Source organism: Alkalihalobacterium sp. TH-98, from assembly GCF_057473385.1.
In genome coordinates this window covers 57,672-173,014 of the sequence record NZ_JBYCKM010000045.1, presented here as the reverse complement: position 1 = coordinate 173,014, position 115,343 = coordinate 57,672, and the positions used below count along the sequence as shown (strand labels likewise).

The window sequence follows — 115,343 nt, the reverse complement described above, 5'->3', positions numbered from 1 at the left end:
CTGCCGGTAAACAAAACGCCATTACTGTTGCCCATGTATTTGGATCGGTATATACACTATACATAGCTGTCGGCGCGAAGATAATCAGTGCACAGGCTGGTGTAATTAAAATACCATTAGCAAAGATATAACCCATTCTGCGTAAATCTGAAAGCTGTGCCTTGCTCGGGATCGGTGCAATCATGTGCCACCACATCAGCGTTGCAGCAACAAACATGAGCATTTCATAACCACTATGAAGCACGATGTTCTTCATTAAGAAATCAAAGATGTTTGGTAAATGATATACGGAGAAAAGAAAGTTGAAAAATAGCACGCCAATAAGCGGGTTAAAAAATAACTTCCCTACTCGCTGAAAGATAGTTCCTTTTGCTTTTTGAATAATGGCATGGAAAACCCATTTAGGCATCCCTAAAATAAATAAAGGTACTGCTATAAAGTAAGCAAAAACCATTTGAGCCATATGGAAGCTGATCATTAAGTGGCCAGCAACATATAAAGGGCTCCCCCAACCGAGGTAAAGAGCAAACAAACCAAGAATGAAGTACGTTTTTTGGCTGGCTGATACAGGCTCTGCTCCTACAAAGCGGTTTCTCCATTTGCCGACAAGTTTAAAATAGAGAAAGCCGACTAAAATTAATATAACGATGAGCTCTGGTGTCCATAATGCTCGAAAACCAAAGTTTGCAAATAATTGTTGTAACAATTTGCCTTCCTCCTATCGAGTGCATTTCTAATTAAATTATAGGGAATAAAATAACCATTAATAGTGTAAATAGAAGATATATGATACTCTCGTTAATAACTATAGCACACTTTACTGTTTTTCCTAAGCTGTAAAGTGATGGCTAATTTCTAACAATATTTTGAACGTAAAGGAGCTATATTATGAGCAATACTCATTTAATTGCCCTTGACCTAGATGGGACATTACTAAAGGACGATAAAACAATTTCAGCACGAACGAAACAAACGATTGAGTTAGCGAAAGCTGAAGGACATATTGTTTGTATCTCAACTGGAAGACCATACAGGGCGAGTGTACAATATTATAATGAATTAGGACTTACAACGCCAATCGTAAATTTTAATGGTGCATTTGTTCATCACCCTTTAGATCATTCGTTTGGTTATTTTCATACTCCCTTAGATGTGAAAACAGCCAAGACGATTATTGAAACATGTGAAGCATTCAGGGTCAATAATATTATGGTAGAAGTCATTGATGATTATTACCTTCGTTATTACGATGAAGTTTTTATTGAAAATTTTACATTAGGACAAAATCCTGTTGATTATGGTAATTTACTTAAAATTCTACAAGATGATCCAACATCTGTACTTGTTCATCCGAAAGATGAGCATGTTAATGACCTTCGAAATTTATTAGATGAGGCACATGCAGAAGTAGTTGATCAGAGGTCTTGGGGTGCTCCCTGGAACATTATTGAAATTATCCGTGCAGGAATGAATAAGGCGATTGGTCTGAAACGAATTGCGGATTTTTACCACATACCGAAGGAAAGAATTATCGCATTCGGCGATGAGGATAATGACCTTGAGATGATTGAATTTGCTGGCACCGGCGTTGCGATGAAAAACGGCATATCCCAATTAAAATCGATTGCAAACGAAATTACGTTAAGTAATGAAGAAGATGGTATCGCTATTTATCTGGAAGAAAAGCTTAACCTTAAAACTACATAAGACGCTTGCTCCTCGGAAAAAATATGATTGCGTGAGAAGTATTTCTCTCTTCAATCTTTTTAAAAGGAGCAAACACACATGAGCAAACGATCAAGATCAAAACGCGAAATTCAACAAGGCAAAGATGCTGTTCAACCGAATAATGAACGCTACAATAACGTAACAACAATGGCTGAAGCTGAAAAGCCAAACCCTAATACAGACAGGGAATGCCATGAGTAACCAACTGTTACAAGAGGCCAGAACTGCTGTGGAACTAGCCGAACAAATGACACAGCACGCTGTTACACCAGAAGAGATGCAAGCTGCTCAAATTCAGGTTGAAAAAGCGAGAAATAATTTACTTTCAGCTTTTGCCAATTCAACGACAGCCCAAAAAGAGCAATTAGAAGAAATTCAAGAGTCACTTAACCACATTGATAATGAATATCAGTAAAATCTAGTCCGAACCTCACTTTAATCTTGGGTTAACCTAAATATAAGTGAGGTTTTTCATGTCATAATGAACTACCACCTTTCACTTCCATATCCCAAGACTGTTTAAAACATTTTCTGGGTAAAGCTACACCGAGTATCGCATATTCATTGTTGAAGCAGTTAAATGTAAATTAAATCCATTTTAACTAACAAGATTCGACTTATTCCCCTACCCCCTCTATAAGTTTTATGTTAATCTATTAAATGGAGAATCGTTTCTAAAAGATGTGAACTAGTAGTAATTTGTAGACTAGTATTGAATATACTAGTCTTGAATAGGGGGACTAGGGTTTATGAAAATATTTGAAGTTCCAAAAGATGCAGATCAATCTTTACGCATTCGTATAGCCGATCTTCTAATGGGACAAATGGAGACTTTGGGTAAAGAAGATGCTTATGATTTACTTTTAGAGGCTATTAATCTTGCTCTCCAAGAAGGATCTTCTGCACATATTTTTGTAGCAGAATTGGAGGGAACAATAATCGGAGCTGCATTTTTTAATATTGGAATTAGTATTACAAAAGGCGGCCATTATATATGGTTAAACGACTTATATGTTCATAAGGAATACAGAAATCGTGGAATTGCCAAAAAGCTCCTACTTAAAATCATTTATTGGTCAGAAAATGAAGATATTAAAGGAATTGAATTAGAAACAGGAATTAATAATGAAGCAACCAAGGCTCTATATAACTCATTAGGCTTTTATGACATTATTTCAAAACGATACGGGTTTAGGTTTTAGAACTGTTGAATTGATATTCAACAGTTTTATTTTTTACTTCTTTTTTATTTTCGTTGTTCATAGTATAGTAGCAACCTTTAGAAATCTCAGTCATGACAGCGATAAAGGAGTGTGGCCCGTGTCTTATTATTACTACGAAGCAGAATTTAGCAACCTTCATGTGGAACTGTCCAAGCATGCACTCCATCAGTTTATTAAAAAAATGATGAATGAAAATTTCTCACTCTTCTGGCGGTATGAAGACGATACGATCTTACTCATTATTGACAACCATGAAACACTTTACGAAATACCATTCGTCCGTAACAATGATTTTCTTACATTGGATGTCGACTACCTGACTGTAAATGACGAAATCATTGTGGAAGCACTCGAAGTCATCATCTCTCGGTTCAACGGGAATGGAGTAGTAAAAAAGTTCACTGGTACTGGGGGCCCCCATTACATCACAAGTTACAAAACGGGGAGTATTCAGTCTATTATCGAAATTGATGGGAGTGAAAAAATTATTATGAATAGGAATGGTTCAATTGTAGAATATAGGGAGTATGGTCATAATTTAGAGCCTCAAACGGTTTACAACATTACAAAAATGGAGATTGATTACGAACTGATGGAATTACATGAGGCAATTCAAGAAAACGATGAACAAAAAATAAAAAACCATAAAAAACGGCTAAGGAAATTACTTAACCGCAAAGAAGAAGTATCTCAACTTTTATAAGATAGTATACAAAACCTTAGATAAGCAACGTTTGTTAGCACTTCACTTCCAAGAGTTTTTCATTTAAACTTACCTTTACATTCACTACATTCCATGGAGAAAAAAGAGGCTGACTCTTAATATGTGTCAGATTCCTCTTAAACAACGATAGGTGCTACATAAAATGTAGGGACTATCTTTAACAGGAGGAACACATATTTCAGTCAGCCTTGATTTCCATAAAAGCTTTTCAGATGCTCTTTTTTAACTCACCTTCGCAAGTTTCTTCATTTTACGCTTAGCTATAGCTGTGTATAGTGCCGGTACTAAAAGTAAGGTAAAGAATGTCGAGAAGAATATCCCTGAAATGATCGAAATTGCTAACGGTGTAAACAGTACATCTCCGCTAAGTGCTATCGGAACTAGTGCCCCAATTGCCGTTAAAGCTGTTAGTAAAATTGGACGTAATCTTGCTCTCCCCGCCTCAACAACTGCTTCTTTTAATGACGAACCAGCTCTTATTCTCTGTTCGATAAATTCAATAAGAACAATAGAGTTACGAACAACGATACCAGCTAACGAAACAACCCCCATCATCGCCATGAAACCTAATCCTGTTTGAGTGATGAACAGACCAATGACAGCACCTGAAATGGCCAGATACACCGTGCTCATCACCAGAATTGGCGTAGATAAAGAATAGAATTGAAAAGCCATTACAATATAAATAAGAAAGACAACTACAATGAAAAGTTTTCCTACTTCAATAAAGAAATCACTTCTAGCTTCGGTTTCCCCGCCAACAGTTATCGAGTAATCTTCACTTAATGAATAGCCGTCTATAACGTTATCAATTTTTGCTTCTAGTGATGTTTTCATATCTTCTCTTGGATAAATTCTTAAAGTTACTGTTCTTACCCCGTTCTCATGTGGGATGCGTTGTATTTCTTCTGAATTTTTCTCAGTTAACAACTCATCGAAACGAATGAAAACAGGCGGCCCTTGGGCCGTTTCAACTGGAACGGAAAGCTCAGATAAATCAAGTTCGCCATCCATGGTAGCCCCTTCGATGATTAGCCTCATATCATAATAATTGAAACTATCGTCAAATTGACCTACAGGAATACCTTCAGTTACTAATCGAATTTGTCGGCTGATTTCTTTTAATGAAATTCCGTATTCATCTAATTTACTACGATTGGGATCCAAAACAGTTGTTGGCCAAGGCTCACCGACATTATCAACAACGGTCCGTGTTTCTTCCATTTGAGCAATTGAACTTCTTAAATCACCGGTGATTTCAAGAAGTGTTTCAATTTCCTTACCTGATACTTTAATAGCAATTGGCGCACCGACTGGTGGTCCTGCCTCAATCGTTGTTAACTTTGTTTCAACTGATGGAAACGCCTCTTGTAATATGTCACTCCACTTACTAATCGTTTCTTCTGCTGACTGCTCTTCTTTATCAACACGAACGAGTAACTGCCCTGTATTCTCACCAGGTCCGGTTAACACTGAACCGAATAATGGCGGAAGCCCCGTACCTGTAAAGCGAGATACTTCGATAACTGATTGATCTTCCCTCATTCGCTCCTCGATTGAAGCTAACAGTTCATCTGTCTGTTCGATTGTCATTTGTACGGGCGCGATCACGTCAACTGTCACTTCTTGACGATCTGCACTTGGGAAAAAGACAACCGGAATAAACGGAACTAAACCGTATACAGTTGTACATAAGATAAGACCCAATATTCCAATTCGTAAAGGTTTTCGTACAATGTTTCCGAGGATCTTATCTGCATACCAGTCGGCAAGCCGGTCAATAGGTTTGCCAAGTAAACCATTATCAAACTTTTCAACCCTTTTTCGCTTTTTCTGACGCCATACACGATAAATAGGTACTAGTGTTAGCGATATGATGGTGGAAGCAATAATGGTAGTAATGAGTACACTTGGTAGTGCACGAATAAAATCACCGCCGCTTCCAGTAATAAAGACAAGTGGTAAAAATGTAAAAACAATAGCTAACGTTGATGTGATAATGGAGACTCTAACTTCTCTCGTACCATTTAAAGCCCCGTCTAGCGGCGAGTCACCGAGTTTATATCGACGTTCAATATTATCATTTACAACGATCGCATCATCAACTAATATCCCTAACGCTATAATAAACCCAATAATTGATATTTGATTTAAATCTACCCCTAAATAAGGTAATGGAATTAACCCTAATAAAATAGAAGTTGGGATGGCTAGCGCAACAATAACTGCCGAAGCAAAGTTTAACCCTAACAGCGTTACAATGATGACCACACCAACAGCGATCGCAAATGAAATCGCTAAATCAGTGAAAATCTCTGTGACAATATTATTTTGAGTATAAAAAAGATCGACCGACACAGAAGTTGGAAGACTTTCACTTAACTCAGATACTCTTTCATCAATCGTTCGATGAAGAGAAGGAACATCAATTCCTTTCTCAGGAATAACTGTAAATGAGATCGCTCGTTTTCCTTCATACGTAATAATATCTGTTGGTTTTTCATACCGAAGTTCAACTTGACCAAGTTCATCCAACGCAATTGGATCTCCCTCATTTGAAAACCCTACAACCAATTGACTAAGTTGATCAACATCTTTTACTACTGGCAGCTTTAATTGGGTTATACTACCGTTGCGTTCCTGTTTCCCCAGTGGAACTTGATCAAATTCTCCTTCTAATGCTGCCAAAATACTTGGAAGGAATATACCGTTTTCATTCATTTTTTCTTGTTCAAGTGTTATAAGTAACTCTTGAACCGGTATTCCTTTTACTACCGTTCCTTTTATTCCTGGAACCGACTCGATTGTTCTTTGCCAATCTCCAATTTGCGGCTGCAAAGCATACAATTCTTCGTAATTCCCATCTGTAACGAGGTGGTACGAAGATAACGCACCTAACGCTCGGTCATCACTAATAGAAGAAGATAAGGCGCCTTCAGGAAATGAACCTGAAATATTAGCTATTGCTTGACTGACTTTTGATAACACTTTATCTTGATCAATCCCATCATCTAACTCTAAGACGATGGTAGAAACACTAGCTGCTGAAATCGATGTGTGCTTATTAATCCCTTCTATTTTATCTAATTCTTCCTCAATCGGTACTGTTATCGATCGCTCTACTGTTACTGGATCAGCCCCTGGATAAATCGTTGAAATTGAAGCTACAGGAAGTGAAATCTCAGGTATTTCACGTTGTGGCAATTGAAAAAAAGTAATTAAGCCAATCAGTGTTAAGAAGAATAAAAGCATTAACGTAATTTTTGATTTTTGGATTAACCAATCGAACATAGCTTCCGCCCCCTAAAATAACAAACGTTATACATTTGTTATACAACACGATCAACTTTATTACAACAAATAATTCTCAATTAATACGAAAATAAGGCTCACGACACGAAACTTGTTACAGTGAATAATAAATAATCATCGTAGCTATAGCATCTTCTTCACCTTTGTTCACGTAATTATGCTTATAGTGGGCAGAAAAGCGAATTCCCTCACCCTCGCCTACTGTAAACGTTTCTTCGGCTATTGTAAGTTCCATCGTTCCATTCTCAATGAATATATACTCCTCTACTCCATAAGCATGAGGGTCGGATTGATGATTACAACCCGGTTGCAGAATAAGAGAAAATATCTCGAAAGGTTTTTGATACTCCTTTGGAAACAGCGGGTAAACTTGTACAACTCCTTTTTCCTCGATTAACGGCTCAATTTCTCTTCGATTTACTTTTTGTATAAACGGTTTTTCTTCCTCTATGAACGTTGTAAATGGTACTTTTAAACCATTCGCAATCTTCCATAGTGTACTTACGGTAGGGTTTGACTCGCCGCGTTCAATTTGTCCAAGCATTGGCTTACTAACTTCTGTTAATTGTGCAAGCTTATCTAGACTCAACCCTCTTTCCGACCTTATTTGTTTAAGCCTCTTACCTATAATTTGATTTAAATTGACTTTACTCATATGGAAAATTCTCCTTGATATTATGTATATTATAGTTTACAATTCAGTGTATTATAACATACAAGTTACTGTTTTTATTAACATTATTTATCATAGTAAATCAAACCTACAATTATATTATTCTAGAAGTGAGGGAATAGAATGGCAACATTAGTAAGCGCTAATCAGCCAAACAACTCTTTTATGAAGGGGATTATCGCCGGTATCGGGATAGCCATCGGTTATACACCTGCAGCCATTACATTCGGTCTTTTAGCAAAGGGTACTGGCTTAGGTTTTACAGAGACCGTTGCGATGAGTATGTTTGTATTTGCTGGAGCCGCACAATATATGGCGCTTAATTTAATTGCAATTGGTACAGGTGCTCTGGAAATCATATTTACAACGTTTATCGTTAATATTCGTCACCTGCTCATGAGTGCTGCTGTAAGTGAAAAAGTAGAACACGAACACCCGATAAAAAAAGCATTGTACTCATTTGGAATTACAGATGAGGTATTTGCAGTTACGACAACCCAAGAAGGGACTGTTAAAACTGGCTTTATCGTCGGCGTAGCTTCTATTGCATATGGTAGTTGGGTTATTAACTCCGCAATAGGCTACCTTGTCGGTTCAATCCTTCCCGAAACATTGCAACAAAGTATGGCGATCGCTTTATATGCCATGTTTATCGCTTTATTAATGCCTTCCTTGAAAAAACATCGGAAGGTCGTATCTTTAGCTGTCTTTGCTGCAATTCTTAATCTTATATTATCTCAATTCATCCCGAGTGGTTGGGCGATTATTTTAGCAACAGTAACCTCTTGTATTGTAATTGAACTCATTGTTGGAAAAGCGGAAGGAGTGTCAAACAGTAATGGAGACTAGTATTCTTCTTATTATTGCTGGGATGGCTGTAGTGACCTACATTCCTAGAATGTTACCGCTTGTGTTTCTTGATGCCAATAAAATACCACCAAAGCTACAGGCCGTCTTGCGAAATGTCCCTTATGCAGCTTTAGGTGCTTTAATATTTCCAGGTATATTAACCGTACATGAAAATATTATGTTTGGTATAATCGGCGGTATTACAGCAGCTATCATCGCTTATTTAGGTGCAAATTTAATAGTTGTTGTTCTTAGTAGTATTGGAATATTAACCATCATTTCTATGTTCTTTTAAATAGTATCTATAAAACTATTAAGACTGACGGATAACCATCAGTCTTTTTCTATGTTCTTTAATTTTTGTACAGTTTGACTGGCTTGTCCCATTACTCGTTGAATAATTTGTTCAGCTCTTTCAGTTTGCGCAAGTCGAAGTCCTTGTCCCGCCCACATCGACAGCCACTCACCCTTTCCTTGTTTTGCTGCCTCTTTTCGCAACGGTTGCGTTAGTGCATTTTGTATTGGATAATCAGGAACATGTGCGTCTGGTACATTACTCAATCGCTCAATGTAATCATTTTTTAGTCCTCTTGCAGCCTTTCCTGAAAATTTTATTGTAACTGTTGTCTCCTCTTCCGTTGCTTCCAATAGTGACTTTTTATATAAAGGGTTGGCTCCACTTTCTGTAGCTGGCAAAAATACAGTCCCCATTTGAACACCACTTGCCCCAAGTGATAGACATGCTATTAGCCCTCTTCCATCCATAATTCCACCGGCTGCTATTACAGGAACGTTTACCGCATCAACCATTTGCGGAACAAGTGCCATCGTTCCAATCATTGCATCTCCAGCCTGGCATGCAAACGTTCCTCGATGACCACCTGCTTCACTACCTTGGGCAACAATAGCATCTACATTTATTTCTTCTAATAACTTAGCTTCTTTTACAGTAGTTGCTGTTCCAATCACAATAGTGCCATTTGCTTTCAATTTTTTGACCCAATGATGATCTAAAGTTCCAAAAGTAAAGGAAAACACAGGAACCTTCTCTTCTATTATTACTTCCATTTGATGTTCGAACTGAGCTCCCCACTCATTTGGCAGCTTCGGTTGTTCGATTTTTAACTCATCGTAAAATGGTTGTAAAGTATGACGCATCTCTAATACTTTTTGTTCATCCAGCTTGTTAGCTTCCGGAATAAATAAATTAACCGCAAATGGTTGATTCGTTATTCGTCTGATATTATGTATCGCTTTTCTCATATCTTCAGGTGTCATATAACCAGCACCTAGTGTTCCGAGTCCCCCTTCATTTGAAACGGTTGCGACCAATTCCGGTGTAGTCGGCCCACCAGCCATACCCGCTTGAATGATTGGCAGTCTTATATTTAATATTTTTGTTAAACTCGTTTCATACCACATACTTATTCCCCCATATTTTTGCGCTTTAGCTAGTTGCAATTACAACAACTTAATAAAGAGATAGAAGAAAAGAAATATAAATGATTCTTCTACCTCTCTACTTCTGTGTAAAAAGAGCAGTAGTTCAGGTTAAGATTAACTGTTTATTTTCTTGAAGCTCTTTAATTGCTCGATTAACAGCAGCTCGATGTTTCCATAAAAGTTTTTTGACTACATCTTCATCTAGGATCGTTTCTGTGAGATCACAATATTTCTCACCTTTTCCGTGAATAGACCAGCGACCTTCAGCTTTCATTAATGTAATTTTTCCACCACGTTCTTTATCGTCAAATACAAAATAATTTTTAAATTGAATAGAGTCATATTCAGTCCAATCACAAAAAGACTCCAGCAATCGTTCAATGTGCATCTTATTACGTATACTCATTCCACACTCTCCTCTCTTTCATCTTAAAATCATCATATGTTTTCATTCTTTATTCTTCAGATAATTCCTTCTTTATTTTTAGGCAGTTTACAAGCTTTTTTGTTACTATTATTATAAGTCGTGTTCAAATAGGAGGACAAAAAGAGCCGAGAAAATCGAGGAAGCGCAGTCTCCGGGCATAAAGCTGGTTGCTCCGTAAAGCAAAATCCTCGCACGCCGGAAAAGTGTTCTTCTTTTCCAAGGACCGGAACGTATGATGTTTATACGTGAGGAGCGAAGGAACAAGCTGACGAGCTACCACGGGATGTGGTGACTTCGACGTTCCCACAGGACGTGGGGCTCTTAGTCGAAGATCTTCTATCGACAGCTATTTTTCCCGGACTTTTTGAACATCCTTTATAATAGAGTGATTTCGACCATCCTAATAATTAGTAAATAAAAGGGTTGATATAAATGCTTAATTTAAAACCATATGATAATTATGAAATAGACGACCTTGAAAGTGATATCCTTCATTTATATAAAAAAATAGCTGCATCTAATTACTTAAAGGATGTACAAATTTCTGAACTAGTGAATCAAACGGTTGATAAACTCCAAATGCAAAGTGATCAACCCCTAACTATTGTCGATCAATCGCTGATGATCATGAACGGACTATTATCATTAGGAATAAAATTTACGACGTATGATTCATTTGAGCGAAGGTTCGAGCAATTTTTATCGAAACTTGGTGATCGTGTTAATGCAATACTACAAGAACAGCATTGTGAACTATCACTAGAAGAAAAACAAGCGATTACTGAAGCGCTTGTCCTTTTGTACACGAGATATATAGACGTTGGAAGTTCCAGTTGGGCCGGAATGCTTGCAAAATGGTTCATACAAAATGAGAAAGAACAGTGGGTTCATTCTTATTATTCATATTTCAAACCATTGCATGAAAAATACAATGCACCTTTTCACTTATCCATGATTACAAGTTTGTTAGCATTAATTTGCCAGGATGGTGTCGGATCTCTTACTTACTTAAAAACTCATAAACAGAGACTAGCCGCCAATGATTTATACTTTCATTTTACTTTACTAAACCATCGTCAAGAATGGGATACAATGCAAAGGTGGTTTGACCTCTTTTCAACGAGCTGGAACGGGTCACTCGGTAACCTCCAGCCTTTTTATCATACTTTAGAGAGGAAAAATAGTAAGTCTTCCAATTTTTCGAGTCAATTAAACAAATGGATGAACCGTCCTGCACTTGCACCCTACAAAGATTTATCTGCTTCACTTGAAGAGTCTGAACGAAATCTATTACTTAAGAAAGTCAAAGATAGGCTAGATGAGCAACTAGCCTATCCACCAATACAAAACTTATGGATGCAAATTATCCAATATGAAAAACGTTGGGATGTTGCTATTGACTATTTTTTAAACAATGAACCTCTTCCTTTTCAACTAAGCGAAGAAAAACAACGGTTACTAGCAGAACTTGAAAAACAAAACCCAAGTGGGACTATCCCAATCTATCACCAATTTATCGTCCGACTAGTCGAGAAAAAAACACGCTCGCACTATACTGAAGCTGTTATATATATGAAAAGATTGAAGAAATTATATGAAATAATGGACCAACGTGAACGCTTTACCCAATATATCTCACTCTTTAATCAAACATATAAGACATATCGTGCGCTAATCCAGGAGATGAAAACGATTGATGAGTAATTATAATCCAAATAACGTCCTTATTCATGGCGGGTGGTTAGGTGACTTGTTTTTTATATGGGGCGAACAAAAACAACATAAAAAATACAAAGACTACTTAAACTTCCAATATCCCTTTTTATATTCACCATTTGAGTTGAAGTTAACTCTCTTTCAAAATGACCCTGATACGTTTTATGGGACATTTGTACAGACGAAAAAAGCATCATTGAAAGCACCCGTTGAAGAACGTGTGTTTTATAGCGAAATCGGTGAAACACTTGTTTATCAGGCGAACACAACAGCGACTGAATTTGTATTCCCGCTTGAGGGAGTGGTCATTCATAGAAAAGACTTACCCCGCTATGTTGAACTTATGAAAAACTGGAGCAGCTTGCCAAAAATAACTTTGGCCCATGACTTTACCTATTGGTTAACTGTCTTTTCAACGATACAATCTAAAATTATTAACGGGAAGTTTATACTAACAAGAACTGGATCTTGGGAATTAACGAATTGGAATTGGGATGACTGGGAAGGATCGATCCCCCCTGTTTCTCTTTCTTTGATGGAGTCTGGCTTGCATGTTCACCAATCATTGCAAAAGAACTACTCGTTTAAAAAACTAGCAAATGAAATTTGTAGTGACTTTATTCAACATTTAATTACCAGTGATTCAGCTGTTCAAAAAGCATATGAACAACTTCATGTTTCTAAACACTACTTATTAAATGAAGCGGGACCATCTACCGACGACAAGACATTTCTTGAAGAACTCGGTGCAATACCAGCTGTACCTTTTCAGACGATTTTAGTAATTGAGGAACCGCAAAACGAAAAAGAAGAAAACTGGACGGTCTTGCTTTTCCTACAAGACCGAAAAGATCGTTCTATTATTGTTTCACTCGAAGATTTGCATGGCGGGCATCACCCGTGGAGGATGAACCCTATTACACGACTTAAAGAGGATATTTCAGAAATCATTCATCTCATTCCTGAACTATCTTCCTTATCCATTACGAATCCAACGTCAAGTATCTCTAAGGATACGATATACAACTTGTTAACTAATCAATATGATCAATTGCGACGTCTAGGTATCAGTGTAGTTGTACCGAACTGGCTCAAAAAAAGGCCAAATCATTTTCAAACAAATGTTCACGTCAGCGATAGGCCTACTGAATTTTCAAACTCTAGTGAGTCATTATTCAATTGGCAAAACATTAGTGATTTTAACTTTGAAATTGTCCTTAATGGTGAAAAATTAACACATGAACAGTTTACTGAACTAGTTGATTTGAAAACACCTTTTATAAAGTGGAACGGAAAATGGCTGTATTGGGATCCTAAGGAAGCAAAGCATTTAAAGACCTACTTAGATCGAAAAAAAGAGAATGAGACTTCTCTTCTTGAAACGTGGAAATCGTATTTGTTAGAAGATAATGAAGAAAATGAAGAAGGACTTTCTATTTCCATCCAATGGAGCGAAAAACTGTCCAGTGCTATTCATGCAACCTTGAATAAACAAATTCCATCCATACCTCCTCCTTCTAATTTAAAAGGGGAACTAAGACCTTATCAATTAGAAGGAATGTCATGGTTAGTTCATATGCGAGGTGTCGGATTTGGAGCATGCCTAGCTGATGATATGGGGCTAGGGAAGTCTATTCAAACGATTGCTTATATGTTAGCCGTATTCGAACATCGTACAAAAGATGGATCTTCATCACCCTTTCTTATCATTTGTCCAACATCACTCATCGGAAACTGGGAAGAGGAATTGAAACGGTTTGCTCCCCACTTATCTGTATTCATTCACCATGGTAATGAACGACTTACAGAAGAGGATGTGTTGGATTGGGAGTATGATATTATCATTACTTCCTATGCACTTGCTTTTCGTGATGAAGAGATCTTTTTAAATACACTGTGGAACGGCTTAATTCTCGATGAAGCACAACAAATCAAAAATGTGGAGACAAAACAACGAAAGGCCATTAAACGCATCAAAGCAAAGCACCGAATGGCACTAACGGGTACACCGATTGAAAACAAACTTAAAGAGCTTTGGTCAATCATGGATATGCTAAATGATAAATATTTAGGCAACTTCCAACAATTTCAGAGAGCCTTTATTAGAGAAATTGAGAGTAATTCTCCTAATGAGAAAAAAATTGAACAGTTACGATTGCTCATTTCACCATTTTTATTAAGAAGGAAAAAATCGGACGAAGCTTTAGAGCTCCAATTACCCGATAAAACCGAACAAACGTATATCGTCGGGTTAACTGCCGAACAAGCTTCCCTTTATCAAGCTGTCGTCAATCAATTACTAACTTCAATTGATGAAAAAAATTCAATTGAACGTCGAGCAACGATTTTGAGCAGCATTACGAAGCTTAAACAAATTTGTAACCATCCTTCTCAATTTTTAAAAGATCGCGGCCAGCTTCATCATCGTTCGGAGAAATGGGATTTACTGTTCACTCTTGTTGAGCAAATTATTGACAACGAAGAAAAAATGTTAATCTTTACACAATATCGTGAAATGGGTGAGTTATTACAAGACGGATTGTCGGAGCAATTTAATTTAATAGTTCCATTCCTACATGGCGGATTATCACGAGCTGAACGTGAGAAACTTATTACAGAATTTAAGACAAATAAAGAAATACCCATCTTTATCTTATCTTTACGGGCTGGTGGAGTTGGGCTAAATCTTACGGCAGCAAACCACGTGGTTCATTACGATAGGTGGTGGAACCCAGCTGTTGAGAACCAAGCAACTGACCGAGCCTATCGTATAGGACAAACTGAAAAAGTAACAGTGCACAAGCTAGTATCAAAAGGAACGATTGAGGAAAAGATTGACAGACTGCTGGCGAAAAAGCAGTCACTTTCTGACGATGTCTTGTCAGTTAATGAAAAGAGTATTTCTGAACTATCAACGAATGAGTTAAAATCTTTACTTGAGTGGAGTGAATCATCCTGAAAACGACATTACCGCCAACATTTACTGAATATTGGAGAGGAAAAGCCGAAGCTATTGACACTCTTTTAACTAAAACAGAACAAAAAGAAGTTCAGCCAGAAGATCTAGGAAGAGATTGGCGCCAATTAATTGAGGCTATTCAAACGGCAGCTAAAAGAGAATGGGAATAAATAAAGGTTAGCTATAGTGGGTGCGGTCAACATTCTATTCAATGTGACCGCGCTTTTTTTTGACTTTAATAACTTAACCTTAAGGTGTCCTCAGCCAACTAAGTCCATCCCATATCCCCTTGTTATACCTTTCAAGAATTTTCAGAATATACAATATTGAATATAAAGAGGATACTGATCGAAATCAGTATCCTCCTATATAGGTTAATTAAGAAGCTTTATGTTCTTCAGATTGGGTTTGAGCAGGTGTTTGATTATTTTTACCGATTAATAGGAAGTACAGGACAAGTCCTGCTCCAATACCCCATGCTGGACCAACAAAAGCAGTAAGCATTCCAATCGCTAGTGCATAGCCGCGAGTCGTATTGTCATTAACCATCGACATAGCTACATATGCACACGCAAAACCTGTTAATAATAGAGTTAAAGATAAGGCAACTGGTAGTAGCGGCACGATAATCCCGATGATCGGCATTAAAAATCCTAATGGAAGTGCGAACAGATACCAGCTCATTGTACCTGAGAAAATGGAATCCATTGCTTTTCTACCCGTTTTGTACCGTTCCATAATGAAGACTTGAATTCCTGTCCACATTGGACCGTGAAGTGGAATTAGCACCCCGCCGGTGAACATTTGACCTAGGTTACGAATAGCTAAAGCCCAGTGAGTACGAGTGTGATTAACGTCTACTTTTTCGTCTGGTCTTACTTTTGAAGCCTCTTTTAAAAGTGTATCTGCGACTAGTAGGTCACCAAATACTAGAACGTAAACCATAATGGAAATTGGGATTGCTGCCAGAATGATGGACCAAGATGGCATTCCAACACCCCACGGTGAAACCGTTGCTAGTAATTCACCAAATTGCGGGATAAAGAATCCCCATTCAATGTTAAACGTAAGCTCTCCTGTCAACGTTCCGACAATACCTGCCGCAATGAAGCTGACAAGCATAGCGTTAGACATAACTAAAAGTTTTGCTTTTGTGTTTGGTAATTTACCAAATGGAATAGAAAACATGAGTACTAATACGACAACCCATGACGTAATTAACGTAAATGGTAAAGTTTGAACTCGGTCGATCTCCGACATAAAGGCTGCGATCGCTGCCCCTAGAATAATCCCCGCTTTTAATGCGTTAGGTACAAGCAGATTGAACTTTTCCCCCAGACCGGTTATAGCAAAGAAAATGAACAAGGCCGAAACAACCAACGTTATTGCAATCATTGCCTGTACGGCTTCAGGTCCCGGTGTAAATCCACCTAAGAATACTAAAACGAGAGGTAACGCCGGGGTTATCCACCCTGCTGCATACGCATCTCCAAATAGGATTGTCTGTGACCATACCCAGAATAATTGAATCGTTAAAATAGACCAAGCGACTTCAAACGGAATGTCAAAGAAATGCATCATTAAAGGTGCTAAAGCTCCACCTGTTGCTAAAGATAAAAACGCTCCCTGAATAGCTTCAGGCCAAGAGATTGGTGCATGAACTCCTGGTAATCTTAACGTAAAAGGTCCCCACTTAATACCTGGCTGAATACCGCCATACGTACGCTTTTTCCCCATGTTATTCCTCCTAGATTAATAAATTATGATTAGTCCTATTATTGGGAAACTTTTTTATTTATTATCCTACTAAGTAAATTTCTTTTTACAAATACTTTAATGGTAGAACCTTGAAGAAGTTTACGATAGTTACAATCAGTTTCGAAATATTCTGAATACTAACTGTAAAATAAAGTATTTTAGGATAGAAAATAAAAAATCTCAATTCCATTACTCCAGTATTCATAGCCCTCCCCTCATACGTAAACGCTTTCATGTAATGGAAATACTTACTAACCAGTTAGTATGTTCTTTTCTAACTAAACTTTAAATAAAATAGCGCATGGTGTCAATACTTTGTGTGAAATTTCTGATAATTCGACAAAAGTATACAAAATCCTACTTAACCTATTGGTTTATTTTTCTCATTATTGAAGTTATTACCATAAATAGTCTTGCATCCCTTTTACCACAAATAAAAAAAAAGAAAGAGCCGAAACCCCCTCTTTACTTGTTTATTACGATTGAAACTTGGAGAAAAATATTTAACATTGTTTTTTTAGGAAAGTTTAAGCTGATAGTTACTTCTTATTCTACTCATTCTATAATAACATCTTCTTCGACTAGGAATTGCTCTCTAAAAGCCTCACTACCATTGACGGTCATAATCGGCAGTTCACCCAGTACTCGATAACGACCAGGTGGAACTCTCTCGCCATTCACCATTAAATCCCACTCATCCGTAAATGTCATCGTTTCATTTGCACCTAATTCTTTTTGAACAATAGCCTGAGTGAACATCATTCCTTCTGAATATTTATAAACCACTTCACTTTTTTCATTGACGACGATAAAATCAAATAGCTGCCCTGTTGGGAACTCTAATGTTACTGAGTCATCCCCTTTATTTGTAAGTGACAATGTAAAGGCTAATTTATCTTCTTTTTTATCGACTCTTAATGAGGTTGCTAGTGTACTCACTTCTTCTCCCCCTTGTTCCCCTTGATTTCTTTCATCAATTGTTTCGGTTACTTCATCAGACGTACCGCACCCGACTAAAGCTAACATCATGATTAACAATATGCAAAGGATTTTTTTCATATTCAACAACCTTTCTAACTTTCTTTTCTAAAGAAGCCAAAAATACCGGCAGTTTCAACGATATTTGTAAAAGCACTTGGGTCTACTTCTTGGATGACTTTCTTTAATTCGTAGAGTTCATATCTCGTTATGACAATCATCAACATCTCTTTATCTTCTTGTGAGTATCCACCTTTAGCAGGTAACCGAGTAATTCCTCTAGTAATTTGGGTATGTATGGCGTCTTTTAGCTTATCAGCATTTTTCGTAATAATAAATGCGGTCAGCTTCACATGACGTGTATATATCGCATCTATGACCCGTGAACTTACATATAAGGTGACAAGTGTATAGAGTGCTCTTTCCCAGTCAAATAATAATCCTGACGTTATAACGATTAGAGCATTTAATACAAAAAAGTAAATACCAACGGGACGATCACTCTTACGGGATAAAATAAGAGCAATAATATCCAATCCACCCGAAGAAGCTCCAACTTTTAAAGTAACCCCTGCACCAAGAGCAAGGATCACACCTCCAAAAACAGCGTTTAAGAGAAGATCTGATGAAATTTCAATAATAGGAATGATTTCTAGAAAAAACGTTGTAAGTACCACATTTATAAAGCTATAGAGCGTAAAAGCTTTTCCAATTTTGATCCATCCTAACACCGCTACTGGTATATTTAAGAGTAATAAAAGGATCCCCGTTGATAATGGGACGACAGTTGCGATAAGCTGAGCTACCCCTGTAAAGCCACTGGCGAATACATTCGCTGGTATTAGGAAGACATTTAATCCTACTGCGATTAAAACTGCACCTATAATATTTACTATTAATTGTTTTGCAATTTCCATTCATTCACCTACTTCTAATTGCTATTTGTAGTTTAAACGTTTACTGTATATATTAAACACAAAACAAAGATAAAGCTCACCGATTTCAGCGAGCTTTGTTCGTTGTATGTAACATTTGTATGTCTAGCCATTCAACTAGTGATAACAGCCCTTCTCTAGAAACTTTATGATCAGCTAATGAATCGCTCATAAATGTTACGTCTCTTTCAATTTCTGGTAATGTTTGTTGTACTCTCTCAATAAATTGCTTCGTCATTGAATAAGGGACAACATCATCCTTTTCCCCATGCCAAATGAACAATGGTTTATGCCGGATTTTATCTAATTGCTTACTCAGATCAAACTGGGCTAATACCTTAATTTTGTCTTCAATTTGTCTTAATAATTGATCGCTTACTTTATCTTGTTTTTCCAGCAAGCTCATATGCGTCTTTGCAAGTTCTTCATAGCTTGGACATCCCATCAAAGATACCCCTGCCTCGATCCAATCATATTGTGTTAACGCACCGAACGTTACAATTCCACCCATTGATGTCCCGGCTAGTGCAACTTTACCGCTTTGGATGAGTCCTCTATTATCAAGTACTTCCTTTAGCAACCCAATCTCTTCTATACTTCGTAATACTATATCCCAAAATTGCAATTCTCTTTTCTCATATGGAATATTATTTTCGCGTTCCCCGTGATGTATCGCATCTGGCAAGACTACCCGAAAGCCCTTTTCAGCTAATAGATACGCATAGTGAAGGTTATGTTCTTTTGCACTTGTATAGCCGTGTTGAAATAAAACGAGCGGTAAGTTGTGATGAAAGTTTTCTGCTTTTGCTACATGCAATGTTGGAATTGAAGCTATTGTTTCACGGACAATTGAGTACATACTTGGTAACCTCCAATGTAGAAAATTTATTCTAATATACTTTCATTCATTTTACCGTATCTCAATCAAAAGGAGAAACAAAAAGAGCTGAAATCATTCAGCCCTAATTATTGTAAGAAAGTTTTTTCTTTTTATAATCATCAACTTCTTCATTGTACCGTTGCACCGCATATAAGGCTCCTTCACTTACCATCGTGTTATCATTTACATCATAAGGGTCTGGGTGCCCGGCATTTTTATCAATTTCAATTGAGTTTGCAGAACGTTTTTTCTGCAGCTTGTTTTTAACCTTGTTGCGTTTACTTTTATCGTTTAATGCGTAGATGAAAGTTCCTATTGCACCGGCTGCAACTGCTGTAGTCATTACCTTTCCAATCATTAATGATCCCTCCTAGTGAGTTATTACTTATCTAATACCCACATGATAAATCATTAAACATTCGGATGAATTCAATTGGCATGGATACAATAAAAAAGAATCAACAATGAGGGAGTGAATTAAATGTCTGTGACAAAAGACGATGATAAAAAGAAAAAAGATAACAATGCCAAACGCCAGCAAAAGAACATCCTACGTGAGAAAAATGCGGAACACGGTAAAAGACAATACTCTAAAAAGACGGATCACCTGTAAACCAATATAAAAAAAGAAAGGACGACCCAATGTGTCATCCTTTCTTCTTTTTCTCATTTTAATTTCTAAGTAAGGAGTAACAAGGTTTTAGTAAAAATCCTTATTTATAAAGCTCCTTCACATCTGCGACAACTCGTTCCATCCCTGTTGCAAGCTCACCTTGCCAAGCAAGCATACCACCTGCATAATTAGATACATTTTCAAACCCACGATCCTTAAAAAACAGCGCTACATTTTGACTTCTATTACCACTGCGGCAAACGAAAAGATATTCTTTATCCTTGTCAAATTCTTCTATTAAAGCTGGTAGGTTATGCATTGGAATAAGAGGAATATTTGCGATATGCCCTTCAACATATTCTTCGGGTTCACGAACATCTATAACGATTGGTTCTGACTTACCCTCATTTATAATTTCCTGCAATTCATTAAATTCAACCTGTTTGATACCATCAACTTCGTATGACATGAAATCACCTCACGTTAGAATTAGATTATTTTACCACGTAGCATCCCTTTACTCAATCGGATACCTTTTCAGCTTCCATAATCGGTAAGTATGACTGACGATCACTTTTCCGACTGCGTAGGTTGGCACAGCTAATATTAAGCCTAATAAACCAGCAAAACGACTTGCTACTAATAGAAGTAATATAATCGTTAATGGATGAACTGACAATTTTCTTCCCATAACTTGTGGTGAGATTAAATTACTTTCCACTTGTTGAACTATAACAATGACGATAATGACGAGCAATACCATTAAAGGAGAATGAAAAATGGCTACGATAACACTTGGTATTGTTCCAATCCAAGGACCCACAAAAGGAATAACATTGGTAAACATGGCAATTAATGCCAATACAAGCGGATAATCAATCCCGATAATGAGAAAACCAATATAACATAAGACCCCAACACAAATACTAACTATAATCTGCCCTTGTATATAAGAACTCAAGGCCGTGTCCATATCACTTAAAATATGTCGCCCTTCCTGTTGCTGCTTCCCAGGTAATAAACGTAATACTTGCTGTGGTGCCTTCTCTCCTTCTTTTAACATATAGAACAATACAAACGGTATGATGATCATTATAATTAGAATGTTCGTGATAAATCCGATAAAAGCAGCGACATTTGTTCCAATAGCTGAAACAATGTCATTTAAGTATTCTGCCAATCTTGATGTTAATTCTTCTACCGTATAATTTTCATTTTGCTGAAACCTTGCAACCCACTCATTTTCTTGTAAAAGAATAAGGAGATCTCGGATTTCGTTAACAAATAAAGGCATATTTCGTACTAAACTGTTAAACTGACGCTGTAATTCAGGTCCAATTAATAATACGAGTATTGTGACAATAGAAATTGCACTTAAATATAAAATTAAAATTGAAATTCCCCTTGGTATCCATCTCGACATTAGATTGACAAACGGACGAGACAAATAATACAACACTCCTGCAATAATAATTGGTGCAAATAATGTCTGTACAAGGACCACAATCGGTCTGAAAATAAATTGTACTTCGGACCCCAAAAAGATAATTAAAAATACTAGGATAACTCCATAACAAAAGTAGAAAAATTTGCCACGAGGCATCTTCTCACCCCAAATGTAAAATTGTGCTAACACCCTCCATTATATCACTTATTCGGATGATTTTAACAACTCACAACTATATTTCTCTTTATAAAATAATTTAAACCATTTTACAATATGTATTAAGATTTGTTTTATACTGACTTTTATGGGATAACAAGCATAGTAAACCTTAAAAGAGCGTGGAGGGATAATGATGAATAAAAATGTTGATGTACAAAAGAGAAACATTGAGAAAAAAGAAAATGCTAGTATGGTTGTCGCCACTTTTTAAATACTTTGCTTATATTGTTATCTTTTTTGGGTTTCTTTGGTTTCTTGTTCAATACGTATTTCCTCTTTTTCAAAACTAGTAAATTCTAAACACTTGTGCCCTGCGCTACTTATCAATTGCATAAAGCATAAAATATACTGTGCCCCAAAACTTTTGGATTTGTTCGAATAAAAGGATTGAATTTTAGCCCCTTTACTGTAAAATAGAGAAAAATTGACTTTATTTATCTACTAATAAAGTCAATGTATCAGAAGTAGTATACAATTTTTTAACTCTATCTACTTCTATTAGGGGGATTTATATGAAAAAGTCATTACAATTATTGCTTGTATCGATCCTTACTGCACTCGTTTTAACAGCTTGTGGACAAGGAGAAGGTCCGGTTCAGCCTGAAGAAAGTGGCAGTGGAATTGATTCAGATCACAATGAAGAACTAATTGAACAAGAAGAAATAGCTACTGAAGAAGCAATTGAAGCTGTTACAGAAGGTCAGGAAACAAAAGATGAGGAAACTACAGAAGTAGTAACCGAAGAAACAGTTCATCCAGTTGAATTATATTTTGCTGATACTCAAGTTATGGATATGTATAGAGTAGAAACGACAGTTGAAAGTAAACAAGACGAAGTTTTTGTTAAAACGATAGAAGCTTGGATTGTTGGTCCAACGAACGAGGACCTGATATCATTAATACCATCTAACGTAAAAGTGGATTATGTGAAAGAAGTTGACGGGGTGGCTCACGTTTCATTTTCAAAAGAGTTTCTTGAGACGAATATAGGTTCAGGTGTTGAAGAAATGTTACTTCAGCAAGTAGCACTTCTAATGAAGCAATTTGGCTATAATGAAACTCAAATATTAATCGAAGGCGAAATTAGAGATATGTTATTTGGTCATATTGATACAAATGTCCCTATTCAAGCTATGGATCCGAACCAAATTGAGAAATTAACCGAATAGTGACTTTTAAAATACGGTAGAATAATTTCTACCGTATCTTTTTATATTTTAGATCCGGATCACACGGAGTGTATATATAATACCTGGATTGTACTGAAACAAGGCATTTTTTAACAATAAACTATAATTTTCTAAAAATTGCTTAAATTTAGTAATTCTAAAGAAATTTGACAGAACACCAATCATATATATATATTATTAATGATTTGCTAAATAATATAAAAGGGGGCTTATCTATGATGCAAATGAGAAAAATGCTATTTCTATTTGTAACTCTGTTAGCTATGCTAGTTTTTGCAGCATGTGGAGCAGCAGATGAAGGTGGAGAAGGTGCTGGCGAAGGTGCAGCTGAAGATGCACCAGAAGTTACTGAAGACTTCAGAACAGATTTACAACTAGGAACAGGTAGTACAGGTGGTACATACTATCCACTTGGTACTGAAATCGCAACAGTACTAAATGCTAATGTTGATGTTGAAGGATTTAATGTAAGTGCGATTGAGACAGGGGCTAGTGTTGATAACTTAGCTCGTATCGCTCGAGGAGAAATCCAACTTGGGATGACGGTTCACCTTCCAGCACTTGATGCTTTAAATGGCCAAGGTGAATTTGAAGGTATGACTGTTGAAAACTTCGGTTTCATGGGACACATCTATCCTGAAGTAATGCAAATTATTACAGTTGAAGGAACTGGTATTAATTCAATTGCAGACTTAGAAGGAAAACGTGTTGCCATTGGACCTCCTGGTAGTGGTACACAAGCTGCAGCTAAAGCAATTCTTGCAGCTTACGGTATTGAAGATGGAGACTATGACTCATTTGAAGAAGGTTTTGGGGATGCGAGAGATCGTCTGCAAAACGGACAAATTGATGCATCATTCGGTCTTTTAGGATTACCTGCTTCTGCTGTTGAGGAATTAGCTATTCAACGAGAAGTTAAAATTCTTTCAATCGATGATGAGCAACTTGCTCAAATTGAAGCTGATAGTGGTTACTTAGGATATGAAATCCCTGCTGATGCTTATCCGTTCTTAAATGAGCCTGTACAAACTGTTACAGCATATGCTGTATTAGTTGGTTCAACTTCGCAAATTAGCGAGGAATTAGGTTATGAAATTACAAAAGCATTATTTGAAAATGCTGGAGACATTACACACGCGCAAGGACAACACTTAACAAAAGAAAATGCATTAAATGGAGCTGAAGGTTTACCGCTTCACCCAGGTACTCAGCGTTACTTTGAAGAAGCTGGGTTAAACTAATAACAAAGATCCAAGAAGAGGATGACACAAATCAAACGGTGTCATCCTCCTTCTTGGCTTTAAATCTTATTAATACTTATTGAAAATGAGGAAACTACTAAGAAAAGTTTCACTTTATTTTTCTTACTCGACAATATCATGAAATTCTCGACGAAAAGGCAGGAAACGTTCCTACCCTTCCGTCGAGAAATTTATTTATAAGGTGGTGACTTCCTTGGCAGAAAATAACAATAAAGAGCTAGAAAAAGAACAAGAACTTTTGGCTAAATATGATAAAGAATCAGCTTATAGGCAAGCTCTTGGCAAATGGGGATGGATTGTAGCAGTTATTGCCATTTCGATGACGTTCTTCCATTTATATACTGCCTTCGTCGGTCCTTATCGTTCGATGATACAAGGAGCTATTCATGTTGGTGCCGGTCTTGCTCTTATCTTTCTTCTTTACCCTGTAAAACGAACATTAATTCAACGACCTGGAGTTGCTTGGTACGATATTGTCCTTGCAGGACTTTCCTTGTACGTAAACTTTTATCTCGTTTGGAACTACGAGCGCTTAACAACTCGTGCAATTGTCTTTGGGTTTGAAACGATTGACATTATCGTTGCTACGCTAGGGATTGTATTAGTCCTTGAAGCAACCAGGCGTGCAGTTGGGTTACCAATTGTCATTATTGCTTCAGCTGCACTTGCTTATGGTGTATGGGGGCAGGGAATTCCTCATTTTGGGCACGCAGGATTTGATTGGTCTGTTTTATCGGTAAGAATGTATTTTAGCTCAAGCGCTATTTTCGGTACACCGATTCAAATTTCATCTACGTTTATCTTTTTATTCTTATTTTTCGGAGTCATGCTTGTTCATACAGGAATTGGCAAATTCTTTAATGATTTAGCTTTTAGAGCAACAGGTAAGTATACAGGTGGAACAGGAAAAGCTGCAGTATCGGCCAGTGCACTTCAAGGGATGGTTACTGGAAGTAGTGTTGCGAATACCGTTGCCTCTGGTTCATTTACAATTCCGATGATGAAACGTGCTGGTTTTAGACCGGAATTTGCTGCAGCATCAGAAGCCAGTGCTTCTACAGGCGGGCAAATTATGCCGCCAATTATGGGTGCGGCTGCATTTATTATGGCTGAATATACAGGTACGCCATATAGTCAAATTATTGTTATTGCAATTATTCCGGCACTTTTATATTTCTCTGGTGTTATGATGGGTGTTCACTTTGAAGCCAAAAAACACAATATTTTAGGATTACCAAAAGAACAACTTCCACCTGTTAAAGGATTATTAAAAAAGCTGGATCTGATATTACCGCTAGTCGCCATTATAGGTATCTTATTAGCAGGCTATACGCCGACATTTGCCGGACTTGCTGGTATTGCAACCGCATTTGTTGTCAGCTTTTTCCGCAAAGATACTCGACTTGGCTTCTGGAAAATACTTTACGTATTAGAACAAGGTGCCCGCGTCGCTCTTCCTGTAATTGCAGCGTGTGCTAGTGCGGGGATTGTTGTTGGTATCGTAACAATGACTGGACTCGGGGGTAAAATAGCTGGAGGAATTTTAGACCTTGCTGGTGGTTCATTTTTCTTACTACTATTCTTTACGATGTTAGCATGTATTTTACTTGGTATGGGCCTTCCAACGACTGCAAACTACGTAGTAACGGCATCGATGGCTGCGCCTGCTCTAATCATGTTTGGAGTACCTGACATTGCTGCCCATATGTTTGTCTTTTACTTCGGAATCGTTGCTGATATTACACCTCCTGTTTGTCTAGCTGCCTATGCTGGAGCAGGTATTGCCAGGGCGAATCCAATGAAGTCAGGGGTGACCGCCTTAAAGCTAGCCATAGCGGCGTTTATCATACCTTATGCTTTTGTTTATAATCCTGTCCTTGTCTTACAGGATGCTACAATTACAACTTTACTACCGCCATTAGTGACCGCTTTTGTTGGGATGATGGCTATCAGTGCCGGCATGATGAATTACTATATTACAAATCCAAAGCTAATTGAAAGAATTGCACTATTTGTTGCTGGAATTATGCTTATCTACCCTGGGAACTTAATGGTTTCATTCGGTGGTATCGGACTTCTCGCTGCAATTACTGTTATACAAACACTTCGTAAGAAAGCAACAGTTACGAACACTCAATCATAAATAAGAAAAGCGCAAGGTGCCTGTTTAGCGACGTTCGGACTGGAGGCCACCGTATGAGATAAAGGAAACACGGTGATCGCTAGTGAGCCGATGTTGACTTATCGTAAGGAGGAGGGCGAAGTCTCGCTGGGCGCTGAAGCTAGAGATAGAAAAGCGCAAGGTGCCTGCTTATCGTCGACAAGCGCTGGAGGGCCAGAAATTAGTGTCTTGCCCTTTAGACACGTTTGGTGGACCGAAGCGACCTCGAGCCGATGGTACCTGAAGCTAGACATCATCGAATTTTATACTTTCTTATCTCTTCATGAAAAAGAGGCTGTTTAAAAAGTACTGTGTATGCGAGCATACAGGAACTTTCTAGCAGCCTCTTCATTATTCCTCATAAAATACATCGAAGTTATCCCATAACTCTTCAAGTTGATTTAAACGTTTCTCAACTTTTTCATGATCTGAACGTGTGACGGCAGTAATCAATGCACTTATAACACTGAATGGAGCGGAAAATGAGTCAATAAATGAATTGATCTCTGTTGCTGTAATAAGTGTTATATCCCCATATGGTACAAGTGGCGACATCAGATGGTCAGTAATTACAATCGTTTTGGCCTCACGTTGCTTAACATATTTTAGTGCCTCAACCGTTCGCTTTGTATAGCGAGAAAAGCCAAAACCAATAACTAAATCATCTTTTTTTATGTCTAGTAAATGTTCACTCATTCCATCAGATTGATTAATCATTTCTGTATTTTGTAAAATAAGATCCAAATAAAATTGTAGAAACATTCCTAAACTCGTTGCACTTCGATAGGCAATAATATAAATTCGATTAGCCTTCTTAATTTCTTGTACTGCTTGCTCAAAATTTTCAGGACTGATTTGATGTAATGTATTCTTAAGATTTTGTATATCATCTGATAGCACTTCTTTTAGAGAGTTTTCAGGTGCATCTTTTTCATCGGTCGTTTTCATAAACACTTCAGCTGATGTCCATTTTCTTTTTAGTGCGTCTTGTAAATGTCGCTGAAAATCTGGATATCCTTTATAGTTAATAAAAACGGCAAAGCGAATGACTGTTGCTTCGCCCACTCCAGCATTTTTAGCTAATTTAGAAGCCGTTAAAAAAGGTGCTGTTTCGTTATTATTAATAATGTAATTTGCGATCTTTTTTTGAGATTTACTCATTTTGTCGAGATTATCTACAATCCTCTGGTATACATCACTCTGAAGCATAAACCTCATCCCTTTGAGTACCGAGGTCCCCCGTACAACTTTTTCAATACTTTTTCATAAGCAGAAATCGTCATCTCTACTTCCTTCATCGTATGAGCAGTTGACAAACTATAGCGATTTAATGGTTTCGTATAAATCCCTTCCGCTAATAAATAAAAATCGATCTCTTTTCTTGTCGTTAGATCGGTTTTTTGAAGGTCTCGATAATTTAGAATTTTATCTTCCTTAGTCAATAGTACACTAAATATTGAACCCGTGCCAACCGCTTTCATTGGAATATTATAGGATTTGAATAACTTCTCTAACCGCATTTTTAATTCATCGGTTAACAAAATTACACGATCCAATTCTTTTTCTAAAATTTCAATGGTTCTTAGTCCTGCTGCTAAAATAGTTGGATGTCCATTATAGGTTCCACTATGGAACAGAACATCTTTAGCAGAAGAGTTCTTACTTTGGCTCGTATCGAAAACATCGGCTGCAAAGGTTGGAGCGCTCTCCATCATAATTTCTTTCTTTCCGCCAACAATACCAATTGGGTATCCCCCACCGACCACTTTTCCTAATGTAGTTAAGTCAGGTTTTACATTAAACAACTGTTGTGCACCACCAAGTGCTAGTCGGTAACCTGTTTTAACCTCATCAAATATGAATACAATCCCTAATTGTTTTGTTAAATCTCTAAGTTGATGTACAAAGTCCTTTTCGGCTAACAAAAATCCGCCTTGAGCAGGTTCTAAAACGAGTGCTCCTATTTCATCCTTATTTGCCCTTAAAATCTTTTCGCATGCTTTAAAATCATTAAATGGAAGAATGATCGTATTTGTTTGATGAAAGGGATCCATCCCTTTTGACTCCATAACTGCCTTTGGTTTCATAGCGTCTCCCGCATCTTTTAGAGAAGGATTTACACTTAACAAAACTTGATCATAACCACCATGGTAGTGCCCTTCAAATTTAGCTATTTTACTCTTTCCTGTATAAGCTGCCGCAAGTCGTAAGGCGAGTTGTGTAGCTTCAGTACCTGAATTGGTATAACGCAATAAATCAATACTTGGGTAATGTTCTTTTATTTTCATTCCCATCTTTATTTCAAGACTATGTGGAGTTCCAAACAGATTGGTTCCATCTGTATCTAATTGTTCAATTACAGCTTCTTTAATTCTTGTGTCCCCATGTCCGAGCATCAGTGCCCCGTAAGATAGTAAATAGTCGATATATACATTCCCGTCTAAATCAGTAACATATGCACCATTTGCCTTTTCCATCACGATTGGATAAGGAGCGAAGTACTTGATGTTAGCAGTCACCCCCCCTGGCATTACGTCTTTGGACTGCTCAAAAAACTCATAAGACTTTTTGGTCATCTTTGACAGTTCAACAATCGGATGTTGATCCACTCTTCTAATAGCCAAGATAATTTCCCCCAAATTATTTTTTCGCTTCACGTTTTTTAAAAAATGAAGGATGCATTTCATAATTTTGTACTTCTTCAAAAGAATATGAATTATTTTATTCATTTCTATATATTATGAAGTGAATAATTCAAAAATGAACAATCCGATTACAATTGGGCCTGAAATTCAGCCTATTTTACTTTGTACCCCACACAATCTGCCACTACCTCATTCCACCCTTCAACTGAAAATTCACTTTCATTTATTAATTTCAATGAATGTCAACTATCGTTAAAAACATTATCTTTATACTATTTGAATTAAATCCTTCATTTCATTTACATTTCTAATTATTTCTTTCTTTTTTGACGTATTTCTACTACCCTTGCTATAATATTGCTAGAATATGAATATTGGAGGTTGATAGTTGTGGCTCAGCCGAAGTACATTATGAACATTGACAAACTTGAGCAAATCCCAAAAGAGGAAAGAGAAAAACTAAAACAGATTACTGATAAGTTTGTTTTCAGAGTTAATGAGTACTATTTAAATTTAATTGATTGGAATAATCCGAACGATCCTATACGGAAGTTGGTCATACCGAACGAAAATGAATTAGATGAGTATGGGCGCTGGGATGCTTCCGATGAAGACACCAACTATGCAGTTCCTGGGTGTCAGCATAAGTATAAAACAACAGCACTCCTTATCTGTTCCGAGGTTTGCGGAGCGTATTGCCGATATTGTTTCCGTAAACGTTTATTCCGTAACGATGTTAAAGAAGCGATGTCTGATGTAGATCCAGGGTTAGAATACATTGCGAATACACCCGAGATTAATAATGTTCTACTTACTGGTGGAGACCCATTAATTCTTGCAACGAAAAAACTTCGTTATATTCTTGAAAAACTACGTGCAATCGATCACGTAAAAATTATCCGCATCGGTTCTAAATTACCAGTATTTAACCCAATGCGTATTTATGAAGACGAAGAATTACTAAATTTAATTCGCGAATTCTCAACACCAGAAAAACGAATTTACATTATGGCACATATTAACCACCCAGTAGAAATTACGGATGAAGCGAGAAAAGGCTTCCAAGCTCTTCATGATGCTGGTGCCATTGTGGTTAACCAAACTCCAGTATTAAGAGGAATTAACGATGACCCAGTCGTTTTAGGTGAATTACTAGATAAACTATCTTGGGCTGGTGTAACACCATACTACTTCTTTGTAAACCGCCCGGTTGCTGGAAACAAAGATTTCGTATTATCACTGGAGGAAGTATATAATATCGTTGAAGGTGCAAAAGCTCGTACATCTGGTTTAGGTAAACGAGTGCGCTTATCAATGAGTCATACTTCAGGTAAAATTGAAATACTAGCAATTGAAAATGGAAAAGCCTACTTAAAATATCATCAATCACGTGATAATGAGTACGGTAAATTTATGGTCCTTGACTGTCCTAAGGATGCTGCTTGGTTTGATGATCTTCCAGGAAACGAGCAGTACTGGACCAAACCAACAAAGAGAACTGATAAAGTTGTCTCTGTTAATGAACTACCTGATGTACCACAAGCAAAAAAAGGTAAAGAACTCGTTAAGTAAGTAAAAAAGGCTGACAAAAACTGTCAGCCTTTTTTACTTTTTCTATTATTTATTTACTATTCGACAAAAGAAGAAAATGATAGAATAGAACTATCTTTATTTTGAGAGGTGTAACATGAAACTTCGGTTCTACTCTTTTCTATTTATTTTGATATTCATCCTAAGCGGTTGTAACTTAGGTAATCAAACGAATGCATCTAAATCAACGGCCTCTCCTTCATATTTCGAAAATCAACATCTCTCAGTCACATATGCCGGCCATTCGAGTTCCCTTTTAAATGATGAACATGGGTTCTATCTATCTTTTGAAGTAATACCGATTGGTTCGTATCCAATTGATGAAAGTCATTTCTCATTTGCCTTACAAAGAGTCCTTATGGATGACTTAGGAAATGAATATGAAAGTATTAAAACAGAAGTTATCTCGACCGACGATAATGGGGAACCTCTTCCTGAAAATAAAGTTTATTTTAACCAATACTTTCAACCCGAATTAGACAAAGATAGTAAGGAATTGTCAGTAATATTTTATGCCAAACCTCTTTATTACCGACAGTCTGTCCTGTTTGAAAATTTAAATCCTAACAGTGAACAAAACATGCTAAATGATTTAAACATAGCTAAAGTTCAAACGGAAGGCAAGAAATTAACTCTCTATATTGAAGATGTGCATCAAATTCAAGGTATGGAAACGACTATGATTCATTCAGGTGAAGAAGTCTACCCTGTTTTCACTTCTACAGAAGTAGGTAAATTCAATTATTCTCTAATTGCCAATTATGAATTTGCCATGGAAATTCCCGACCCATTTACATTAAAAATAAAAAGACATCGTCTCCAAGATCAACTTTGGGACTTCCCTATAACGATATCATTCAAATAGGCTAAATCCTTAGTGAGCTCCCTTCCCTCTTTTGAAAAATCAATTACAAAAGCGTTGGAGTTTGACTAGCTGGACTTAGCCTTTTTTACAGTCATTGAATTGTATTTGTTAAGACACCTAATTCATCCACACGAATTTCTATTTGATCACCAGACTTCAAATATTTGGGTGGATTAAATCCACTTCCTACCCCTGATGGTGTTCCAGTTGCAATAATATCACCAGGCTCTAACGTCATTCCTTGGGAAATAACCGAAAGAATTGTCGGAATAGAGAATATCATCTGGTCAATACTTCCTTTTTGTCTCAATTCTCCATTTACTTTCGTTTCTATTTTTAACACACTGTCCTTTACTAGACTCGTGTGAGTGATCCATGGACCCATAGGACAAGTCGTATCTAAACTTTTTCCAAGAAAGAATTGTTTATGTTTCTTTTGAAGGTCTCTTGCAGTAATATCGTTAAGAAGTGTATAACCAAATATGTAATCATACGCTTCATCTTCCTTAATTGCCGTACCTTTTTTTCCGATGATAACGGCAATTTCACCTTCATAATCTAATTGACTCGTTAAATGTGAATGATTGGAGACGGTTCCTTCTGTTCCAATCACAGTAGTTGGCGCTTTCGTAAACATTAATAAATGTTCAGGGATATCAGCAGCGCTTCCCATTTCGATCGCATGTGCTGCATAATTTTTACCTACGCAAAATATATTTTTTCTCGGTCTAGGAATGGGTGCTAATAACCTTAGTTCAGGATCTTTTAGAAAAAACGAGTAATTTTCGATATTTCTTTCTTCAAGCCACTCAATACTAGATGTAACTTCATCGATAAAAGATTCTCCTAGGTCAATTGTTTCTAGTAGAGAACTTGGAATGTTTTCAGTACTTCCTTTTTCATTTAAAACTTTTACAAGATCAATAACTTTCGTTTGATCCTCATTTAACATGCCTATCATTTGTTGTCCTTTATATTCGAATGTAGCAAATCTCACAATATACACCTACCTTATCTATATGTTATACCTGAAACCCCCAGGCTAAGCCTGTAGTTTAATAATTATAGATGAAAAGGGAGCCGACTCCAAAGTGTCTGCGCCCCCCAAGCATGAAAAACAATATTAATATTTATAAATTAATCAATCACCTATCCGAGGACAGCTCTATCGCTAGCCATTTGCTCTCCACGGATACGTTGGAACTCATTTAACAGCTTTTCAATCGTTAGATTTTGTTTATCTTTTCCTTGCACATCAAAGATAATTTGCCCTTTATCCATCATAATGAGTCGATTCCCTAAGTCTAACGCTTGTTGCATATTATGGGTTACCATTAAAGTAGTTAGATTAAAATTACGAACAATCTCCCCTGTCAGACGGGTAATAAGTTCAGCTCTTGAAGGATCAAGCGCAGCGGTGTGTTCATCTAACAAGAGGATTTTCGGTTCTGTAAAAGTAGCCATTAAAAGAGACAATGCTTGGCGCTCTCCACCTGATAACAATCCTACTTTTGCTGTAAGGCGATCTTCTAAACCTAAATTTAAAGTTGCTAAATACTCCCGAAACATGTCTTTTCTTTTTTTCGTTACACCAAATCGAAGCGTTCTTTTTTTATTACGTGAATAGGCCATTGCTAAATTTTCTTGTATGGTCATCGTCGGCGCCGTTCCTGCCATAGGGTCTTGGAAGACACGGCCAATTAATGTAGATCGTTTGTATTCAGGTAAATGTGTAACAGCTTTACCGTCAATAACAACGTCACCAACATCTGGGGATAGTGTTCCAGAAATCGTATTCATTAAAGTTGACTTTCCAGCTCCATTACTGCCGATAACCGTAATAAAGTCTCCTGAATTTAACTCTAGATTAATATTTTGTAAAGCTTTTTTTTCATCCAGCGTACCTTCGTTAAAGGTAATGCTAATGTTATTAAGATGCAACATTTCCATTCCCCCCTATCTGTGAAAGTTCGGCTCGCTTCTTTATGCGTCGCCGTTTTTCTTTTCGAGCAGCAAGTATTTTCGGGGTAACAAGTGCCGCAACTACAATAACGGCCGTAATTAATTTCATATCTCCTGTCTCTAAGAACTCGACTCTTAATGCTAGTGTTAATACGATTCGATAGATGATGGCTCCACCTATGACCGCTAACGTTGTCCGAGCAATCGTCTTCGTTCCGAATAAAGCCTCACCTATAATTACGGATGCAAGTCCTATAATAATCATCCCGATACCCATTCCAACATCGGCAAAGCCGCCATATTGGGCGATTAAAGCCCCAGATAAAGCAACTAGACCATTTGAAATACCTAAACCTAAAATGATTAAATAGTCGGTATTGGCTGAGAAACTACGAATCATTCGTTTGTTATCACCTGTTGCTCTAAGTGCTAAACCAACTTCCGTCTTTAAGAATAGGTCCAATAAAACTTTTACTGTTAATGTAACGATAAGGGCAAAGAATACAACTGCCCATGTACGTGGAAGCTGTGGTACGCCTAAAAACGTTATAATGCCATTAAAAAACTGGTCAAATCCGAGATTTTGCCAAAATGCAGTTAGCTGTTTGACAAGTGTCGTTTCATTTAACAATGGTAAATTCGGTCGCCCCATAATTCTTAAATTAATGGAATAAAGAGCGATCATCATTAAAATACCCGACAGCAACGGATTAATTTTACCTTTGGTATGAAGAATCCCTGTGACACAACCAGCAATAAAACCAGCAATAACAGCGACTACTGTTGCGATGATCGGAGAATATCCATTGATAATCATCATCGCAGCAACTGCTGCTCCTGTCACAAAGCTCCCGTCTACAGTCAGGTCAGGGAAATCAAGGATGCGAAAGGTGAGGTAGACCCCTAGTGCCATAAGTGCATAAATGATTCCAGATTCAATTGAGCCAAAAATTGAGATAAACATGGTGACCTCTTCCTCTCTAACTATAATATCTTCTCTAGTAACGTGACTGACTCAAGCTAATCCTATAGCAGATTACGTCTTGAGCCAGTCCCGCCCTTATAAGAGGTTGTTCAAAAAGTCCGGGAAAAATTTCTGTCGAATTACTTCGTCAGCTTACTCTTCCGCTCTTCACGTATTAACACCATACGCTCCAGTGCTCGGAGACTACGCTTCCTCGAACTTCTCGGATCTTTTTGTCCTCCTTTTTGAACACACACTATTTCTATTTTTTTATTAATTATTAATTACTTCAGCAATTTCATCCCATTGATCGTTCCACTCAAGACCTTGTTCTTCTGCAGCTTGTTTGTTGATAAGTAGTGTAAGTTCTGGTGGAATTTCTACGTTAATTTCAGAAGGTACTTTTTCCCCTTTTAGAATTTGTACAGCCATTTCACCTGCACGGTAACCAATTGAGAAGAAATCAACTCCATAAGTTGCAAATCCACCGCCTTCTAATGACTCTGGATCACCTACAATTAACGGGATATCATAGTCATTCGCTACGCCAACTAAAGCACCAAGACCTTGAACGACTGTGTTATCTGTCGTCATTAGGAAAACATCTACGCGATCAGCTAATGAACGAGCTGCCTCAGCTACTACTGCTGAAGAGTCAACACTTCGCTCTACTAGAGTAAGGCTAGTACCTTCCATAGCTGCTTTTACCGCTTCTAATTGAGAAATAGAGTTTTGCTCACCTGAGTCAATAATGATACCTACTGTTGCCCCTTCAAAGTGTTCTTCAATGAATTGTACAGTTTTTTCTGTAAATTCAGGATGTAAATCGATAACACCTGTAATGTTTTCACCAGGCTCGTCTAATGCAGTTACAAGTCCCGCTGCAACTGGGTCTGAAACCGAAGCAAAGACAATTGGAATTTCGTTAGTGGCATTTAATGCACCTAATGTACTTACTGTAGAGTTCGTAAAAATTAAATCTACATTATTCGCAACAAAGTTATTTGCAATTGTATGCACATTATTTTGATCTCCTTGTGCACTTTGGAAATCATAGGATACGGAAAGTCCAGCATCTTCTAGCGCTTTTTGGAAGCCTTCGTAGGCCGCATCTAGTGATGGATGCTCAACGATTTGAGTTGCCCCAATTTTAAACGTAATTTCTTCTTCTGCTGGTGCTTCTTCTCCAGCATTATTTTCCTCTGGTTCAGCTGGTGCACTACTTTGCTGACCACCACATGCAGTTAGCGCCATTAGACCGACAGCCGCAGTCCCGACTAATTTCATCCACTTTTTCATCTTGTTTCCCCCTATAATTTTTATAATTTTCTAATAGTTATGTATTATCATAGTATATTTATCAATGAATTGTAAACAACTTTTTTTATCGGTTTAAAGCGTTTGTGCAAATACGTATTAAAAGATCGAACAAACAGGATTTTTTCTCTATTTTATCTATGAATATTTTATATATCTATTGTTTATACTGTTTTTCAGAATAGCTTTGTTTAACTCTATTCATTATGAACCTGTAATCTTTTAACGGCTTTCCAAAACCCTTAATCCAGATAAGTTCAAATTGTTCTTGCAAATCACTTTTCATTTCAATACAGTAGGAAAAGATAACACGGTTAAAAGGGACGATTAAGAATGGATGTATTGCAATTTATACTTTTTATTGCTTTATCAATTATCGGTGGAACAATCGGACAAAAATTAAGGCTTCCTGTCGGTACGATAATAGGTGCGATGTTTACTGTAGGATTAGCTAAAACGTTTCAGTTATTAACCTTAGAAACAACCATTCCCATGGCTTTTGTTCTTCAAGTAATGCTTGGATTAATGGTGGGACTAACATTTATGAAACTATCTGTAGATCAGTTACGTCAATTAGCGACTAGTCTAGTAGCTGTTACATTTAGTGTCTTTCTTATAACTATCGGTAGTGGGGTACTTATTGCGACAATTTCACCTTTTGAACATAGTGTTTCTATATTATCGGCTGCACCAGGTGGAATGATAGAGATGGCAACGATCGCTAAAACACTCTCGTTACATGCTCCAGTTGTAATTATGCTTCATCTCATTAGAGTTCTGAGTGTTATGACGATTTTTCCAATATTACTCGATTACCTGTATCGCAAAGAAATGCAAAAAGGAGGATCGCCTTATGAAACGTTGGGTCATCACTAGTATGCTAGCTTTAATAGGTGGCTGGCTTGGTTACATGACGTCGTTTCCTTTAGGTCCCTTATTAGGTTCCTTATTAATGATTGCGATCGTACAAATCAAAACAACTAAGCTGCCACCATTACCGAAGCAGGCAAAACGAATTATTCAAATGCTATTAGGTGGAAGTATCGGACTTACCTTTAGTCAAGAAACGTTTTCAATTCTATCTACCATTTGGTTGCCCGCTCTTCTGCTACCTTTATTGCAGATAAGTGGGGCTTTATTATTAGCACTATTCCTAAAAAAGTTTCTTAAATTTGATACATTAACTGCGGTATGTAGTTCCGCTCCTGCTGGAATGACTGAAATGATTGTCCTTGCTGAGAAATATCCCGTTTCAGTCCCAACTGTTGTCACCCTGCACCTTTTTCGGCTAATGCTTATTGTCAGTATTATGCCTTTTCTCATTTACTACTTGTTCATTCGCTAATATTTATATATCTTAAGTACGCTAAAACTAATCCATAATTAAATTCGTGTGTTGCCGAGCTAGGGTGACATCTGTCTCACAAGTCAAAACTCTACCTTATTCGTGCACCAATCGGGCCTTTGGTTGGTGCTTTCTCCTAGTTTTTTCTCTAACGCTCACTATTCGGGTTTTTGGTTGACACTTTCTCCTATTTTTTCCCTCTTCCGCTCACTATTCCACGCTTTTCGTTCACGTTTTCTCCTAATTTTTCCCTCTACTGCTCACGATTCCGCGCCTTTCGTTCACGCTTCCTCCTAATTTTTCCCTCTTCCGCTCACTAATCATTGCTTTTCGTTCACGCTTCCTCCTAATTTTTCCCTCCACCGCTCACTATTCACTGCTTTTCGTTCACGCTCCCTCCTAGTTTTTTCCTCCACCGCTCACTAATCATTGCTTTTCGTTCACGTTTTCTCCTAATTCTTCCCTCTTCCGCTCACTATTCCACGCTTTTCGTTCACGCTTCCTCCTAATGTTTCCCTCTACTGCTCACGATCCACGGCTTTTCGTTCACGTTTTCTCCTAGTTTTTTCCTCCACCGCTCACTAATCATTGCTTTTCGTTCACGCTTCCTCCTAATTTTTTCTTTAACGCACGCCTATCCCCGCAGATTAATATTCTCCTTATAATAAAAAAACGAAGCTGACTAATGTCACCCTCGTTCTTTCGTGCATGCTACTTCATATTCAAAATAATGTTCTTCTATTTTTTCTAATTCTTGTTCTAACCTAGGTAATAGTTGTTCACACGAATTTTTTTGGTCTTGTTGATGGATGATGTCGCTGATGATACCGCCATGTTCACGCTCAAAATAAAGATCGAACGGGAAATAGTGCTGCGCAAAACTTTGAGAACCTTCATCCTCGTATTTCTTCATATATTGCAAAAGTGGCTTGTAATCATTTATTTCTACAGTGACACGTACATTTCCGTCTTCCTGATTACTTATTTGAAATTCTTCCCCGTAGTTCATTTGAGTGAAAAGATAGTCAATGATGACAAAATCACTCAACGTCAGAAATTCTGCACTGGAGTAATTTACTTCTACTTCTTTTTCTTCCGTTACAATAATACTGCCTTCATACGCTGTTACAAACATATTTTCTTTAACAAACCAAGCACTTGCGATAACAATAATAACAATTACAAAGGCAGCGATATTCTCAAATCTTTTATCTTTTACCTCTTTCTTTTTCAACCATTTCGATACAAAAAAAGAAAAAAGACCACAAATGATGGCTACTAGAAAAACCCCGAGAACTATGAAAACCCAAGATGGAAATAAAAACACCATAATATCAAATCCTATCTATATAATTATCCATAGAAAATATGGTATCATACTTAACGTATAAAATACTCCTCATAAGTAAAACAATGAGCATGAGAGTTATATTTTTTCCATTACTAGTGGATTTTGTTATTATCACATGCTAAAACTTGAGTGCACGATGCTCTTCCATATTATTTGATATATAGAATAGAGGTAAAAGAAATGAAAGTCGTTCTTACAACATTAAACGCGAAGTATATCCACACATGTCTAGCACTTCGCTGTCTGAAAGCTTATGCTGAACCTGAATATCCGGTTGAAATGGTTGAATTTACAATAAAAGATCCTGTCATGAATATCGTTACAGATCTTTATCAAAGAAAACCTGATGTGATCGGTTTTAGCTGCTATATTTGGAATATCGAAGAAACCATTAAAGTCGTTGAGATGCTTAAAAAAATTATGCCAGACGTTAAGGTCGTCCTGGGTGGTCCTGAAGTTTCCTATGATACAGCTTATTGGCTTGAGCGAATTCCGCATGCTGACTTTATCGTAGTTGGCGAAGGGGAAGAAACGTTTAAACTTCTTTTAGATGAACTAAATGGTGAAGAGAAATTTCATATGGTGTTTGGCCTTGCGTATCGTAAAGACGGTAAAGAGATTGTTAACCCGCCAAGTGCAAAGCTGGACTTAAATGCAATTCCTTCCCCGTACCGTTTTCAAGAAGATTTACCTGCTCTTGCAAAACGAGTAACCTATTTTGAGACGAGTCGCGGCTGTCCTTTCAGTTGTCAATTTTGTTTATCTTCTATTGAAGTAGGCGTTCGTTATTTTGATATTGAAAGAGTCAAATCTGATTTACTGTTCTTAATTAAAAGTGGTGCGAAATTAATTAAGTTTGTGGATCGAACCTTTAATATTAAGCGAGATTATGCCCTTGAGATTTTTCAGTTTCTTATCGATAACCATGAAGGATGTGTGTTTCAGTTTGAAATAACTGCTGATATTATGCGTCCAGAAGTTCTCGAGTTTTTAAACGAGAACGCTCCGGCTGGTATTTTCCGATTTGAAATTGGTGTTCAATCAACAAATGACGCAACGAATGAACTCGTTAAACGAAAGCAAAATTTTGAAAAACTCTCCAGAACGGTAACCCTCGTCAAAGAAGGTGGAAAAATTGATCAACACCTTGATTTAATTGCTGGATTACCTGATGAAAATTATGACTCTTTTAAAAAGACATTTAATGATGTGTTTGCCCTGCGTCCTGAAGAACTTCAACTAGGTTTCTTAAAAATGTTACGAGGAACAGGATTACGTCTGAGAGCAGAAGATCATAACTATGTATATATGGATCATGCACCATATGAAATACTAGGAAACAAAATACTTCCTTTCAGTGACATCGTTCGTATTAAGCGAGTGGAAGATGTATTAGAAAAATATTGGAATGACCATCGCATGGATGAAACGATCGAATATCTTGTTACTGAAGAATTTGAAAATGCTTTTGACTTCTTCCAACAATTTGGTGATTATTGGGACAAGCAAGGCTGGTCTAAGATTGGTCATCAGCTTGAAGATTTATTCCGCCGTTTATATGAATTTTTACAGGCAAGAGAGACAAAAAATCTTGAGGTCATTCACGGTTTAATGGTTTATGATTATTTTGTACGTCATAAACATAAACCGAGAACAACGTGGTGGAATTTCTCGCTAACTAAAGAACAACAATCTCATTATTTAAAGTCGATTGCAACCGTACCAGATACCGTTTCTGAACAATTTAGTACGTTAAGTTTGGCAGAAAAGGATCTTCATAAGCATACAATGATTGAAGTGATTGCTTTTGATCTCGACCACTATTTACAAACAAAAGAAGTGATCGAAAACAAACAGTTAATTATCGCCTACTTTAACCCAAAAGAACTGAAAACTACTCATTACACTTGTGAACTAAACAAACTAGAACAAGGCGCCTTATCTTAAGGCGTTTTTTTCTAAATAAAGGAGAGGGAAAATTTTGATACGCTGGGCCTACTTAGCAATTGCTGCAGGGGCAGCTCTATGGGGTACGATTGGATTATTCGTTCAAGAACTTTATAGCCTCGGATTAACACCACTCCAAGTTGTAACACTACGTGTCAGTTGTGCGGTTAGTTTTCTACTAATCTATTCTCTTTTCGTCAATCGTCAATGGCTTCGAGTCGAATTGAAAGACAGTCCTCTTTTTATTGGTACAGGAATTATTAGTATCGTTTTTTTTAATTGGTGCTTCTTTGTCGCCATTCAAGAAACATCCATTTCCGTTGCCGCCATTTTACTTTACACCGCACCTGCTTTTGTCCTGATTTTGTCTCGTTTTTTATTCAAAGAACTGCTTACTGCAAGAAAAATCCTTTCTTTAATCTTGACTCTTTTTGGATGTATTCTTGTTGTTGAGCTCCTTCCAAATGGTTCAATGGCAATGACAACTGTAGGTATCATTGCAGGTCTTGGTTCCGGTTTATTTTACGGCTTGTACAGCATCTTTGGAAAGTTCGCCCTGAGAAAGTATCATCCTATGACGGTGACCATTTACACCTTCTTATTCGCAACCTTATTCACATTACCTATAAGTCAAGTGTGGACTTGGATTGGTCAATTGAACGATGTAAAGCTTTGGATTTACGCGGGTAGCTTAGGTTTATTTCCAACCGTGTTAGCTTTCATATTTTACACGAAAGGGCTTAAGCAAGTTGAAGCAGGAAAAGCCTCAATTATCGCCACACTAGAGCCTGTTGTCGCTGCATTTATCGGGATGTTATTTTACAATGAAATCTTATCATTATGGCAGTATATTGGAGTTATCTTCGTCATTTTTTCAGTAATCATTGTCCAGAACATATCTTTAACTAAATGGCTCGAAAAACGGAGAGTAAAACAATCCGCCTAATTCCTCTAAGTTGCGATCATTGATTTTCCACCTTAAAAGTCATATGCTTATTGCAAAATAGAATGGAGGGAAACAAAAAGTGAATCAAGTTATTGAAACCCTAAAAAATCATAGATCGATCCGTAGTTATACGAATGAATCTGTAAGTGAAGATCACTTAGTAACGATTGTTGAAGCTGCTCAAGCCGCTCCCTCATGGATTAACGGCCAGCAAGTCTCGATCGTCTCTGTTAAAGAGGACCAAACAAAAAAGAAATTGACCGAACTCGTTGGTAATCAAAAATATGTAGATGAGGCTCCTGTCTTTTTTATTTTTTGTGCTGATTTTTATCGTGCTTCTCTAGCGGCTGAAAAAGAAGGAACATCATTTGCAATTGAAGAAGAAGTAGACTCATTATTAGTTGGAGCAACAGATGTTGGTCTAGCGATGGGGAATGCTATCGCTGCTGCTGAATCACTCGGATTAGGCTGTGTTCCAATCGGTGGGGTTCGTCGTCATTCCATAGAAGTTATTAAATTATTAAATCTTCCGAAGTACGTCATACCGATTTCAGGTTTATGCATCGGCTATGCTGCAGAAGATCCTGATCAAAAGCCACGTTTTCCAAAAGAAGCAGTATATCATGAGGAAACGTATAATCCAAATCTTAAAGGCATTTTAGATACATATGATCAACAATTGGAACAATATACGAGAGAACGAACCAATGGTCAGATGACTTCTAATTGGTCTACACGAGTAGCTTCTTTTTATAGTAAGCCCTACTATGACAACATTGCAGAAATGCTGAAACAACAAGGATTTACGTGTAAGAATATAAAGTAAGGGATTATACAGAAAAGAGGTTGAACGTTATGGTTCGACCTCTTTTCCGTTTCAGTAGCTTTTCAGCAAAATGCTTTTTTAGTCCTTTTTTATAAGTTGTTGTTCAATATAATAACGTTCAGCACCTGGGTGAACATCAATTGGCATCCCCTTTAAAGCTTCATCTAATGTTATGTGTAACTTTAGTAGATCATTGTTAAACTGTTCAAGGTTTTCAAACATCGCTTTCGTCATTTCATATACTAAGTCCTCATCGACACTTGAATTTACAATTAGCATGCCTTTAGCAGCTAATGTCGTTACATCAGAAGTTGTTTCATACAACTCTTTTGGGATGGTGTACGAAACATAGTATGGATACTCTGCTTGTAATTCTTGAATTTTTTCATCATTGATAGAAATGAAGTCTACATCATCACTCAGTTCTTTTAACACCCTATCCTCATCCATTCCTAATCCTGCCGAAATAAACGCAGCATCGATTTTTCCACTTTGAATTTTTTCTGCTAATTCAGTACGATCAATGTACTTTTCTTCTTCAAAATCCTCGTATGTAATTCCATGTATGTTTAGAATTTGCTTAGCATTTACTTCAACAACAGAATCTCTACCTCCTACTGATACACGCTTACCAATCAGATCATCCACTGTTTGAATTCCGCTTTCAGGTCGAACAATGATGTGTATAACTTCAGGAGATAACATCGCTACACCATGGAACCCGGTTATTGGGACATCCCCTTCAAATAAATAAAGTCCATGACTCGCATAGTAGGCAAGATCATTTCTAACTACGGCTATATCTGAATGACCATTGACAGTATCATAAATCGAAGCAATCGAATTCGCAGAAGAAAGTGTAGTCACTTGTTCATTCTTTACGTTTAGATTAATGATATCATCCGCAAGTACCTCCCCAACTCCCAAATAATTGATATAACTTTCATCCAGTGAAATTGAAATTCCATTCGTATTTGTCTCTTCTGTACTATCGATTTGCTCAATCGCTGTTTCCGTTTTCTCCTTATTGACTTCCTTACTATTCGTACATCCAGATAAGAAAAAAAGGTGAGTGAATATAAGTAATGCGCTGATAGTCCAAGTTTTCATAGCTTTCTCTCCTATTCTATTTCTAGTTAAACAAAGGACACCCTAGTAAAGGGATTAAGCAAATTCTTTAACAAAGCTTGAACAACTTCCCTTAGTAACAATATGAAAATGGAAGTTACTATTAGTACGACTTTTGAAAACTTATTTATAGGTATGGAGTACTTAACAGGAATGAGTCCTTAGTCTTAATTTTCAGATATGGTGACATATTTCTTTACTGAATTATAAATTTGTTATACATTCATTGTGTAGAAGTTATACAAGTAAAAATTAGGAGGATGTACAATGCACAAATCAAAGGTTTTTGTCATGTCACTGGTTTTTATGTTACTTATGTCAATGTCTTTTGGAATGGGGGTACTAGCTGACAATCATGAAGGTGATGATATTGTTGATACTGCAGTAGCTGCTGATGATTTCAACACTCTAGTAGCCGCGGTTCAAGCTGCTGATTTAGTAAATGCTCTTAAAGCGGAAGGTCCGTTCACGGTATTCGCTCCTACTGACGAGGCGTTTGCAAATTTATTAGATGAGTTAGGTGTAACGGCTGACGAATTACTTGCTAGCGAAGACCTTGCAGATATTCTGTTATATCATGTCGTTGAAGGCAAAGTGATGTCTACTGATCTAGTAGATGGTCTGGAGGCAACTACATTAAACGGCGAGAAAATTACAATTACATTAAACCCTGTACAAGTAAATGAAGCAAATGTAGTTACTGCTGATGTTGAGGCTTCAAACGGTGTGATCCATGTTATTGATGCTGTATTAATTCCGGCCAGTGATGAAGAAGCTTCAGTAGAAGAAGGAACTGAAGAAGAGAATAGTTTAGTTGACATCGTAGAAACGGCAGCTGCTGCTGGTAACTTTGAAATTTTATTAGCTGCTGCACAAGCGGCTGGATTAGTGGATGCTCTTAAAGGCGAAGGTCCTTTAACAGTATTCGCTCCTAGTGACGAGGCGTTTGCTGCTTTATTAGATGAGTTAGGTGTAACGGCTGAGGAATTACTAGCTAACGAAGATCTTGCAGATATTCTTTTATATCATGTCGTTGAAGGAAAAGTAATGTCTAGTGATCTAGCAGATGGTATGGAAGCAACTACATTAAACGGTGAAAAAGTAAAAATTACATTAAACCCTGTACAAGTAAATGAAGCAAATGTAGTGACTGCTGATATTGAAGCTTCAAACGGTGTGATCCATGTTATTGATGCTGTGTTACTGCCAGGTGGAGATACTGATAATGGTACTAATGAAGGTACTGCAGAAGCTGGAGATGAAACTCCTGCTATTCCGCAAACGAGCAATAATTCTGTACTTATCTATATTGTATTAGCAGTCCTTGCTGGTGCAGTTGCATTATTCTTTATTAGAAAAGAAAAGAGTGCTAGAGTCTAATCAGAAAGGCGCAAGGTGCCCGCTTATCGGCTACAAGCGCTGGAGGGCCAGCAATAAGTGTCTTGCTCTTTAGACACTTTTGATGGATCGAAGCGGCCTCGAGGCGATGGCACCTGGATCTTCGAATTTTATACTTTCTTAATCTCTACAAATGGGGGCTAATAGCTCCCTTTTATCTAAAGTTAGGATGCTTATTATGAATGTTAGACGTATAATCATCGGGATATGTGTTTCAATTTTTTTATTATCAATGTTTCAAGTGCTAGATTACTTTTATAGTAGTTACGAAAATCACCGGATGTATGCAGCAGTCCAAGAAACGTTCACAGACTCCTTGCCCAAAGCTGAAAATGCCAATAGAAACTTAGAAACTCAAGAGCAACCCCTAATAAAAGAAAGATTTCTGCCATTGCTAGAGATAAATGAAGACACGGTTGGATGGATTACGGTTCCAAACACTCCTATTGATTATCCGATCGTTCAAACGAAAGATAATGAGTACTACCTTGACCATAACTTTCAACATTCCAAATCAGATGCAGGCTCGATTTTTATGGATTTTCGAAATCAACCAGACCTTTCCGACCGGCATTCAATTATTTATGGACACCATATGAGAGATGGTTCAATGTTTAAAGGGTTGTTAAATTATCAAGACGAAGACTTTTTTGAAAATAATCGGATCATTACCATACAAACTCTTGCAACAGAAACCGAGTGGGAAATTTTTTCCGCATACGTTACAGCTACCAATTTTTATTATATCGTTACCGACTTTTCTTCCGATAAAGAATATCTTGATTTTCTTGAATTGGTTCAAGAAAAATCACAAATTGATTTAAATGATGTTCACTTAACACATCAGGATCAGTTACTAACCCTTTCTACATGTGCTTATGATTTTGAAGATGCAAGGTTTGTTGTCCATGCACGGAAAATAAAGTAAAGCAAGCTGATTTCAGATTGAAATCAGCTTGTTCGTTTTCTATTTTTTGTTTAAGTTATAAATTGAATTCGTATTAGTAATGGTTTGCTGAATAACTTTGCTGAGAGGGATGCGTTTCACATCTACTAGTTTCTCCGCAATAGGTTTAAGTAATAACGGCGACGTATCGTCATTTTCAAATGGTCCATTAAATGGCCAAGGTCCATCTGTTTCTATAAGTAATTGCGTAATAGGGACCATTTCAGCTAACTTTTGATCGCGCTTACGGTAACAAACCTCAGGTGTAACCGAGATGAAGTGTCCTGCTGCGATAATCTCTTTTACGACTTGTTCCGGAGCCTTTAACCAATGGAAGTGTGCTTGAACTTCTGTTATCTGGTTAAGTATTGTAAGAGCTTGCTCAGCTTGTGAATGTACAGCGTGAACCGCTAAAGGTAATTTTGCTTGTTTGGCAACATCCACCCACCTAGCAAACTGTTCTAGATGTAACACTCGCTCATTATCTGTTAATTGGTCTAAAATATAATAAGGCAGTCCAACCTCCCCAATGAACGAAACTGCTGCTTTTTCCGAATAGATAAGTTCTTCTAGCTCAGTCATGTCTCGCCGATTCATCGGCTTTTGTTCAGGATGGTAGCCAACTCCAGCTATAATAAAATCCGGGTAACGTTGTCTTAACTCTAACGTTTCATAAGAAGATTTTAAATTATTTGAAACAGCGACTACACTTTCAATCCCATTCTTCTGCCAGTGCTGTATTCTTGTTTCAATATCATTGTATTGATAAAGATGGATATGTGCATCAATCATAACAATTCCTCCATTACGTACCCTGCATGTTTTCCAGTATACCACTAGAAAAATGCTTAATCTTCATATGTATAAGTTTATGTCCTTCACTATTTTTTGTACAAGAAAAAAGCTGACAGGTAGTACCCTTCCCTCTTTGCTGAGCTGTAAGAACAGCCTTTAGAAGAAGAATACTACTAATCAACTAACTACAAGATTTAATAAGTTCCTTTTTATCTATTTTCCCAACAGGTGTTTTTGGAAGTTCTGAAACAAGTCTAATTTTTCTCGGGATTTTATAACCACCTAAATATTTTCGGCAATGGTCTTCTAAGTCCTTAACAGTTATCGTCCCCTCTTGTTGAGGGACAATAAACGCCGCGACTACTTCTCCCCATTTTTCATCAGGCAATCCAACGACTGCAACTTCAGCCACATGTCCATATTCAGCTAAAATATGCTCGATTTCAAGTGGATAAACATTTTCTCCACCGGTTATAATCATATCTTTTTTTCGGCCAACGATATAAAAATAGCCTTCCTCGTCCCGCTTTCCTAAATCTCCTGTATAAAGCCATCCGCTTCGAACTACTTCTGAAGTGGCATCCGGACGATTCCAGTAATGATCGAATACGTGATGTCCATTAATAATAATTTCGCCAACTTCTCCAGGTTGTGCGTCATTTCCTGTTTCATCAATAATTCTTACTTTATTATATAGCATTGGTTTTCCAACTGAACCTCGTTTCTCTTTTACATCGTTAGGATCAATAAAGAAGTTGTTTGGACCCGCTTCTGTCAAACCATACCCTTCCTTGAATTGTAAACCTTTCTTTGCAAAAGCTTCATAGATCTTGTAAGAGCAAGGAGCTCCTCCTGAAAGAAACGTATGCATCGTAGGAAATGTATTATTTTTAAACTCTTCGGTTTGGATCAGCATATGGTACATTGTGGGGACAAACAATGCAATCGTACAACGATGTTCATTTAAAATGCGAACCGCTTCTATTGGATCGAATTGATCGACAATGACTACTTTTCCACCCATATGAAGAAGCGGTAAAGAAAGCGCATTTAGTCCACCTGTATGAAACATCGGTAAGTACGTTAACGTTGTATCTTCCCCTTTTAAGTTCCAACTTGTAATCGTGTTAATCACATTATAAAAGACGGATCGATGTGTTAGTACTGCCCCTTTAGGTTTTCCCGTTGTTCCTCCTGTATAAATAATCGCAAGCGGTGCATCAAAGTCCACCTTGTAGACTTCTCCTCTACCCTGTCTTAATAACCACTGGCTATACTCACTTCCGTTACGTCTGACTGCAACACTTTGAAAAGAAGAAATTAATCCCTCTAGTTTGTCATCAAAAATGACGATTTTAGGCTCACAATCATTTAAAATAAATTCGAGTTCATGACTGGCTAATCTCCAATTTAACGGAACAAAAATGGCCCCGATTTTAGTACAAGCGAAAAGGAGATCAAAATAGCAGACGTGATTAGGAGAAAGAAGTGCCACTCGATCTCCTGGCTCTATGCCGCGTTCCACTAATGCGCTTGCAAGATTTTCTGCACGTATATTTAATTGCTCGTAAGTCCAATTTTCCTTCGTTTCCCCATTGACTACCGCGACTCTCTCTGGGGTAATACGAGCTCGATTTGCAATCCAATCTGTTTCCCAACTCATCTTACCACCCTCCTTCATCATAAGCATTTACATCTTGATCTTAGTTGAGAGTGGTTACACGCGAGTTACAAATGAATGATCAATTTATCTATTAATATAGAATTTGAACTTCTTCTTTTTGACAGTTATGTAGATTTAGTTACAATTAAACTATTACTAAGTGAATTTCGAAAGGAAACTATGATGGATATTTACGTTGTCGCTACCTCAATAATGGTTATGGGATTAATTATTGCAATAGGTGCAACATTAGCTTTTAAAGTGGAAATTACTACTGAAATTAAGCATGTGTTAATTCTGATTATATTAAATATTGCTGTACCCTCGATTATATTAAATGGAGTTTTTAATACAGAAGTTACAACTCAGTTGCTCCATCAAGTCGTTATCATATTTGGGTTATCGGTCATCTTCCATTTAGGAGCTCTATTATTTGCGTGGACCTTATCTAGACTATTACGTTTTGAAAGTACTTTCGCCAAAAAGATGACCATCTTAGCCGCTCTAGGGAATACCGGATTTATCGGCATACCGCTTTGTGCCACGATTTTTGGACCTGTTGGCGGACTATTGGCAGCTATCTTTGATGCTGGTTTAGACATCGTTTTATTTTCAGTTGTCATTTATATGCTTCAATCCGAAAAACGCTTTCAGTTTTCACAGCTAAAAGCTTTAATTAACATTCCATTATTAGCCATCATTATTGGATTAACAGCAGTTATTACCGGCGTTGAACCACCCCAATTCTTGAGGCAATTAACGAGCATGTTATCAGCACTTGCTGCACCATTAGCGATGTTATACATCGGAATGTTGTTACCCCCGCTTTTTCAAAAAAGAGGCTTTCTCTTTTACAAACAAATATGGTTTCCACTCGGGGTTCGCCTGTTGATCATTCCGATTGTAACGATGCTCATTATCTCTTTACTTCCGTTAGATTATTTAGTTAGTAACATTGTCATCATTCTTTCAGCGATGCCGACGATTATGCTTGCCACTGTCTTATTTGCCCGATATTCCAACGATGAAGAATTAGCCGTTATTACAACTGTGTATTCGACACTTCTATCGTTATTAACGATTCCTATTATTGCTTTTATCGTTACATGGTGGTTGAATTAAAATAAAAAAGGCAGTCCATTTATTAGAGTTTCTAACAAATGAACTGCCTTTTTTCTTTCGCTACATCATAATACCGCCGTCTACATGTATAACGGTTCCATTTATATAGTCAGACTCGTCTGACGCTAAAAATAAATAAGCGTTTGCAATATCTGCAGGCTTCCCTAGTCGGTTAAGTGGGATTGTCATTTTAAGCTTTTCAATGACTTTATCAGGAACTTTAGCTACCATGCTCGTTTCAACAAATCCTGGAGCGACTGCATTGACATTAATTCCTTTACCGCCTAATTCCTTCGCCCATGACTTTGTCATCCCGACAACACCAGCTTTCGTTGCCGCATAATTCGTCTGACCCACATTTCCGTAAACACCAGAAACACTTGAGGTTGTTATGATCTTTCCTTTTCCTAGTTCAACCATCTTCGGAATAACTGCTTGTGTACAATAAAATACACCTGTTAAATTCACATCAATGACTTTTTGCCAATTTTCTGGAGTTAACTTGTGTAACATGGCATCCGCTGTGATACCAGCATTATTCACTAAAATATCGACGCTTCCAAAAGAATTAACAGCTTCTTGTACCATTTGTGTTACACTCTCTTGGTCCGCCACATTTACTTTTACCGCAATACCGTTGCCACCATTTTCTTTGATTTCGGATACAACTGCTTCTGCAGCAGTTTCATCAAAATCTGCAACGACCACATTTGCACCTTCTCGGCTAAATGTAAGGGCTGCCTCTTTACCAATTCCATTTCCAGCACCAGTTATAATAGCTGTTTTGTTTTGTAGTCTCATGTTTATATCCTCCTAATGTTTCTGTAGAAAATTTGTTATCGCTAATTGTAATTGATCTAAATCATCGATGAGTGGAGAATGGCCACAACCTTTTAAATACTTCAGTTCTGCCTGATCATTTAAGTCTTCTTTTATTTCTTCTGTCATTTGTTGAGTAATCACCAGGTCATTTTCTCCGGCTAAAATAAGAGTTGGGTGCGATATTTGTTGGGCTTCGCCAGATCCCTCAGTAACTCCATTATGAACATTACTAATATTAAAAATATTTAATGCATGATACACTTCTGATAAGTTTCGCTGTGTCAGCATATCTTCTAGATACTCTTCGTATTTTTGTTCATCAGGTTGGTTGTTCGTATAAATCAACGAATTCCATACCGCTTTTAAAAACTCTTTATTTCGTTGTTCATACGCTTGAGACACTGGAATGGTTTTCGTAGCCTCTTTTCTTATTTCATCTAACGTTGTTAACCGAATATATTCTCCAGTTTCACCTACACTCATAAACGGGTAGCCTCGCGTGGAACCTGAACACAATAACACCATCTTATCAACATCGGCTGGATAATCGATCGCATAACGCATCGCTACCGTGCCGCCTGTAGACCAGCCGAGAATTGAAAACCTTTTTAAACCAACAGCATTAACAAAGCTCTTAATGTCTTCTGAGAAATCTTTAATGGATTCAATCGGTTGGTGATAGGAGGAATGACCAAACCCTCTCATATCGACTGCATACAGTTTATACTGCGGTGGAAGTGTTTCAAGTAAGAGGTCCCAATGTTTGGATGAAGTCATATTTCCATGGATAAGAAGAATTACCTCATCTCCGCCTTCTCTCTCACGATAAGCGATTGTTTCTCCATTTGGTATGTTCACCGATTGCAACTTGGTGTTTTCCACTAGCTTTCACCTCCATGACTAGCTTTTCCCCATCGGATCGTAGTTGCCCCCCAAGCATAGCCAATACCTGCACTCACGAGGACGACGACATCACCATCTTTTATTTTCCCTTGTTCAAGAGCTAATTCTAATGACAGGATCTGATCGATTTGGCCAATATGACCAAACTCATTCAAATAAATCGATTGCTCATCGGTAAGACCTAACTCACGCAACACATAATCATGCGCTGATTTCTTCATGTGCAAAATACCGAGATAGTTAATATCTTCTTGATTGCAGCTACTTTTTTGTAACGATCGTTGAATGACTTCGATAAAGTTTTTCATCGATTTTTCTTCCAGACGTTGTTTCATTCCAACTGGATCGAGGACATCTAAATAGTTGAGTCTTTCCTCAATCGCTTCTTGACTAATCGGCGTTTTTGTTCCTCCAGCTACAACGACGACATCCTCTGAAAAGGCTCCATCTGTAATGATATGACTTTCTAGTAGAATGTTAGAGTCATAGCCTTTTTGTAAGACGACCGCTCCTCCCCCGGCAGCTAGATTATACATAAACCGTGTTCTAGGGTTGGTATAGTCGATAAAATCAACGTTTCGGTAACCACCTGCTAATAGAACGGTTTGGATAGAAGGGTCTGCTATCATCATATCCTTTGCGACTTTCATGGCCATAATTGTCGTACCACATCTCAACGCTACGTCAAAAGCCCAAGCATTCGTTGCCCCGACTTCCCGCTGGAGCATAATACCAGCTGTCCAGAGCGGGTATTCTTTATGTTCCTCACCAATATAAATGACTAAGTCAATGTCTTTTGGGTCAATATTTCCTTTTTCTAATGCTTTTTTTGCTGCATAAATCCCCATTTGACATGTGTGATCATCACTGCCCGGGAGAGGCTTTTTCCGGATACCCAGCTTCTCTTCAATAACTTCAACGGGTATTCCCGAATGCTCAGCAATGTCGGTACTCGTCATCCACTCATCTGGAATATATACTCCAGTACTTACAATTCCGACGCCTTCTTTTTTCATTCGACAAACACTCTCCTACTCCTGCAAACATATTAAATATCCTTATCCAGTCCAGACTGTTTGGGAATTGATTTTCGCAGTCCTTTTTTATACTGGTATTTAGCCCACCAATGTTTAATGGTGCCTACAATGCCTTTTGGGAAGAACATGACAACTAAAATAAACACCGTCCCAAACAAAATTATCCATCGTTCGAAAATCCAATGTACTTTAGCTAAATCCATCAAGCCATGTTTCGCAAATTCGATAAGCGCTGCCCCAACAATCGATCCAAATAGTGTACCAACACCACCAATAATTGTAATAAGAAGCGCATCTAACGTTAATTCAACAGATAATACTGCCGTGTTAACAAAGCGTAAGCTCATTCCATATAAAATACCTGCCAACCCAGCTACAACACCCGCTACAACGTTCGCTGTAATCTTATAATGCATCACGCGATAACCTAGCGATTCTACACGAGGTTCGTTTTCTCTTATCGCTTGCAATACACGACCCATCGGCGACTCTGTAAAACGTCTAAGAAGTAAATAAATTAGCACCATAAACGCTAAACAAATAATATAAAAACTAACTCGATCTCTAAAAAGGTCAGGAATAGTAAACGTAAATCCGTCATTCCCCATCGTGACTGACCGCCACTTTTCAGCAACGACAACGAACAAACTCGAAACAGCTAATGTAAGCATTGCAAAAAAATGACCTTTTAAGCGAAGCGTTAACATACCAACTAAATAACTTACGACCGCTGTAAAAATAACGGTAATCAAAACGGCTAATAGAACAATTGGAATAGTTGCACCAAATGCTTTTAAACAAATACCGACTGTGTAAGCGCCAATCCCAAAAAACAACGCATGGCCAAACGAAACAATGCCGGAATATCCTAGTAAAATATCGTAACTCATTGCAAAAGCAGCAAAAATAAAAATTTGCGTCAACATAATTAGCAAAGTTCTGGAGTCATTAATAAACGGAAAGAAGAATAAACCAATAGTTAAAACGGCTAATGTCAGCTTAAATCGTGACAATTGTTTTAGACGACTCATTTCATCGCCTCCTTTGTCCCCATGAGACCTGAAGGCTTAAAGATTAAGATTGCTAACATGATTAAGAAGTTTACAGCTAAGGCTAACTCTGGCACAAAATAGGCTGCATAAGCACCTAATACACCGACTAGTACCGCTGCTGTCATCGAACCAAGTACACTCCCCATACCGCCGATAATGACGACGATAAAGGCTAGAATGCCGTACTCTAATCCAATTTCAGCATAGATCACACCGGAATACGGACCAAATAATAGTCCTGCTAAACCAGCCATACCCGAACCGAGCATAAATACAAATAAGAAGATCTTTCGAATGTTAATTCCTAATGCTTGAACCATTTCCTTATCAATAACACCAGCTCTTACAACTAATCCAAGCTTTGTTTTGTTAAGTAAGAATAATAAACCAAAAAAGACGATGAGACCAATTAGAATGATGAAAAGACGATATTTGATTAAATAGATATTTCCTACTTCCCAACTACCTTGCAGCCAACTTGGACTTTGCGCATGAATGATATTTGGTCCCCAAACAACCTTTACGAGTTCACTTAAAACAAGCATGGCACCGAGCGTAATGAGGATTTGTTGGATGTGGTTTCCGTAGACAGGTTTGATAATAAACCGCTCTAGTAAATAACCTAATATTGCTCCCGCAACTATGGCTGCGATAATACCGACAATGTAACTCTCAGTTGTAGTGAACGCCCAAATACCTGCATAAGCTCCCCAAAGGAATAAAGCACCGTGAGCGAAGTTTAAAACATCCATTAACCCAAAGATTAACGTTAGACCTGCTGCTAATAAAAATATGAGCATTCCCGTTGCCAATCCATTGATTGTAATACTAATTAATAAGTCCACAGTTGTCCCTCCTTTAAATCAGTTCCTTTCTAACAACAAGACTCTGCCTGCATCAATAAGCTACAGAACAAACAACTACTTTTATGCAATTCCTAAGTATTGTCGCTTTAACTCTTCGTTCTGCTTTAACTCTTCCATGGCTCCACTGTGTACGGAATGTCCATCATCAATAATATAAAAACGATCTCCAATTGTACTCGCCATCATGAAGTTTTGTTCGACTAGCACTACTGTTGTCTTTTCTTTCATTTGTTGGATCGACTCCATCACTTTCTCAACGATAATAGGGGCTAACCCTTTACTAGGTTCATCAATAAGCAGCATATCGTTTTCATTGACATAAGCCCTCGCAATGGACAACATTTGCTTCTGACCGCCACTTAAGTGCCCTCCATTTTTCTTCCAAAACTTTTTTAAATCGGGAAATAAATTTAAGATCCAATCTAGTCTTTCTAATGTTTCATCATCTTTCTTTTTCATCGCAACTTTTATATTTTCCTCGACAGTCAGTGTGCCAAAAATCCCTTGATCTTCCGGTACATAACCAATTCCTAAGTTTGCAATTTTATGAGTAGGCAAACTATGAATCTCTTGATCTTTATAGATGATCGTCCCTTCTTTAATCGAATTTAATCCCATAATAGAACGAAGTGTTGTTGTCTTCCCCGCACCATTTCTTCCTAGTAAAACCGTAACTTCTCCTGCATTTACTTCAAAAGAAACACCTTGTAAAATGTGATATTGTTGAATGTACGTTTGAATTTGTTCCACTTTAAGAAGCGTCATCTTGAAGCCCCCCCAAATAGGCAGATTGGACTTGTTCATTTTTCATGATTTCCTCTGGGTCACCGTCTGCTAACAGACTACCGTGGAAAAGAACCATAATACTATCAGATAAGTCTAAGACCATATCCATCTTGTGTTCTATTAAAATGATTGTTCGATTTCGTTCGTCACGAATGCTTCGGATGACATCAAGAATCATAGGTACTTCTTCTAACGACATGCCAGCTGTGGGCTCATCAAGCAGAAGAACTTCTGATTCAAGCGCTAAAAGCATTGCAATTTCCAGTTTTCTCTTTTCACCATGCGCTAAGTTAACAGCTAACTCTTGAGCTTTATTTTCAAGCAAAACGGTGTACAGTAGTTCATTCGTTTTCCTATCAATTTCTTTAAAGTGTTTAAAATGTTTAAACATGTTATAACGCACCCCCGCCTGTGACTGAACAGCAAGACGAACATTTTCATGACAGGTTAAGTTTGGAAACACGTTTGTAATTTGAAAGGAGCGACCAATCCCTAAACGAGTTCGTGCAGTAGGTGTTAAACCTGTAATATCCTCACCGTTTAAATGTACAGTCCCTTTCGTAGGCGTTAATTGCCCGCTTAACATATTAAAGAACGTCGTTTTCCCTGCACCATTTGGTCCTATTATCGACTTCAATTGATTTCGTTCAATTTGAATATTAACTTCATTTACAGCGACATGCCCTCCAAACGCGATCGTTAAATCTTTCGTTTCTAAAATAACGTCCACTTGCGTTCACCTTCCTCCTTTGATGGGTGAAGCTGACTCCCCCAAGTCAACTCCTATCGTAAAGCACGTAGGAAATTGAAGCTTTGCTGTTGAGTCAGCCTCATATGAATGTTTTTTAATTTAAAATTGGTGGTGCTGTTTCTTCCGGTGAAAGTTCCCTAATAATGACTGGTACTGGGTAATCAAATTCATCAGTACGCTCTAATGTAATGGCGTACATCGTTTGCATGGCTTGATGATCTTCTGGACGGAAAGTCATCGGTCCTTTTGGAGTATCAAACGTCATCCCTCGCATCGTTTCGATTAATGTGTCTGAGTCCGTCGCACCATTGCTATTTTCTAGCGCTTGAACAACAGCCATCGCAGCAGAGAAACCACCTGGTGTAAATAAATCTGGCATTTCACCGTTATGGCGCTTCTGATGTTCTTCTACCAACCAATCATTTACTTCATTGTTTGGCAGACTGTGATGGTATACAGTAAACCCTTTCATACCAACGACTGCATCCATTGTGCGAAGAGCAGCAATATCCGGCGCTCCTGTTGATATTTGAATTCCACGATCCTGAATTCTCATATCAGCTAATTGGCCCCAAGGAGAGTTGGCCCCTGCCCAAATGACAAACAAATAATCAGGTTCAGCATTAATGATGCGTTGAATATTAGCAGCAAAGTCTACACCTGCTGGGTCCGCGTACTCTTCATGTACAACATCAGCTCCTAATTCTTTGGCTGTCGTTGCAAATGCACCAACCCCGTCTCTTCCGAAAGCATTATCCTGTGCTAAAGTTGCAATTCTCACGCCTTCACCTGCTATTGCCGCAGCACCAGCAATCGCATCTTGAGACGAGCTTCGACCGGTACGGAAGATGTGTTTATTCCAGTTGGCACCTGTAATACTATCCGCAACCGCTGGCTCAACAATCATAATTTTTTCATACTCCTCTACTAGTGGTAATACAGCTAACGTATCACCTGAAGAGGAAGATCCGATAATAAAGTCCACATTGTAATCTTCTAGTAATCTCGTTGCCTTTTGAACCGCTACATCGGGCTGTGTCTCTGTATCTTCAATAATGTATTCAATTTTTTTCCCTGCTATTTCCATCGTTCCATTCGTCGCATAATCGAGTCCTAATTCAAATCCTTTCACCGTTTGAGCTCCGTATGCCTCTAATGCTCCGGTTAATGAAGTCAGGACGCCGACTCGAACCACTTCTTCTGTTTCTGTATCTATGTCTTCAGGATCCACATTTCCTTCTGGTTCACTACTTGTATCATTTGACCCGCAAGCAGTGAGTAAAAATAAACCTAGGATTACACTCATTACAATAAGAAAAAATCTCTTTTTTCCCATTCTGTTTCCCCCTTAAAAGATAAATTAAATTCCTTTAATTGTAGTATGAATGACTGCAGTTACATTTTAGTTGCACGTAACTTTCCCACACTTACTTCTTGTAAAAAATTGAGAATTTCAGAAGACGTTTGATGATACTCGTGAAATAAAATGGAAAAGTGATTAGCTCCTCTAATTTCAACAAACTTTCCTCCTTCTATCATTTGAGCCAGTTTCACCCCATTTTCTTCACTTATTAAATAAGCTGTTGGATGAAATAAACAATTCGGTGCCCACAATATTAAGGTCGGAACTTGAATAGCTGCATGACATTCGTTAATATTCGTTTTGGTTAAGTTTATTAATTCTTCATTAATAATCACCTTTCTGGTTTTCGACACGACCGAACCATCATCACAATGTGTAACATCAGCATAAAAATACTGTTCTAAGTAATTATTCCAAGGGCTGAAGAAAGGAATTTCACTTACTTGCGCTTTATAGCTAGCAAATGTTTCATACTGTTTTTCAACTCGTTCAATAGAAGGCTGCAATAGGTCGACGACTTCAGGCCTTAAATCTTCACCTCCATCGATTAAAATGAGCGAAGAAACCTTTTGAGGATACATAGATGAGAAAACAACTCCAATCATTGCTCCTAACGAATGACCAACCATGATCACTTGGTCTAGATTTAACTGTTGAATAATCTTGATGATATCCTCTGCATGCTGTTTAACAGAATAATCATATTGCGGTTTTTCACTATCGCCTCGGCCTCTGAGATCTATAGCTAACACACGATAACGATGAATTAACCGTTCAGCAACAGCATCCCAGCAACGAGCATTCGCTGTTAATCCATGGATACAAAGAACAGTTTCTTCACCTTGTCCCCCATAATCAACGATGTGGAATTGTAATCCATTGGCTTCAATTTTCTTGTCTTTCATAACCCACCTCCTCCTTAGATTTAATTGTTTAAATACACTGTAATATCATATAGTTGCACTCAAGTTACAAATAAATATAAAAGACAACACTAGTAGGAATGGTAATGGTTCATTTATAGAGCCGATGTATGATTAGATACAACAAAAAGAGGTGTCAATCTTATGGTGATTGACACCTCTTTCATGTTGTTCAAAACGGAAGCCGACCCAAAGGCTTATTTATGCCATAACCTATGTTTTCTGTGTTGTCTTGAAATATAATCATTTTTTTCGGTTATGTTGGTAATTCACTTACACCCATCTTTGTTTACTTATACAATTTGGTCTATGCTTTCTGGTTCCTTGATAATATCTAGCATACGAAGAGTTGATTCCATCGGCTCTACTCCAAGCTCTTCCTCTAGATTTCTTTTACACTTTTCAAACATTCTTAATGCGTATGACCGGTTATGTTTTCGATAGTAACAATACATTAATAATCGATAGGCTTCTTCCCAACAACGATCGATGAGAAGAATCGAATTACATAAAGCAATGGTCTCATCAAACTGCTCCTCTGCTACATATAACTGTGCGAGCTTCTCAGACCCTTGCAAATATAAAAATGAATAGCGCTCTCTTTCTTCACTGCACCAATCGCTATATTTTCTAGACGGTAAAAATTCTTCAACATATAATTCTAAGCCGCGTTTTAATTTATCTTTCGCTAGAAATGCATCCGTTTCCTCCATTCCTTCTTCTACTAGTTCTTGAAAGGCAATACAATCAATATCAAATGCCGCTTCTTCATTTAATCCGTACATACTTCCTTCACGAATGACAAAGAAAGGAACTTCTCTCGGCTTTCGCTCTGGCTCTAAAACTTTATTTAGTGCATTTAGCGCGACCTTGAAGTCTCGATTGGCCGCTTCTTCTTCAACCTCTCCCCATAAATGCGACATTAGTTCCGTTTTTGAAAGCATCCTCCCTTTCTTCGTTAAGAACAGTTGGAATAATTCTTTTGCCTTTTCCCTCTTCCACATCTTATCTGCTACTTTTTTATCACCGAGCCAAACTTGAAAATCTCCAAAAAGCTGAACCTTTACTGTATAACCTGGATGGAACGTCAATTGTTCATATCCGAGCCTAGTAAGTATTGATGAAATTTGATCGGTTTGGACGTTTTGTTTTTTGGCTTCTAATAGCATCGGGATTACTTCTTGTACATCTTTTGGACCGTATAAAGAGGAGGTAGTCAACACAAATTCATATTGATAGTGGTTCATACAGTGTAAAAAATCGTTCATATAGGCAAGAAATTTTTCTTTCTCGTTATTGGCAAAGGTGAGTTTACTTAACCAAAATAAGCTAGCAGTTGCTCCAAATCGGCATCCACACTTGTTAAACCCATCACTGCTCAATAAAAGCTCTTTTTTAGCATTAATAAACTTTTCCTCATAAAATGCTGCTATTCCGAGTGCTAAATGAACATAAGACGATAACCATACATCCTTTACTCTTGTCGGTTCCTCCAATGCCATAATTCCTGCGTTTTTAGAGGCATCATATTTCCCCAGTTTTCCATATAATAAACTTAGACCTAAGTATGCTTCTGATTTACCTCTAGACATCTTAATTTGATCCATTAACTCTAAAGCTGTCTCATAGCAATGAACGGCTAATTCAGGATTATATCGCTTCTCAATTTGTACAGCATGCCCCATCCTGATCCAACCACACGCTTCAACAAATGGCGCTTTTCTAGTGGTTCCTCTTAATATCCCCTGCTCAGCTAATCGTTTAGAACGCTCTGCTTCCCCCATATACGAATAGACAATGGACAAAATTAAATCGGTTTCGCGGTGGGATCGTGATAATTCATTAAGAATTTCTGTTTTTTCTTTTGATTTTTCGAGTAACTGCCTTGCCTTTTCAAGACGTCCCGTTCGTAAATACAATCTAGACTCTAATTCTTCTTTTTCATAATTAATATCTAGCTGTTTACACTTATTCAGCCATTTCTCGGCCTCATACGCTTTTCCTAAGTTTACGAGATTTTCTGCCATCAAACTATAAAGATGAAGGCTTCTCATTTCCTTTTTATCGCTTTTTTCCATTAGAGAGATAGCCCGAGCTAAGTAATCATCAGCTTTAGCTGGTTGGATCGTATCAAGGAAGATTTTTGCCTTTCCTTCATTTCCTAGACTTTCACAAACTACATCACCTTCTTCACTTGCAATTTGAATTAATTGATTATAATTTGTAAGCGCTTTCTCGTAATGACAAAAATACCGATTAATTTCCCCCTCTATAAACCAAATAAGTGGATATTGATTTTTTAATGAGACGGATAAATTCTCTATGAAACTAGACAACAAATCAATTTTACCGTTGGCTAATAGATCAAGACCGTGCGCTTGAATAACTCCTGCTGCTTTTTCATAATGTTTAATTTCTGAATAATGGTATATTGCTTTTTCGTATTCCGCACATTGTTCAAAGTACTCCGCCAATTTATAATGAAGTGACTCATACAGATTATACTCTTTGTGTAATTGCTGTAGTAAGAAGTCCTTGAATAAGGCATGATATCTGTATTGATCTCTCCCAACTTGATAGATAAATAAATTCTGTTGAACTAAGATATTTAATAAATCATTTGCATTATTGATTTCTAAAATCTCTTCAAGTAATTTAGGATTTAAGTCTTCAAAAATACTCGTTTTTAATAAAAAGTTCTGTATGTTCTTTTGCTGTTTCGAAAATACCTCCAATGCTAAATAGCGAAACAACTCTTCATTCGTATCAGCTTCCCATTCATTTTCTCTTATTTGATCAACAAACTTCATTTGCTGCCAAACCATTTGTATGGCGATAATCCACCCTTCTGTCTTTCTATAGATTTGCTCAACTTCTGCGTCTTTAATTGATATTTGATAGAAGTCAGAAAATAGAACTTCTACTTCATCTTTTGAAAAAGCTAATTCACTTTCTGTGATCTCTACTAAATCACCATGAACAATCATTTTTGTAAAAACTCCCCATGTTGGGCGAATACGGCTTGAAATCATAAGGTGAACATGCTTGGGTAAGTGCTGAATGATAAATAATAACCAATTCTCTATAGGCTTACTCGCCTCTACAAGATGAAGGTCATCAATCACGATAATAAATGGTTCTTTTATTTTCAATAACTCATTTACGTATTCTGAGGCGAGGTAGTCAATTTCTTCTTCAAGGTTGAGGACATTTTCTGTCGCCAAATAGTTTAATAAACGCTGACCAAAATCACTATATTGTTGTTGAACTGAATAAATCATATGAATAATAAATGGATGGATATGATCTTCATCTTTTGTGATTGAATACCAACAATATCGCTTTTCTTGATGCTTTAAATAAGACGCAATCGATGTACTCTTCCCAAAACCGGGTCCCGAATGAACAAGAGTTAAACGACTTCCATCCATCTCTCGCATTTTCCTTATTAAGTGAAGACGTCCTATATTTGTTTCCTTAAGAATCGGAGGAGTAAACTTTGTTTGTACTACCGGTATCCTTTTTTTCAAAACGTAAAACCTCCTCTTTTATTGAATATTCTAATTTTAACATAAAATGGATACTATTCAGGACACTAAATTAAAAATTGGCTGCTTCACAAAAGTATACGTCTCATTCCGTATCCATTAGAACACAACATAAGAATGCTTATAGTAATAATTAATTAAGAAGTTTGCTATATCAAGAAAAATATTAGAACATAACAAAGAGGTGAAATCACTTATGATTTCCACCTCTTTTGATATTTGTCCTACTCCCATAATTAAATAGCAGTATTAAATATTTGTAATTAATTGATTTGAAACAGGAAAAGCTGAAGGTTTCCCAATCAAATAGCCTTGGGCAAGGTCAACGCCTATTTCTTTACAGTAAGTTAATTCTTCTTCTCTTTCAATTCCTTCCGCTAAAAGGGTGATCCCATTCGCATCTGCTACTTCTTGTATCGCTTTTAATTTTTGTTGTTTATTTTTGTCCATGTCACAATGATCGACTAAATGACGGTCAATTTTAGCAAAATTAGGATTAAGCTCCTTTAAAACTTCAATCGTTGAATAACCAGAACCAATATCATCTAATGCGACATGTACCCCATGCTGCTTATAGGTGCTGAAAATCTTTCTTAAATGATCGATATCTTTAATTTTCTCTGTTTCAACTACTTCAAAAACTAAGTCACTCGGATTTACATTAAATTGTTCTACGACTTTAAATGTACTCTTTAAACAATGATTAGGATCATAGATTGAAGAAGGTAAAAAATTTATAAATCGTTTTTGTCCTTCTTGTAAAAGCTTCGCACTCACTTCAATTGAACCAATTCTTGCTTGGCTGTCTAATAATGATTGCAACCCTGCTCGTTGTGAAAACGCAAAAAGCTCTCCAGGAAAGAAAGGAAAATGATTATCATTTGGTCTTAATAAAAATTCATATCCAAAAACATTCCCATCACCTAATTGAATAATCGGCTGAATATGATGCGAAAATTTTCGCTGATTAATGACCGTTACAAAGTCACGATGGCTAACCCGTTCGTGTAGTTGATCAAATGGTGCCATCGTTGGAAAGAGAACCGATTGTTTTTCTAGTTCGTTATCGATCCAGCTTCCAAACACCCCAGTTGAATTGCCTTGTAACAGAAGGTCAATATCATAAACCATCTGTTCTAGCATAGTAAAAGAATGATACCGTATTTTTAATACTTGCTTATCTGACTCAACCTCATATTTTTGTTTTATACCATTCTCTAAATCTAGAAAATTGGCTTCTATTTTGCAATAAATGAGTAGTGCTCCTTGCTCACTAAGATCTGGAAAGGAAGAGCAACTCGAACATACTTTCATCTTATAATCCTCCAAGTTTACCCTTTTTTTAAAAGCTGTGTAGTGAGATCCCATTTCAAATTCGAGATCAACACTTACTGTTAAGAACATACTAATCAAATCGTCCTTTCAACTAGTACATAATTCCAGTCACTAATGACCTAAAATAAGGTTCATATAAGTATTTTATCCTAAGTGAATAGTTAAAACCATGGGTGTTTTTAGTGAATTACGTAAGATAAAGTATAAATTTATTACTTAGTTACTATGTGATAACTAGATTGGCCGTATGAGCTAGAATAAAAAATGCGAGATACCTCTTGAAAGAGACACCTCGCATTTGAATGGACTTAAATCTAGTTCTGTTGATCATATATTTCGAGCAGTGACTGTACAGCTAGTGTTGGTGACGTTTGACCATTGATTAGCTGTTTTTCGATTAAAGGAAAGTTTTCTTTTACTTTTTCATTTTGATAAAAACGTGTTTTTAACTGATCTTCAATTAAGGTCTTCACCCAATCTAGCATTTGTTGTTTCCGACGCTCATCGAACACACCTGAGGATTTTGTGTCTTGCTCGTATTTTTGAATGACTTCCCATATATTTGGTACACCTTCACCTGACAAAGCAGAGACTGTATACGCTTGCGTTTCCCATCCTTTTGTTGCTGGTTGAAGAAAATGAAGTAACCGATTGTATTCGGCTCTTGCGTTTAAAGCCGCTTGCTTATTACTTCCATCTGCTTTATTAATAAAAATGGCATCCGCTATTTCCATAACGCCTTTCTTCATTCCTTGCAATTCATCACCAGCCCCGGTTAGCATAATCACAAGAAAGAAATCTACCATTGAACGGACGGTGATTTCACTCTGCCCAACACCTACCGTTTCAACAATAATAACGTCATAGCCCGCTGCTTCACATATTAGTAAAGTTTCACGGCTTTTTCTAGCTACCCCCCCTAATGTTCCACCAGCAGGAGACGGACGAACGTAAGCGTTTTGATTTCTTGAGAGATTTTCCATCCTCGTTTTATCTCCTAAGATACTTCCCTTCGATAAACTACTAGATGGATCAACAGCTAGTACAGCGACCTTATGTCCTTGATCACATAACATCGTGCCAAATGCTTCAATGAGCGTACTTTTTCCTGCTCCAGGCACACCAGTAAAACCAATACGAATGGATTTTCCCGTATACGGAATTAATTTTTTCAACACTTCTTGACCGAGCTGGATATGCTTTTGTGAGTTACTTTCAACTAGAGTAATGGCTTGAGCAATAATCGCGCGGTTACCTGCTAGTACTCCTTCTACATAGTCGTCAACAGAAAGCTGACGGCGACGAGGATACGTGCTCCCCGCCACCGTTTTTTTATTGCTTGTCATACCGTCATGGCCCCCTTCAGTTCCTTTTAGGTAGTGACTCGCATAACCTTCAGCTTGATCTGTTGCCCATTCAGGTCTAGATCTGTCGTTACTCATTGGTATCCTCGTAACCAAGTCGACGATTTACTTCTACTAATACTTTTTCAGCTGCAACTGGAATCACTGTTCCAGGTCCGAAAATAGCAGCAGCACCTTTTTCCTTTAAGTAATCGTAATCTTGCGCTGGAATAACTCCGCCAATTACAACTGCGATATCGCCGCGTCCAAGACGCTCTAACTCAGCAACTACTTGTGGTAAAAGTGTTTTATGACCAGCTGCTAACGAACTTACACCTAATACGTGTACGTCGTTTTCAACTGCTTGTAACGCTGCTTCTTCCGGCGTTTGGAATAACGGTCCGATATCAACGTCAAACCCTAAATCAGCAAATGCAGTTGAAATAACTTTTGCACCTCGGTCATGTCCATCTTGGCCCATTTTAGCAACCATAATTCTCGGTCTGCGTCCTTCGCGCTCTTCAAACTCGTCTGTCATTTCACGAACGACCTTCACTTGTTCTGCATCCCCAAACTCTGAACTATATACACCGCTAATCGACCTAATCACCGCCTTATGTCTTCCTGCTACTTTTTCAATCGCATCAGAAATTTCACCTAAGCTAGCACGTACGCGAGCTGCTTCAACCGAAAGCTCTAGTAAGTTTCCTTTACCTGTTTCCGCTGCTTGAGTAATAGCATTTAAGGCTGCATCCACTTTTGCTTGATCGCGTTCAGCTCTTAATTTTTCAAGTCGACGGATTTGCGCTTCTCTAACTGCCGTATTATCAATATCAAGAATTTCAATTGGATCTTCTTTTTCTAGTCGATACTTGTTCACACCGATAATTGATTCTTTACCCGAGTCAATATGAGCTTGACGTCTTGCCGCGGCTTCTTCAATACGCATTTTCGGAAGGCCTGTTTCAATCGCCTTTGACATACCGCCAAGTTCTTCGATTTCTTGAATATGAGCCCATGCTTTTTGAACGAGTTCAGCTGTTAACGATTCAACGTAATATGAACCACCCCAAGGATCTAAGACATTTGTAATTCCTGTTTCATCTTGAAGGTAGAGTTGCGTATTACGAGCAATTCGAGCTGAGAAATCAGTTGGTAAGGCGATCGCTTCATCTAATGCATTGGTGTGTAAAGATTGGGTATGACCTAATGCTGCAGCCATCGCTTCAATACAAGTTCGTGTTACGTTATTAAATGGATCTTGCTCCGTTAAGCTCCATCCTGATGTTTGTGAATGAGTACGGAGTGCTAATGCTTTCTCATTTTTAGGATTAAACTGTTTCATCAGTTTCGCCCAGATGAGTCGTCCTGCTCTCATCTTAGCTACTTCCATGTAATAGTTCATTCCGATCGCCCAGAAGAAGGATAAGCGTGGTGCGAATTTATCGACATCAATACCTGCTTTTAATCCCGTCTTAACGTATTCCAAACCGTCTGCTAACGTATAGCCTAATTCGATGTCAGCTGTAGCACCAGCTTCTTGCATGTGGTAACCGGAAATACTAATGCTATTGAATTTAGGCATATACTTGGACGTGTATTCAAAGATGTCTGCAATGATTTTCATTGACATTTCAGGACCGTAAATATACGTATTACGTACCATGTATTCTTTTAAAATATCATTTTGAATCGTTCCAGAAAGAAGTTCCTGCTTAACACCTTGCTCCTCAGCGGCAACGATATAGAAAGCCATAACAGGCAGAACAGCACCATTCATTGTCATCGAAACAGACATTTGATCTAGTGGAATACCGTCAAATAAGATCTTCATATCTAAGATCGAGTCAACAGCAACCCCGGCTTTACCAACGTCACCAACAACACGCGGGTGGTCCGAGTCGTAACCGCGGTGAGTGGCTAAGTCAAACGCTATGGATAGACCTTTTTGTCCCGCTGCTAGGTTACGTCTGTAAAACGCATTACTTTCTTCTGCAGTTGAAAATCCAGCATATTGACGAACGGTCCAAGGACGTGCTTTATACATCGCTGGATACGGTCCTCTAAAGAAAGGCGCGATCCCTGCTACATAGTCAAGGTGTTTCATCCCATCCGTATCTTCTTTTGTATAAAGAGGCTTCACATCGATTTTTTCTGTCGTGTGAAACGTTAATTCTTCTAATGAAGCACCTGCCGTCTGTTCTGCTTGCTTGCGCCAGTTGTTTAAATTAGAAGCAGGTTTGTCTGCTGTAAAAGAAATATTCGTAAAATCTGGCTTCGTCATCCTTTAACAACTCCTTTCTCAACTTGAAGCTTACGTAAAACTTCATAACAGTTGGAACGAAGATGAACGAATTCGTCTACACCAGCATTACGATAATTCACTTCATCTTCCTCAGCCGGCTTACCAGCAATCATAACTGTAACCTCTTTATTATCTTGTTTGATTGATTGAGCAATATCAGCAGCTTGCTCTTGATAGCTTTCATCTTTACCACAGATGACGACAACACTTGCCTTTGAGTCAACCGCTGCTTGAGCTGCTTCAGCACTTGTCATAAAGCCATTATTTCGGATCACTTCAAACCCGCCTACCTCAAAGAAACCTGCAGTAAAATCTGCACGAGCCTTATGGCTAGGGATTGGTCCAAGGTTTGCAAGGAATACTTTAATCGTTTCACCTTGTTCTTTTGCATACAGTTCATTGGCTTGGCGAAGCTCTTCAAACAGTTCTGCACCTCTGCTAGCAACGATCGGTTCAATCACAAGACTGCTTTCTGTTTGACGTAAACCGCTTGCAAGATCAGCTACCGATGCACCGTTAAGTGCAAATTGAACAGCTTGATGAACTGTATTTGTTTCAGCTGTGAATTTAACAGGTACTACTGCAGCATTCAATTTTTCACTAACATATTGCTCGACCTGCTCTGTGTCATCTTCTGGTACGACATCAATTGCTTTTTCAGTCGTATTAGCATACATGTTTGTTCCAACAAAAATGTCTTTACGTTGTGCAATGTTATTTAGACGGCTCGCTTTCGTTTCTGCGACTTTCTGTTGCGGCATTCCAGCTTTTAATGCCTCGATAATCCCACCTGTTTGTTCAACTTGTTGGAAGAGTGCCCATGCTTTTTCTGCCAGCTCATTCGTTAGCACTTCAACGTACCAAGATCCGCCAGCTGGATCCGCCGTTTTTCCAATATGAGATTCTTCTTGTAGAATAATTGAGATATTACGAGCAATTCGACGAGAGAACGGTGTTGATTTTTGAATTGGCTCATCAAATGGACTCACGTGGATACTATCAGCACCGCCAACTGCAGCTGCAAATGCTTCTGAAGTCGTTCTAAGCATATTTACATACGGATCGTATTTTGTTTTCGTCCACGAAGATGTTCGTGCATGCATAGTAAGAGTTCCATCCCTTTCATCCCCGCCAAATGCCGTCACAACTTGAGACCAAAGGATGCGCGCTGCTCTTAACTTACTAATTTCCATAAAATAATCAGAGCCAACTGAGAACACAAAGCGAATCGATTTCGCTGCATCCTTAACTGAAACCCCGCGAGAAGTAAGTGCCTGTAAGTACTCAACTCCTGTAGCTAAAGCCAATGCCAACTCTTCAACAGCACTGCTTCCACCATTATGATATGGCGTTCCTTCTACAAGTACAGTTTGAAGAGACGGTGCATTTTCAGCTGACCATTTCACTGTATCTGCCATCACGTTATAACACTCTTCTAATGTATACTCAATGGAACCATTTTCAACTAATTGTCCAACCGGGTCCATTCCTACTACACCTTGTAGTTGTGAAACTTCGATATTGTTCTTTTTCGCTGCGGCTATAAGAACTGCTAGTACTGGTACCGAATTAGCTCCTGCGTGAATATGAACAGGTATATTCGCTAGATCGATGTCTTCAATTGCCGTTTGCATGTCTTCTGCATTAGTGACATTTAATCCTGAGTGACCGATCAATTGTTTAGCTTCTTCTAAGCTCATCCCTTTTTTAGTAACCTCATCTAAAACGATATTTAATGCTGTTTGACCACGCGATAAGTCGTGTTTAGCTACAAGATTAAACTGTTTAGGTGTTGATGTTGTAAGCTCTTGACTTATTTCCCATGCTTTTTCTTTAGAAGGGACAGCCCCAGCTCCTCTTAAGAATGGACTTTGTCCAGGAAGTGAATCGATAAAAGGTAGATCTTGTGTATCTTTTTGCTGATACATCGGCTGCAAGGAAATTCCTTCATACGTTTTAGTTACTAACTTTTTTTCAAAAGAAGCACCTTTTAATGACTTTTCCGTTACTTGACGCCATTCATCATAGGATGGTACCGGAAATTCCCAAAATGGTTCTAATGCTTTTTTGTCTTCCATAATAGTTGCGGTAAGCACTCCAATGAATACTTACCGCTCTCTCCCTTCTTATTATGATACTATCAAACGATTTACTCCGTCCGACCGATTCGGCACTCTCCACTTGTTCTATCTATATATATAAACTACTTTAGGTCCCTCTCCTGCCCGCACTCTTTTTTTATAGCGGGATGTTTCCGTGTTTCTTTTTCGGTAAGGATTTCTTTTTATTTTTAAGCATATCTAGTGCATTTGCTAAGCTCTTTCTCGTGTCACGCGGGTCGATAACATCATCGACAATTCCGTTCGCCGCTGCAACATAAGGATTAGCAAAACGCTCGCGATACTCTTGGATTTTTGCTGCTCTCGTTGCTTCTGGGTCATCACTTTCACGAATTTCTTTTGCAAAAATAATGTTTGCTGCACCTTCTGGACCCATTACCGCAATCTCTGCATTCGGCCAAGCAAATACTAGATCGGCTCCAATTGCTTTACTGTTTAGTGCAACATACGCACCACCAAAAGCTTTACGAAGAATGACTGTAATCTTTGGCACTGTTGCTTCGGAATATGCGTATAAGATTTTTGCACCGTGACGAATAATTCCGCCGTGTTCTTGTTGAACACCTGGAATAAATCCACTAACATCTTCAAACGTAATGATCGGAATATTAAAGCAATCACAGAAACGAATGAAGCGTGAACATTTATCAGAAGAGTCGATGTCAAGTCCACCAGCCATCATTTTTGGATTGTTTGCTACAATCCCTACTGTTTCACCGTTAATACGGCCAAAACCATTTACGATATTCTTCGCAAACTTAGGCTGGACTTCCATAAACTCACCATCATCAAGAATTAAAGTAAGAACCTTACGAACATCGTAAACCTTTGTTCCATCAACAGGAACGACTTCAAGTAATTCATCGATTCGCTCATTTAAAGGCTTTTTCTCTTTCGGCTCTACTACTGGTGGTTTTTGTTCGTTATTTGGTGGTAAATAACTGATTAACTTGCGAACTTCTTGTAAAACTTCCTCTTCAGAAGCTGCTGTAAAATGAGCATTACCACTAACTGAGGAGTGAACACGAGCTCCCCCTAAATCTTCCGCATTAATTTTAGCTCCTGTTACACTTTCAATAACTTTTGGACCTGTAATAAACATTTGACTTGTTTTTTCTACCATGAACACAAAATCTGTGATCGCAGGAGAGTACACAGCTCCACCCGCACAAGGTCCCATAATGACTGAAATTTGTGGTATAACCCCAGAATAAATAGAGTTACGGTAGAAGATATGGCCATATCCATCTAGTGAAAGTACCCCTTCTTGAATACGAGCTCCACCTGAGTCATTTAAGCCGATGAACGGTGCACCGTTTTCAGCAGCTAAATCCATCACTTTTGCGATTTTTTGAGCATGCATCTCACCTAAAGCTCCGCCAAACACGGTGAAGTCTTGGGCAAATAAGAAAACGAGACGACCATCCACTTTTCCGTACCCCGTTACAACACCTTCACCAGGTGCTTCCGTCATACCAAATTCAGCACTTCTTGTTTCAGTGAAAGGATTGATTTCTACAAATGTATCCTCATCAAGAAGTAGGTCGATACGCTCACGAGCCGTTAACTTACCTTTTGCATGTTGCGCTTCAATTCGATCTTCACCACCACCAAGTCTAACCTTTTCGCGGCGTTCTTCCATAATATCGAGTTTATCAAACATGTCCATCGTCTATTCCTCCATTCTGATCGGTATTTATGTTCTGCTATTAAGAAAGTTTAACGAGGAATAAAGGTTGACCGTACTCTACTAATTGGCCGTTCTCTACTAATACTTCAACAATTTCACCGTTAATTTCTGCTTCTAATTCGTTCATTAACTTCATTGCTTCAACGATACAAACAACACTTTCTTGTGTTACTTTATCACCAGCTTTTACATATGGATCAGAGTCAGGTGATGGAGCAGAATAGAATGTTCCTACCATTGGTGAAGTAATCTTATGAAGGTTTGCATCTTCTACAACTGGTGCTGCTGCTTCTGGTTGTTTCTCTTCTTGAACTGGTGCTGCTGGCGCTGGTGCCGCTGCTGGTGCAGGCGTTGGTGCTGGTGCTGCTACTGGTGCTGCTGTTTCAACAGGTGCTACGAATTCTGTTGTCGTACCACGTTTAATCGTAACTTCTTGTTTTCCTTCACCTTTAATTGTTAATTCTGTAATAGTAGATTTGTCAACCGCACGGATAAGTTCTTTAAGATCAGTAATTTTAAACATGTAAAACACTCCTTAGTATTAGTTTGATTGATTTTTTAGGAAAAAGCGTTGATATTCTTGTTTCTCAAGCGCTTCTTTTGTAAGTATTGAATGCATAACAAAATCTGCATAAATGGAAGCTATTTCCTCAATTGAATATCGTCCATTCGATTTATACCATTTATAGGTCCAGTTAATCATCCCGAAAATGCCCATCGACGTAATTGGTACAGGGAGTTCTGGACGAAATTCACCTTTATCTATACCTTCTTTTACAACCTTAAACATCATTTCTTTATAGCGATCACGCTTTTGTTTTATCGATTGAAAATAATCTGGTGCTAAATATAAGCTTTCTTGATAAAAGACTGTAACGTGTGGTCTGTACATATCAAACATCATCACAAACGATTTAACAGTTTCGTATAATATTTCAGCTGGAGTATTATAGGTTTGGTAGGCTTCTTCCGCTTTGTCTAATACATACGTGATAAATGAATCATGGATGGTATAGAGTAATTCGTCTTTAGATTTAAAATTGTGATAGAAACCACCCTTGGAAGTACCACTCGCTTTTGCTATTTTATCAACTGTAACTGCATGAAATCCGTTTTCCTCAAATAAATGAAGGGCTGCTTCAGTTATTCGCTCCTTAGTTGATTGTGTCATTACTATTCACCTACCATTTCTGACGGCCGACCGTAGGAAACAAGTATTAAACTTTATTTTTTTCTAAAAACTTTGTATCAAAGTTACCAGAAATAAAGTCTGGATGTTCTAATAGTCGAAGGTGAAACGGTATCGTCGTTTCAACACCATCTATAACAAATTCATTAAGTGCTCGTTTCATTCTCGCGATAGCTTCTTCGCGGTCTCTACCATGAACGATTAACTTTGCAATCATTGAATCATAGAATGGTGTTATCGTATAGCCCGGATATACCGCACTATCAACTCGAACACCTAACCCACCTGGTGGTAAGTACATTTCAATCGTTCCTGGTGATGGCATAAAGTTCTTATCTGGGTTTTCCGCATTAATACGGCATTCAATTGACCACCCATCAATTTGAATATCTTCTTGAGTAAATGAAAGTTTTTCACCACTCGCTACTAATATTTGTTCCTTTATTAAGTCTACCCCTGTTACTAATTCAGATACAGGATGCTCAACTTGAATACGAGTATTCATTTCCATGAAGTAAAAGTTTTTATGTTTATCTAATAAAAATTCTACCGTACCAGCACCGCAGTAGTTAACAGCTTGAGCTGCTTTTAAAGCGGCTTCACCCATCTTTGTACGTAGTTCTTCATCAAGTGCTGGTGATGGTGCTTCTTCAATTAATTTTTGGTGTCGACGTTGAATAGAGCAATCGCGCTCCCCTAGATGGACAACATTTCCGAAACTATCACCTATAATTTGGATTTCAACGTGGCGAGGCTCTTCAACAAACTTTTCTAAATAAACACCAGGGTTACCGAAAGCGGTTTCAGCTTCTTGCTGAGCCATCGAAATTGCCTTCTGTAGATCATCCTCAGTCTGAGCTACACGCATTCCTTTACCGCCGCCGCCTGCTGTTGCTTTAACCATAACAGGGAAGCCGATATCTCTAGCAGTAACCATTGCATCGTCAATATCTTCAATAATTCCATCCGTACCAGGTACGATTGGAACACCTGCTGCTTGCATTGTATCACGAGCAACTGCTTTTGCACCCATCTTATTGATCGCTTCTGGTGAAGGACCGATAAATGTAATATTATGCTCTGCACATTTCTCAGCAAAATCAGCATTTTCTGCTAAAAACCCATATCCTGGGTGGATAGCATCTGTTCCAGTACTCACTGCAACACTTAATAGATTAATCATATTTAAGTAACTTTTACTTGAAAGGTGTGGTCCAATGCAATATGCTTCATCTGCTAAGTGGACGTGCAATGCTTCTTTGTCTGCTTCTGAATAAACAGCTACTGTCTCTATACCTAATTCTCTACAAGCACGGATAACTCGAACAGCGATTTCTCCTCGATTGGCAATCAATACCTTTTTAAACATTCTCTCACCCTTTTTCCGCTTCTTTAGCCTTCTTATTATCAAGACCGACTAGTCAGTCTGTATACCTGAATTTTAAGAAAATTAACGAGAATTGTCAAGATATTGTTTGAAACTAGTTCTTTTCTTGTTACCGTTAACAAATTACCTATACTAAGTTAACGATTTATCATTTGTAAAGACTAGTTGTATGAAAAGGTAATCTTCATAAACTATTAACAACCTATTGGTTAACATAGTTTTTATGTCTACTCATTTTTTTGGATTAAATTTTTTTGTTTTTTAACTTATTAGGTAAAACTTGGACGTATTTATAACCCTATTTTAATAATATTACTAATCTCTCTAGATTGCTGTCTGTTGTTAATTGACGTTTCGTATGAAGATCAACTCTGTGCAAAAAAGTTTTATTTACATAACTTTTACATTAACTTTATATTTCTTTTTCCCCTTTTTTTCATAATTTGTGTCGAATTTACATAAATTTAAACTGTAAACCCTTTCACCATTTCCCTTAACAGCTAATACATATATAGTACATATACTTATTGATATCCTCTTGTGGTCTTCATTTGGAATTTCCTTCAAATTATTGATCACATATATAGACTATTTCGACAACATATGCTAATAATAGTTAAAAACAGTAAAGGAATTAATTTTATTTATGAATAATAAAGGAAAGGTGATGACTGTGGGCTACAATGCTATGAAAATGAAAAAGTTGTTGGAAGTGGATCGATTTTTACATGGTGCGTATGAAGATGTGAAAGATAAAGTAGGCTGTGAAGATACTGCACTTGAAATGGTCTTTCAAACATACGTCATGAAAGAAAAAATTCTTCAAAATGCTTACGTTCATCTTACGTAATCCTGAGAATATTTCATGAATGACATCCTTAAGATCAACCTCTCAAAAGATATAAAGAAAGAATAAAGAAGCATCCAAACTCTTCAAAAAGTTAGGATGCTTCTATTTTTAGTTCCCTATTACTTTCCAGTTTCGGCAAACGTCTGAATACGTTCCCCTATTTCATCACGAACTCTTTGGAAAAAAGCCCACTTTTCTTCTTCAGTTCCTTCAGCTTTAGCTGGATCATCGAACCCCCAATGAACTCTTTCTCTATTTGGCGGTGTCGCTGGACATACATCATTGGCATGACCACAAAGAGTAACAATCATATCTGCCTTATTAAGAATTTCAGGATCGATGATATCAGAGGTTTGCGATGTAATATCCACATCGATTTCTTTCATTGCTTTAATCGCGTTTGGGTTAACACCGTGTGCTTCAATCCCAGCTGAATATACCTCCCACTTGTCTCCTAAATATTTTTTTCCAAATCCTTCTGCCATTTGGCTACGACAAGAATTCCCTGTACAAAGAAAATAGATAATTGGTTTACTCATGATTTTATCTCCTTCGAAATTAGATTTTAATTTTCAGTGTAATTATTTATTTCTTTAACCTATTAGTAATAACCATAGGTACAAGCCTAGTAACGTAATAAACAATGTAGGGATTGTAATGACAATTCCTACTTTGAAATAGTAACCCCAGCTAATTTTTACTCCTTTTGTAGCAAGAACATGAAGCCAGAGTAACGTTGCTAATGAACCAATCGGGGTAATCTTTGGTCCAAGGTCAGATCCAATTATATTTGCATAAATTAACGCTTCTCTCAAGACGCCGGTCGCTTGTGTGTCAGCAATTGCTAACGCATTGATCATTACCGTTGGCATATTGTTCATAAAGGATGAGAGGATGGCTGCAATAAAGCCCATTGACATTGTCGCTGCAAACAGCCCTTGATCGGCACTCGCATCTAACACTTGAGCTAATACGTCTGTTAGTCCAACATTTCGTAAACTGTAAACGACGACATACATACCGATTGAGAATACAACAATGGTCCACGGTGCCCCTTTCATTACAGAAGTTGTGTTAACGGCTGGACTTCTTCTAGCCATAATTAAGAAGAAGATCGCAATAACTCCTGCAATAAATGAAACTGGGAAGTGTTCTACTTGGCCAGTCACCGGATTCGTCCACGAAATAAATTCACTTACGAAATAACCCACTAGAAGAAGACCTAAGACAAACCAAGATAATCTAAACATTCTATGATCCTTAATTGCTTCATGTGGGATCTTTAATTGATGCATATCATACTGCTTCGGGATATCTTTTCTAAAATACAAGTACAGGACAATAATACTTGCTGCAAGTGAAAATAAATTCGGTACGATCATACGTGTTGCATACTCTACAAAGCCAATGCCAAAGAAATCGGCTGAGACGATATTTACAAGGTTACTTACTATTAAAGGTAAACTCGTTGAATCGGCAATAAATCCACTCGCCATAATAAAAGGTAAAATCATCGCTTCTTTGAAGTTCAATGCCCGCACCATGGCTAATACAATTGGAGTTAAAATGAGTGCTGCTCCATCATTCGCAAAGAAAGCAGCTACCAAAGATCCGAGTAAAGCTACGTACACAAACATTCGGACCCCGTTCCCATCAGCAAATCTCGCCATATGTAACGCAGACCATTCAAAAAATCCAATCTCATCAAGAATTAGTGAAATAATAATAATCGCTATAAATGTTAATGTCGCATTCCACACAATGCCTGTTACTGTTAATACGTCTCCAAAATCAACGACACCAACAAGTAACGCTAACGCAGCTCCGATCGAAGCTGACCACCCGATCGATAACCCTCTTGGTTGCCAGATGACTAGCGTTAACGTGAGTATGAATATCACTGTTGCTAAAATAATAGGTGTCACGTTTCTTCTCTCCTTTTAAATGGTTAATCACATTGAATAATACGTAATCCACACGCTTCCAATTGATCTAGCTTCTCTCTTTGTGATGGAACGTGCTTTAACAAACTTTCAATCATAGGGTAATACGTGTTCGTTTTATCTAATGAATAAAAGATCCATTGTCCTTTTCTTCTTTCCTTTACTAATCCAGCATCTCTTAATTTCCTTAAATGTTGACTGATGGATGGTTGACTCATCTCGAAAATTTCAACCATCTCACAAACACAGCATTCACTTTCAAATAGGAGTGCTATCATTGTAAGTCTTGTTTTATCCCCTAAAAGCTTTAGAACATTGGAGAGCTTATCTATTTCAACCCCTTGAGAAATTTCATTCATGAACGGTACCCCTTTCCTCTTAATAACAATTGAAATTATAGAGAAAATATAGACATAAACTTTTCACACCACAAATGTTGTAAATATTCCCTACAACCATTATTATATAAGCATATACTTATATGTCAATTTATTTATTTGTAAAGGAGATGTAAATATGTCGTTAAAACTTGAAATTTTTGATCCTGCTCTCTGTTGTTCCACTGGGGTGTGCGGACCTAGTGTTGATCCTGAATTAACTCGAATGGCAAAAGATATTCATACGTTGCAAAAAAACAACATTGATGCTGTCCGCTATAATTTATCTCAAAATGCCGAACCTTATGTAACGACCGAAGTAGTGAGCCAGTTATTAGATGATGAAGGAACGGATGCCTTACCTGCTACACTCGTTAATGGAGAGCTGAAGAAAAAAGGCAGCTACCCTACAGCAGCCGAGCTGTCAGAATGGACGGGGCTCCCAATCGAGACATTCGTTACAAAACCTAAGTCATTTAAAATCGATTTAGAAATTAAATAATATGGCCATAAAAGGAGTTCTTTAAATGGATGCATTCCAGCCGATTGTCGCTGTCAATACAAGGTATTTGTTTTTCACCGGAAAAGGTGGTGTTGGAAAAACAACGACAGCTGCTGCTACAGCTGTTCATCTTGCCCACTCTGGCAAAAAGGTTCTTATTATTAGTACTGATCCTGCCTCTAACCTGCAAGATGTATTTGAAACCGAACTATCTCAAGACCCTTTAGAACTTTCAGCTTGCCCTGGTCTTTTTGCCGCTAACCTTGATCCTGAACAGGCTGCTGCCACTTATCGTGAAAAAGTGATTGGTCCCTATCGTGGAAAGTTACCTGAAGCGGCGATTACCAATATGGAGGAACAATTGTCTGGGGCATGTACAGTGGAAATTGCCGCATTTGATGAGTTTACAAATGTGCTTGCAAACAGTGAACTAACAAACTCGTTTGATCATATTATTTTTGATACGGCTCCAACGGGACATACGTTACGCTTACTGCAATTGCCAACGGCTTGGAGTTCTTTTTTAGATGATAGTACTCACGGCGCTTCATGCTTAGGTCCTCTTTCTGGTCTACAAGAAAAGAAGGCATTATACGAGCAAACCGTTAATGTATTGTCTAATAAGGAAAAGACTTCGATCTATCTTGTAGCTCGTCCAGATTATTCTTCATTACACGAAGCTGCTCGTGCTGCCATCGAGCTCAAGGAGATTGGTATATGTAATCAATCGTTTATCATCAATGGGCTGTTTCAACCTAAACAAGAAGATGATTTAATTGCTAACGCATTACATGCCAAGCAACAAAAGGCATTACATTCACTGCCAGAACAAATTGTTCACCATAAAACCTTTTATTTACCACTCGTCCCATTTTCTTTAACAGGGATGAACTCCTTAACCAAGCTATTTTCTAATGAAACACTAGACATTTTAAAAAGGGAGATCACCACTGCACCTGCTCTTCCACCACTAAACGAATTAATTGAAGATCTTGCTAAACATAGGAAAGGCGTTATTATGACAATGGGTAAAGGTGGAGTTGGCAAGACAACGACAGCTATAGCTATCGCACTTGGTCTCGTTGAAAAAGGGTTTCCAGTCCATTTAACAACAACCGACCCAGCCGCTCATCTTCAATTCATATTGAATGATCATACTGCTTATGAACATTTATCCGTCAGTCGAATTGATCCAGAAGTCGAAGTGGAGAAATATAAAGAAGAAGTGTTGAATAAGGTAGCAAATGACTTAGATGAAGATAGCCTCGCTTATATTAAAGAAGACCTCGAATCTCCTTGTACCGAGGAAATTGCCGTATTCCGTGCATTTGCAGAAGTTGTTCATAAGGGGCAAGATGCTTTTGTTGTCGTTGACACTGCACCAACTGGGCATACTCTGCTGCTATTAGATGCTGCCGAATCATATCATCGTGAAGTAACTCGCTCTAGCGGCGACATGCCCGAAGCGGTTCGTTCCCTGTTACCACGATTAAAAGATCCAAACGAAACTACGGTTGTTCTTGTAACACTTCCCGAAGCAACTCCAGTCTTTGAAGCCTCGAGACTGCAAGCTGATTTAAAAAGAGCAGGTATCATACCAAAGCGGTGGATCATTAATCAAAGTTTCTATGGTACGGATACACGAGATCCGGTTCTTTTAGAGCGCGCGAATTCTGAATTAAGATGGATCGACCGTGTTAGTGAAGAATTAGCAGAGCAAACTGTACTAATTCCTTGGCAAAAGGAAGAGCTCATTGGCTTAGAGCAATTGAAAGCATTGATAAAGTAACCTTTAGCTTTTCAGCAAGTGCACGAGCAACTTGTCCACCAAATGGTGGTAGCTTCCCTATAAAAAAATCGTATTGGAGTAATTCCAATACGATTTTTCACTTTCATTTTTTATTTTTTGTACACAACAATCTGCTTTTCTTTTACGTCTACTTTCACAGCCTTTACATCTTCCTCATCGATAATTAAATCGACAATTGGATCTTCAATCTTTTCTTGGATCGCTCTTCTCAAAGGACGAGCCCCAAAGTTTGGATCGTATCCTTTTTCTACAATCATTTCTTTTGCAGCGTTTGTAATCTCAATATTCAATGATTGTTCTGCTGCTTTTTTATACACATCTTCGAGCATTAAATTAACAATTTGCATTAGATGTTCTTTTTCTAGCTGATTAAAGTGGACTGTGGAGTCAATTCGGTTTAGAAACTCCGGCTTGAAGTACTGGTCGAGTAGCTTAGCATTACTTGTCATAACAATAACTGTATCTTTAAAGCTCACAGTTCGGCCATGACTGTCTGTAAGTCTTCCATCTTCAAGTATTTGCAAGAAGAGGTGTTGAACTTCAGGATGTGCTTTTTCCATTTCATCTAGTAAAACGATACTATAAGGCTTTCTGCGAATTTGTTCCGTTAACTGTCCCGCTTCTTCATGCCCTACATAACCAGGTGGTGAGCCAATCAATTTAGAAACCGTGTGCTTTTCCAGATACTCACTCATATCTAATCGAATAAGAGCGTCTCTACTTCCAAATAGTTCTTCAGCCAATACTTTTGTTAGTTCTGTTTTTCCTACCCCTGTTTGACCTACAAACATGAAAGAGGCAATCGGACGATTTGATCGACTAAAGCCTGCACGATTTCTTCGGATCGCTTTCGCTACCGCTTCGACAGCCGCAGCTTGACCAATAACTTTATTTGCGAGTTGAACTTGTAAATTTCTTAGCTTTTCTTGCTCACTTTGTTGTAGTTTTCGAACAGGGATGCCCGTTTTCTTTTCAATTAAAAGTTGAATGTCTTCAACCGTTACCACTGGGTCATTATTTTCTGCATGTTTTAGCTTTTCTTCTAATTGTAGTTCTTCTTGACGTAATTTCGCGGCTGTTTCATAGTCTTCTTTTTCAGCAGCCTTTACTTTATCCTTTTGAATAACTTCTAACCTTGCTTCAATATCTGCTTGTTTATTGATCGCATCTTTTAAATTACGTTTTGAACCTGCTTCATCCAGTAAATCGATGGCCTTATCTGGGAGTTGTCGATCTTGTATGAAACGATGTGATAGTTCAACGCAAGTCTTAATAACTTCTTCAGGATATTTTACACCGTGGTAAGCTTCATATTTTGGTGCTAATCCTATTAATATCGTAATCGCATCATCTACAGACGGTTCATTGACAATGATCGGTTGAAAACGTCTTTCAAGTGCGCCGTCTTTTTCAATATCTCGGTACTCTTTAAGAGTTGTTGCCCCAATGACTTGGATTTGTCCGCGGGCTAACGCAGGTTTCAGCATATTTCCTGCATCCATTGAACCTTCTGTCTTTCCTGCACCAACGAGCTGATGAATTTCATCAATAAAAAGAACTGTATTTTGGTTTGCTTCTAACTCAGCTAAAAGCTGCTTCATTCGTTCTTCAAACTGTCCACGATAAGAAGTTCCTGAGATAAGTGAAGCGACATCCAGTGATATGATTTCTTTATTTCGTAATTTTGATGGTACGTCTCCTTCAATAATCTTTAGGGCAAGTCCTTCAGCAATGGCTGTTTTTCCGACTCCAGGCTCCCCAATAAGGACTGGGTTATTTTTATTACGGCGATTTAAGATTTCTGTCACTTGTTCGATTTCATCTTCGCGTCCTATTACTGGGTCAATCATTCCCGTTTTAGCAATCTCAGTTAAGTTTCTTCCAAATTGTTTGAGTACACTCGTTTTTTCAGGTTCGGTATTGCATGATCCTGTTGAGCAATTCTCACTGTCGCTATTTGCACCGTAATCATAGTTAGACGTTGAAAACATTGCACTGCTTTTAGCTCCCTTACGAATTTCCTCATAACATGGGGAACATACCGTTAATTCTTTTCTTTGACCATTGACTTCTACTTGTAAAAAAACAGTCGCTTTACGGCTTTGGCATTTTGTACACTTCATTTTTATCACTCCTTTTTAGTGTGGTCGTTTTTTGTGTTTGACTTTGACTAACTTTGACCTTTTGTTAATTTTAATATATAACAAATGACTATAAATGGCAACTACTTTTTTGACCAATTTTGACCTTTATTTTCACCTTGTTTTTATTTTGTTATTTTCTGAATTTTGTTACAATGTTTGTATAATCGTTTAAAAAGGATGTGAGTTTGTGCTTACTGTCGGCTCTTTCTTCAAACAAAACGCTTCTAAATTCCGCGAAAAACCTGCTGTCATCTTTCATAATCAAATACTTACATACGAAGAACTTAATACGAGAACCAATCAATTAGCAAATGCCTTTACGAAAAGAGGATTTCAAAAAGGTGACAAAGTCGCCGTATTGATGAAAAATCATTCTAGTTATATTGAAATCATTGGTGCACTTGCTAAAATTGGTGTCATCCTCGTTCCCATTAACTACCGCTTACTAAGTAAGGATATTGAATATATTCTAAACCATTCTGAATGCCGCGCTGTCATAACGACTGGTGAATATGAATCGATCGTTCGTAACGTTATCCCTTATACTCCGGCTCTAGATACACTTCTTGTCGTAGATGGTCAAGCCGATTATCCATTCTATCAATATGAGGCATTCCTTCAGTCTGGTTCTTCAGAAGAACCTAATGTACACATTGACGAAAACGACCCCTTTTATTACGGATATACATCTGGGACAACTGGAAAACCAAAAGCCGTTGTCATCTCACACCGTTCACGTGTTCTTACTGGAATAGTTGCTGCTTATGAGTACAAAATTGATGAGTCTGATATTCATATTGTTGCTGGACCAATCTATCATGCAGCCCCATGGATATTCTTACTGATGCAACTCATTGTTGGCGGTACGATCGTTATTCAAGAAACCTTCGATGCGGAAGAATTTCTACAATTAACGGAAAAGTATCAAGTAACTAATACCTTTATGGCTCCGACGATGTTTAATTTTATTCTTAACCTTCCTTCTGAAACAAAAGCTAGCTATAATCACAAGACTATGCGCGTACTCATTTCGGCTGGAGCACCATTACCTACACAAACAAAAAATGAAATACTAGAATATTTTAATGGTACTGACCTTCACGAATTCTATGGATCTACTGAAAGCGCAATAACGTTAAATATTAAGCCAAAAGACATTAAAGAAAAAGATGCTTGTGTTGGACAGCCGTTTCCACTAGTAGAATGCTTGCTATTAGATGAACAGAAAAATCCAGTTGCTACTGGCGAGGTTGGCGAACTTTATATTAAAGCTCCATATTTATTAGATGGATACTATCAAAATGAAGAAGCTAATCGCGGGTCTTTTTATGGTGAATTTTTTACGGTTGGCGATATGGCCCGTCAGGACGATGACGGCTATTATTATATTGTGGATCGAAAAAAAGATATGCTGATTAGTGGCGGTGTTAATATATATCCCCGTGAAATTGAGGAGTTTTTATATACACATGCAGGCATTTTAGAAGTTGCTGTCATCGGTGTCCCTGATCCGATTTGGGGTGAGTCCGTGAAGGCGATTGTCGTCCCTAAAGAAGGTGTCTCCTTAACAGCGGAAGAGATTATCACCTACTGTGAAGGCAGATTAGCTAGTTACAAGAAGCCGAAATCCGTAGACTTCGTTTCAGCTTTGCCACGAAATCCGTCTGGTAAAATACTAAAAAAAGAACTCCGTGCCCCTTACTGGCAAAGTCAAGGAAAGAGAGTCTAAGTTTGCATAAAACAAGTAACCGTTGAGTTGGGACGCCCCACTCTAGCTAGGAAAACAACAAAATACTGTACTTTAATCTAGTTCCTCTATTTTACTTGACTCATAGGAAGCTAAATTATGTGCAAGATACTAACTTATTATAGAGCCACATCCAGTGAACTCTGCGACAACTAGAAACGAAAACAGCAGGCCTGTCTTTGGCCCGCTGTTTTTGAATAGCGCTAATCGATATCTTTATATATTCGACTTCCTACAGCTTGACGTTGTCCTTGGTATTTTCCTTGATATGGGGTTTTGGCTTCTTGATCCATTAGTGCAAAAACAAGTTGACAAATTCGACGACCAGACTTCAATTTTATAGGAAGTCGATTGGCATTATATAGCTCTAAAGTAATTTCACCTTCAAATCCTGGGTCAACCCAGCCGGCATTTTGAATGAATAACCCCATCCTTCCAATGGAACTTCGCCCTTCTACAAATGCGGTTACATGATTTGGAAGCTTTATATATTCTTTCGTTGTTGCTAATAGAAATGAGTTTGGTGGAATGACAACTTCATCGCTTTCAAATTCAATATACTTCGCTTCTTTATCAAGTGATATTGATTCGATGGCATTTTCATCAATTTTTAAAAAGTGTGTTCCTAAACGAATGTCTACAGAAGCGGGTTGCACTTGTCCATCCACTAAAGGCTCTATTGAAAGCTCTCCTTTGTTTAACATTTCATTTATCGTCTTATCTGATAAGATCATCACTTTCTCCTCACTATTACTAAAATTATTTACCTTAAAACAAAACGTAATTGTTACGATTTATAGTGTACCATATTCTTGACCATCATAAAAGAATACATTGCATAATAAACAGTATTTTTGTATATTAAATAGTAATGATTACGATTATAGTTTTGGAGGTTACATCATGTTTGACTGGCTAATTATCGGTGGAGGTATTCAAGGTTGTACTGCAGCTGTTTATCTCTTAAAACAGAAGAAAGTTGCAATTGAAAACCTAGCCATAATTGATCCAAATGAAAAGCCATTATCGATGTGGCATCATTGTACATCAACTATTGAAATGCCTTATTTACGTTCCCCGTCGATCCATCATCTGGCCCCCGCTCATTTTGACCTCGAAAAGTTTTCGAAAACGTCAAGCGGAAAGCCGTTCGCTGCTTTCTATAAGCCATATGATCGACCTGGTATACAGCTTTTTAACACTCACTGTGATCATCTATTTAAAGAAACAAATCTTTATAATAGTTGGATTCAAGGCAGAGTCGTTCAATTAAAGAAAGACAGCCAGAATTGGCAAGTTGTTCTTAAAGACGGGCAACAGTTCGCAAGCAAAAATGTAATATTAGCCATTGGATTAAGCGAACATCCATTTTGGCCTGAGTGGGCGATTACAGCTAAGGAAAACGGTGCCTCTATTTCACATGTGTTTGACCGTGAACATCCGATACCAAAAACTATTAAATCCTTAATGATTGTCGGTGGCGGAATTACAGCTGCTCATGCTTCCATCAAATGGAGTCGTCATCTTCCAGGAAACGTGACTCAAATTTCAAGACATTCCCTTCGAGTTCACCAGTTTGACTCGGACCCAGGATGGCTCGGTCCCAAATTAATGAGAAGCTTCCAAGCCGTTTCAAGTTATGACAAGCGACGAGAAATGATACGTCAAGCTAGACATCGAGGTTCATTACCCCTTGACCTAAAAGCAAAAGTTAGTAAGCAAATTAAAAGTGGTGCACTCTCTTTTTTACGTGGTGAAGTTGAGGACCTGCAAATAAACGACTTCATGAATGAAGTTAAGTTACTGTCTGGTGATACAGTTAAAAGTGAACATATTCTTCTTGCAACTGGTTTTCATCAATCACCGCCTGGTATTGAATGGCTGAGTACAACGATTGAAGAACGTCAGCTCCGATGTGCCGCATGTGGATATCCGATATTATCTAATTCTTTACAATGGGATGAAGGGTTGTATGCCATGGGTGCTCTTTCTGAACTTGAAATTGGACCTGTCGCCAGAAATATTTCCGGCGCGCGCCGAGGAATTGAAAAGATACTACAGTCGATTTAACTTCATATTGACTCTTACTCTCTCAGTAGCTACCCCACCACAAGTAAATAATTAAAAAAACAAAAAAAGCAGAGTGCCCAAGACACTCTGCTATCATTAATCAACAAATTGAATATTTAGTTCATACCCTTTTTCAAACAACGTTTTCCCTGGACGATAACGATCCAACAACTCATTATAATGTGTTGATAATACGAAAAATCTTTTTTCATCCTTTTCCACTAACGCCTCATCAATTTGGTTACAAATTGCATTTTTCTGATACTCGTATATGGAATATTCAAGCATCGCTTGGGCATACAGGGAATTCAGAATTTCTTCTGAAGGCTTCTTCTTATTACGAATCGCGGCTAATTGTTTCATAAGCTTTTTATCAATGGCAAATTTGTTCATAGAAGTTACCCCCTTTTTGTTATTTTACATTAAATTTTCAAATAATTCAAACATTTTTAATGTCCAATTTTGACCAATTTTATCTAATCCTTATTTTCATTGGTATTACATTCTGTTTTCCCTAGTTTATTCACCCCTAAACCTATCTGATGATTAAAATAAGCCCATTTTACAGAAAAATAAAAGCACTCTATATATCCAATGCAACAGTGCATCAGTACTTTAATAGAGTGCGAAGAAAACGATTATATTCAGTTAGTTTGTTTGTGAATTGTCTCGTATCGCTTCAATCATTAGTGCTAAACCTCTTATTTGTTCACTCATCGACATACTTGGAACATTCGGGCGGTTAACGACCATGTCTGGAGTGGCAGGAAAGTGAACAAAACCAGCTTTTATCTGAATTTGTTTCTTATTCATATGATGTAAAATTCCATATAATGTATTATTACAAATATAAGTACCTGCTGTATTTGAAATTTGTGCTGGGATCCCTTCTTGAACTAATCGTTCTACCATTAGTCTGATGGGCAGCGTCGTAAACAATCCATCGGGACCATCCGTAATAATCGGGCGGTCTACCGGTTTATCTCCCTGATTATCTCCTTTATCGCCCTCCCCTGCAGTATCTTGGATATTAATTCCAATTCGTTCTGGAGTAATTGAAGCTCGTCCAAACGCAAGACCACAAGACAGAACAACATCAGGGTTAACTTCTTCAATTTTAGCTAAGAGTTGATCTACACATGTTCCATATACAACTGGTAAACCGATTATTTCTATTTCTACTCCCTCAACACCTAGTTCTTGAACTTCTTTTACCATCTCCAACGTAGGATTTACTTTAAACTCTCCAAATGGCTCAAAGCCTGATAATAAAACTTTCATTATTAAATTACGCCTCCCTCATAGCTGTATACTTTCATTTTAAAGGTCAAACCGTCAAGTGGCAATTTTCTTAAGCATTTGAACATAAATTAGTTTGATTACCAAATTGTTTTTCTTTCATTATTCATGTCTTCTGTCTATAATGAAAAAGGTTATAAGGAGTGATCATCATGAACCCGCCAAAAGGTTTATTAGACAGCATTAACAAATTTGAAGACCTCATCAAACAAGCTCCTGACACTCGAGCATCTGTACCAGATTTTTTAAAATTTATTCGTTATTTTTTACGTACAAAAGATCCCAAACATTCATTACCAACAATCGAAATAATGTCACTATTAAAACATCACAAACCTATTGTATTCGGATACTTGCGGAAACAAGGGAGTATGGATGCTAATTTAAGAATGATTACTCAATTACAAATGGATGTTTACCGAGCTGAACAGCGTCTGCAGGATTTAAAAAATAAATTACATTAAAAAACCGAGGGATCAATTTTGCATCCTCGGTTTTTTGTATCCAGAAATTAATAGTTGTAAAGGAACATTCGTTTGCATATAATGTATACAAACAAATGTTCTTAGAATGGAGTTTGATAGCTTATGATGATTACTACAGAAGAACAAAAAGCGATACATCATTATGTGCTATTAACAATTGCACGAAAAGCGTTAGAAAAAGATTTAGAGCGACTCAAAGCATTACCATTGAAGCTCCAACCTTCATACCTAACACTTACAACGACTGTACTTGATCAACTCAGTAAAGAATTAGGAGTGATTAAGCGTTATATGAAGCAAAATGAATTACGGGTTCATCCGGGAAAAAATGATGGAACCTTTTCACATTACAACTATTTTTGTCGGGGATATGAAGGGCAAAACCATTATTTAAATGTCAACTTAAAAAATCAAGTAACAGAATACATTACAAACTGCTTTGCAAACGGAGTGAAGTAAATTGTTCACAAATGCGAGCTTGAAAATTATTTAATTATGATAAACTTAAATCATCATAATGTTGGAAAAGGGGTTTCTAACGTGGACAAAAACATAATTATTGTACCTGTAGACGGCTCTGCATTTGCACTTGAAGCTGTTCATTACGCTGTAAAAACAGCAAAAGCATTTAATTCTAATCTACTATTATTAAATGTCCAACCCAAGTATAACGAAGCCACAGCTCTTTTGCTTTCAGAAAAAGAGCTGATTAATATTCAAGAAGGTGAAGCGAACCGAATTTTTCAGAAAGTCGAACCTATTCTTAAGGATGAAAATATCTTGTACGAAACCAAAATTCGAGTCGGACTGCCCTCGATTGAAATTACCAGTGAAGCAAAAGAACAACAGGCAGAAGCCATTATAATGGGAACCCGTGGTATGGGACCTGTTGTTGGGCAAGCCTTAGGAAGTGTTAGTTATAGCGTTTCTCATTTAACCCCTTGCCCATTAATACTTGTCCCTACGAAAGTTTAATTAATATTTAGAACGAGCGAACAGTATAAATTCGCTCGTTCTTTTTTTGTGCAAATTTAGTGAGGATCAGGAATGATTAATGAGACTTTTTTTAGTGGAAAGTCATATATTTTTTCATATTTTATATTATTTATATAATAGTTAGTTTTTAAAAGATTAGGGGAGGTGAAGAGGATATTACTCACTGAATTTAATTTTGAGATACTTATTAAGTTAAGTTTTGCTGCTATAGCTGGATTAGTTATTGGTTTGGAACGAGAACTAAAAGGTAAACCGTTAGGCTTAAAGACATGTCTAATTGTCTCTGTAATATCTTGTTTACTTACCGTAGTATCTTTTGAATCTGCGTTCTTATATTCTAAGGAATATTCACGCCCTATGGACCCCGGTCGTATTCCTTCTTATATAATTAGTGGGATCGGTTTTTTGGGTGCTGGTGTCATACTGCGCCGAAGTAATGAAGCCATTTCAGGACTAACTACAGCTGCATTAGTCCTTGCCTCAGCAGCGTTAGGGATAACGATTGGGGCAGGGTTTTATTTCGAAGCTCTTACTGGCGTATTTTTTATTATTTTAGGCATGAAAGTAATTCCTTATTTCTTTAATAAGCTCGGTCCGAAAAAGCTAAATGAAAAAGAAATCAAAGTAAAGCTGTACATCAAAGAAACAACAGATTTAACAACACTGCTAAAGGAAATTAAAGCAAAAAGTTTTGGAATAAAGCAAGTAAAGATAAAAGAAGAAGCAGACGATCTAATTATCACTTGTATTGTAACTGCCCATAAAAAATTTTATACGACAGATATATACTATGCGATCAAATCGTTAAATGGGGTAATTAAAGTAGATGCTGAGAGTTTACAATAAGGCTGAAGGAAAATCTCCCATTTCACTCAACATCATTTGGCGCTGTTAACCAGTTGGGCAGATATTCAATTTTGTGTATTTAGCCATGCTGGTGGTTGATGCAAATAGATTTAGGTAATCCCGTTGCAATACACTGGATTAGTGCGCTGTTAAGCAAAAATCTAGGAGACTTCGTTAACCAATACACCGGGTTTGTGCACTCTTGAGGAGATATATAGGAAAATCATAGCCAATACCCTTTGCTACGATCTTCCTTCGGATAAAGCTACAAAAAGAGATGGTGCGTCGCACCACCTCTTTCTTTTTCCTAATTACAAATATTGAAGCATCAAACTTGCGATTGAGAAATAGATGAACAACCCAACAATATCATTGATAGTTGTAATAAATGGACCTGAAGCAACAGCTGGATCTACTTTAAAACGATGAACGATCCAAGGAATAGTCGTTCCTGTTATCGTTGAAATAACGATCGTACAAAACAATGAAATGCCTACAATTATTCCAAAATACATTCCACTAATATCAAAAAGTAAGGCGATAAAAAATGCAATGATACCACATGTAAAGCCCATCAACAGACCTGTTACTGCTTCTCTTTTAAGCAATTTACGAAAAACATTATGTTGTTCTAAACTCCCAAGTGCAATACTTCTAACGACAACTGCTAAAGATTGAGTTCCTGTATTTCCTCCCATATCTGCTATTAGAGGAATAAATATCGCTAAAATGGCCATCTCAGCGAGGGTACTTTCAAATTGACCGATAATACTTGCTGTACCAATACCAAGGATCATTAAGATGATTAACCAAGGTAAACGGCGTTTGGCAGCGACTAGAGGACTTACTTCAATATCCACCGAACCCCTCGTAGCCATTAAATCCTCAATATCTTCTGTTGTTTCTTCTTCAACTATATCCATTACATCATCTACGGTTACAATTCCTAAAATGACATCTTTTTCTGTAACGACAGGTACCGCAATTAAATCATAGTCTTTAATAATTTCAGCAACATGTTCTTGATCCGTAGTAGGTACAACAGAAATAAATTGCTTTTTCATGATATCTGCTACAGCTTGTTCCGGTTCAGCTAGGATCATTTCTCTTAAAGAAAGAACTCCTTTTAAGACCCTCTTCTCATCAGTGACGTAAATGTAATAAATCGTTTCCGCATCTTTTGCTTCGGTTCTTAACCTTTGCATAACATTTTCAGCTGTTTCCACTTCTAATGCGGTAATAAATTCTGTTGTCATTAAAGAACCTGCAGTATCATCATGATAAGACAATAACCTTTTAATGTTATCGGCATCGTTTTTATTCATCCGATCAAGGAAGTAATTGGCTATATGTTCAGGTATTTCGCTTAAGAAATCCGTTACATCATCTGCTGATAATTCCTCCAACAAAGTAGGAACCCGATGTTCATCAAACTCTGAAATGACAATTTTTTGTTGTTTCACAGGCAACCCAACAAAAATATTTGAAAACTCTTTTATAGATAAATAGTCGTAGACTACGTGCCGTTTTATCTCACTAAATTCTTGAAAAATTTCAATTTGATCGGTTGGATGCAGCGACAGAAAATCTCTTCGGAATTCTTCTTTCTTTTCTTGTTTTAAATATAAGTGCAAATAAAACGTATACTCTTCGCGGTTTTTTAAATTAAGCATCACCAGATAGGTACCTCCCCTCACAGAGGCTTATTTTTTACACATTAAGAAATGATAAATTGGAAGCAAAGAACGTATATTCGACGTTGTAAACAATTAAGTATAAGTGCAACTACGCCTTGTCTTCGCTTAAAGGCTCGCCAATCTGCGAGTTTTCTTTACAAATGTTCCACATCGACAGTTAACACATGATCGATTTTTTTAAATAAATAGTAAATTTCAGTCGTGTATTGCTTTTCTGGCGCTGAAATCGTTAAATCAATTTGTTGATTTCCATTTTCTAAGTCTCTAATTTTAATATTTCGGATATCAATTTCATATTTTTTTTGTTGCTTTAAGCTATCTCCTTTTCGTTCAATCGCTTGTAGGAGCTCTGTCATTTTCATGTTTGGTTCCATCACAATTTTAACAGCGACATCGCGTTTGCTCAATGTGCTTGGTCCTAACCGCTTAACAAATAGAGGCAAAATATTAACGGCTGCAATGAGGAGAATCACTACATAAAAGGCTTCCGCATAAAAACCTGCACCGATTGCAATTCCTAAACCCGACGCTGCCCAAATCATAGCAGCTGTCGTTAAACCAGAAATGACATCATTACTTCTTCTTAAGATGACACCGGCACCTAAAAAACCGACACCACTAACAATTTGCGCTGCTAGTCGCATTGGATCCATAGTGTTAAAAGTAGGTGTTGCATAACGATGGAACGATTCAACCGATACGATGGTAATAAGGCAACTAGCAACACAGATGACCATGCTTGTCTTTAATCCAAGAGGTTTATGCTTAAGTTGTCGATCAATTCCTATTAGAAGTCCAAGCAAAAGCGCAATAGACAATTTAATAAATACTTCATACGGCAGCACCATCAACACCTACCTCCCAACTTTTAAATTTTGCTCTTTATTTCTATACATACACCGGTGCCAGGCACCTTTAGTTCGCTAAAGGTGCCTGGCACCGTGTTTTTTATTATAGATAATTAATTAAAGATGTTGCGATTGAGAAGTAAATAAGTAAACCTAAAATATCGTTTACTGTTGTAATAAATGGACCTGACGCAATCGCTGGGTCTAATTTTAATTTATTAATAATTACAGGAACAACTGCCCCGATAATTGTTGAAACACTTAATGTAAAGAATAGTGAAATACCTACGATAAACGCTAGCATAAAACTTCCATAAATGAATGGGACTAATACCATTAAAACAACGGCACAAATTAAACCTAGCATTAATCCTGTACCGAATTCACGCTTGATGGTTGACCAAAGACCTTTCTTTTCAAGAGCGCCTGTAGCTAATGCACGAACCATAACTGCTAGTGACTGTGTACCAGTGTTCCCAGCCGAGTCCATAATTAACGGAATGAATACTGCTAATAAAACAATTTCCTCTAACGTTTCTTCAAACTGACCAATTACACCAGCTGTAATAAGACCAAAAAACATTAATAAAATAATCCAAGGTGAACGTTTTTTAGCTGCAGTAAATGCAGTTACATTAACATCGGTTGCACCTCTAACTGCAGAAATTTCACCTAAATCCTCAGTTGCTTCATCCTCTAGAACGTCCATAACATCATCGACTGTGACGATACCAATTAACTCGCTAGTACTTGTAACTACAGGAGCAGCAAGAAAATCATACTTCTTAATTAACTTTGCTACTTCTTCTTGGTCCATATGTGCTTCAACCGAAACAACACGTGAACTCATAATGTTTTCAATTTTTTCATTGGTTGGTGCAATAATCAGGTCACGAAGCGAAATTACCCCAACTAATTTATCTTTCTCATCAACGACATACAAATAATAAACCGTTTCAGCATCAGGACCTTGTTCACGTAGAAGTTGAACTACTTCAGCTGCTGTTTGTGTCGCTTTAATTGCGATATATTCTTTTGTCATAATCGCACCAGCGGTTTCTGGTGGATAAGATAATAGTTCTTTTACGTCATCTGCATCTTCTTTATCCATTGCACTTAAGATGGCCTTAGCCTTAGCATCTTTAATTTCAGCAAGGTAATCCGCTACATCATCGGCATACATGTTGTTAAACATTTCTGCAATGAAGTCATCATCTAATTCAAGTGCAATTCTTTTTTGATCATCAATTTCTAACTCTTGGAATACCTCAGCAAATTCAGCCGCTGAAAGATAGGCATAAACTAGTTCGCGTTGGTCTTTCTCTAAGTTAGTGAATATATCCATTTGATCTGTTGGATGTAATTCAAGAAATGCCTCTCTAAATTGCTCTTTGTCATTTTCTTTTAAAACTTGAAGAATATGATTTACGTATTCTTCTCGTGTTTGTTCGTTTAGTCTAACCACGGTCGTTTCCTCCTTGTGAGGAGAACTAATTCCACCAAACTTCTACTCGGGAGTGAAGTGGGGCTCTCCCTATTTCTTGTATTATTCCTTTTGTCTGTATTAATAAACCACAATTTGTCGAATCAGGTTCGGGACTACTATCCATTCCACAACACCTCCCGTTTTTTTATGTATTTGGTAATATAAAATAAAAAACACCTTCTACGAGAGAAGGTGTTAAATTCAACATAAATTAGCGCATACTTATTATATAAGCATACCAAAAAAATGTTCATTACCATTCCTTCAATCGTAGAGCTTTAGCACTGTACGGCATAGGTCATTGACCAGCTACATTAAAAACCACCTTATTTCGATGGTTCCTGTTGACCCATTGGCGTCTTTAGACATTTTTGGGCAGCAGCGTATCTCCGTACAGGAGCCTCACCTAACGAGGAACATTATTCAATTACTTTGTAGATGTTACATGAAGTCAGACTAGCTGTCAACCACACAAATAAAAATTTTATAAATAAATATTTCTCCTTTATTCCTCCTAGAAGATCTAATAAAAACATCATATCGCTCTGTTTTTATCACGCCTTTTAAACCAGCAACTTCCATGCACAATTTGTTTCTAAAACTTTCAAATTCAATTATAAACTAAGACTTTTTTAATAGTATAATTTGTTTATCTTAGTGAAAGTGAGTCATTTTTTTATGTTGAAAAAAAACGTAATTTATTCACTGCTCTTAATGACTATTGTAACACTCATTGGTGCGGTAGGATTTATGTTAACAGAAAGACTTCATTTCTACGATGCGCTGTGGTTAACGGTAGTCTCCTTACTAACGATTGGTTATGGCGATATCTCACCAGAAACTCCAGGTGGTAAAATTATTACTTTTATTATCATTCCGATTGGGATCGGCCTAGCAACTTACATACTTGCAGTTATTGCAGCATTTGTTATTGAAGGGAAAATATTTAATAAAGTAGGTAAGCGAAAGATGGAAAAAAAGTTATCAAAACTGAAAGACCATATTATCATTTGCGGATACGGTCGTGTCGGCATACAAGTAGCTAAACAACTAGAACACGTTGGGATTGATTTTGTTCTCATTGAAATGGACGATAAGATTGAACAGGAGCTTGAACATGGAAAAATATTTATCAAAGGGGATAGCAGAGAAGATCAAACTTTACTAGATGCGAGAATCCACCATGCTAAAGGATTAATAGCTACGCTTCCCAATGATGCAGACAATGTATTTATTACATTAACAGCTAAAGGACTTAACCCAAACGTACAAGTGATTTGTCGAACAAATAAACAAGAATCTGAAGCGAAGTTATATCGCGCCGGTGCAGACAAAGTAATTAACACAGCGAGCATCGGCGGCCAAAAGCTCGCCATGTCTTTATTGAAACCAATCAGCATTGAATATATTGAAACGGTATTTCATGATCATGAAAATGAATATAACGTTGAAGAAGTTTTATTAGGCTCCTCTTCACTTTTTCTAAATCAATCAATTGCGGAATTGAACGTTAGAGGAACATACGGTATTACAATTGTGGCTGTAAAACGTGAAAGAGATTTCTTTGGCAATCCTAAATCTGACTTTTGCTTTAAATCAGGAGATCTGTTAATTGTATTAGGCACGTCACAAGAATTAGAGGGTTTCAAAAAAGTTATTAACTCTAAAAGTCCTTAAGTTACACGCGCATAGTATTTTTTATAATAATAAAAGAAGCTGCATCCCTTCCGATGGCAGCTTCTTTTATTGGTAGTACTTTCCTTCTAATTGGTACTATGAGTTCGCAACTTTTTGCAGTGCTTCAATTACACGATCTGCTTGAAACGGCTTAACGATAAAGTCTTTGGCACCTGATTGAATCGCATCGATAACCATAGCTTGTTGCCCCATCGCAGAACACATAATTACTTTAGCATTTGGATTAATCCTTTTGATGTCACGCAACGCTTCAATACCGTCTTTTTCAGGCATTGTTATATCCATTGTTACAATATCAGGATTTAACTCTTTGTACTTTTCTACTGCTTCTTGACCATTTGCCGCTTCACCGACAATATTGAAATCATTTTTAGATAAAATATCTTTAATCATCATTCTCATAAAAGCAGCATCATCTACAACTAAAACAGAAGTCATCTTAACACCTCACACTATTTTTCCTTGCTTAAAATATCAACACTAGCAATTACTTTATCTATATTTAATAATGTAAATAATCGGTTTTCAAGCTTTACGACTCCCCTTAAATAGTCAGCTTCTAAACCGCCAACTACTTCAGGAGTCGGTTCGATTTTCTCGATAGGAATATCGATCACATCATTAGCCCCGTCTACAATAAAACCAATTTCAATATCATCTTTAGAGATGACTAGAATTCGCGTAGCATCATCTGATTTTTTCGGTTCAATACCGAAGCGCTTTCTTAAGTCGATAATCGGAGTTATAACCCCACGTAAATTCATAACACCTGTAATAAAATGTAATGTTCTAGGAATACGCGTTACGGGTTGCATTCTCTCAATCGATTGAATATAGTCTACTTCAATCGCATATTCCTCATCTTTTAACTGAAAAACAATGACTTTTAATTCATTTCCTACTGCACTTTCAACAGACATTAGGGTTTGCCTCCCATCCTTGTAATTACTTAATTAGTGCATTTGTATCCACGATTAAAGCTACTTGACCATTTCCAAGAATAGTTGCACCTGAAATTGCAAATACATTTGTCAGATAGTTTCCTAGTGACTTAAGTACAATATCATGTTGTCCAATTAAAGAGTCAACAACAAGTCCTGCAATTTTATCGCCTTTATGAACAATAACTAAAGAATAAAACTCTTCCTCTTCCTCTTTTTCTACAGGTACTTCAAAAATATCCTTAAGGAATACGAGTGGTACTACCTTCCCACGGAAGTCAATCACTTTTTGATTATGTGCACTATACACTTCTTTTTTGTTGACAATTGCTGTCTCCACAATCGAAGACAGCGGGATTGCATATTTTTCATCGCTGACTTCGATTAACATAACATCAATAATAGAAAGTGTTAACGGTAATTGGATGGAGAAAACAGATCCTTTACCTAGAGTTGAATCAACGGTGACTACTCCGCCTAATGATTCAAAAGTGGACCTAACGACATCAAGACCTACACCTCGCCCTGAAACATCGGTCACTTTATCAGCTGTACTGAAACCAGCTCTAAATAAAAGACCATAGATTTGCTGATCTGTCATTTTACTTGCTTCTTCTTCAGTAACGACACCATTAGTCAGTGCTTTGTTTAAAACTTTATCACGATTAATACCGGCTCCATCGTCTTCAATCTCAATAAACACATTGTTTCCACTATGATACGCTTTAAGGATGACCGTTCCTTCTTCTGGTTTACCTAATTCACGTCGTTTTTCTGGAGTTTCGATCCCGTGGTCAATCGAATTACGGATTAAATGCACGAGTGGGTCCCCAATTTCATCGATAATCGTTCGATCAAGCTCTGTTTCAGCACCAAGGATTTGAAGATTAACTTTTTTATTTAAATCTTTCGATAAGCTGCGAACCATACGCGGGAAGCGGTTAAACACTTGCTCGACTGGCATCATTCTCATATTCAAAATGATTTCCTGAAGATCACCAGAAATTCGAGACATTCTTTCAACTGTTTCATTCAACTCATTATTTTTTAAATCACTAGCTATTTGTTCTAGACGACCGCGATCAATAACTAGTTCTTCAAATAAGTTCATTAAAACATCGAGTCGCTCAATATTAACTCGAATGGTCTTATTTCCGTCAGTGCCCGATTTTCTTCCATTCTTTTTCGTTTTATCTTCGGCAGGCGTTTCTTGTGCCTGTTGGACATCTTCTTGCTTATCGATTATTTCAGCTTCTGCTTTAACTTCGCCAGCTTCTTTTTCAGAAGATGCTCTCTTTAAATCGTCCAAATTTAATTGATGAACTTGTACATCAACAATTTCTGAAACTTTATTTACTCGCTTCATAATTTCGTCTGCATTAATTTTAGAGATGAATGTGACGACAAATTCTAAGTCAAATTTTTCTTCTTCTAGGTCTTCTGCACTTGGATTCGATTTAATGATTTCACCGACTTGTTCAAGTACTTCAAACACCATGAACACACGAGCAGCTTTCAGCATCGTTCGCTCATCTAAAGAAATTTTTACTTGAAAGGATTGATAGCCTTGTTCTTGCGATTGCGTCAGAACCGTCAGTTCAAACTGATCATAGGATACATCAAAAGCTGCTGTGACTGTTCCTTCTTCAGCCTCAACAACATTTGTCATTTCTACAGTAGCCGCAACTTGTGAAAGTGCACCACCTTTTTCAATTTGGTCTAGTAATTCTGTTACATTTGTAACATCACGCTTACCTGTTCCACCTGAAGCGATATCATTAACCATGGCTTCTAGATCATCTACTGCTGCAAAGACAACATCTAGTACAGCTGTTGTCGCTTCAAGTTTTTGGTTTCTTATTAAATCTAGTACATTTTCCATACTATGTGTTAAATGAGCTAAATCTTCATAACCCATCGTCGCTGCCATACCTTTTAACGTATGTGCAGAGCGAAAAATCTCCCCAACAATAGCTAAATTGCCAGGTTCATTCTCTAATAATAGTAAGTTGTCATTTAATGACTGTAAGTGTTCTTGGCTCTCATCGATAAATACATCTAAGTATTCTGAATTACTCAAGACTATCTTCACCTCAATATATTAGTCTAACGAAGTTTTGTTATATAAACATCAGTTCTAGAACTAGATACAACACATTTAAATAATAAAAATCTAAGTATAGTAAACAACTAAATCATACCATAATATATAGTAAAAAAGTAACGTCCAAAGGAGCCTATTTAACCATATAATAAACTAATCTTACCTAAGAAAATAGTCCAAACAATAAATTCAATAAAATAATGACCAAACAATTGACGATTTCTAGTAGAAAGGTTCCAGATACCAAAAACATAAAAAAGCTTAGAGAATATACTCCTTCTCCAAGCTTTTGAAAACTCTCTATATGATTTTAGTGGTTATGTTCATCTTCTTCATCATCGTCATTGTGATGATCGTGTCCATGGTCCTCGTGGCCTTCATGGTCTTCGTGATCTTGATGTTCACCATCGTCTCCATGCTCCCCGTGACCTTCCATTTTAGTGGTTACTATATCGGGTTGAGCTGTAATCGCTTCTACATCAACATCTCCTACAACAACCTTCTGCTTTTCCATACGGTGCATCGCGCATGCTGTTACATGATAATAAGCATAATATACGCCTTCTTCTGGGAACGTCCAGTCTAATGTGTATAAACCGTCTCCTTGATTTTCAGTTTCTAACATATGGTGGTAGTCCGGATTCGCATGTTCCCATATTTCAAATTGAACATCATCTGCCTGTTCTACATCAAATCCATCGTGGGTTACATGAGCAGTGAATTGAATGATTTCATCACTATTAATCGTTTCTGGATCCCACATAAAATCAACTTCAATCGGAACAAGCGGGTTTTCGCATGGACCACCAACCACATTAGCTTGTCCATCATCCTCTGCTTGACCACAGGCTGTCATAAGCCCTAATAGCAAAACTGAACCAATAATACTTAACTTCTTTTTCATTTTAATATCTCCTTCTATATTATAAAGACTTTTAGATTACTGCAACTTCTTCCTTTTACGTTATATTGAATTTGTGATAAAACTTTGAAATCTCTCAAAAAAATCTTTGAACATTTAATTAGACACTGTATTTTACCTGTGTTTATCAGTGATTATTCAAGTTCAAATAGTGGGATGGTGATAGAAACAGCTGTACCTTTTCCGACTTCTGATTGGATCGTTAGTCTGCCATCATGTAATTTCACAATTTGTTGAACAATTGCGAGCCCTAAACCTGTTCCTCCATCATTACGAGTCCGACCTTTATTCACACGATAAAACCGTTCAGTAATTTTCTCTACATCCTCTTTAGGGATTCCTTCCCCTTCATCGGCAATTACAAGTAGGGCTTCATTGTTAATTGTAGACAGAACAACATTAATTACCCCATGTTCCTTACTATAGCGTATTGCATTATTTAACACATTAGAGATGACTTGAGCTAAACGGTCCTCGTCACCTTCAACGATAATTTCTTCATCTAATTTCTTCTTAAGATTTATCTTCTTTTCTTTAGCATTCCATTCAAACTTTTGGACCACATCTTCAATAAGTTGCGCAAAAGGTAGCGGTACTTTTTTTATTGGATAGGAGTCACCTTCTAGTTGTGCTAAATCTAACAAATCATGTACAAGCCTACCAATATAGGCAGTCTCTTTTTTCATTGTATCAATATATTTTTCTTGTGATATCATCTCTTCTTCAAACGCTTCTGTATAACCTTTCATATAACTAATCGGTGTTCGCAGTTCATGTGAAACATTAGATAGGAACTCTCTTCGCTTCGATTCTACTTGTTCAAGTGAATACGACATTCGATTAATAGACGTAGCTAATTGGCCAAGTTCATCTTTTCTATTAATATTTGCACGCTTAGAAAAATCACCATCTGCCATTTTGTTAGTGACTTCCATCATTTGTTCAATCGGATGAATAAAAAAACCTGTAATTTTCCTAGTAACAACGCTAATAAAAATGAGTGTGAAAATCACTAATCCAATGAGTATAAAGCGGATCGACTCAAAAGGCTCGTAAACTGCAGCTAAAGGCATATATAAAAAGAGGGCCGCTTCTAGTCCGTTGATGCCCTGAATAGGAATAACTACTGCTACTATATCTTGAGCAAACCTAGGGTGTTCCCGGATGAGTATAAGTGTTTCACCTTCTAATAACACTTGACGCTCTTCAAACGTAATTAATGTTTCTTCAATTTCAATTTCAAATGGAAGTCCACCACTTAGTAACATTCGATCTTTCGTATAAATAACATTCGCTTCTAACACAGTATCCAGCCAGGCGATTTGTTCGATTAGTTCATCCTCTGAAAACTGATCATATTGTGAAGCAACAGCTTGTCCGTGATGTTGTAATAACGAGATCTGTTTTTCAACATAAAACTTTTCGTATAAAAAATACGTCAATACAAAAATCGCTATTATAGTTAAAGAAATGAGCAGAATAAAGGACATCCATATCCGTTGCTTTAACCCGCCCTTCTTCATTCATTGTCTCCTTCAAATTTGTATCCAACACCCCAAACCGTTTTAAGCCAATTTCCATACTTCCCTAATTTAATACGCAGTGTTTTAATATGGGTATCCACGGTGCGAAAAGTTCCTTTTTCGTAATCCATTCCCCAGACGAAATCATGAATTTGTTCCCGACTAAATACCATCTTTTCATGTTCAATGAGATATAAAAGTAAATCATACTCTTTTCTCGTCAATGTCACTTTTTGTTCATCTGCCATAACGGTTCTTCCTTCAGTGTCAATTTCAAGACCTCCAAATCGTATAACAGAAGTCTTTTTCGTCGTTAGTTCTATCCGGCGAAGTTGTGCTTCAATTCTAGCTACTAGTTCTTTAGGGCTAAAAGGCTTAACAACATAATCATCTGCTCCAATTTTTAACCCTTGAACGCGATCCATTTCACCGCCTTTTGCCGTTAGCATAATAATTGGCATTGTCCATTTTCCCCTTATTTTTTCGCATGCTGTATAACCGTCCATCGTCGGCATCATAACGTCCAAAACAATTAAATCTACTTTTTCTCGCTGTAAAATCGGAAATATATCGGTCCCATCATGAGCTTTTAATACGTGATAGTTTTCCTTTATTAAGTAAGAAGAAACTAACTCGACTAATTCTTTTTCATCATCGACCACTAATATTGTTTTTTTAATCATTTTCAACCGCTCCTATAGCAACTCCAAATGGTCCAGCAGCTAATTCAATTTCCGTTATCACTTCATAAGTATGACGATCAATAACTGATAACACATTACCATCTAAGCCTGTAACAAAAAGGTGTTGTAACGTGGCACTCATATAATGCGGGTTATCGCCGACCACAACCCGTTCTATAACTTCATATGTGTTACGATCAATGGCGTACAAATCACTAGACCCATGACATAATACGTAAAAGTGATCTCCTACCGCATCATCATAAATAAAGATTGGCATTAAACCTACATGAACTTCTTTCACTCTTTCCCCTGTAAACGGGTCATACGCCACAATGCTTTCATTCCAATTCGTAAAGTGACCATGACCTGCAACCCATAGATATTGCCCGTCAAAAAATAAATCGGTTGGTAATTCTAACACAGGAAAGGTTAGTTCCACTTCGTTATTTAAACGATTAATAACTGTTATCGTCGGTGTCTCACCACTACTAAGGATAAAAATAAATTCTCCATTATCATCTAAATTAGCTTGAATTGGATTCGTCTCAACATCTATTGAGACGAGCTTTTGTTTATTTTCTAACTGATAGACATGTAATTGATGCCCTTTCGCGTCTGTAATATATAATAGTTGTTCTTGCGCATCCACGTTCATACTCGTGATTCCATGACCAAATTCAAGTAACGTTTCTATTTTTCCTGAATGTAAATCTACTAGTAATACTTCATCCTCCAGCTTCCCGGCAATAGCCACTTGATTCGGTCTGATCGCTTCAAGTGAGTGAATTTCAAATGGAAACTCTTCCGAATAAACCACCTCGTACGACTCCAAATCAATAAAACTAAGCTTTTTATCCTTTAGATGTGTCACCATTACGAGCGGTTGTTTGTCAGGAAGTGACAGGTGAAATTGTTGACAGCCTGTTAAAACAAACAAGAATAGCAAAACAGCTATAATTAATTTTCCCTTCATTTTCATCACCTATTTTATACAGTAATCGTTTCTTCGTTTTAAAGTATCATACATTTGTGATGAGTTTGTGAAATCAATAAAAAGAGACTAACGTCTACTGTTAGTCTCCCCTGATTTACCTTAGTTTAAAGCCTTTACTTGCTCAAACCAAGAACGATATTCTTCTTCTGAATATAAACCTTCCACTCTTCCAAGTTCTTGTCCATTCTCATAATGAACAATCGTCGGTGTTGATTGGATATTGTGCCCTGACCAACCTTCATTAAACTCAAGAAGGTTATATAGTTTTAAATCTATTCCCATGTCCGCAGTCATCGGTACAATAATTGGAGATGCCTCTAAACATGCAGGACATGTTGGCTGATAAAAGTACACCGTCATACTTTCCCCATCTTCTAAAGACGATTTAAGTTCTTCTGGTAAAATAATATTTTGATAATTGGGATCATCTAATTGATTAATTGTTGCCTGGTTAAGATTAGACTTTCCATACGGATTTCCTTCAACCTTTTTACTCGTTGAAGCATTATTGACAACTGCTAGAGCCGCAAAAATCCCGACAACTACGACTAAAAAAATAATGATTTTCTTCATCGGCTTCTATCTCCCCTGATTTGTTTTTATAATAACGACGCTAATAACAAAAATAATCGTAAATCCAACTAAAGCTAAAAACGGAATCGTAATAAACCCGAACCAATTAATATATTGACCTGCACACGGAATCAGCCCGCACGAATCAAGTTCTGTCATCGCTGGTACTTTTTGCAATAAATAATGATAAAACGCAATGATTAAGCCAATCCCTGAGAATACAGCAGAATATAAGGCTTGCTTCGTATCCTTTTTCACAACAGCAATTCCTAGTATGATGACGATTGGATACATGAAAATACGTTGATACCAGCAGAGTTCACACGGAATGTAACCGAGTATTTCTGAAAAATATAAACTGCCAATCGTAGCAATTAATGAGACTCCCCATGCTGCAAATAATAGATTTTCGTTTTGTTTTATGTTATTTTTCATCGTTCACCCTCATTAAGCTTATTCGTAATAAACTCTACTCCTAATAGTACAAAAAAAATAGACATACAGCAATCAAACACCGTTATATAATAATAGGAAATTATGAATAAAATATGAAACTGCACCTACTTTATCAAAAAAAGAAAGATCTCAAACTACATGTTCGTTATTCTTTGATTTACGTAAAGAGGAAGCAGTCACAATAGACCGTTCGAAAACTAACTAAAAAATTAAAGAGAAAGGAAAGCTCCTCTCTCTTACTCATTGACTAGTGCATTTAATTCTTTTGTTAAACCTTCTAGTTCTTTAAAACTATCAATAATCTCAACAATATATTGGTGCTGCTCTTCTACACTTGCAAATACTTCTTCAACCATTGCACTCGACTCTTGGGTCACATTCGTGACTTCAGATAATTCACCTGAAATCTTATTTGAAGCATTCTCTAGAAGGAGAACCATTTCCTCTAATTTTTGACTGAACGAAACCACTTCTTCAGTATTTCGTAAAATTTCATTAAAGCTTACTTCTGTATCTTCCGTTACTTTTAAACTTTCACCAACAATTTCTTCGCCTTTTTGAACTTCTTCTGTCACTTTCTCAGTTTTAGTTTTAATGTCTTGTAAGATCGTTTCAATTTCTTTTGTCGACCGTTGTGAATCTTCAGCTAAACGTTTTACTTCATTTGCGACAACAACAAAACCTCGCCCATGTTCACCCGCTCTTGCTGCTTCGATCGCTGCATTAAGTGCGAGTAAGTTTGTTTGATTGGAGATATCGCTTATCGTTGTTAGGATTGTACTAATTTTTTGACTTTGTTCGTTTAAGTCCTTCATAACAACAGCTGCTGAAGTAATAACAGATTGAACATTATCCATCGTTCGACTTAACGTATTGACTTGCTCATTGCCTTTATTTGTATGATTTAGCGTTTCATTCGCAATGTTCTTGGCAGATTGTGTTAGGGATGAGACATTTTGAACGGCAGTGTTCTTATCACTCATCGACTCATTAATATCACTCACAGTTGAAGCTTGTGCCTCTACTCCTCTAGCCACTTCAGAAAAAGTTGTAGTTAAGTCCGTTGAAACTTTTTGTGTAGCTTCAATATTCGTTTTCACTTGTTGACTAAACTCTGAAATAACGTTTACAGAATTCGTCACTTTTGCTAACAACTGATCGACTTTTTGTTTACCTCGTAATGCTTCTTCTCCTTTTGCTTGAACATCTTTTTGCATATTTTCACCAATACGAGCTTGAGCAATTAAAACCCCCGTAATAATAATGACAAATACATTTAATGAAATAAGAATATTATTTTCTTGCCCAATAAACATGCTGTCTCTCAGTGTAAAGAAGAAATAATTTGTTATCAATAAACCAATCCCTCCAGATAAGGCAATCGATCGGTAATTATGGAATAACGTAATAAATACAAGTCCTATGTAAACCATTAAGTAATTCGATAGTTTCGGTGAGGTTACTCCCATGACAAAAGTTAACACTCCCAGTCCAACCGCAATATAATATTGTAAGGAATACGGCAGCCATTCTTTATAGGCCATGATTGAAAAAATGATAGATAGAGACATACCGGTAATTGTATAGGCAATAATTCCTACCAAGGATACGTCACTAATGAAATTACTTATTAACCCTAGAATGAATGCTCCCCAAAGGAGGTTAGATACTAATTTATTTCTTTTTGCATATACTTTTTTATCTATGATTGACATATAAGTGCCCCCTTAACTATGTCGAAGTGAAATGAATGAATAATCATTCATAACCCTACATCGAATTTATATAATCTGTAGTAAAATAGTTTTATTACTAATAGTTTACAAAAATTCTGACTACTACACAACTACTATTTTCCAATAGTTAGTAGTGCTTATTATAACTTTTGGTCTAGTTTTCAGTAGTTTCACTACAATTTCTTTTTATAACTCAGCTTAAGAAGAAGTTTTTTACTTGATCAATTTTTCAGCCTTCGATAAGATTAACCCGTTATGAAAAGGAGTTAAGTCAAGTGAAATTAAAATATTCGTTATACGTTTTTATAGGAGCATGCAGTTATGGAATACTATCGACCTTTGTCAAACTTGCCTATGAACAAGGTTTTATCCATCGTGAAGTCATCAGCAGTCAATTTCTGGTCGGGTGGTTTTTATTATTATTGTTATTTTTATTTATTCGAAAACAAAAAGTATCACGAAATCATTTCATCCTATTACTTGGTGCGGGAACAACAACGAGTTTAACAGGGATTTTTTACTATTTAGCTTTAGAAACAATCCCCGCTTCCTTAGCCATCATTTTATTATTTCAGTTTACTTGGATTGGAGTATTCATTGAAGCGGTTACTGATCGTAAATGGCCTTCCAAAACAAAATTAATATCAATAGCCATTATCTTCATTGGAACATTACTTGCAGCAGGACCTCTTTTACAACTAACTGGCGAACTGACATTTACAGGTCTCATTTACGGGTTAATTGCGGCATTTTCGTTTGCATGGTTTATTTTTTTAAGTGGAAAAGTAGCATTATCTGTTCATCCAATGACAAGAAGTTTCTTATTTATCACAGGTGCGATGATCTTAACGCTAATTCTGTTTCCACCGACTTTTCTTTTAAGCGGTGCGATACAAGAGGGCCTGTGGCTTTATGCTCTACCATTAGGTTTCTTTGGATTAGTGTTACCGACGATTTTATTTGCAGTTGGTGTACCCAAAATCGGTACAGGATTAGGGACGATTCTCGGGGCTGCCGAATTGCCAACAGCTGTTATTATGTCTGTCCTCGTTTTAAAAGAATATGTCTCTCTTCTACAATGGATGGGTGTCCTCTTGATCTTATTGGCTATAATCTATTCACAGCATCAAAACCTGATGACTGATCTTACCAAAAAGAAAAAGCTAGAGACTTAATCAATAGAGTCTCTAGCTTTCTACTTCTTATTTAAAACATGCTGAGATTTTTTTAACAATTTGCAGAGTATTCGTTTCCATTAGATCTGTATCATGTGGTTGTATGTAGATGGCTTTCATCCCAAGTAAAAGGGCAGGAGCAATTTCATTAATAAAATTATCCCCAATAGAGATTACCTCTTCTTCTTTCACATCATACTGATCCATTAAATGTCTGAAAATATCAACCGTAAAAGATGGCTTTCTCGCAGATGAAACAATATGTGTAAATACGTCAAGAAGATCTAATTCTTTTAGTAGCCTTAACACATCTTCTTTATCACTATTTGTAAGTAATACAGTCGTCTTCCCTTGACTTTGTAATTCAAGGATCCATTCTTTTAATCCAGGAACGGCTTGAAGTTCAAATGCTTCAGTGACCATAAATTCCTTAGTGGCTAAATAGCTGCTATAACAATCTTCTATTCCGTAATGTTTAGCAACAGTAAAAGGAAGCCACCACCCATCGCCTATAGCTACGATATTTTCAAAATCAAAGTTAACTTCATTAGGAAAGAAAGTTTTTACCTGTTCCTCATCCCAAACCGTTCCGTCCCACTCTTCCACTTTCGTTACCGTTAATTTCATCGGATCAATTGAGAGAAGCACATCGCGGTTCACATCATAGGCTTTACCAATTTGAACGACATGATCTCCAGCTTTCGCTTGTTCATATTCTTGATAAAAAATGTCTTGAACATCATTAGGAAGTTTATTCATTAGATGTTTAGCATAATAGTCAAAGTGCTCTGTACCTTCGTAGAGTGTTCCATCTAAATCAAAGATAAATAATTGACTATCCGTAAAAACGTGTTTCATTATATTCACCTCGAAAGAATTATATTAGAAAATGATAACATACCAATATAATACCTAATATACAGGTTTCGCTGATGAAGTAAACCATTCTATTGTAAATCTAACGTAAATTTCGTTAAGATACGAATAATTATTTTAAGAAAGTTTAAAGATGTTCGTACTACCTATAGATTTTTTTAAAATTATGTTGCATAATGACAAAGTACTACAAATTACTCACAGAGGTGAAAAAAGAAAATGAAGAAAATTTATTCATTTGTATTAGCAGTAGCAATGAGCGTTGCACTAGTTGGCTGTGGAACAGCTGAAGAAACTCCTGCTCCAGAAGAAACTGCTGGTGGCGACACACCAGAAACTACTGAAGAAGTAGCAGCTGGGGATTACCCTGCTGAACTAGTGATGGGATTTGTTCCTTCTCAAGATTCAGCTAACATTGCAGACACAGTTGCTCCTCTTGCAGACCGTCTTTCGGATGAGTTAGGTGTAACCGTTCGTGGTGAAGTTATGACAAACTACACAGCATTAGTAGAAGCAATGGGTAATGACCAAGTACATATTGGTTTCATTCCAGCATTCGGTTACGTATTAGCTACTGACCGTTATGACAACATTGAAGCTGTATTAAAATCAATCCGTCACGGTAGCTCAACTTATAAAGCTCAATACACAGTTCGTACAGATTCAGACATCCAATCTATTGAAGATTTAGAAGGAAAAGTTTGGGCTTTCCCAGATCTTGCTTCAACAAGTGGTTACTTATTCCCTGCTGCACAATTAGTTAATGAATACGGAGTTGACTCAGAGAACATCGCTGGTTTCTTTTCTGATATGATCCAATCTGGTGGTCATGATAACGCTTTAATTCAAGTACTAGAAGGAAATGCAGATGTTGCAACAACATTCGATGATGCTCGCACAGCAATCGAAGGAGACTACCCTGAAGCTATGACAGATCTTCGTGTACTTGGTTACACTGCTGAAATTCCAAACGACACAATCTCTTTAAATACTAACCTACCTCAAGAGTTAAGAGATGCTATCGTTGCAGCATTCATGGCATTTAACGATGACGAAGAAATGTTAACAATTATGGATGAAGTTTATAACTGGACTGGTATAGATACAGCTTCTGATAGCGACTACGATGTAGTTCGTGAAACAGCTGCCGTTTTCCCAGACATGTTAAAATAATCTAACTAGTTATTATACTATTAAAAAATGTATTAGGGGAGAAGTTAACTTCTCCCCTCCTCTTATGTCCTATATTAATAGAACATAAGAAGAGGGGCCAAATACCTTCTACAAAGCCAACGAAATGAGGGAAAGAAATGATCGAGTTTAAAGACGTATCACTTGTCTATCCTAATGGTACGCAAGGATTAAAAAATGTAAATCTTAAAATAAATCAAGGTGAGTTTGTAGTAATTGTAGGATTGTCTGGTGCAGGAAAATCCACTCTTATACGTAGTATGAACCGTCTTGTCACACCTACAGATGGTGAATTACTTATTGATAACGATGATATTCTAAAATACAACCAGCGTAAACTAAGAAAACTTCGTACTGAAGTAGGGATGATCTTTCAAAACTACAATCTAGTAAAACGTTCAACTGTAATGAAGAACGTTATTTCAGGCCGTTTAGGTCATACAGGTACGATTGCTAGTTTACTAAACATCTTTCCTAAGGAAGCTGTTTCACTAGCCTATCGCAGCCTTGAGCGTGTTAACATTGCTGAAAAAGTATATAGTCGTGCAGATCAATTAAGTGGTGGACAACAACAACGTGTAGCTATTGCGCGTGTGCTTACTCAACAACCTAAAATTATTCTGGCAGATGAGCCAGTTGCGAGTCTTGATCCACCTACTTCACATCAGGTAATGACGTATTTACGTAAAGTAAACAAAGAAGACAATATCACAACAATTGTTAACCTGCACTTTATCGATATGGCGATGGAATATGCAGATCGTATTATTGGAATGCGTGCAGGAGAAGTAGTATTTGATGGACCTGCCAGTGATGTATCTGAACAAACATTTGAAGAGATTTACGGTCGAAAAATTCGAGAGGATGACCTTGTAGGAGGTCAAGACGATGAGTAATCCTGAAATAAAAAGCGTTGTTTCCTCAAGAGCGAAGCTTCGAATGACGATTATTCTGATAGCTATCGTCGGTATATATATTTATACATCTTGGGCTACACGTTCAACACCCGTTGACCTTATTAAGGGTTGGGGCGGTTTTCAGCGTATCTTAACGGATTTATTCCCACCAAACTGGTCTTATGCACCACAAGTTTGGGACAAGCTAGCCGAAACGATCCATATGGCAATTATTGCAACAACTCTTGCTGCAATTGTTAGTATTCCAATTTTCTTATTATCAGCAGCAAATCTATTCCCGAGTCCTTGGATCCATCAACCTGTACGTTTTATTATGAATGTCTTGCGTACAATACCAGACATTTTACTAGCAATTATTTTTGTTGGTATTTTCGGTGTAGGTGTTTTTCCCGGGATTATCGCTCTATTTATTTTTTCTCTAGGTCTTCTCGCAAAATTAATGTACGAGACAATCGAAGCCATTGATATGAACCCGCTCGATGCTATCCGTGCATCTGGAGGAAATACCATTCAAGTAATCTGGTATGCGGTACTTCCGCAAGTATTACCACAATTCGTATCCTTTAGCCTATATGTTTTTGAAGTAAACGTTCGTGCCTCAACTGTTTTAGGATTTGTCGGCGCTGGTGGTATCGGCTTATTACTTCAGCAACAAATAAGTTTCTTCAATTACCCGAGAGTCATGACGATCATTCTAATTATTTTCTTAGCTGTAATCATCATTGACTACATTAGTAATAAGATAAGGGAGAGAATTGTCTAATGGAACTAATTATGCCACCGAAGAAAAAACGTTCGGTTAAAAAGATTATTCGTAACATTCTTATTGCAGTTGCTATCATTGCGCTATATACTTGGACGTTTGTTTCCATTGATATTCGCTGGGAACGAATTTTCAGTCAACAAACGATAAACAATTTTGGTCGAGTCATTCCACAACTATTTTCACCAGATTGGAGTGCCTTTCCAAAAGTCATGGGCTTAATGTGGCAAACCTTACAAATGGCTTACACAGGTACACTGCTAGCTGCCATTTTAGCGATTCCATTTGGTTTTTTTGCCGCTAGTAATATGGTCAAGAACAAAGTATTAAACAATCTCTCTAAAGGGGCTTTAAACGGGATTCGTGCGTTTCCTGAGTTAGTACTAGCTTTAATGTTCGTTGCGGCTGTTGGTCCAAGACCGTTTGCCGGAGTTTTAGCGATCGCAATCGGTTCGATTGGAATGCTTGGGAAACTATACTCAGAAGTCATTGAATCAATTGACATGCATGTCGTTGAAGCACTTCAAGCCAATGGAGCTAATCGAATTCAGGTTCTTTTCTACGGAGTATTACCTCAGATTATTCCTGAGTTTTTATCGTATGCGATCTATCGATTTGAAATTGATGTCCGTGCCTCTACGATTTTAGGGATTATCGGTGCGGGTGGTATCGGTACACTTATTACCATTTCCATTGCAAACCGTAAATGGGATGAAGTAGGAATGATTTTACTTGTCATTATTGTCGTCGTAACGATAATAGACACCATCAGTGCACAAATTCGTAAGCGTATCGTTTAATGGTAATAGTAAAAGAGCGTTCATTTTAGAACGCTCTTTTTTGATGTTTATATTAGAGATATTGACGCATATGTCGATAGCGGTCAATTGTATCTTGCATTTGTTTTTCACTTTTTTCACGTTTGTAATATTTTTCTATATCACGTTCCGCTGGTTTACGTTTTGTAATCGTAATTGTGAAAAATAAAAATTGAATCGTCATAATTTACTGCCTCCTTTTCATAAAACATGATTAGGTGAGGCCTTTCACCTTTTCATACCAGTTAATTACAGCACATTGAACAATCATCATTGTTATTACCTCCTTTTTCGTATTTTATAAGTCAAAATATATATAAAAAGCCACAGGTCGGCCTCTGACCTGTGGCTTTCTATAGCAAAATAAAAGAAAATACCTTAAATAGAAAACAGTCTATATCCAGGAACCAAACGTATGATAAAAGTATTTAATTGTAAGATTGAAGTTGAATGTACTGCTCTCATCATTTTGTTCAGCCCCTTTCCTTTTAATAGTTATTGTACTTACAAAGGAAATTGTAACCAATTAATATCCGTTTGTAAATATCTAATTTGTAAAATAGGTGTAAATATTCAAAACAGTTAAATCTCTTACGTCAACTCTTCCATGAATAAAAGTAGGAAAAAGCAACTAATGATCCACCATAAAATTAAAAACCATTTCAAATACAGCCTTACCTAAAAAAAAACAGACCCACATTGGAGTCTGCTTCTCTTCAATTAGAACGTAATTACTTTAAAGCCCATTAGAACGACAAGGACTAATGTTGCAACAAACATAATCCAATAGTAAGGCCCTTTGCCTGCTAACGTATCTTTTTTCGTACGAACTAAAATCATTTCCATAAAGTATATTAATGAAATAGCTAAAATACCTTTTAATACGAATGTAAATACAAAATTCCACTGAATTAATAGTCCAATTCCTGTAAGAACCATAATCACGTAGAAAAGGCGTAAAATCATATGAACGATTTTTGCCCCTTTTTCTTTATTAGCCTTAATTAAGAAGTAAGCAATAAAAAATAATAACACTGTTATCGCCCATGAGCTGGAATGGGTATGTAATAAACCTGTATACATGTTATCCTCCTAAAACAAATAAATTTATACTCCTCTACCATTATAATATAACGTCGACAATAAACCAAAAAAAATAACTTTTTTTATGGGATGCGAATTGCATCAAATGGAGTTACAATTCCAAGCAATGGCTCATTCGGATTTCCATTTTCCGTAATCAACACTGCCTCAAGCCGTGTCACTTTTTTATCCATATGGTGTAAAAATAATTCTTTGACATCGTAAATTGATTTATTCACACAAACAAACTTAACATTATTCATATGTTTTTCATAGATAATAACATCTGAAAGCTTTACCTTGTCCACTTCGAATGCAAATTGATTACGATGATGCGCCAGCCATGCGGTTATACCGTAATTGGTAAGCAGGCATTTAAAATTGCCATTCTCATAAATTGGGAATTGCGTATACGCATGTCTTTCAATCGTTCCTAATACGATTTCTAACGGATCGTCGATATCAAATGTCTTAACTTGTCGTTTATACTTTGGAATAACCATCTCAGGACTAATTAATTCCCGATGAATCTTTTCAATCATTTGAACAACCCCAGAATGAGGCTCTGCAATGACAAAATCAGGCGAAGTTTGTTCATGAACAATGACATTTCTAAGTTCTGCAAATTTTTTTAAATCCATTTCGTATTTTGCAACGAGTGGATGTTTCTTCTTAGCACCATCAATCATTCTCGAAAAAGAAAAATGACGATGCATATTTAGTTGATCTTTTAATGCTTTTTCAATTGAATTAAATGCTGCCAAAAATCGATCAGCGTTTTCCCCCATATTTGTTACAACTCCTATCCCAATCCTGCTAATAGTATACTATTCGCTAAAAAGTTGTAAGTTCCTGTCGAAAATAAAAAGGCCGACAAAAATATTGCCAGCCTTAATTATATTTTATTCGTCTTCTCCGATTACATCTTCAGCAATATTTACCGCATGGTCTCCGATACGTTCTAGGTTACTTACAATATCAACATACACGATACCAGCTTGCCCCGTACAGGCACCTTCATTTAGACGTATAATATGCTTTTTACGAAGATCACGTTCCATTTTATCTATTCGTTCTTCTTTCTCCAATACTGCTCTAGCTTCTTCAATGTCATGTGTTTCCAAAGCTTTTATCGATTGTCTGAGAGTAGACAACGTTAACTCAAACATTTCATCTAGGTCACTAATTGCTGTGTCAGAGAACTTCACTTTATTTGTAATTTGATAGTCAACTAATTCCATTATATTTTCCATATGATCTCCAATTCGCTCAAGATCACGAATCGTACTCATCAGTGTTGAATGGAGCTTTGAATCTTGCGCTGATAGAGAATGAGACGACAATTTAACAAGATAATCTGTAATTTTACGATCTAAATTGTTGATTGCATCTTCAAACTGAGGAACTAGCTCTCCGTGCTTCTTCTGATGTGTTTTCAAGTATAAGCTAGTCTCTTCAAGACCTTTTTCAGCTAACTCCGCCATTCTCAATATCTCTTTTTGTCCTTGCCCTAAAGCAATGGATGGAGACTGCTTAATAAAGGTTTCATCTAAGTGAACGGCTTTGTACTCAACAGCCGAATCTTTTCCAGGAATAATCTTAATTACAATCCATGCAAGAACCGCTATAAACGGTAATTGAATTAACGTATTTGACACATTAAAAATACCATGTGCAAATGCAATCGTCATCTCTGGGTTTAGCTGTAATGCCCCTTGTAGATAAGAAATTAAACGAGTAAACGGTATAATTAATATCAATACGATAATTGTACCTATAATATTGAAAATAACATGGGTAGCTGCTGCACGTTTTGCAGCTACTGATGCACCAATTGATGCTAAAACAGCTGTAATCGTCGTACCAATATTATCACCAAATAGGACTGGGAGTGCTGCATTTAAATCCATAGCTCCTTGCGCATAAAGCGTTTGAAGTAATCCAATGGATGCAGAGGAGCTTTGAACAACGACTGTAAAAATTGTCCCGATGAGAACTCCTAAAAGTGGATTTTCACTCATGCTAACTGTTAAATCTGCAAATACTTGAAGGTCTCTAAGTGGTTTTAGACCATCGCCCATAAAGTTCAAACCTAAGAATAATGCTCCAAATCCAAAAATAACTTGTCCATAATTATTAGTTTTACGGTTTTTAAAGAAGAAAATAAAGAATGTACCTAGAGCCATAATAGGTAGTGCATACTTGGAAATTTTAATACCAATAATGAATGCAGTTACTGTTGTACCAATATTAGCACCTAAGATTACACCAATCGCTTGTTGCAATGTCATAAATCCAGCATTTACTAAACCAATGGTTAGTACAGTTGTACCTGTACTCGTCTGTAATAATATCGTTACAAACAGTCCTGCGAATACTCCCATAATCGGATTAGTGGTAAAACGATCTAAAAGGTCTCTTAAGCCATCCCCGGCTACTTTCTGTAGACCATCTCCTAAGTATTTAATTCCAAAAAGAAAAATACCTAGTCCACCGAAAAACATAAAAAGTATTGTTTGTGTATCCAAAAGTCCATTCATCCCTTCAAAGTAATTGTATCCCCTTCGACAATTCTCTACAAAAAGAACCCCTCATCAATACTAAGGAATTATTAAGAGAATGTAAATATTAATTAATGTAAAGTTTTTGTAAAGTTTATTTTATTATTTAAATTTGTTCTTGACATAGCTCATTTTAAAAGGGCTTTACTATTGTTTCCAGATGAATGTGTATGTATGAAAAAATATTTTTATTGAAGGAATTATTTTGTGGGATGGATATAGTTTAAAGAGCTATAAGGGGATAAAAATGGCATTAACAATCTGCTCCTGCTACTCCTAAACATATTTTGGACTGTCTCTCATGTTTCCGCTTAATACAACCCGCGTTCAAGTAATCCTTTTTTATCAATTACGGAGAGTAATAATAAGAAAAAGGAGCTAATGTCAGTGGTTTTCCACTTTCAAAGCTCCTTTTCATTAATCTATTGCTTTCCTAAGACCTTTCCCCTATTCTATTTACCATAGTGGACAAGGTTCTTTTCATGAGGACTATGTTTTGTATAATATTCAATTCAAGTCAAAATATTGCCCGTTCACTTCATACACAATACATTCTGCCAAATTTGTAGCATAGTCAGCAATTCGTTCAATATAGCGCCCAATAAACGCGAAGTTAATAACGATCTCTACATGATTTTGGCTATCCTGTATTTTAAATAAGTTTTGTATGAATTCAGAATACATTTTATCTACAGTATCATCAAGAATAGCAATTTTTTGCGCTTTTAGAATATCACTATGGTAATATGCCGCAATTGCACTTGAAAGCATTTCAGTCGCTCGCTCCGAAATAGCAATTAGATGATCCCTATAAATATCAAGCTCAGACGGTTTCACACGTTTTCCGACTTTCGCAATGTTAACTGCCAGATCTCCTATTCTTTCCAAGTCACTTGAAATTTTTAGAGCGACAATAAGTTTACGTAAATCCGATGCTACGGGTTGCTGTTTCGCTATAAGTAAAGTGACACTTTCGTTAATTTGGAGCTCGAATTGATTAACTTTTTGATCATTTCGAACAACTGCAGACATAGCCTCGTCATCATTATTTTTAAAGCCGTCAAGAGCTTGCTGAAGTGCCATTTCAACGACCTGACCCATCTCTAATATATTGGACTTAATGTCCTTTAGTTCACTTTCAAAACTACCTCGTATCATCATGTTTTTTCACTTCACTTCCATTATCCAAAGCGACCAGTAATGTAGTCCTCTGTTCGCTTATCAGAAGGGTTTGAGAAGATTTTCCCAGTCTGATCATATTCCACCAAGTCACCAGTTAAAAAGAAAGCCGTTTTATCTGAGATACGCGCAGCTTGCTGCATGTTGTGAGTTACGATTGCGATACTAAAATCCTTCTTTAATTCCTGTACTAATTCTTCTACTTTCAAAGTAGAAATGGGATCTAAAGCAGATGTCGGCTCATCCATTAAAATAACTTCCGGTTCGATGGCTAGACATCGCGCAATACAAATACGTTGCTGTTGGCCCCCTGATAACCCGTACGCATTTTCATGCAGGCGATCTTTCACTTCATCCCAAATTGCTGCTCCACGTAAACTTTTCTCAACAATTTCGTTTAATATTTTTTTATCTCGAATCCCATGAATTTTCGGGCCATAAGTTATATTTTCATAGATAGACTTTGGAAATGGATTAGGCTTTTGGAACACCATACCCACTTTTGTACGGAGTTCTTCTACACGATAACTTTTCTCAAAAATATTCCTGTCACGATAAAGAATTTCTCCTGATGTTTTAACTGTTGGCACCATTTCTACCATCCGATTTAACGTTTTAATAAAAGTTGATTTTCCACACCCAGAAGGTCCTATAATTGCTGTTACTTTATTTTTGGGAATATCCATTTCAATATTTTTTAAAGCATGGTCATTTCCATACCATAAGTTTAAGTTTTTAACTTTATAAATATTTTCAACAGCCGTTTCTTTTTGCGCACCTTGTTGAACTGCTTTATTCTCTTTATTTACCTCAATATCTTTCATTAATGCTGTCATTTCCATTCATCCCCTTTGAATTGGAATATATTAATAACGGTTTTGGTACTTATTTCGTATCCATACTGCAATGGAGTTCATGAATAATAACATGAAAAGTAAAACGATAATTCCAGCTGCTGCAACATAATGAAAAGCTTCCTGTGGTCGACTCGTCCAGTTATATATCTGTATAGGCATAACCGTAAACTGCGACATAATTCCATCTGGTACAAAGGCCACGTATGATAATGCCCCAATCATGATTAGAGGTGCTGTCTCACCAATTGCACGAGAAAGCGCTAAAATGTTTCCTGTCAAAATTCCTGGAAGTGCGGATGGAAATACAACCCGGCGAATCGTTTGCCATTTTGTTGCACCCATTCCAAATGAAGCTTCTCGCAATTCTCTAGGCACAGATCGTATCGCTTCTTGGGATGCCACAACAATAATCGGAAGAATTAACAACGCCATCGTTAGTCCACCGGCTAAAACACTTCTCCCT

At 37.3% G+C, this 115,343-nt stretch carries 106 protein-coding genes and 1 riboswitch (2 of these 107 cut by a window edge); of the genes, 38 read left to right on the top strand and 68 right to left on the bottom strand.

Annotated features, from left to right (window positions below; translation table 11 throughout):
- A protein-coding gene (gene ctaG, locus AC2VNP_RS16460) for a cytochrome c oxidase assembly factor CtaG (RefSeq protein WP_486918377.1) crosses the window boundary here: on the bottom strand, positions 1-706 show its 5' portion. It extends 224 nt beyond the left edge of the window; 706 of the gene's 930 nt are visible here — the first part of the coding sequence; the start codon lies at positions 704-706; the stop codon falls past the left edge of the window.
- 182 nt (positions 707-888) lie between these two features.
- Here ctaG and AC2VNP_RS16455 point away from each other — a divergent pair, with 182 nt between their 5' ends.
- From AC2VNP_RS16455 to AC2VNP_RS16435, 5 genes are all read left to right on the top strand, one after another.
- Positions 889-1,707 carry a Cof-type HAD-IIB family hydrolase gene (locus AC2VNP_RS16455; protein ID WP_486918376.1) on the top strand — a complete coding sequence of 273 codons (819 nt, stop codon included), beginning with the start codon at positions 889-891 and terminating at the stop codon, positions 1,705-1,707.
- 78 nt (positions 1,708-1,785) lie between these two features.
- On the top strand, positions 1,786-1,929 hold the full coding sequence (locus tag AC2VNP_RS16450; protein WP_486918375.1) for a hypothetical protein: 144 nt from the start codon (positions 1,786-1,788) through the stop codon (positions 1,927-1,929).
- Complete coding sequence (locus AC2VNP_RS16445; RefSeq protein WP_486918374.1) at positions 1,922-2,143, top strand: DUF3813 domain-containing protein; 222 nt, start codon at positions 1,922-1,924, stop codon at positions 2,141-2,143. Before AC2VNP_RS16450 ends, AC2VNP_RS16445 begins: the two co-directional genes overlap by 8 nt.
- Positions 2,144-2,477: 334 nt before the next feature.
- Positions 2,478-2,930 carry a GNAT family N-acetyltransferase gene (locus AC2VNP_RS16440; protein WP_486918373.1) on the top strand — a complete coding sequence of 151 codons (453 nt, stop codon included), beginning with the start codon at positions 2,478-2,480 and terminating at the stop codon, positions 2,928-2,930.
- Positions 2,931-3,048: 118 nt separating this feature from the next.
- Positions 3,049-3,654 carry a hypothetical protein gene (locus AC2VNP_RS16435; protein WP_486918372.1) on the top strand — a complete coding sequence of 202 codons (606 nt, stop codon included), beginning with the start codon at positions 3,049-3,051 and terminating at the stop codon, positions 3,652-3,654.
- Positions 3,655-3,897: 243 nt separating this feature from the next.
- On the opposite strand, the gene AC2VNP_RS16430 is transcribed toward AC2VNP_RS16435, so the two are convergent.
- Both AC2VNP_RS16430 and AC2VNP_RS16425 read right to left on the bottom strand, forming a co-directional pair.
- The gene (locus AC2VNP_RS16430) at positions 3,898-6,966 is read right to left on the bottom strand and encodes an efflux RND transporter permease subunit (protein WP_486918371.1); all 3,069 of its coding nucleotides are present in this window, start codon (positions 6,964-6,966) and stop codon (positions 3,898-3,900) included.
- A gap of 115 nt (positions 6,967-7,081) precedes the next feature.
- Positions 7,082-7,642 carry a helix-turn-helix domain-containing protein gene (locus AC2VNP_RS16425; RefSeq protein WP_486918370.1) on the bottom strand — a complete coding sequence of 187 codons (561 nt, stop codon included), beginning with the start codon at positions 7,640-7,642 and terminating at the stop codon, positions 7,082-7,084.
- 141 nt (positions 7,643-7,783) lie between these two features.
- Between AC2VNP_RS16425 and AC2VNP_RS16420 the strand changes: the two genes are divergently transcribed.
- Positions 7,784-8,509 (top strand): AzlC family ABC transporter permease, encoded by a 726-nt coding sequence (locus tag AC2VNP_RS16420; RefSeq protein ID WP_486918369.1) that lies wholly within the window; start codon positions 7,784-7,786, stop codon positions 8,507-8,509.
- Positions 8,499-8,804: an AzlD domain-containing protein gene (locus AC2VNP_RS16415; protein ID WP_486918368.1), complete on the top strand. Its 306-nt coding sequence runs from the start codon at positions 8,499-8,501 to the stop codon at positions 8,802-8,804. Before AC2VNP_RS16420 ends, AC2VNP_RS16415 begins: the two co-directional genes overlap by 11 nt.
- A gap of 38 nt (positions 8,805-8,842) precedes the next feature.
- Here the strand turns inward: AC2VNP_RS16415 and AC2VNP_RS16410 are convergent, their stop codons facing one another.
- Positions 8,843-9,931 (bottom strand): NAD(P)H-dependent flavin oxidoreductase, encoded by a 1,089-nt coding sequence (locus AC2VNP_RS16410; protein WP_486918367.1) that lies wholly within the window; start codon positions 9,929-9,931, stop codon positions 8,843-8,845.
- Positions 9,932-10,055: 124 nt separating this feature from the next.
- The gene (locus AC2VNP_RS16405) at positions 10,056-10,358 is read right to left on the bottom strand and encodes a hypothetical protein (protein ID WP_486918366.1); all 303 of its coding nucleotides are present in this window, start codon (positions 10,356-10,358) and stop codon (positions 10,056-10,058) included.
- 453 nt (positions 10,359-10,811) lie between these two features.
- On the opposite strand from AC2VNP_RS16405, the gene AC2VNP_RS16400 reads away from it, so the two are divergent.
- Together AC2VNP_RS16400 and AC2VNP_RS16395 are read left to right on the top strand one after the other, a co-directional pair.
- Positions 10,812-12,083 carry a hypothetical protein gene (locus AC2VNP_RS16400; RefSeq protein WP_486918365.1) on the top strand — a complete coding sequence of 424 codons (1,272 nt, stop codon included), beginning with the start codon at positions 10,812-10,814 and terminating at the stop codon, positions 12,081-12,083.
- Positions 12,076-15,054: a DEAD/DEAH box helicase gene (locus AC2VNP_RS16395; protein ID WP_486918874.1), complete on the top strand. Its 2,979-nt coding sequence runs from the start codon at positions 12,076-12,078 to the stop codon at positions 15,052-15,054. The genes AC2VNP_RS16400 and AC2VNP_RS16395 overlap by 8 nt, the downstream gene beginning before the upstream one ends.
- Before the next feature lie 378 nt (positions 15,055-15,432).
- On the opposite strand, the gene AC2VNP_RS16390 is transcribed toward AC2VNP_RS16395, so the two are convergent.
- The 5 genes from AC2VNP_RS16390 to AC2VNP_RS16370 all read right to left on the bottom strand — a co-directional run bounded on the left by AC2VNP_RS16390 (position 15,433) and on the right by AC2VNP_RS16370 (position 19,963).
- A complete protein-coding gene (locus tag AC2VNP_RS16390; protein WP_486918364.1) occupies positions 15,433-16,791 on the bottom strand; it encodes a hypothetical protein in 1,359 nt (452 codons plus the stop codon).
- Between the two features lie 576 nt (positions 16,792-17,367).
- Entirely contained in the window at positions 17,368-17,841 is a 474-nt protein-coding gene (locus tag AC2VNP_RS16385; protein WP_486918363.1) for a BsuPI-related putative proteinase inhibitor, read from the bottom strand.
- A gap of 44 nt (positions 17,842-17,885) precedes the next feature.
- On the bottom strand, positions 17,886-18,707 hold the full coding sequence (locus tag AC2VNP_RS16380) for a YitT family protein (protein WP_486918362.1): 822 nt from the start codon (positions 18,705-18,707) through the stop codon (positions 17,886-17,888).
- An 85-nt stretch (positions 18,708-18,792) separates the two neighbouring features.
- Positions 18,793-19,584, bottom strand: a complete 792-nt coding sequence (locus AC2VNP_RS16375; RefSeq protein ID WP_486918361.1) for a prolyl oligopeptidase family serine peptidase — start codon at positions 19,582-19,584, stop codon at positions 18,793-18,795.
- 103 nt (positions 19,585-19,687) lie between these two features.
- On the bottom strand, positions 19,688-19,963 hold the full coding sequence (locus AC2VNP_RS16370) for a hypothetical protein (RefSeq protein WP_486918360.1): 276 nt from the start codon (positions 19,961-19,963) through the stop codon (positions 19,688-19,690).
- 123 nt (positions 19,964-20,086) lie between these two features.
- Between AC2VNP_RS16370 and AC2VNP_RS16365 the strand changes: the two genes are divergently transcribed.
- The gene (locus tag AC2VNP_RS16365) at positions 20,087-20,218 is read left to right on the top strand and encodes a DUF3941 domain-containing protein (RefSeq protein ID WP_216828351.1); all 132 of its coding nucleotides are present in this window, start codon (positions 20,087-20,089) and stop codon (positions 20,216-20,218) included.
- A gap of 100 nt (positions 20,219-20,318) precedes the next feature.
- Here the strand turns inward: AC2VNP_RS16365 and AC2VNP_RS16360 are convergent, their stop codons facing one another.
- Entirely contained in the window at positions 20,319-20,687 is a 369-nt protein-coding gene (locus AC2VNP_RS16360; RefSeq protein ID WP_486918359.1) for a rhodanese-like domain-containing protein, read from the bottom strand.
- Between the two features lie 48 nt (positions 20,688-20,735).
- Complete coding sequence (locus tag AC2VNP_RS16355; RefSeq protein WP_486918358.1) at positions 20,736-21,821, bottom strand: AI-2E family transporter; 1,086 nt, start codon at positions 21,819-21,821, stop codon at positions 20,736-20,738.
- Positions 21,822-22,396: 575 nt separating this feature from the next.
- Here AC2VNP_RS16355 and AC2VNP_RS16350 point away from each other — a divergent pair.
- The 3 genes from AC2VNP_RS16350 (at position 22,397) to AC2VNP_RS16340 (ending at position 26,479) form a co-directional block, all read left to right on the top strand.
- Positions 22,397-23,053, top strand: coding sequence for a GerMN domain-containing protein (locus tag AC2VNP_RS16350; protein WP_486918357.1), 657 nt, complete (start codon positions 22,397-22,399; stop codon positions 23,051-23,053).
- A 239-nt stretch (positions 23,054-23,292) separates the two neighbouring features.
- On the top strand, positions 23,293-24,315 hold the full coding sequence (locus AC2VNP_RS16345) for a TAXI family TRAP transporter solute-binding subunit (protein ID WP_486918873.1): 1,023 nt from the start codon (positions 23,293-23,295) through the stop codon (positions 24,313-24,315).
- 214 nt (positions 24,316-24,529) lie between these two features.
- Positions 24,530-26,479, top strand: coding sequence for a TRAP transporter permease (locus AC2VNP_RS16340; protein WP_486918356.1), 1,950 nt, complete (start codon positions 24,530-24,532; stop codon positions 26,477-26,479).
- 369 nt (positions 26,480-26,848) lie between these two features.
- On the opposite strand, the gene AC2VNP_RS16335 is transcribed toward AC2VNP_RS16340, so the two are convergent.
- A complete protein-coding gene (locus tag AC2VNP_RS16335; protein WP_486918355.1) occupies positions 26,849-27,706 on the bottom strand; it encodes a MurR/RpiR family transcriptional regulator in 858 nt (285 codons plus the stop codon).
- Between the two features lie 5 nt (positions 27,707-27,711).
- Positions 27,712-29,121, bottom strand: coding sequence for an aspartate aminotransferase family protein (locus tag AC2VNP_RS16330; protein WP_486918354.1), 1,410 nt, complete (start codon positions 29,119-29,121; stop codon positions 27,712-27,714).
- A gap of 411 nt (positions 29,122-29,532) precedes the next feature.
- On the opposite strand from AC2VNP_RS16330, the gene AC2VNP_RS16325 reads away from it, so the two are divergent.
- Both AC2VNP_RS16325 and AC2VNP_RS16320 read left to right on the top strand, forming a co-directional pair.
- The gene (locus AC2VNP_RS16325) at positions 29,533-30,714 is read left to right on the top strand and encodes a KamA family radical SAM protein (RefSeq protein WP_486918353.1); all 1,182 of its coding nucleotides are present in this window, start codon (positions 29,533-29,535) and stop codon (positions 30,712-30,714) included.
- 115 nt (positions 30,715-30,829) lie between these two features.
- Entirely contained in the window at positions 30,830-31,597 is a 768-nt protein-coding gene (locus tag AC2VNP_RS16320; protein WP_486918352.1) for a hypothetical protein, read from the top strand.
- A gap of 91 nt (positions 31,598-31,688) precedes the next feature.
- Here AC2VNP_RS16320 and AC2VNP_RS16315 read toward each other — a convergent pair whose 3' ends face one another.
- The 4 genes from AC2VNP_RS16315 to AC2VNP_RS16300 all read right to left on the bottom strand — a co-directional run bounded on the left by AC2VNP_RS16315 (position 31,689) and on the right by AC2VNP_RS16300 (position 35,822).
- Positions 31,689-32,594, bottom strand: coding sequence for a fumarylacetoacetate hydrolase family protein (locus AC2VNP_RS16315; RefSeq protein WP_486918351.1), 906 nt, complete (start codon positions 32,592-32,594; stop codon positions 31,689-31,691).
- 152 nt (positions 32,595-32,746) lie between these two features.
- The gene (locus AC2VNP_RS16310; protein WP_486918350.1) at positions 32,747-33,541 is read right to left on the bottom strand and encodes an ABC transporter ATP-binding protein; all 795 of its coding nucleotides are present in this window, start codon (positions 33,539-33,541) and stop codon (positions 32,747-32,749) included.
- Complete coding sequence (locus AC2VNP_RS16305) at positions 33,528-34,523, bottom strand: ABC transporter permease (protein WP_486918349.1); 996 nt, start codon at positions 34,521-34,523, stop codon at positions 33,528-33,530. The genes AC2VNP_RS16310 and AC2VNP_RS16305 overlap by 14 nt, the downstream gene beginning before the upstream one ends.
- A 273-nt stretch (positions 34,524-34,796) precedes the next feature.
- Positions 34,797-35,822 carry an ABC transporter substrate-binding protein gene (locus AC2VNP_RS16300; RefSeq protein ID WP_486918348.1) on the bottom strand — a complete coding sequence of 342 codons (1,026 nt, stop codon included), beginning with the start codon at positions 35,820-35,822 and terminating at the stop codon, positions 34,797-34,799.
- Positions 35,823-36,173: 351 nt separating this feature from the next.
- On the opposite strand from AC2VNP_RS16300, the gene AC2VNP_RS16295 reads away from it, so the two are divergent.
- Positions 36,174-36,716 (top strand): AbrB family transcriptional regulator, encoded by a 543-nt coding sequence (locus AC2VNP_RS16295; protein WP_486918347.1) that lies wholly within the window; start codon positions 36,174-36,176, stop codon positions 36,714-36,716.
- Positions 36,694-37,185: an AbrB family transcriptional regulator gene (locus AC2VNP_RS16290; protein WP_486918346.1), complete on the top strand. Its 492-nt coding sequence runs from the start codon at positions 36,694-36,696 to the stop codon at positions 37,183-37,185. The genes AC2VNP_RS16295 and AC2VNP_RS16290 overlap by 23 nt, the downstream gene beginning before the upstream one ends.
- 688 nt (positions 37,186-37,873) lie before the next feature.
- On the opposite strand, the gene AC2VNP_RS16285 is transcribed toward AC2VNP_RS16290, so the two are convergent.
- Positions 37,874-38,419 carry a hypothetical protein gene (locus AC2VNP_RS16285; RefSeq protein ID WP_486918345.1) on the bottom strand — a complete coding sequence of 182 codons (546 nt, stop codon included), beginning with the start codon at positions 38,417-38,419 and terminating at the stop codon, positions 37,874-37,876.
- Positions 38,420-38,716: 297 nt separating this feature from the next.
- On the opposite strand from AC2VNP_RS16285, the gene AC2VNP_RS16280 reads away from it, so the two are divergent.
- The 3 genes from AC2VNP_RS16280 (at position 38,717) to nfsA (ending at position 42,255) form a co-directional block, all read left to right on the top strand.
- Positions 38,717-40,483: a B12-binding domain-containing radical SAM protein gene (locus AC2VNP_RS16280; protein WP_486918344.1), complete on the top strand. Its 1,767-nt coding sequence runs from the start codon at positions 38,717-38,719 to the stop codon at positions 40,481-40,483.
- Positions 40,484-40,517: 34 nt separating this feature from the next.
- Entirely contained in the window at positions 40,518-41,429 is a 912-nt protein-coding gene (locus AC2VNP_RS16275; protein WP_486918343.1) for a DMT family transporter, read from the top strand.
- A 79-nt stretch (positions 41,430-41,508) separates the two neighbouring features.
- Positions 41,509-42,255: an oxygen-insensitive NADPH nitroreductase gene (gene nfsA / locus AC2VNP_RS16270; protein ID WP_486918342.1), complete on the top strand. Its 747-nt coding sequence runs from the start codon at positions 41,509-41,511 to the stop codon at positions 42,253-42,255.
- Between the two features lie 78 nt (positions 42,256-42,333).
- Here nfsA and AC2VNP_RS16265 read toward each other — a convergent pair whose 3' ends face one another.
- A complete protein-coding gene (locus tag AC2VNP_RS16265) occupies positions 42,334-43,365 on the bottom strand; it encodes a TAXI family TRAP transporter solute-binding subunit (RefSeq protein WP_486918341.1) in 1,032 nt (343 codons plus the stop codon).
- Positions 43,366-43,650: 285 nt separating this feature from the next.
- On the opposite strand from AC2VNP_RS16265, the gene AC2VNP_RS16260 reads away from it, so the two are divergent.
- Both AC2VNP_RS16260 and srtB read left to right on the top strand, forming a co-directional pair.
- Positions 43,651-44,763, top strand: coding sequence for a fasciclin domain-containing protein (locus AC2VNP_RS16260; RefSeq protein WP_486918340.1), 1,113 nt, complete (start codon positions 43,651-43,653; stop codon positions 44,761-44,763).
- A gap of 196 nt (positions 44,764-44,959) precedes the next feature.
- Entirely contained in the window at positions 44,960-45,709 is a 750-nt protein-coding gene (gene srtB / locus AC2VNP_RS16255; RefSeq protein ID WP_486918339.1) for a class B sortase, read from the top strand.
- Positions 45,710-45,748: 39 nt separating this feature from the next.
- Here srtB and AC2VNP_RS16250 read toward each other — a convergent pair whose 3' ends face one another.
- Together AC2VNP_RS16250 and AC2VNP_RS16245 are read right to left on the bottom strand one after the other, a co-directional pair.
- Positions 45,749-46,519 (bottom strand): TatD family hydrolase, encoded by a 771-nt coding sequence (locus AC2VNP_RS16250; RefSeq protein WP_486918338.1) that lies wholly within the window; start codon positions 46,517-46,519, stop codon positions 45,749-45,751.
- Between the two features lie 184 nt (positions 46,520-46,703).
- Positions 46,704-48,185: a class I adenylate-forming enzyme family protein gene (locus tag AC2VNP_RS16245; protein WP_486918337.1), complete on the bottom strand. Its 1,482-nt coding sequence runs from the start codon at positions 48,183-48,185 to the stop codon at positions 46,704-46,706.
- Positions 48,186-48,260: 75 nt separating this feature from the next.
- On the opposite strand from AC2VNP_RS16245, the gene AC2VNP_RS16240 reads away from it, so the two are divergent.
- Positions 48,261-49,307, top strand: a complete 1,047-nt coding sequence (locus AC2VNP_RS16240) for an AEC family transporter (RefSeq protein WP_486918336.1) — start codon at positions 48,261-48,263, stop codon at positions 49,305-49,307.
- Positions 49,308-49,367: 60 nt separating this feature from the next.
- Here AC2VNP_RS16240 and fabG read toward each other — a convergent pair whose 3' ends face one another.
- From fabG to accC, 18 genes are all read right to left on the bottom strand, one after another.
- Positions 49,368-50,108: a 3-oxoacyl-ACP reductase FabG gene (gene fabG / locus AC2VNP_RS16235; RefSeq protein ID WP_486918335.1), complete on the bottom strand. Its 741-nt coding sequence runs from the start codon at positions 50,106-50,108 to the stop codon at positions 49,368-49,370.
- Between the two features lie 12 nt (positions 50,109-50,120).
- Entirely contained in the window at positions 50,121-51,011 is an 891-nt protein-coding gene (gene phaZ, locus AC2VNP_RS16230) for an intracellular short-chain-length polyhydroxyalkanoate depolymerase (protein ID WP_486918334.1), read from the bottom strand.
- A complete protein-coding gene (locus AC2VNP_RS16225; RefSeq protein WP_486918333.1) occupies positions 51,011-52,048 on the bottom strand; it encodes a 3-oxoacyl-ACP synthase in 1,038 nt (345 codons plus the stop codon). The genes phaZ and AC2VNP_RS16225 overlap by 1 nt, the downstream gene beginning before the upstream one ends.
- A gap of 32 nt (positions 52,049-52,080) precedes the next feature.
- Positions 52,081-53,100 carry a branched-chain amino acid ABC transporter permease gene (locus AC2VNP_RS16220; RefSeq protein WP_486918332.1) on the bottom strand — a complete coding sequence of 340 codons (1,020 nt, stop codon included), beginning with the start codon at positions 53,098-53,100 and terminating at the stop codon, positions 52,081-52,083.
- Positions 53,097-53,966, bottom strand: a complete 870-nt coding sequence (locus tag AC2VNP_RS16215) for a branched-chain amino acid ABC transporter permease (RefSeq protein WP_486918331.1) — start codon at positions 53,964-53,966, stop codon at positions 53,097-53,099. Before AC2VNP_RS16215 ends, AC2VNP_RS16220 begins: the two co-directional genes overlap by 4 nt.
- 81 nt (positions 53,967-54,047) lie before the next feature.
- Positions 54,048-54,752, bottom strand: a complete 705-nt coding sequence (locus AC2VNP_RS16210; protein WP_486918330.1) for an ABC transporter ATP-binding protein — start codon at positions 54,750-54,752, stop codon at positions 54,048-54,050.
- Complete coding sequence (locus AC2VNP_RS16205; protein ID WP_486918329.1) at positions 54,739-55,503, bottom strand: ABC transporter ATP-binding protein; 765 nt, start codon at positions 55,501-55,503, stop codon at positions 54,739-54,741. The genes AC2VNP_RS16210 and AC2VNP_RS16205 overlap by 14 nt, the downstream gene beginning before the upstream one ends.
- A 115-nt stretch (positions 55,504-55,618) precedes the next feature.
- On the bottom strand, positions 55,619-56,860 hold the full coding sequence (locus AC2VNP_RS16200) for a substrate-binding domain-containing protein (RefSeq protein ID WP_486918328.1): 1,242 nt from the start codon (positions 56,858-56,860) through the stop codon (positions 55,619-55,621).
- Between the two features lie 59 nt (positions 56,861-56,919).
- A complete protein-coding gene (locus tag AC2VNP_RS16195) occupies positions 56,920-57,792 on the bottom strand; it encodes an alpha/beta fold hydrolase (protein ID WP_486918327.1) in 873 nt (290 codons plus the stop codon).
- A 311-nt stretch (positions 57,793-58,103) separates the two neighbouring features.
- Positions 58,104-61,340, bottom strand: coding sequence for an AfsR/SARP family transcriptional regulator (locus AC2VNP_RS16190; protein ID WP_486918326.1), 3,237 nt, complete (start codon positions 61,338-61,340; stop codon positions 58,104-58,106).
- A gap of 267 nt (positions 61,341-61,607) precedes the next feature.
- Entirely contained in the window at positions 61,608-62,672 is a 1,065-nt protein-coding gene (locus tag AC2VNP_RS16185; RefSeq protein WP_486918325.1) for an EAL domain-containing protein, read from the bottom strand.
- A 335-nt stretch (positions 62,673-63,007) separates the two neighbouring features.
- Entirely contained in the window at positions 63,008-64,135 is a 1,128-nt protein-coding gene (gene meaB / locus AC2VNP_RS16180; RefSeq protein WP_486918324.1) for a methylmalonyl Co-A mutase-associated GTPase MeaB, read from the bottom strand.
- Positions 64,128-66,320, bottom strand: a complete 2,193-nt coding sequence (gene scpA, locus AC2VNP_RS16175) for a methylmalonyl-CoA mutase (protein ID WP_486918323.1) — start codon at positions 66,318-66,320, stop codon at positions 64,128-64,130. Before scpA ends, meaB begins: the two co-directional genes overlap by 8 nt.
- Complete coding sequence (locus AC2VNP_RS16170; RefSeq protein WP_486918322.1) at positions 66,317-68,419, bottom strand: methylmalonyl-CoA mutase family protein; 2,103 nt, start codon at positions 68,417-68,419, stop codon at positions 66,317-66,319. The genes scpA and AC2VNP_RS16170 overlap by 4 nt, the downstream gene beginning before the upstream one ends.
- A gap of 160 nt (positions 68,420-68,579) precedes the next feature.
- Complete coding sequence (locus tag AC2VNP_RS16165) at positions 68,580-70,124, bottom strand: acyl-CoA carboxylase subunit beta (protein WP_486918872.1); 1,545 nt, start codon at positions 70,122-70,124, stop codon at positions 68,580-68,582.
- A gap of 46 nt (positions 70,125-70,170) precedes the next feature.
- Positions 70,171-70,674, bottom strand: coding sequence for an acetyl-CoA carboxylase biotin carboxyl carrier protein (gene accB, locus AC2VNP_RS16160; RefSeq protein WP_486918321.1), 504 nt, complete (start codon positions 70,672-70,674; stop codon positions 70,171-70,173).
- Positions 70,675-70,692: 18 nt separating this feature from the next.
- Positions 70,693-71,322, bottom strand: coding sequence for a TetR/AcrR family transcriptional regulator (locus tag AC2VNP_RS16155; protein ID WP_486918320.1), 630 nt, complete (start codon positions 71,320-71,322; stop codon positions 70,693-70,695).
- A 46-nt stretch (positions 71,323-71,368) separates the two neighbouring features.
- A complete protein-coding gene (accC, locus tag AC2VNP_RS16150) occupies positions 71,369-72,709 on the bottom strand; it encodes an acetyl-CoA carboxylase biotin carboxylase subunit (protein ID WP_486918319.1) in 1,341 nt (446 codons plus the stop codon).
- A 664-nt stretch (positions 72,710-73,373) separates the two neighbouring features.
- On the opposite strand from accC, the gene AC2VNP_RS16145 reads away from it, so the two are divergent.
- Entirely contained in the window at positions 73,374-73,577 is a 204-nt protein-coding gene (locus tag AC2VNP_RS16145) for a hypothetical protein (protein ID WP_486918318.1), read from the top strand.
- Positions 73,578-73,696: 119 nt separating this feature from the next.
- Here AC2VNP_RS16145 and arsC read toward each other — a convergent pair whose 3' ends face one another.
- Genes arsC through AC2VNP_RS16130 form a run of 3 tightly spaced genes read right to left on the bottom strand, consistent with a single transcriptional unit; the run spans position 73,697 to position 75,879 of the window.
- Positions 73,697-74,116, bottom strand: a complete 420-nt coding sequence (arsC, locus tag AC2VNP_RS16140; RefSeq protein ID WP_275117148.1) for an arsenate reductase (thioredoxin) — start codon at positions 74,114-74,116, stop codon at positions 73,697-73,699.
- A 54-nt stretch (positions 74,117-74,170) separates the two neighbouring features.
- Positions 74,171-75,502, bottom strand: coding sequence for an arsenic transporter (locus AC2VNP_RS16135; protein WP_486918317.1), 1,332 nt, complete (start codon positions 75,500-75,502; stop codon positions 74,171-74,173).
- A 23-nt stretch (positions 75,503-75,525) separates the two neighbouring features.
- A complete protein-coding gene (locus tag AC2VNP_RS16130; protein WP_486918316.1) occupies positions 75,526-75,879 on the bottom strand; it encodes an ArsR/SmtB family transcription factor in 354 nt (117 codons plus the stop codon).
- 157 nt (positions 75,880-76,036) lie between these two features.
- On the opposite strand from AC2VNP_RS16130, the gene arsD reads away from it, so the two are divergent.
- Positions 76,037-76,399: an arsenite efflux transporter metallochaperone ArsD gene (gene arsD, locus AC2VNP_RS16125; RefSeq protein ID WP_486918315.1), complete on the top strand. Its 363-nt coding sequence runs from the start codon at positions 76,037-76,039 to the stop codon at positions 76,397-76,399.
- Between the two features lie 25 nt (positions 76,400-76,424).
- Positions 76,425-78,188 (top strand): arsenical pump-driving ATPase, encoded by a 1,764-nt coding sequence (arsA, locus tag AC2VNP_RS16120; RefSeq protein WP_486918314.1) that lies wholly within the window; start codon positions 76,425-76,427, stop codon positions 78,186-78,188.
- A 110-nt stretch (positions 78,189-78,298) separates the two neighbouring features.
- On the opposite strand, the gene AC2VNP_RS16115 is transcribed toward arsA, so the two are convergent.
- The gene (locus AC2VNP_RS16115) at positions 78,299-80,332 is read right to left on the bottom strand and encodes an ATP-dependent Clp protease ATP-binding subunit (protein ID WP_486918313.1); all 2,034 of its coding nucleotides are present in this window, start codon (positions 80,330-80,332) and stop codon (positions 78,299-78,301) included.
- Between the two features lie 208 nt (positions 80,333-80,540).
- Between AC2VNP_RS16115 and AC2VNP_RS16110 the strand changes: the two genes are divergently transcribed.
- Positions 80,541-82,082 carry a class I adenylate-forming enzyme family protein gene (locus AC2VNP_RS16110; RefSeq protein ID WP_486918312.1) on the top strand — a complete coding sequence of 514 codons (1,542 nt, stop codon included), beginning with the start codon at positions 80,541-80,543 and terminating at the stop codon, positions 82,080-82,082.
- 221 nt (positions 82,083-82,303) lie between these two features.
- Here the strand turns inward: AC2VNP_RS16110 and dcd are convergent, their stop codons facing one another.
- The gene (gene dcd, locus AC2VNP_RS16105; RefSeq protein WP_486918311.1) at positions 82,304-82,834 is read right to left on the bottom strand and encodes a dCTP deaminase; all 531 of its coding nucleotides are present in this window, start codon (positions 82,832-82,834) and stop codon (positions 82,304-82,306) included.
- A 169-nt stretch (positions 82,835-83,003) separates the two neighbouring features.
- Here dcd and AC2VNP_RS16100 point away from each other — a divergent pair, with 169 nt between their 5' ends.
- Complete coding sequence (locus AC2VNP_RS16100; protein WP_486918310.1) at positions 83,004-84,170, top strand: FAD/NAD(P)-binding protein; 1,167 nt, start codon at positions 83,004-83,006, stop codon at positions 84,168-84,170.
- A gap of 96 nt (positions 84,171-84,266) precedes the next feature.
- Here the strand turns inward: AC2VNP_RS16100 and AC2VNP_RS16095 are convergent, their stop codons facing one another.
- Both AC2VNP_RS16095 and pcp read right to left on the bottom strand, forming a co-directional pair.
- Complete coding sequence (locus AC2VNP_RS16095) at positions 84,267-84,563, bottom strand: IDEAL domain-containing protein (protein WP_486918309.1); 297 nt, start codon at positions 84,561-84,563, stop codon at positions 84,267-84,269.
- 255 nt (positions 84,564-84,818) lie between these two features.
- A complete protein-coding gene (gene pcp, locus AC2VNP_RS16090; protein ID WP_486918308.1) occupies positions 84,819-85,451 on the bottom strand; it encodes a pyroglutamyl-peptidase I in 633 nt (210 codons plus the stop codon).
- 170 nt (positions 85,452-85,621) lie between these two features.
- Between pcp and AC2VNP_RS16085 the strand changes: the two genes are divergently transcribed.
- From AC2VNP_RS16085 to AC2VNP_RS16070, 4 genes are all read left to right on the top strand, one after another.
- Positions 85,622-85,933, top strand: a complete 312-nt coding sequence (locus AC2VNP_RS16085) for a hypothetical protein (protein ID WP_486918307.1) — start codon at positions 85,622-85,624, stop codon at positions 85,931-85,933.
- A 123-nt stretch (positions 85,934-86,056) separates the two neighbouring features.
- Positions 86,057-86,413, top strand: a complete 357-nt coding sequence (locus AC2VNP_RS16080) for a YhjD family protein (protein WP_486918306.1) — start codon at positions 86,057-86,059, stop codon at positions 86,411-86,413.
- An 81-nt stretch (positions 86,414-86,494) separates the two neighbouring features.
- A complete protein-coding gene (locus AC2VNP_RS16075; protein WP_486918305.1) occupies positions 86,495-86,929 on the top strand; it encodes a universal stress protein in 435 nt (144 codons plus the stop codon).
- Positions 86,930-87,094: 165 nt separating this feature from the next.
- Positions 87,095-87,796 carry an MgtC/SapB family protein gene (locus AC2VNP_RS16070; protein WP_486918304.1) on the top strand — a complete coding sequence of 234 codons (702 nt, stop codon included), beginning with the start codon at positions 87,095-87,097 and terminating at the stop codon, positions 87,794-87,796.
- A 311-nt stretch (positions 87,797-88,107) separates the two neighbouring features.
- Here the strand turns inward: AC2VNP_RS16070 and mgtE (AC2VNP_RS16065) are convergent, their stop codons facing one another.
- From mgtE (AC2VNP_RS16065) to mgtE (AC2VNP_RS16055), 3 genes are all read right to left on the bottom strand, one after another.
- Positions 88,108-89,469, bottom strand: a complete 1,362-nt coding sequence (gene mgtE, locus AC2VNP_RS16065) for a magnesium transporter (protein WP_486918871.1) — start codon at positions 89,467-89,469, stop codon at positions 88,108-88,110.
- 158 nt (positions 89,470-89,627) lie between these two features.
- On the bottom strand, positions 89,628-90,341 hold the full coding sequence (locus tag AC2VNP_RS16060) for an MgtC/SapB family protein (RefSeq protein WP_486918303.1): 714 nt from the start codon (positions 90,339-90,341) through the stop codon (positions 89,628-89,630).
- 103 nt (positions 90,342-90,444) lie between these two features.
- Positions 90,445-91,806 (bottom strand): magnesium transporter, encoded by a 1,362-nt coding sequence (gene mgtE / locus AC2VNP_RS16055; RefSeq protein ID WP_486918302.1) that lies wholly within the window; start codon positions 91,804-91,806, stop codon positions 90,445-90,447.
- 277 nt (positions 91,807-92,083) lie between these two features.
- Positions 92,084-92,248, bottom strand: a riboswitch (M-box (ykoK) riboswitch).
- 257 nt (positions 92,249-92,505) lie between these two features.
- Here mgtE (AC2VNP_RS16055) and AC2VNP_RS16050 point away from each other — a divergent pair.
- Complete coding sequence (locus AC2VNP_RS16050) at positions 92,506-93,504, top strand: potassium channel family protein (protein ID WP_486918301.1); 999 nt, start codon at positions 92,506-92,508, stop codon at positions 93,502-93,504.
- 96 nt (positions 93,505-93,600) lie between these two features.
- Here AC2VNP_RS16050 and AC2VNP_RS16045 read toward each other — a convergent pair whose 3' ends face one another.
- The 10 genes from AC2VNP_RS16045 to AC2VNP_RS16000 form a co-directional block, all read right to left on the bottom strand.
- Complete coding sequence (locus AC2VNP_RS16045) at positions 93,601-93,963, bottom strand: response regulator (RefSeq protein ID WP_486918300.1); 363 nt, start codon at positions 93,961-93,963, stop codon at positions 93,601-93,603.
- 14 nt (positions 93,964-93,977) lie between these two features.
- Positions 93,978-94,445, bottom strand: a complete 468-nt coding sequence (locus AC2VNP_RS16040) for a chemotaxis protein CheW (RefSeq protein WP_486918299.1) — start codon at positions 94,443-94,445, stop codon at positions 93,978-93,980.
- A gap of 25 nt (positions 94,446-94,470) precedes the next feature.
- Positions 94,471-96,546, bottom strand: coding sequence for a chemotaxis protein CheW (locus AC2VNP_RS16035; protein WP_486918298.1), 2,076 nt, complete (start codon positions 96,544-96,546; stop codon positions 94,471-94,473).
- Positions 96,547-96,880: 334 nt separating this feature from the next.
- A complete protein-coding gene (locus tag AC2VNP_RS16030; protein ID WP_486918297.1) occupies positions 96,881-97,474 on the bottom strand; it encodes a FixH family protein in 594 nt (197 codons plus the stop codon).
- Positions 97,475-97,626: 152 nt separating this feature from the next.
- Positions 97,627-99,015, bottom strand: a complete 1,389-nt coding sequence (locus tag AC2VNP_RS16025; protein ID WP_486918296.1) for a sensor histidine kinase — start codon at positions 99,013-99,015, stop codon at positions 97,627-97,629.
- On the bottom strand, positions 99,012-99,698 hold the full coding sequence (locus AC2VNP_RS16020) for a response regulator transcription factor (RefSeq protein WP_486918295.1): 687 nt from the start codon (positions 99,696-99,698) through the stop codon (positions 99,012-99,014). The genes AC2VNP_RS16025 and AC2VNP_RS16020 overlap by 4 nt, the downstream gene beginning before the upstream one ends.
- Complete coding sequence (locus AC2VNP_RS16015; protein ID WP_486918294.1) at positions 99,691-100,674, bottom strand: YncE family protein; 984 nt, start codon at positions 100,672-100,674, stop codon at positions 99,691-99,693. The genes AC2VNP_RS16020 and AC2VNP_RS16015 overlap by 8 nt, the downstream gene beginning before the upstream one ends.
- A gap of 120 nt (positions 100,675-100,794) precedes the next feature.
- On the bottom strand, positions 100,795-101,268 hold the full coding sequence (locus AC2VNP_RS16010; RefSeq protein WP_486918293.1) for a thioredoxin family protein: 474 nt from the start codon (positions 101,266-101,268) through the stop codon (positions 100,795-100,797).
- A 6-nt stretch (positions 101,269-101,274) separates the two neighbouring features.
- Positions 101,275-101,703, bottom strand: coding sequence for a disulfide oxidoreductase (locus tag AC2VNP_RS16005; protein ID WP_486918292.1), 429 nt, complete (start codon positions 101,701-101,703; stop codon positions 101,275-101,277).
- A gap of 257 nt (positions 101,704-101,960) precedes the next feature.
- Entirely contained in the window at positions 101,961-103,439 is a 1,479-nt protein-coding gene (locus AC2VNP_RS16000) for a methyl-accepting chemotaxis protein (RefSeq protein ID WP_486918291.1), read from the bottom strand.
- A gap of 296 nt (positions 103,440-103,735) precedes the next feature.
- Between AC2VNP_RS16000 and AC2VNP_RS15995 the strand changes: the two genes are divergently transcribed.
- On the top strand, positions 103,736-104,635 hold the full coding sequence (locus AC2VNP_RS15995) for an EamA family transporter (RefSeq protein ID WP_486918290.1): 900 nt from the start codon (positions 103,736-103,738) through the stop codon (positions 104,633-104,635).
- Positions 104,636-104,662: 27 nt separating this feature from the next.
- Here the strand turns inward: AC2VNP_RS15995 and AC2VNP_RS15990 are convergent, their stop codons facing one another.
- The gene (locus AC2VNP_RS15990) at positions 104,663-105,493 is read right to left on the bottom strand and encodes an HAD family hydrolase (protein WP_486918289.1); all 831 of its coding nucleotides are present in this window, start codon (positions 105,491-105,493) and stop codon (positions 104,663-104,665) included.
- Positions 105,494-105,730: 237 nt separating this feature from the next.
- Between AC2VNP_RS15990 and AC2VNP_RS15985 the strand changes: the two genes are divergently transcribed.
- The 4 genes from AC2VNP_RS15985 (at position 105,731) to phnE (AC2VNP_RS15970) (ending at position 109,182) form a co-directional block, all read left to right on the top strand.
- Positions 105,731-106,684, top strand: a complete 954-nt coding sequence (locus AC2VNP_RS15985; RefSeq protein ID WP_486918288.1) for a phosphate/phosphite/phosphonate ABC transporter substrate-binding protein — start codon at positions 105,731-105,733, stop codon at positions 106,682-106,684.
- Positions 106,685-106,821: 137 nt separating this feature from the next.
- Complete coding sequence (gene phnC, locus AC2VNP_RS15980) at positions 106,822-107,598, top strand: phosphonate ABC transporter ATP-binding protein (protein WP_486918287.1); 777 nt, start codon at positions 106,822-106,824, stop codon at positions 107,596-107,598.
- The gene (gene phnE / locus AC2VNP_RS15975; protein WP_486918286.1) at positions 107,591-108,382 is read left to right on the top strand and encodes a phosphonate ABC transporter, permease protein PhnE; all 792 of its coding nucleotides are present in this window, start codon (positions 107,591-107,593) and stop codon (positions 108,380-108,382) included. The genes phnC and phnE (AC2VNP_RS15975) overlap by 8 nt, the downstream gene beginning before the upstream one ends.
- Complete coding sequence (phnE, locus tag AC2VNP_RS15970) at positions 108,382-109,182, top strand: phosphonate ABC transporter, permease protein PhnE (RefSeq protein WP_486918285.1); 801 nt, start codon at positions 108,382-108,384, stop codon at positions 109,180-109,182. Before phnE (AC2VNP_RS15975) ends, phnE (AC2VNP_RS15970) begins: the two co-directional genes overlap by 1 nt.
- 52 nt (positions 109,183-109,234) lie before the next feature.
- Here phnE (AC2VNP_RS15970) and AC2VNP_RS15965 read toward each other — a convergent pair whose 3' ends face one another.
- From AC2VNP_RS15965 to pstA, 7 genes are all read right to left on the bottom strand, one after another.
- Positions 109,235-109,384, bottom strand: a complete 150-nt coding sequence (locus AC2VNP_RS15965) for a YrzI family small protein (protein WP_486918284.1) — start codon at positions 109,382-109,384, stop codon at positions 109,235-109,237.
- A 536-nt stretch (positions 109,385-109,920) separates the two neighbouring features.
- Positions 109,921-110,283 (bottom strand): YisL family protein, encoded by a 363-nt coding sequence (locus tag AC2VNP_RS15960; RefSeq protein ID WP_418200336.1) that lies wholly within the window; start codon positions 110,281-110,283, stop codon positions 109,921-109,923.
- Between the two features lie 83 nt (positions 110,284-110,366).
- Positions 110,367-111,071: a CBS domain-containing protein gene (locus AC2VNP_RS15955; protein ID WP_486918283.1), complete on the bottom strand. Its 705-nt coding sequence runs from the start codon at positions 111,069-111,071 to the stop codon at positions 110,367-110,369.
- 114 nt (positions 111,072-111,185) lie between these two features.
- Complete coding sequence (locus AC2VNP_RS15950; RefSeq protein WP_486918282.1) at positions 111,186-112,811, bottom strand: Na/Pi cotransporter family protein; 1,626 nt, start codon at positions 112,809-112,811, stop codon at positions 111,186-111,188.
- Between the two features lie 540 nt (positions 112,812-113,351).
- On the bottom strand, positions 113,352-114,005 hold the full coding sequence (phoU, locus tag AC2VNP_RS15945) for a phosphate signaling complex protein PhoU (RefSeq protein ID WP_486918281.1): 654 nt from the start codon (positions 114,003-114,005) through the stop codon (positions 113,352-113,354).
- 20 nt (positions 114,006-114,025) lie between these two features.
- On the bottom strand, positions 114,026-114,859 hold the full coding sequence (gene pstB, locus AC2VNP_RS15940) for a phosphate ABC transporter ATP-binding protein PstB (RefSeq protein ID WP_486918280.1): 834 nt from the start codon (positions 114,857-114,859) through the stop codon (positions 114,026-114,028).
- A 30-nt stretch (positions 114,860-114,889) separates the two neighbouring features.
- A protein-coding gene (gene pstA / locus AC2VNP_RS15935; protein ID WP_486918279.1) for a phosphate ABC transporter permease PstA crosses the window boundary here: on the bottom strand, positions 114,890-115,343 show its 3' portion. 425 nt of this gene lie beyond the right edge of the window; only the last 454 of its 879 coding nucleotides appear in the window; the start codon falls outside the window, past its right edge; its stop codon occupies positions 114,890-114,892.

What these genes read in the sequence shown, in the direction of transcription:
- AC2VNP_RS16455 (WP_486918376.1), top strand. Translation starts at nt 889, where the DNA reads ATGAGCAATACTCATTTAATTGCCCTTGACCTAGATGGGACATTACTA.
- AC2VNP_RS16450 (WP_486918375.1), top strand. Translation starts at nt 1,786, where the DNA reads ATGAGCAAACGATCAAGATCAAAACGCGAAATTCAACAAGGCAAAGAT.
- AC2VNP_RS16445 (WP_486918374.1), top strand. Translation starts at nt 1,922, where the DNA reads ATGAGTAACCAACTGTTACAAGAGGCCAGAACTGCTGTGGAACTAGCC.
- AC2VNP_RS16440 (WP_486918373.1), top strand. Translation starts at nt 2,478, where the DNA reads ATGAAAATATTTGAAGTTCCAAAAGATGCAGATCAATCTTTACGCATT.
- AC2VNP_RS16430 (WP_486918371.1), bottom strand. Translation starts at nt 6,966, where the DNA reads ATGTTCGATTGGTTAATCCAAAAATCAAAAATTACGTTAATGCTTTTA.
- AC2VNP_RS16425 (WP_486918370.1), bottom strand. Translation starts at nt 7,642, where the DNA reads ATGAGTAAAGTCAATTTAAATCAAATTATAGGTAAGAGGCTTAAACAA.
- AC2VNP_RS16420 (WP_486918369.1), top strand. Translation starts at nt 7,784, where the DNA reads ATGGCAACATTAGTAAGCGCTAATCAGCCAAACAACTCTTTTATGAAG.
- AC2VNP_RS16415 (WP_486918368.1), top strand. Translation starts at nt 8,499, where the DNA reads ATGGAGACTAGTATTCTTCTTATTATTGCTGGGATGGCTGTAGTGACC.
- AC2VNP_RS16410 (WP_486918367.1), bottom strand. Translation starts at nt 9,931, where the DNA reads ATGTGGTATGAAACGAGTTTAACAAAAATATTAAATATAAGACTGCCA.
- AC2VNP_RS16405 (WP_486918366.1), bottom strand. Translation starts at nt 10,358, where the DNA reads ATGAGTATACGTAATAAGATGCACATTGAACGATTGCTGGAGTCTTTT.
- AC2VNP_RS16400 (WP_486918365.1), top strand. Translation starts at nt 10,812, where the DNA reads ATGCTTAATTTAAAACCATATGATAATTATGAAATAGACGACCTTGAA.
- AC2VNP_RS16395 (WP_486918874.1), top strand. Translation starts at nt 12,076, where the DNA reads ATGAGTAATTATAATCCAAATAACGTCCTTATTCATGGCGGGTGGTTA.
- AC2VNP_RS16390 (WP_486918364.1), bottom strand. Translation starts at nt 16,791, where the DNA reads ATGGGGAAAAAGCGTACGTATGGCGGTATTCAGCCAGGTATTAAGTGG.
- AC2VNP_RS16385 (WP_486918363.1), bottom strand. Translation starts at nt 17,841, where the DNA reads ATGATGTTAGCTTTAGTCGGGTGCGGTACGTCTGATGAAGTAACCGAA.
- AC2VNP_RS16380 (WP_486918362.1), bottom strand. Translation starts at nt 18,707, where the DNA reads ATGGAAATTGCAAAACAATTAATAGTAAATATTATAGGTGCAGTTTTA.
- AC2VNP_RS16375 (WP_486918361.1), bottom strand. Translation starts at nt 19,584, where the DNA reads ATGTACTCAATTGTCCGTGAAACAATAGCTTCAATTCCAACATTGCAT.
- AC2VNP_RS16370 (WP_486918360.1), bottom strand. Translation starts at nt 19,963, where the DNA reads ATGATTGGAAAGGTAATGACTACAGCAGTTGCAGCCGGTGCAATAGGA.
- AC2VNP_RS16365 (WP_216828351.1), top strand. Translation starts at nt 20,087, where the DNA reads ATGTCTGTGACAAAAGACGATGATAAAAAGAAAAAAGATAACAATGCC.
- AC2VNP_RS16360 (WP_486918359.1), bottom strand. Translation starts at nt 20,687, where the DNA reads ATGTCATACGAAGTTGATGGTATCAAACAGGTTGAATTTAATGAATTG.
- AC2VNP_RS16355 (WP_486918358.1), bottom strand. Translation starts at nt 21,821, where the DNA reads ATGCCTCGTGGCAAATTTTTCTACTTTTGTTATGGAGTTATCCTAGTA.
- AC2VNP_RS16350 (WP_486918357.1), top strand. Translation starts at nt 22,397, where the DNA reads ATGAAAAAGTCATTACAATTATTGCTTGTATCGATCCTTACTGCACTC.
- AC2VNP_RS16345 (WP_486918873.1), top strand. Translation starts at nt 23,293, where the DNA reads ATGCAAATGAGAAAAATGCTATTTCTATTTGTAACTCTGTTAGCTATG.
- AC2VNP_RS16335 (WP_486918355.1), bottom strand. Translation starts at nt 27,706, where the DNA reads ATGCTTCAGAGTGATGTATACCAGAGGATTGTAGATAATCTCGACAAA.
- AC2VNP_RS16320 (WP_486918352.1), top strand. Translation starts at nt 30,830, where the DNA reads ATGAAACTTCGGTTCTACTCTTTTCTATTTATTTTGATATTCATCCTA.
- AC2VNP_RS16310 (WP_486918350.1), bottom strand. Translation starts at nt 33,541, where the DNA reads ATGTTGCATCTTAATAACATTAGCATTACCTTTAACGAAGGTACGCTG.
- AC2VNP_RS16305 (WP_486918349.1), bottom strand. Translation starts at nt 34,523, where the DNA reads ATGTTTATCTCAATTTTTGGCTCAATTGAATCTGGAATCATTTATGCA.
- AC2VNP_RS16300 (WP_486918348.1), bottom strand. Translation starts at nt 35,822, where the DNA reads ATGAAAAAGTGGATGAAATTAGTCGGGACTGCGGCTGTCGGTCTAATG.
- AC2VNP_RS16295 (WP_486918347.1), top strand. Translation starts at nt 36,174, where the DNA reads ATGGATGTATTGCAATTTATACTTTTTATTGCTTTATCAATTATCGGT.
- AC2VNP_RS16290 (WP_486918346.1), top strand. Translation starts at nt 36,694, where the DNA reads ATGAAACGTTGGGTCATCACTAGTATGCTAGCTTTAATAGGTGGCTGG.
- AC2VNP_RS16280 (WP_486918344.1), top strand. Translation starts at nt 38,717, where the DNA reads ATGAAAGTCGTTCTTACAACATTAAACGCGAAGTATATCCACACATGT.
- AC2VNP_RS16265 (WP_486918341.1), bottom strand. Translation starts at nt 43,365, where the DNA reads ATGAAAACTTGGACTATCAGCGCATTACTTATATTCACTCACCTTTTT.
- AC2VNP_RS16260 (WP_486918340.1), top strand. Translation starts at nt 43,651, where the DNA reads ATGCACAAATCAAAGGTTTTTGTCATGTCACTGGTTTTTATGTTACTT.
- srtB (WP_486918339.1), top strand. Translation starts at nt 44,960, where the DNA reads ATGAATGTTAGACGTATAATCATCGGGATATGTGTTTCAATTTTTTTA.
- AC2VNP_RS16250 (WP_486918338.1), bottom strand. Translation starts at nt 46,519, where the DNA reads ATGATTGATGCACATATCCATCTTTATCAATACAATGATATTGAAACA.
- AC2VNP_RS16245 (WP_486918337.1), bottom strand. Translation starts at nt 48,185, where the DNA reads ATGAGTTGGGAAACAGATTGGATTGCAAATCGAGCTCGTATTACCCCA.
- AC2VNP_RS16240 (WP_486918336.1), top strand. Translation starts at nt 48,261, where the DNA reads ATGATCAATTTATCTATTAATATAGAATTTGAACTTCTTCTTTTTGAC.
- fabG (WP_486918335.1), bottom strand. Translation starts at nt 50,108, where the DNA reads ATGAGACTACAAAACAAAACAGCTATTATAACTGGTGCTGGAAATGGA.
- AC2VNP_RS16225 (WP_486918333.1), bottom strand. Translation starts at nt 52,048, where the DNA reads ATGAAAAAAGAAGGCGTCGGAATTGTAAGTACTGGAGTATATATTCCA.
- AC2VNP_RS16220 (WP_486918332.1), bottom strand. Translation starts at nt 53,100, where the DNA reads ATGAGTCGTCTAAAACAATTGTCACGATTTAAGCTGACATTAGCCGTT.
- AC2VNP_RS16210 (WP_486918330.1), bottom strand. Translation starts at nt 54,752, where the DNA reads ATGACGCTTCTTAAAGTGGAACAAATTCAAACGTACATTCAACAATAT.
- AC2VNP_RS16200 (WP_486918328.1), bottom strand. Translation starts at nt 56,860, where the DNA reads ATGGGAAAAAAGAGATTTTTTCTTATTGTAATGAGTGTAATCCTAGGT.
- AC2VNP_RS16195 (WP_486918327.1), bottom strand. Translation starts at nt 57,792, where the DNA reads ATGAAAGACAAGAAAATTGAAGCCAATGGATTACAATTCCACATCGTT.
- AC2VNP_RS16185 (WP_486918325.1), bottom strand. Translation starts at nt 62,672, where the DNA reads ATGAAAGTATGTTCGAGTTGCTCTTCCTTTCCAGATCTTAGTGAGCAA.
- meaB (WP_486918324.1), bottom strand. Translation starts at nt 64,135, where the DNA reads ATGAGTAACGACAGATCTAGACCTGAATGGGCAACAGATCAAGCTGAA.
- scpA (WP_486918323.1), bottom strand. Translation starts at nt 66,320, where the DNA reads ATGACGAAGCCAGATTTTACGAATATTTCTTTTACAGCAGACAAACCT.
- AC2VNP_RS16170 (WP_486918322.1), bottom strand. Translation starts at nt 68,419, where the DNA reads ATGGAAGACAAAAAAGCATTAGAACCATTTTGGGAATTTCCGGTACCA.
- AC2VNP_RS16165 (WP_486918872.1), bottom strand. Translation starts at nt 70,124, where the DNA reads ATGTTTGATAAACTCGATATTATGGAAGAACGCCGCGAAAAGGTTAGA.
- accB (WP_486918321.1), bottom strand. Translation starts at nt 70,674, where the DNA reads ATGTTTAAAATTACTGATCTTAAAGAACTTATCCGTGCGGTTGACAAA.
- AC2VNP_RS16155 (WP_486918320.1), bottom strand. Translation starts at nt 71,322, where the DNA reads ATGACACAATCAACTAAGGAGCGAATAACTGAAGCAGCCCTTCATTTA.
- accC (WP_486918319.1), bottom strand. Translation starts at nt 72,709, where the DNA reads ATGTTTAAAAAGGTATTGATTGCCAATCGAGGAGAAATCGCTGTTCGA.
- AC2VNP_RS16145 (WP_486918318.1), top strand. Translation starts at nt 73,374, where the DNA reads ATGAATAATAAAGGAAAGGTGATGACTGTGGGCTACAATGCTATGAAA.
- arsC (WP_275117148.1), bottom strand. Translation starts at nt 74,116, where the DNA reads ATGAGTAAACCAATTATCTATTTTCTTTGTACAGGGAATTCTTGTCGT.
- AC2VNP_RS16130 (WP_486918316.1), bottom strand. Translation starts at nt 75,879, where the DNA reads ATGAATGAAATTTCTCAAGGGGTTGAAATAGATAAGCTCTCCAATGTT.
- arsD (WP_486918315.1), top strand. Translation starts at nt 76,037, where the DNA reads ATGTCGTTAAAACTTGAAATTTTTGATCCTGCTCTCTGTTGTTCCACT.
- arsA (WP_486918314.1), top strand. Translation starts at nt 76,425, where the DNA reads ATGGATGCATTCCAGCCGATTGTCGCTGTCAATACAAGGTATTTGTTT.
- AC2VNP_RS16115 (WP_486918313.1), bottom strand. Translation starts at nt 80,332, where the DNA reads ATGAAGTGTACAAAATGCCAAAGCCGTAAAGCGACTGTTTTTTTACAA.
- dcd (WP_486918311.1), bottom strand. Translation starts at nt 82,834, where the DNA reads ATGATCTTATCAGATAAGACGATAAATGAAATGTTAAACAAAGGAGAG.
- AC2VNP_RS16100 (WP_486918310.1), top strand. Translation starts at nt 83,004, where the DNA reads ATGTTTGACTGGCTAATTATCGGTGGAGGTATTCAAGGTTGTACTGCA.
- AC2VNP_RS16095 (WP_486918309.1), bottom strand. Translation starts at nt 84,563, where the DNA reads ATGAACAAATTTGCCATTGATAAAAAGCTTATGAAACAATTAGCCGCG.
- pcp (WP_486918308.1), bottom strand. Translation starts at nt 85,451, where the DNA reads ATGAAAGTTTTATTATCAGGCTTTGAGCCATTTGGAGAGTTTAAAGTA.
- AC2VNP_RS16085 (WP_486918307.1), top strand. Translation starts at nt 85,622, where the DNA reads ATGAACCCGCCAAAAGGTTTATTAGACAGCATTAACAAATTTGAAGAC.
- AC2VNP_RS16080 (WP_486918306.1), top strand. Translation starts at nt 86,057, where the DNA reads ATGATGATTACTACAGAAGAACAAAAAGCGATACATCATTATGTGCTA.
- mgtE (WP_486918871.1), bottom strand. Translation starts at nt 89,469, where the DNA reads ATGCTTAATTTAAAAAACCGCGAAGAGTATACGTTTTATTTGCACTTA.
- AC2VNP_RS16060 (WP_486918303.1), bottom strand. Translation starts at nt 90,341, where the DNA reads ATGGTGCTGCCGTATGAAGTATTTATTAAATTGTCTATTGCGCTTTTG.
- AC2VNP_RS16050 (WP_486918301.1), top strand. Translation starts at nt 92,506, where the DNA reads ATGTTGAAAAAAAACGTAATTTATTCACTGCTCTTAATGACTATTGTA.
- AC2VNP_RS16045 (WP_486918300.1), bottom strand. Translation starts at nt 93,963, where the DNA reads ATGACTTCTGTTTTAGTTGTAGATGATGCTGCTTTTATGAGAATGATG.
- AC2VNP_RS16040 (WP_486918299.1), bottom strand. Translation starts at nt 94,445, where the DNA reads ATGTCTGTTGAAAGTGCAGTAGGAAATGAATTAAAAGTCATTGTTTTT.
- AC2VNP_RS16030 (WP_486918297.1), bottom strand. Translation starts at nt 97,474, where the DNA reads ATGAAAAAGAAGTTAAGTATTATTGGTTCAGTTTTGCTATTAGGGCTT.
- AC2VNP_RS16025 (WP_486918296.1), bottom strand. Translation starts at nt 99,015, where the DNA reads ATGAAGAAGGGCGGGTTAAAGCAACGGATATGGATGTCCTTTATTCTG.
- AC2VNP_RS16020 (WP_486918295.1), bottom strand. Translation starts at nt 99,698, where the DNA reads ATGATTAAAAAAACAATATTAGTGGTCGATGATGAAAAAGAATTAGTC.
- AC2VNP_RS16015 (WP_486918294.1), bottom strand. Translation starts at nt 100,674, where the DNA reads ATGAAGGGAAAATTAATTATAGCTGTTTTGCTATTCTTGTTTGTTTTA.
- AC2VNP_RS16010 (WP_486918293.1), bottom strand. Translation starts at nt 101,268, where the DNA reads ATGAAGAAAATCATTATTTTTTTAGTCGTAGTTGTCGGGATTTTTGCG.
- AC2VNP_RS16005 (WP_486918292.1), bottom strand. Translation starts at nt 101,703, where the DNA reads ATGAAAAATAACATAAAACAAAACGAAAATCTATTATTTGCAGCATGG.
- AC2VNP_RS16000 (WP_486918291.1), bottom strand. Translation starts at nt 103,439, where the DNA reads ATGTCAATCATAGATAAAAAAGTATATGCAAAAAGAAATAAATTAGTA.
- AC2VNP_RS15990 (WP_486918289.1), bottom strand. Translation starts at nt 105,493, where the DNA reads ATGAAACACGTTTTTACGGATAGTCAATTATTTATCTTTGATTTAGAT.
- AC2VNP_RS15985 (WP_486918288.1), top strand. Translation starts at nt 105,731, where the DNA reads ATGAAGAAAATTTATTCATTTGTATTAGCAGTAGCAATGAGCGTTGCA.
- phnC (WP_486918287.1), top strand. Translation starts at nt 106,822, where the DNA reads ATGATCGAGTTTAAAGACGTATCACTTGTCTATCCTAATGGTACGCAA.
- phnE (WP_486918286.1), top strand. Translation starts at nt 107,591, where the DNA reads ATGAGTAATCCTGAAATAAAAAGCGTTGTTTCCTCAAGAGCGAAGCTT.
- phnE (WP_486918285.1), top strand. Translation starts at nt 108,382, where the DNA reads ATGGAACTAATTATGCCACCGAAGAAAAAACGTTCGGTTAAAAAGATT.
- AC2VNP_RS15965 (WP_486918284.1), bottom strand. Translation starts at nt 109,384, where the DNA reads ATGACGATTCAATTTTTATTTTTCACAATTACGATTACAAAACGTAAA.
- AC2VNP_RS15960 (WP_418200336.1), bottom strand. Translation starts at nt 110,283, where the DNA reads ATGTATACAGGTTTATTACATACCCATTCCAGCTCATGGGCGATAACA.
- AC2VNP_RS15955 (WP_486918283.1), bottom strand. Translation starts at nt 111,071, where the DNA reads ATGGGGGAAAACGCTGATCGATTTTTGGCAGCATTTAATTCAATTGAA.
- phoU (WP_486918281.1), bottom strand. Translation starts at nt 114,005, where the DNA reads ATGATGATACGAGGTAGTTTTGAAAGTGAACTAAAGGACATTAAGTCC.
- pstB (WP_486918280.1), bottom strand. Translation starts at nt 114,859, where the DNA reads ATGACAGCATTAATGAAAGATATTGAGGTAAATAAAGAGAATAAAGCA.